This window comes from Catelliglobosispora koreensis DSM 44566, assembly GCF_000379685.1.
Taxonomy (GTDB): domain Bacteria; phylum Actinomycetota; class Actinomycetes; order Mycobacteriales; family Micromonosporaceae; genus Catelliglobosispora; species Catelliglobosispora koreensis.
In genome coordinates this window covers 1-113097 of record NZ_KB903249.1, presented here as the reverse complement: position 1 = coordinate 113097, position 113097 = coordinate 1, and the positions used below count along the sequence as shown (strand labels likewise).

Below are 113097 nucleotides of genomic sequence, written 5' to 3'. Positions count from 1 at the left end.
AAGCGCAACGTCGTGCCGCTATGCGAAATCCCAGAAGGCTTGGACGGGCGGCCGTCGAAGTCGCTGACCTTCGAGCAAGCCAAAGCGGTGTTGGACGCGGCCGAGCGAGATCCATTTGGCGCCTACGTCATCGTTTCCCTCCTAACGGGAGCGCGGACCGAGGAGATGCGCGAGCTCGACTGGGACCACGTGGACCTGGACGGCAAGCCGGACGCTGACCCACCTGTCCCGCCTGCCATCCATGTGTGGCGCTCAGTCCGCACCAAAGGCGATACCAAGACCCGCAAATCCCGGCGCTCGCTCGCGCTGCCGCACCGGGCGGTAGCCGCGCTACGCCGACTGGAGCCGCGTCAGGGAACATGGGACGGGAGGAAACCGGAATGAGGCTGGTGTTTGCGACGCGGAATGGCGGAAAGCTCGACGCGGCCAATGTCCGGCGATCTGTCCGGCGGATCGTGAAGGCTGCCGGGCTTAACCCGAAGGACTGGACTCCACGAGAGCTGCGCACGAGCTTCGTCTCGCTGCTGTCAGCTTCCGGGATGCGTATCGAGGACATCGCAGACCTATGCGGCCATGCCGGAACGCGCGTCACGGAAGAGGTCTACCGAAAGCAGCTGCGCCCGATCATCCTCGGCGGAGCGACAGCCATGGATGGGATCTTCGGCCAATCAGACATGGATTCTGAGCCGTAGTCACTCAGTTAGTCACCCAGGGATGAAAAGAGGCCACATCCATCGATGAGATGTGGCCTCTGAGCTGGTGGGCGATACTGGGTTTGAACCAGTGACCTCTTCCGTGTCAAGGAAGCGCGCTCCCACTGCGCCAATCGCCCTTGCTGTTCTTGCGAGGTGGAGACGGGATTTGAACCCGTGTACACGGCTTTGCAGGCCGTTGCCTCGCCTCTCGGCCACTCCACCGTGGTGCGCCTTTCGGCTCTCCGAGCGGATGACGAGACTCGAACTCGCGACCCTCACCTTGGCAAGGTGATGCGCTACCAACTGCGCTACATCCGCATCATCGGCCACCGGAGCGCCCGACAGACGGAAACTTTAGCCGAGTCCGCCATCAAGCGCCAACCCGGGGTACCCATGGGCGCGTCACGTGGGCGCGAAGGGAGGCTTCGAGCACTCGGAAACGCTGGCCGCGGTGCGTTTAGGCAACATTACTGGGAAGTGTGCGCTCGGCCACCCCGATGACGCCTAACCAAGATCAAAAAGACACGAGGTAACCCGGTGGCGTGCCGCTCGGGAGACCCGCTAAAGTAACCAGCGCACCAGAAATGACCCACGCGGATGTAGCGCAGTTGGTAGCGCATCACCTTGCCAAGGTGAGGGTCGCGAGTTCGAGTCTCGTCATCCGCTCCAATAGGCCTTAGGGCCTTCAACGTCTGCCCCCAGGGCAGTTACGCGCTCACGCAACTCCCGGTCCGCCGTCACGACGGTGACTTTTCTGTGGCCAGCCGAGGCACGCACGAGATCGACTATCGCATCGTCGCCGGAGCCACGGGCGTGCTCAACGAGTACCCCCTCGTGTGAAGAAATGCCCCGGGCCTGGCCCTCGACGACCAGAATGATCTCGACGGGCCCGGCGAACGAAGCCAGATGATCACGCAGGCGCTCGGCGGCGCCGCGACGGTCGCGCCACCATCCATCCGGGACGGACCCGACCACGTTGGCCGCGTCGACGATCAGAAGTGGCTTCACAGAGCCAGTTTCATCCCAATGTGACTGTCGGTGAAGCCCAACGACAAATAGAAGCGGTGCGCGTCGAGGCGGGATTTGTCGGTCGTGAGCTGGACCATGACGCAACCGCGAGCCCGCGCTTCCTCGATCGCCCACTCGATCAGGCGCTTACCGAGCCCGCTGCCGCGCTGATCGGAGCGCACGCGAACAGCTTCGATCAAGGCCCGCTTGGCACCTTGGCGGCTCAGCCCGGGGATCACCGTCAGCTGTAGGCACGCGACAACCTCGCCGCCGCGCTCCCCCACCGCCAAGGTTTGGTGCGGGTCCGCATCGATTTCCTTAAACGCCAGGGTGTACGAAGGGTGCCCGGCCTCTGCTTCCCTAGCCGCCCCGAGCGGATCGTCGGACAGCATCGCCACGATCGCGGGAATGTCGTCGATAGTGGCCCGCCGCATCAGAAGATCATCCATAGATATGTCACGCTATCATCCATGGCTGTCAGTCCAGTATCGCGTTTGCGCAAGCTATTCATGGCCCTGCCCGACGTCACTGAGAAAGTGAGCCACGGGGAGGCGTCGTGGTTCTACAAAGGAAAGAAGCAGATCGCCACGATGGCTGATCATCACCATGATGACCGGGTCGCCATGTGGTGCGCCGCGGCTCCCGGCGTGCAGCAGGAGCTGATCGCCGAGGACCCGGAGAAGTATTTCCGCCCGCCTTATGTTGGGCACCGGGGGTGGCTCGGCGTTTATCTAGACGTTCCTGTCGATTGGAAAGAAATCGCGGAGATATGCGCTGACGCTCACAGTCAGATTGCTGGCCCTAAAGGTGGCACAAGGTCCGTACCCTAAGGTTCATGAACCGGATTTCTCGTTTGTGGGCCGCGCTCGTTACCGGCTTCCTCGCCGCATTCGTCATCCCCGCCACCGCGTGGGCAGCCGAAAATGACCTCATCGCGAAGCGGCCGAAGTTTGGCTTCGGTGGCATCCTCGGTCTGCTGTGCTGCCTGGTGGTTGTTGGCGTGATCGGTGTGGTGGTGTTCCTGATCATCCAGAACCAGAAGAAGAAGCGTTAGCCCGCCGGCACCGCGGCCCGCACCATGACAAGCACGTGCTCAACCAATGTGATGAGCACGTGCTTTACCGAGTGGCGGTCACGCGCGTCGGTCAGCAGGATCGGCACGTGCGCGCCGATGTCAAGCGCTTCGCGCACCTGCTCCACCGTGTAGACCTGCATCGAGTCGAAGCAGTTCACCGCGATGACGAAGGGCGTTCCCCGCTGCTCGAAATAGTCGATGGCGGCGAAGGAGTCAGCCAGGCGCCGGGTGTCCGCGATCACGACCGCCCCCAGAGCGCCGGTGGCTAGCTCATCCCAGAGGAACCAGAACCGGTTTTGGCCCGGTGTCCCAAACAGGTAGAGCACCAGGTTCGGCGTGATGGTGATGCGGCCGAAGTCCATGGCGACCGTGGTGGTCGTCTTGGCGTCCACGCCCGTGGTGTCATCGGTTTCCACGCCGGCGGTCGTCAGCACCTCTTCTGTCCTTAATGGACTTATTTCGCTAACCGCGCCGACCATAGTGGTCTTGCCAGCGCCGAAGCCGCCAGCAACCAGGATTTTGAGCGCCTGGGGCGGCGCGTCAGAGCGAACGGAGTCCATGGATTACCGCCTGCAGGGTGTCGATATTGGGTAGGTCGTCTGTGGAAGGTGGGTCGTAGCGCGCGATCAGCCCAGCCAGCAACAGATCGCATAGAAGGACGCGAACGACCCCGAGCGGAAGGTCTATGCGGCCAGCGATTTCGGCGACTGGCCGGGGTTCCTGAGTGAGCGCCAGGATCGCTTGGTGCTCTGGGCTTGGAGTGTCAACGGCCAGGCTTTGCACCGCCACCACGTGCGAAATGAGATCGAAGTCAGCGGTGACAGGCTGAACCCGCCCACCGGTCACCATGTAGGGGCGGACAACCGGCCCGGCCTCGTGATCCCACCAGGCCGTGCCGTCGACTTCGGGCTCAAATGCCGCAGACATCGCCGTTTAAGCCTGGCCATGTCTCGTCGGAGTGGCAAGGTGCGTGCCGACGCGCTTGGCGAGCATGGCCATCTCGTAGGCCAGGACGCCGAGGTCGGTGTCAGGAGCGGCGAGCACGGCGAGGCACGAGCCGGAACCGGCAGCGCTCACGAGCAGGAACGCCTCGTCCATCTCAACGACCGTCTGGCGGACCGCACCGCCGCGGAAACGCTGACCGGCCGCCTTGGCCAGGCTCGCGAAACCGCCAGCGACAGCGGCCAGGTGCTCGGCGTCATCGCGCGGCATCCCTGACGAAGTCGCCGTAAGCAGTCCATCCACCGAGAGCACCACCGCGCACTTTGCTTGTGGCACCCGCGTTAGCAGCTCATCAAGGAGCCAGTCGGTCGCGTGGCGGGCTGTCGTGGGTACCACTGGAGGCACTCCCTTCCTCATAGGCTTCGGTGGCCTGGGCCCGGCCACGAACTGTTCCAGACTGGAACGCTGACATGCGCAGGCGAAGTTGCTCCGCACTGCGCTGATCCGGCACCCCAGGTTCGTCCGGGAGGCTAACCGTGATCGGTTCCGCATCTACGGTGATTGTCGCCTCTTCGTCAGTTCCCAGTGTCGCCGGGGGTTGCTTCCGCACACGCCTTGGCAGACCGTCCACAACCGACACTGTTGTGGCGTCGGTCGTTGAGCGTTCATCTGCAAAGGATTGCGCGGAAATTTCCTTAGGCACCCTAGCGGACGCAATGATGGTTGTCTGTTCGCCGGTCCCGGGAAGCACGACTTGAGCCGGGATATTCACCACTGCGGTCACCCCGCCATACGGCGAGTGTCGCAGTTGGACAGTCACGTTTTGCCTGGCCGCAAGCTTGGCGACGACGAGCAGTCCCAGCCGGGCACTGTGTGCCGGGTCAAAATCCGGCGGCACGGTGAGGCGGGCGTTTGCCTCAGCCAACTCGGTTTCGCTCATGCCTAGGCCGCGGTCTTCGACGTGCAGCGCCAGGCCGTTCGCTGTGATCTCACCATGCACTCGTACCCCGGTGTGCGGTGGCGCGAACGAAGTCGCGTTCTCCAGAAGCTCCGCCAGCAAGTGAATGATGTCACCCACGGCCCGGCCGATGATGCGCACATCAGGAAGACGATCCAGGGTCACCCGGACATAGTCTTCAATCTCCGACGTCGCTCCACGAACAACATCGATTACTGGTACTGGGTGACGCCAGCCGCGCCCCGGAACAGAACCGGCGAGGATCACCAAAGCCTCGGCGTGACGGCGCATCCGCGTCGCCATGTGGTCGAGTTTGAACAGGTCTTCAAGCTCGTCAGGTGCCGTGGTCCGGCGTTCCATCCGGTCGAGCAGGGTCAGCTGACGGTGCAGCAGGGCTTGGGAACGGCGCGCGATGTTGAGGAAGACTTCGCTGATTCCCTTGCGGACGATGGCTTCCCCGACCGCGGCTTGAATAGCGGTGCGCTGCACGGCGTTGAAAGCGTGGCCCACCTGGCCGATCTCGTCATCACCGACCGCTAGCGGGGGTGGCTCGTTCAGGGCCGGATCGCCAACACCCGCGCCCGGCGTGCGTAGCGAAGCGATCGCTCTAGGCAACTGTTCGTGGGCGACGTCCAAAGCGGACGCACGGAGCCTTTCCAGTCGCCTGACCACAGACCGTCCCGTGCGCAAGGCCAGCACGAGCGCCAGCGCCGCACACAACAGGCCGATCAGGCCGGCGATGATGGGCCGGGAGAACGTCGAAATGCCAATGTCGTTGCCCAGTTTCAGGGCTGCCGCCGCGGCCGCGTCCTCGGTCGCGTCCATGTCCTTCAGGAGCGCGGCAGTGCTGTTCTGCCAGATCACGACGTCGATGGAGAGCTTGCCGCCTGCCTGAAGCCGGCCGAGGCTGTCTTCCATGATGGTCAGCCGCTGGTACGCCTCGCTGCCGAAGATCTTGGCGTAACTTTCCTTATGTGGCGACAACAGTGCTGCCGCGGCTTCGGTGTGGATCTGCCGCCGCGCGCCAATCGCCAGCAGGATGCGCGTGTGTTCGATGGCAGAAATCTTCTGGTCTGCCACAGCAACCATGACGACTGCGTCTTCACGAGCCAGCAGCTCGCGCGCGCGGCTCACCAGGAACAACCCTTGTGCCGTCTGGGCCAGGTCAGCGTCCGACACGTGCGTCAGCAGGAAGAACATGCCGTAGGCCGCGTCGATGACCTCGGAGAAATGGTTGACCGCGGCCGCGGCGTCAATGCGGCCAGCGTCAAGGTCTTGGCGAATCTGTGGCACAGTGTCCATTGCGGACATAAAGCCGGTGACAACACGGACGTGAGCAGCGGAAAGCTCAGTCGCGCCTTGCATTTCGGCCCACCGGGTCTTGAACGACGCATAAAGCTCATCGGTCTTGCGGCGCTGGTCCACCAACTCCGCCGAACCCGCTTGAGCGCCGCCAGAAACCCGTCGCTCGTGCTGCAACTGAACGACGAGCAACTCGCCACGGTCAGCGGCGGCATCGTTGAACTTGATGGTTTCCAGCAGGTTCAGAGCTGGCTCAACCGTTGCGGCCACACCAAAAACCGACAACCCTGTGATGGCCACCAACGGCACCACCGCCAAGGTCATAATCTTGGCGCGGATGCTCCACCCACGACTTCTCACACTGACCACGCCCAAGAGTAAATGAGCAGCCTCCGCCGGGGAAACCTAGCTGTTTAGCCCCCTGCTGTCCACTGAGGCTTTCGTCTATGTTGACTGCCGTGCCTGAAAAGTTGGATGCCGGCAGCATCGTCGCCATTGCCTCAGCTCTCCTATCGATCCTGGCCGCGGTCATTTCTGGCGTCATGGCTAATAGATCGCGCAAACTCGAACACGCTCTGGAACTCCAGCGCCGTAAGGAATCCAAAGCGGAGCAGACCGAGGAACTTATCTCTAAGTATCGTGAGCCGTTACTCCTTGCCGCGCATAGCCTTCAGCAGCGCATGCACAACGGCATCGGCGGCGGATACCTGGAGGAGTTTCTTCACTGCGGCGATCCCGAAGAGGAGCGATACGCCCGTAGATTCACCATCTACACCTTGGCCGAATACCTTTGCTGGGTCGAAATCATTCGACGTGACCTGCAGTTCCTCGATCTCGGTGACGAGGGCAAGACCCGTTCCCTGAACGCTCACTTGACCGACATCAGCAGCATCCTCGGGTCGCAACGCTATGGACGCAGCCACTTCCGCATCTTCCGCGGACGGCAGCGGGCCATCGGCCAGCTCATGATGGATATCGGCCACAACGGCTCGACCGAGGCTTTGACCTATCCCGAGTTCGACGTGCGCATCGAGGAAGACTCCGAGTTCCGGCGGTGGTTCACCGTCCTGCTCAAGGATGTTGACGCCTTCTTGACCCACGACTGGAACGGCAACCGGCGCCAAGTCGAGCTGCAATGGGCACTCATCGACCTGATTGATTTCCTCGATCCGGGCAAGGTTCGCATCCCGCATGACCGCGCCAAACTTGAGGAGAGTGACATCGCCAACCGCGTGCACGAGGTGCCTCGCTGAGTGGCCGATCAGGCCTGAAAACAGTGGACCCGGCCGCGCTGACCTGGGGAGGTTGACGGGCGCGGCCGGATCACTTTAGATCACATCTCGGTTTGAGTCGCCGGTCAAGTCAGCCGGACGGGCGGGAACGTTAGCCAAGCGGCGCTTAGTGAGTAGTGATGTAGTCCCAGAACTTTTCAAACACGTTCACATCGAAACTCAGCTTTATCGACGCGGCCACGACAAGCCCGACAAAGACCATGCCGGCGATGCCGACGAGCCCGCGAACCAGCCATGACTGACGTTTAATCCAGTCTGTCCAAATCTTGAGTTTGTCTTTGGTGAACTGCAGCAAGTGGCGCGCCCACACGAACTCGACCGCCCAGATCGCCAAGCCACCGATGACGATCAGCCAGCCGGGACCCGGCAGTGGAATCAGGGCGATGCCGACGGCCACGACGATGCCACCTAGTACCCCAAAAAAGATCTTCAGTGCGACGCGGCCCGTGGGGTGTGCGCGGACTGTCTCATGGGTAAGCCGCACCCTGTCCCGAACGCCACGCCGAGGCGGCACTTCTGTCGGATCTTTGGCCATCAGATGTCCCCCTCCGGTATCGCCCGTCACCAACCCCGATCACCGGACGTTACCGGAATAAGTCGAGCTTGACCGGCACGGTATCAAGGTCTAAACACGGCCAAAAGCGGGCATTCTACTCCTCGGGGGCGCGGCAGGGTGCACGTTTCTTTCTGTCTTCCCACGACAGGGTGAGATCGACGCATGGCGGAGCGTAATCAGGAGGTTCACCGTGAGTATGGGAAGGACGAAGCGAGTGAGCTCCGTCGCATCGCCGGGGGGAGTACGTCCATGAGCGCCATTCGTCCCACGACCGTAGAGGTCGAGACGTCATTGCGGCTCGTCGCGCCTGACGCGACATCGTTGCCGGTACGCGCATCCTTGCGCTACGACCCGGCGGACCCATACGCGGTCCATGTCCTATTCCACGCAGAGACCGCGGGTGGGGAAGCCGTCAGCTGGTCTTTCGCACGTGAACTACTGGTGACAGGCCTCGACGAGCCTGCCGGTATCGGAGACGTCCGGGTCTGGCCATGGGCCACCCCGCGGGGTGACTTCGTCGCCCTAGCGCTCTCCTCGCCCGACGGGAACGCGCTCTTCGAGGTGCCACGCAGTGTGCTCGTGCGCTTCCTGCGCCGCACCTACGTCGTCGTCCCACGGGGCCGGGAAACCGACCACCTCGACGTCGACGCCGCCGTCAACCGCCTGCTCGCCGGGCGGTAACCCAACGCGGCATATCGCCCGTGACGTGATAGAGTCTGGATCCGTTGCGGGCGATTGGCGCAGCGGGAGCGCGCTTCCTTCACACGGAAGAGGTCACTGGTTCGATCCCAGTATCGCCCACAGTTAAACAGCAGGTCAGAAGCCAGGTCCGGCAATCCGGAGCCTGGCTTTCTTGATTTAAGTGGGCAAGCTGAGGTCGGTTCGGCGCACTACTTTGCGCTGTCCAATACGGACCCTTGTTGGGTTGACCGACGAGTACCCTCGTGCGGATGATCTCGCATGACGTAACAGACGTACTCCACAGCTGGGCAAAGGGTTTAGCCGCCGTCAGGCGCAACTCCGTGCCCGTCGAGACCGCCTGGGGCCTACGGATCGACGAGGTCCGGCCGAAGACCCGCTCCCGCTGTCTGGTGTTTCGCGACGACCTCGACGCGGTGCGAAGCGCGGCGAAGGAAGCGGCCGCACCGCACGGTGTGATCATCGTGGCCGCCGCTGAGGACGCGGCGGCCGCCCTTCTCGGGCCGGACTGGCAAAGCACACCGCCGGAGCCACTCATGACAACCACACTGCGGCAGACCGCGCCGAGCGTTCCCGCCGGCTATGACCTGAGCGCCACGATCGACGCGGGCGTTACCAACGTGCGCATACATTCCGAGACAGGCGAGGTCGCCGCAGCGGGATACACCGCAGTGGTGGACGGTGTCGCCGTCGTGGATCGCGTAGCCACCGATCCCGAACACCAGCGCCGCGGCTTGGGCACAGCGGTGATGAACGCACTCGCCGCCGCAGCAATGGACCAGGGAGCCGTGACCGCCGTGCTGCATGGGACGGAAGAAGGACGTGCGCTCTACGAGCGTCTCGGCTGGCAATTGCATACGAAGATCACGAGCTTCACCCGCGAGGCATGAACTGACGAGCGTGGCCAATCCGGTGCGACGGCCACCTGCTTACGGCGCGTTGAAGACTTCGTAGTCGAGGTGGTAATGCGCATCTTCGTTTTGGAAGTAGGCGCGGTGCCAGCCCTGGCCCAACTCGTCTCTCCTGATCACGTGAGTACCGATATGGTCACTGGTCGGCCAGTCCGCATCGATCAGCTTGACCATCGCTTCTGACTTGCCAGGCGGGAACACCATGAACTTATCCGTGTTGCGATCACGTCCGCCTTTCATCAGCCCTTGCCAGAACACGATGTCGTCGAACCTAAGGACGGCTTCATCTTCGGTTGCGTCGTCGGTCGAGTAGCAGTGCAGTATCGCGAAGTGCACCTGAACACCCATGTCTGCCTCCTCCACAAGCTTCAGAGGTGTCAACACGCCACTAGTTCCAGCCCTGGCCAATGCTCGGCGGCGGCCCTTGTGTTCCTGCGCCCCAAACTCACAGGCCAGGCACCCTGAACAACACTCATCTTGATCATAAACCTGAATGCCTCCAGCGGGCAGGGCCCCACCTCCGGCTGGATCTGGGGAGCTCTGGAATGGCTGGACGGCCGTGGCGTCTTACTCAAGGATCGGTCTTACGAGGAGGTAGGGCGCACGTATGTCTCAGGTCAGTTACATCGTCCATGACGATCCTGTGGGGCGCGGTGCCAGTAACCACCTCGTCCTGGTCGATCTTGAGCGGTTTGGTTTCCCAGGCGAATTTGAGCAGCTGTGGCTTGACTATGACCAGGACGGCAACTTTAGGCTCGCGTGCTTGCCGTTTCCGGGTGTACGGCCTGGCGCTCAGGGATCAGGTCGCGCTAAACGCCAACAAGACAACGATTACCAGGCTCGCTCAGCGGAGCGGGCACAGGCTCCTCAGGCTCGTCTTGGCAAAGACACTTCCGCCCGCCGAACGCCTCTCGCTTCGCCAGGAATTCGTCGGAGCCATCTCTGCCAACGGTGCCCTTGCGGAATGGAGCGGCCGGTGGCATCTCGCCGTTGATGTGCCACCGGAAAGTTCGATCGACTTTGTTGAACGGATCGTCACCCCTCACCTTGAAACGGAAGGCGTGTACTGGGAGTGGGCCGACGCCGAGCACTTTAACTGAACAAACTCCCACAACTGGTGGACCCGCTGCCCTTGTGGTGGGACCGGGCAGCGGGTCCTGCTTGGATTACGGGTAGGCCCGCTCGCCCGGTGGGCGCCTGAAGCCGGAGCGCAGGCACTCTTCGCCGCAGAAGACTCCGGTTCCGTCTATGCCGAGGTTGGAGCCGATGTAGGGCACCGAGGCGCCAAATGCTCCGAATCCTACGGCGATCTTGGCATTGCCTTTGTACCAGCCACTTCCCGGCCTGGTCCATCGTCCATTCGCGACAAGTTCTCGGCCGGTTTTGATGGACTCGCGGCCGCCCTTGACTAAGGCTCCGCCCGCCGCGCCTAGGCCCAGCGAGGCCACGCCGAAGCCGCATTCGAAGGACTTGCCCTGATAGCAGCTCACCGAAGTGCCCAGGGCTGACATGCCCAGCCCGATCATGCCCAGTAGTCCGCAAGGCGGGCAGGCGAACAGTCCGGCGATACCCAGCCCGATAGCGATCAGCTTGAAAGCCTTGCTGTCAGTGATTTTGCTGAGATCGTTGACGTTATTGGTGAAGTTGTCGCCCTTGGAGCACCAGAAGTCCGCACGGCAGGCCTTGTGCTCCTGTTTCTCGCGCTGTTCGGTCAAGTATTCCTTTTCGTGCGAGCGGGTCTGCATTTCCTTTTCCCGCTTGAAATCCTTGAAGTGCGCACCCCAAGCGTTCACGGTGGCGGTGAGCTTCGCGTCCCGTAGCGCGGCGAGGTAGGCCGTTTCGCGGGCGTTGGTTTCGTATTCATAGCTCCGCATGTGCGGGCCCCAAACCTTGCGCACAGCCGCCTTTTTCGCCGACACCTGCTCCTTGATCGCTTGTGCCTGCTTGCGGTTGTCGGCGCACGCCTGACATGTGTTGCGGTTGCATACGCCGTCTGGGCACGAGCCCATCAAGCCGGTGGGGTCCGCTAACGTGACGGGGGTGTTGTTGGCGTAGGCGTAACCGTTGTGCTGCTGTGGATCGTCGGCGTTCATTATCGGGTCGACGGAGATGAACCGGCCTAGTGCCGGGTCGTAGTCACGTGCTCCGATGTGGACCAGACCCGTGGAACGGTCGTTGGTTCCGCCAACGAAACCTGTTTCGCTGGGGAAAGCCGCTGCCGTGCCACGGTTTCCGCCGAATGGCGTTTGGCGACGGGTAACCACGCCAAGGTCGCTGGCGTTGATGGCTTTCTGTGCGGTCTGCTGGTGGTCGCCCGCCAGCCAGTGCAGATCATGTCCCGCCCGCACGGCGACCGTCTTGTCACCGTGCTGGTAGTAGCGCACGGGACTCACCTTCCGCGTTGCCGCGTCTACACGGACTTCCTGGCTGCCTAGATATAGCGTGGTGCCGGCCGAGTCCTGACGCGTGAGGCGTGAGCCTTCGGCTGAGTACACAAAGGACGTGTTCCCACTGGCTCCACTCACCGAGGTGAGGTTTCCTTCGGCGTCCCAATCCAGGGTCTGTCCCGGCCGCGTTTTCATGTTGCCTGCGGCATCGTAGGTGTAGGACGAGTTCACACCGGCGACCGCCATAGTCGAGACGCCATGTGTTGGGTATTCGAAGACCTTCTTCTGAGTACCAGAGGAGTTTGTTGTGGTTTCAGAAAGGCGGTTTCCGGCGGCGTCGTAGCTAAACGACTGCCGATAGGGAGCGGGCCCTGTTATGGGTGTGGATTCCGGTGCCGTGGCACAGTCTGTGCCCGGTGTCCAGGCGTCGGTTAGCCGGCGCAGGTAGTCGTAGCGGAAGCACTGCAGGTCCGCTTGGGCGCCAAAGGGTGCGTCAGCGATCGACGTGATGTTGCCCGCGGCATCGCGCTGGTACTTAACGTCGGATTGGTTGGGGTTAGCCACCTCAGCGTCGAGCACACTGCGCTTGAGTAGCCGCGTGTGGTCCTCGTAGAGATACGTTTGCCAGACTCGCTTGTCGCCTTCGCCAAACTGCATCCGCTGCAGCTCGCCGAAACGGGTGTAGCTGCTATCGGTGACATATTTGAACGTCTTGCCGTCGTAACCGCCACTGCTGCTGATGAGCTGACCGTGGTCACCATATTGGTAGTTAATGGTTTCCGCTGGCAGGGTGCCGATCTGGGGCAGGGCGATGCTGGCGATGCTGCCGTCCGGCTTATAGCCCATGCCCGTGGTGTAGGTGCCCGCGAGTTCTGGCGCCTCAGGCGTTTCCGGAATGCTGGTCGTGGTTTCGATGGGCTGGTTGAACGCGTTGTATCCCTTGATAGTGGTGGTGTATTCGGCACCGTTGACGTAGTGCGTCGACGAAGCCGGCAGCCCGGCGCCATAGTCGGCGGTGTCGTAAGTCCAGCGCGACAACAGTTGTGGCTCGTTTGGCGTCGCCAGTTTCATCTCCGTACGCCGGCCCGCGTTGTCATAGCTGAAAAGCAGTGTGTTACCAAGTGCGTCGGTGCGGCTGGTCACCTGTCCCGCCTCGTCGTAGGTCGCGTAACCCGCGCCCTTGTCCGCGTCCTGGGAACTGGTCAGCTGTCCACCTAGGTCGTAGCCATAGCGCCAGGTGTTTCCGGTGGCTCCGACGACGGTCTCGGGCTGCCCGGCTTTGGTGTAGCTGTAAGTGGTGCTGTCGTAGGCGCCTGTGGGCTGGCCACCGTGGTATTGTCGCAGCTCGATCTTCTGGCCGCGGGCGTTGCTGATTATCGTGGTGGCGATGCCTCCCGCCGGCGGTGTGACGTGCACCCGGTCACCGGCGTAAACCATGCTGGTGCGCCACTTCTCCTCCGTGGCGGCATGGAAGACCTCCAGGACGGGACGGCCAGCTCCGTCATAGCTGGTGGTTGTCACGCCCACCTTGTCAGCGTCACTGGGCACCCAAATCGTGTTGTTCTCGTCGGTGTCCAGGGGCGCGTTGTGGAAATACGGCGTGGTGCTCTTGTAGATCCGCCCTTGTGAGTCGTATTGGGTGTCGGTGAGCAGCCGGCCCCCGCCCATCGCCTCGGCCTGCACCTGGCGTGCCCGCAGCAGCCCGTCATACAGGGTCTTGGTGACGGTGTAGGTTCCCTTGGCGTTCAGCTTCGAGCTGGTCACGATCGTCGGCTTGTCCTGCCGGATCATGTACGTGTACTTGTAGTTGCTGGCCGCCGGGCGTTTGCGGTTAGGCAGCCACACGTTGGTGACCCGGCCGAGAGCGTCATAAGCCGTTTCGGTGAGCCGCCCGTTGGGGTCGGTCACCTTCTTCGGCACACCCCAGGCGACTTCGAGTTCCGTCGTGGTGGTGTGGTTGAGCGGGTTCTTGGCGATGACCTTGGTTACCGGGCCGGCGAACTGTGGCTCATAGGTGATCGTCGTCGCCCGGCCGAGCGCGTCAGCGTTCTTCACTGGCCGGCCCAGCACGTCGTATTCCGTTGTGCTGTCGAGCTCGTAGACCGGCAGCGCACCGGCCTGACGGTCCTTGAGCGACTCGACGCGGGTCGGGTTGCCCGCCGTTGGCGCCGCGCCAAAGTCCTTGCCGTCGAAGGCCACCCGGACATCGGAGATAGCGTGCTTCGGGTAGACGACGGTGCCATCACAGTTGACAGCCACGGTTTCTGTGCGCTGCCGCAAAGCCATCAGCCACTTCGCCGGGTTGCGCACGTAGGTATACGTGGTGCATCTGTCGTCGTCCGCGGTGCGGGTGTCACCGAGATCGTCGGTCTCGGTTAGCAAGCCGAGGTCGTCATAGTCGTTGGTGGTACGGGTGATCTGCCAGCCCGACTCAAGCTTGGTGTAGGTCGACGAGCCGCCCGAACGCACGATGTAGGACTTGAGGTCGCCCCGGCTGGCAAGCGGACCGCGTGACCAAGGCGTGCTGATGGTTTTGCTTACCACAGCGGCGTTTTGGTAGGTGATCGACTCGAACTCGAATCCGGTTAGCCAATCTGAATCCGCGCGCCTGCCGTTTTCGGAGTCCACGACTTCGTCACGTTCCATGCCCCGGTAGAAACGCTTCTCGGTTCTCGATTGGGTGCCCGCCGGATCCGAAGAGGCGCCGCCGGTGATGAGAACCTTTCCGTAGCCGCGGTATTCGTTGTGCAGTCGCTTGTCTGGCTTGGTGAACTCACTGGTGTCCAGGTGCCAGGCGGCGCCATCGAGGTATTCATAGCGGGTGAGCTGATCGCGCATGCCCTGGAACCGGTCAGACTCGGTCACGGTGTCCACGACGTATTTGTGGAAGTAGTCGACGCGCTCGACGTGACCGGGCTTGGCCCAGCGCACTGGGAAGCAGCGCAGGGTGTTGGTAGGGGCTTCCGCCGGTGTCGGCGAACTCGTCGTGCAGTTGGGATTGGCATACCGGATCGTGATCTGGCCGCCGCTTTCTGAGGTGATGCCCGTGATGCGGTATCGGGACAGGGCGGCGTAACCATCGCCGACCGCGACCCGGTTAGGCATCTTGGTCCCGCCGAAAGTGACCGCGGGAAGGTTGATGGTGCCACCGACGTGTCCAGTGTGGACAATGCTCTTGAGCCAGAGTGCCGCCTTCTCGCCGCCATCTGGGTTCGGGAAGGAGTGTTCTAGTTTCCACGAATCGACAGCGGTTGGCGTCCCGTCGCGCAGCACTTTGGTCGTGATGGTGGCGAGCCGTTTGCTGCTGAAGAAGGATGGCGAATTCTTCCCAGGGCACGTTTCGGCGTCACATTGCTGTTCCCACTGGGTGTCTGGCCAGTTCTCCTTTTTCGACGGTGTGCAGTCGCTGCCCGGCACGCACCGGTCCGCCACCGCGAACTCGACCCAGCCGCTGGCGGGCACGTTGTCGCGCAGCCCGTAGGAGATGGCCTCCAGGCTTCCGCCGCGCACGTAAGGGACAGCGGCGTCCTTGTTGTTGAGGCCGTACTTGTTCCACTCCTTGCGGTAGTTGAACAGGATGATGTTTCCGTTGCGGTCAACCATCTTGTCCACCTGCCAGCGCCACACCTGCTGGCACCACGAGGTGTCGAAAGTCGCGCCGTGGCAGGGCTCATTGGCGTCATCGCCGAAAACCGGGACGGTCCACGCCGACTGCGCCTCCGAACGCGACCCAAAGTAGTACGTGGTGCCATCGGTGGTGGTGATCGTCCAGTACTCACCGTTGTTGTCGCCATTATTGGCGTTGGTGTGCCTTTCGATCAGGTCACCGTCGTCGCTCTTGGCTTGCCAGATCGAGCGATTGTCGTTGGTGGGCCGGTGGATCAGCTGCCCGCCTTTGCCGGCGAAAGCGGCGATGGCGTTGTCGCTGCGCCAGCACAGATCGCCCACCTTCGGCGCGACCGTGCCATCGCCGTCATCTTCGGCGCACGGCCCGTAGACGCGTTCGATGAAACCGGGCGACAGGTCCCAGCCTTCGCCCACCCAGGATGGCTGGTTGTTGGTGGCACTGGTACGCCCGTCCGCCGACGACGACGCGTAAGACAGGGCCAGTTGTGGTTTGACCCCGCTGGCCGAGGGCGGCACCTGCAAGGGGTACGACCACGTGAAGTCGCCCGTGTGGCCAGACACGCTCCAGCTCGCCGAAGGAGAAAGCGAAGTCGCCGTAGCGTTGCCGCTGCCGTCTTGTGGCGGGGTCGTCTGCACCGGCTGGTTGCCGGTCAGTGCTTTCGCCGACGCCTGGTCTTGCGGCACGGCACCCATCGTCTGCCCCGTCACGGGGGTTGACGGGACCTCGGGCAGCGACACCGTTGGCCCCGGCACGGCGGCCGTGGCTTGCGCTGACCCGATGGCCGCGACCAGCGGAACGCATATGAACGCCGAGAGTGCGGCTGAGAGCCATCTGTTGCGTCTCAAGACCTTCTCCTTAGCTGAATTGGGGGGTGGGGTTTTGCGGCCCGTGCAGCACGTATCCCAGGCGGCTGACAACGGTGAAGCCGGAACAGTTGGATTCCCGCGCCGCGAATAGCTGCTCGTTGATCTTGCAGAGGTAAAGCGCGGCACTGTCCACTCCGGACGGAGCCGAGGGCCATATGTAGCCGAGAGTCCTCAGGACCGCCTTGCCTTCGCAGGTGGCGCTCACCGAAAGGAACTGGTCGTACTTGTCCCGGCAGGACATCAGTGCCACGGTGCCGGGCTGAGCGACCATCGGCACCCACCCATGCGGACCCTCGAGGCGATAGCCGGGTGCCGTGCTGATGGACTCCGTCCAGTGTTCGCCCTGCCCGCCGTAGTAGCGGGACAGCAGGCTGTAGGCGAGGGTGTAACCGAGCACTCCGGTGCTGGCGTTCCCACCCTCGCACTCTGGCCGGGTGGACTCGTAGCGGCCGGTGGCGTTGGCGCACTGGTAAATCGGCACCGTGGCGACGTTGGCCGGCTGTCGTTTGTAGACCAAGGCGAACTCGCCGAGGACCTTCTCACCGCCGCAGAGTGGATCTGCCGACGTGAACAGGTCTGTTCCGGCGACACAGCGGTAAAGCATCGCCGTGTCAGCACTTGCCGCCGGGATGGGCGCGCCAAGGTTGGCTTCCATCCAGTACCCCGCAATGATGGGCAGGCCCGACGGCGCGCTGTAACGTTCCCCGGCGAGATTGACGTAGCGGCCTAGTTGCCCGGCCGTCGTCGCAGGCCAGGTGGAAAGGGTCTTGAGGTTGGCCTCGGTGAACATGCCGACGTAGGTGTAGACCTCATCGAGCGTGCCAGGGAAGAACTCGGCGCGCTTCGTCTCGATCCGGCCGCGTCCGATCACTAGCCCGCCCACAGCTTTCCAGAGGGCGACGTCGTCCTTCACGCCAGCTAGTTCCCCGTTGACGTATAGCCGTAGCTGGCGCCCGGCGAAGTCATAGACGCCAGCCAGATGAACCCACTCGCCAGCCTGTACCGGGACCGGGGCTGAGGCGTAAACCAGCGGACTGCCGTCCTCGTCCTGCGCGGGTGCCCCGAACACCCAGCGGTCAATCTGCGGCCGGTATTGCAGCATGAACCCGTGGGTCCGGACGCCTTCTTGCGCCATGACCGTGGCGACCTGGTTCTTGTGGTCGAGTTTGGCCCACGCGGCGACGCTGAAGCTGTCATCCATCCGCACGCCGTCGTAAGTGGTGCGGATCGAGCCGCTGACGCCGTCTAGCTTGAGTCCCTTACCACTGATGCCGGGCGCGTAGGTTTCCGTGCCAGACGTGGCGACCGGGTTCTTGCGCCACGACGAGTCGATCGCGGTGCCGTCGTCGAACCGGAACGCGCCATAGGTCGCCGCGACAGCACTGTCGTGCAGCGCCCGCACTTCACCGTCGGTCAGGGTTCGCTGATAGGCCCGGACTTCGTCGATCACATATTTGAAGTAGTTGATGCCATTGCCACGCTGCCAGCCCCGCCCGATGTTGAAGGCGCCCATGTTGGTAATGGGGGCGATGCCCACCCGGTGTGCCGACAGCACGCCGTTGACATAGAGCCGTAGTTGCTGCGAGGCGGTTTCGTAGGTCGTTGCCAGATGCACCCAGTTATGGGCCTGGGCGGGCTCGGCCGACGTAACCGAAACCCAAGTGGTGCCCTCGGAATCCACCAGCGGCAAGGTGACTGCCCACTTGCGGGTCGAGGCCTGGTAACGCAGATCGAAGGAAGTGACGTTGACACCGTTTTGAGAAAGCACGGTGCGATCGCCGTTATCGAGATCGGAGAGGTAAACCCATGCCGTCGCCGAGAAGTTCTGCGCCGGGTTGAGCACTGGAGTGGGTGAGACCGCATGACTTGTGGTGCCGTCGAGGGTAATCGCCATGCCGTCGCGCCCGCCGATCCAGCCGGCGCCGTTGAGATTGAGCGTGCGTCCGTTGCCGCTGGCGTCCGAGGCATCCTCGTTGAGCTTCCAGTGGGCGGCCGCGTTGGCCGGCAACGTCACCGGCGCCTTGGGCGCGGGGTAAGAAGCGAACAACTTGCTTACCCGGTCGGTATCCAGGGTGCCGGTGTAGACACGGACATCGTCCACATTGCCCTTCCAGCGCTCGCCCGCCGCGCCGTCGGCTTTGCCGCGTCCAATCACGACGCCGCTGCTGGTGTTCCAAGGGTTTTGCAGGAATCCATCACCCTGGCGGACACCATCGACGTAGATCCATAGTGTCCCGGCAGCCTGGTCGTAGACTCCGGCCAGGTGCACCCACCGTTCGAAATCGCGCGGGTCGGCGTGGACGGCCGCGACATGGGGCACCTCGATGTCCAGATCGGGCAGTTCGAAAAACCACGAGCCGTACTGGTTATCGCCATCGTCGATCAGATGGCCAAGGCGGAACTTGCTGCCATCCGGCCCGTCCGCGGACACGGCGACCCGCTTGCACCATTCGCCGGGCGGGCAGGTCACTTTCTCCAAGTAGACCCACGCCGCGACCGTGAAGCTCTGGTCGGTGCGAAGCCCCAGACCGGTGCTCGTGATCGCATCGTCGGTGCCGTCGAAGCGCACGGCGTTGCCGACGCGGCCGATGGCTCGCTCCGGTGAACCGGTAAGGGTTCCCACCTTGTCGCCGACCGAATCCGCGGCGAACTTTCCGCTGGGTTCATCGAGGGCCCAGTGATGAATCAGGCTCAGATCGCGCCCGGCCATTTGCCGCACCTCGTCGGCGAATAGCGTGCGCCCCAAGACGATGACATCGTCGACGGCGCCGGAAAGGAACTCGGCACGGGCGTTGTTCCACTTCGCCGCACCGACACTAAGCTTCCCGGAGGCCACGTCCCAGGCGTTGCTGTGAACGGTGCTGCCCGCCAGCTCGCCGTTGACGTAAAGGTATAGCTGGCCCGCTGCCGCGTCATAAACTCCCGCGAGATGTGTCCAGACTCCCGTTTGGGCAAGTGGCCCGGTCACCCGGTGATGTGCCGCCGCGCCGCCTCCACCGTCCACATCGGAGCCATACATGACGAAGGCCCAGCGTCCTTCAGCCGTGGCCTGAAGCTGGAACGCACTGACCCGGTTGCCATCCTGCGAAACCACTGTGGCCGCGGCACCCTTCTTATCCAGCCGCGTCCACGCGGTGGCCGAGAAGCTGTACCGGGTATCGATCGCGTGCCCGGCACTGACGTAGTTGGCGCCAGTGAACTGCGCCGCCAGATCGTGCGGTGTGGGCAGGTTTGACTGCCCGGCCACGAAGTCGACCTTTCCACTTGGTTCGGCGCCGTGCAGGTTCGCTGGCGAGGAGTCGCGCAGGTCGCCGTCGAGCTTCCACCAGCCTTGCGCCACCTTGTTTTGCGCGACGATGCCCTGAATCTCAGCGGTATCAAGGATCCGGCTGTACGCCCGGACCTCGTCCACCAAGCCTTTCCAGTGGTTGCCCAGCGTCCCGTTCCACTTGAACCGCCCGATGGTGAACGGCCCGTTCGCGCGGAACCTATTCGCCCAGGCTCCCTGCCCCGCGACCTCGCCGTTGACGTAAAGCACGATCTTTTGTTCCGCCGCGTTGAAGACGGCGGCGACGTGGGCTGGCACACCGAGCTGGGCAGGTTGCGCCGACCGGATGACCGCGTCGCCAGGGCGGTTGTCTGCGTGGACATCCATCGACGCCCCGAACACCTCCCAGTAGCCTTTGGTACCCAGCTGGCGGTAACAAATGCCAAACGCACCAACGACTTCGCCCTCCTGGGCGACCGCGCACCGGGCATCGAGGTCTCCGGGAGCGACGTCGAGCTGAAGCCATGCGGCGACGGAGAAGCTGCCATCGGTGCGCACGACCGGGCCGCCCATGCTCACGTGTGCCGGATCGCCGCCGAGCCGCACTGAGCCTGCCGCTATGCCGCCGACCGGACCGGTCAGCTGCGCGCCGTCCAGCAAGACGCCTGAAGCACCGCCTGGTACCGCGTTAACGGCCGTCGTGGTGCCCGCTGCTTCGTCGAACTTCCAGTGGCCCAGTGCGACATTGTCACGGGCTACCGCGGCACGAATCTCCGCCGCGGTCAGCTGCCGGTCGTAGAGCTGCACCTCGTCGATGCCGCCGTGCCAGTCATCGACCAGCCTGCCGTCCCAGAGCGTCCGTCCAACCCGGACAACGCCCGTGGCCGCCCACGGGACGTGAACGCGCGCCGCGGTCGCGGTGAGCCGCCCGTTGACATAGAGCCGTAGCTGTTTGCCTGGGGCGTCATAGACACCGGCCAGATGCGTCCACTTGCCCAGATCGGCGCCGGCCGGCGCCTTCGCCCATTCCGGCGAGGTGGAGGTTGGCGACGCGGGGAGCCCGAAGACCCATTGCCCGCCATTGTCCGGCCGGTACCACAACACGAAACCGGGAGCGTGTGGACCGTCCTGGCTGACAACAGCTCGCGGGTGAGCCGGATCGTCGATACGCACCCATGCCGACGCTGAGAAGCTCACGGTCGTGTTGAGCGCCGACGGCGCCGACATGCTCCCGTGCATCCAGCCGTCTAGAAGCAGCCCATTGCCGACAGCGCTAGGGGCATAACTTGCCGCGCCGATAAGGGTGCCGTCGCGGTCGCCCAGATGCGCCGTGTCGCGGGTGTTGCCCTCGAACGACCAGTTGGCGACCGGCCCGCTGCCGGGGCGAATGTAGAGGTGCAGCACCCGCGCTTCACTCTTGCGGCCAGCCCGGTCGACGCTGCGCACGAACAGATCGCGAGGCCCATCCTTAGGCGGCACAATCGTTGTGGTCACTGTCTCGCTGAACCGGGTCAAGGTCACGATTTCGGTGGTGGCACCATCCCACCCGTACTCGTAGTGGGCGATGTCCGTGATGCCGTTGGGGTCGAAGGTGAACTTGCCGGGCACTCCAGCGCCGCCGTGCCAGCGGCCATCCTCTTTGTATAGATCGCCGGTGACGATTGGCATCTTGTCCACCGGGCTGCGGTCCACGGCGAACTCCGGGCCGTCGACTTTCGGGCCATCGTTACCCCAGTCCCGGGCTTTGACCGACCACTTGACCCGTGCGCCGTCGGCCCGTTTGCTGAGGTCGACGTCAGTCTGGAAATACTCACCGGAGTTCTTGGCGCCACCTTGGAACTCGTCGATCCCCGTGATCACCCACACGGGCGCGACCTGGTCACCGTCGTTATCGGACAACCGGGCGCCAACCTGGACCATGTTGTCGGCGAGGTAGGGCACGTCGCATAAGCCGCACTTCGGCCGCGCTGGGCTGACCGCCGGATCCGCGGGCGCGTTCGGCTTGGTGTTGTACTTGACCCACAGCCGGTGCGCCCACGGATCGTATTTACGCCAGGCGCTTTGGTCACTCTCGTTCGCGGCTGACAGGTAATAGGTGGAGCGGCCGCCCCAGTTGTTGACCCAGGTGCCCGCGAAGAACCCGACGCCACGGCTGCCCGGGCAGTGACTGTTGCTGTGCAAGATATCGGCGTTGCTCAGATGGGTCCCGGTTGGCTGGTTGTTCCAGGTGGTCCCCTCGCCGATGCCCCAGTTGGCCCAGTGCAGCGTGTGGCGCTGTGTCTGCGAGCAGTTCCAGTTCGGGCCATATACCGATGTCGTGTTCAGCCACGACTCGTGGATCTCCTTGCCGTTGAGGAACTCGGTGCCGAATTCGAGGTAGAGCCGTGCCGCCCCAATGCCTTTGCACTCGCCCGCGCCGTCCCAGCACTGTCCCACCTGATGCCAGCCGTTCGGCTCGGCCGTCTTGTTCGGGTACGCCGTACCAGCTTTGCCTGAGTACGTCTGGTTGTAGTTGGTCCGCCCAGCGTCCTGGTCCGGGTCGATGATGAGCGGGAACGTGACGCCCGGGTCGCTTAGCAGGGCAACGTCTGGCTTGAGCGTTAGACCCGTGCCGGTGACGGATACGCCGACGGGCGCTTCCTTTGGCTGCGCGGCGGAGTCCCACATCCGTGACGGCTGGGCCGCGAAAACCCGTACGCCCGCTTCGTCTTTCGCCTCCAGTCCACCGTCAGCGAGAGTGGTGAGACTGACACCCTGGGCGCGCAGGCCAAACACCACTTCCGTGAGCGCCTTGTTCTTCGCGGCGTCAGCGTTCTTGACGATCAGTTTCTGGCTGTACCCCGTGCGCGTGGCTTGCATGACCAGATCTACGCCGGGATAGACCTCGGCGTAGGTCGCCTGATCGCCAGCGACTGCCGGCGCCGGAAGGCTGGCCGCCCACGACAGTTCGATCCATCGCTCCCCCGTTCCATACCGGAGCAAAGGAACCGAACCGCCGCCGGAGAAGGCGATGTCCATCACGGCCGCCAGTGGCTTGACCATGCCGTCGGCTTGGCGTCGCAGGGTCGTGTCCACGTCAGCCCAGCCGTTGCCGCGGCGGACCCGCACCGGCCCGATACTGATCTCAGCGACCAGCTGCCCGTCGGCATTGGCCCGCACGATCCGTGACTCCGTCGTGAGTTCCGCCACGACCACCTCGGACCGCTGGCGAACCGCCGCGGCGATCGCCTCCGCCGTTGTGCTCGCCTCGGTGAGGTGTTCCAGCGCGACGGACGGGAGCGGTGCGTCTCGCGCGGTTATCCAGATGGGCAGACCCACCAAAACCAAAACAGCAAGCGCACTAGCCACCATCCGCGACGCGGACGCCTTCGGTCGCCATGACATTGGTGAACTCCCCAGGAAAACGGCACGATCGCCTCAACTCTGGGAGTTTGCTAGGAACCACTTTCAAGCCAATTTCATGCCACTTTCACTGCCCTGCCGTGATCTTGCCGGGAGCTCATCCGGGGCGCTGGCCTGGCTCGGGACGCGGTAGCTTCCCGGGCATGGCGGCGTTTCCCGATCCCCTGTGGCCCGTTGTCGTGGTTGGACTGATCCAGCTGGCTGACGGATTCTTGTGCCTGAGACCCGTGCCGTCGGGCGCGCGACTTTGGCCGTTATCTATTCATCAACGCGACGGGCATGCTAGTGCTGTGCGTAGCCACGGCGATCTACTGCTTCTAGCTTTCGTTAGAACTTGACCGGGAAGGTCGCCAGGATAATCACGGTGAGCGCGAGCCCGGCCGCGGCGACGTTGAACAATAGGGTCCTGCTGCGCCGGCCGCGGGCGCGGTCGCTGATCGCCGCGAAGAACAGGACCAGTGCGAACAGGACGGCGGTGAGCACGTAATTGTCAGCGATCTGGTTAGCGGCGCGCGCGTCACTGGCTGACTCTTCCGCCAGGCGTTCCAGGCGGGCGGCTTCGGCCTCTTCGGCCAGCGCGTACTCGGGCAGCGTGAACGGCGTCGGCGGGGCATCAGGATTGACGAAGGGCTGTGTGCGCATCCAGGCGTCAACGGCAGGCTGAAACTCCGGCCGGAACCGCTCGAAGATGAACGCGGAGATGGTTCCCGGCACCGGCTCATAGTTCGCCCCGGGACGGGCGGATTGATTGGTGACAATCTCCTCGTTGAGGGCGGTCAGCCATTGCGTGAACGTGACGACATCGACGATGCGGTGCTGCCCCGCCTGAGTCGCCATGCGTGCCGCTTCGGTGCGAAACGCGCCCGCTTCGGCGTAGGAGTTGGCTTGCTCGCCACTCCACTTGGTGCTTTCGAAACCCGCCCACGCCGTGCACACCGCGGCGGCGGCCATGATGAGCGCGAGGATGAGGTCAAGCCGCGCTGGCCCGGATTCTGGCTGCGACACCGCACCCCCAAAGACTCGTCCTAAGACGAGCCTATGGGGCGGCTAGCCGTTCAGTGCGCTTTGAAGAAATCCCAGATGAGGTCGGTCGCGTTGAGACCCGCTGAAGGGTCGCCTAACGGTCCGCTCGATCCGGGCCAGGCGTGGGTCATGTCGGGCAGCGAATACACCGTGAAGTCACTGCCGTCAGCGCACTTGGCGTCCGTACGGGTGATCGGATCGGTCTGTTTGCGGCCGAGTTCGACCGGAGCGCTTGGCGTGCACGAGTTTCGTTCCCGCCACAGTTTCGCGCCGTCCTTCATCGGGGTGAGGAAGCGGGCGTCGCTTCCGCCTTGGAACGTGACGATGGAGACCGGCGTCTTCGGCTTGTAGCTCGCTTCCAGCGACTTAGGCCCCCAGAACGAGCCGCTCACGGGTGCCGCGGCGCGGAAGATGTCGGAGGCCTCCACGGCGAGTTTGAAGCTCATGTCGGCGCCGTTGGAGATGCCGGTGACGTAGAACCGCTTCGGGTCAGCCTTCCACCGCGTGACCATCCGCTCAGCGATCCGGCGGATGAGGCCGACATCGTCCTCGGCGCCGCAGCAGATGGCCGCGTTGTAGCCGGCGGCCCAGCCGTCTGGGAAGACGGCGAGGAAATTCTCCTTATCCGCCTTGGCTTTCATGCCGGTGGTGCTAGCGGCTTCATTTCCATCGCCCGGATAGAAGTGAAGGACGAACACCACCGGCAACGCGGTCTTGCCGTCATAACTGGCTGGGGCGTGCACTTTCCAGACCCGGCGCTTTCCGTTCCACCACAACTCGGCGAAAGTGTCGCCGGGCGCTGGGGTTTCCAGCACCGCGGGTGGTTCTGGCGTGGGGCTCGCTCCGCCTGCTTCGTGACTGTCCACTTTGCACCCTGCCATTGCGGTGACAATCAGCAAGCCAAGCAAAGCTAAACGTATGCGAGACATGCGCTCACTATGACAGAACGGCTCAGCTCGAGAGGACCCTGCCGTTTTCCAGGTGCAGCCGCCGGCCTTCGAACGTGCCGCGGATGCGGCGATCGTGGGTGACCATCACCACCGCGCCAGCGTAGTCAGCGATCGATTCTTCGAGCTGCTCCACCAGATCTGGCGACAGGTGGTTGGTGGGTTCATCTAACAAAATCACTTCCGATGGGTACTGAACGAGCCGCGCCAAGTCAATACGCCGCCGTTGCCCCACCGAGAGGGTCCGTGCCGGGCGATCCAAGTCATCCGGGCGGAACAAACCAAGGCTCAGCAACAGATCGGCGTGCTCGTCGGCTGGGCCCGGCAGACCGTCAGCGAAAGCCGATAGCACCGTGCCGCTGATATCCCCAGTGTCCTGCTGACGCAGGAATCCGATGCGCTCAGGCCGGGCGACCGTGCCCGAATCGGGTCGCAGCTCACCGGCGATCACGTGCAACAGGGTGCTCTTCCCAGCTCCATTGGCACCCGTGACGAGGAGCCGTTCTCCACGTTCCAGGTGCAACTGTGGCATGTGCAACCGGTTACCCACACGGACATCCGTGCACTGAACCACGAGCCCGTCACCGGCACTGGCCGCGAAGCGGGCCGTTAGCCGCAGCGGTTCCGGCGGCGGGGCAACGGGATTAGCGGTCAGCCGTGTCACTTCTTCTTTGGCGGAACGGATCCTGCCCATCGTGCCGTGAGTGCGCGACCGTGCCCGGAACGGACCGCCACCAAAGCCTGCTTTCTCCATCTTCCGCGGGATGCCGTCCAGCCTTGCGGCGTTGGCTTCCACGAGCGATTGGTGGCGGGCCAACTCGCTGCGCCACTCGGCGTGCCGCTGGGCTTGCCGTGCCCGCATCGCCGCTTTGGCCCGCAGATAACCCTGGTAACCGTTGCCGTGACGGCGGATCGTGTGATCGTCGCCGTCGACTTCCAGTACGGTTGACGTCAGGCGTTGCAGGAACACGCGGTCGTGGGTGACCGCGATCAGCGTGCCGTGGTGCGCCCGCAGCCGCTTTTCCAGCCAGTCCAGCGCCTCGTCATCGAGATCGTTGGTCGGCTCGTCGAGCAGCAGCAGTTGTGGTTGTGCCGCAAGCACTGTCGCCAGCGCGAGGCGTGCGACATCACCGCCTGGCAGCGTGCCGAGCTGACGATCGCGAGCCAGGCCGGGGCGGCCGAGACCGTGCAACGCCACTTCCACCCGCTGATCGGCCTCGTATCCGCCGCGCGCTTCGAACTGATCGACCAGTTTCTCGTAGTCTCGGCCCTCGGCGTGCCGCAGGCGGCTTTCAAGGTCGCGGATCTCGCGCAGTCCGTGATCGATCGCGTCGGCGACGGTCGCGTGGCCAGGAAGGCCAAGCGTCTGCGTCAGGTAGCCGATGCCGCCCGGCGCCGCCACCGTGACGGTTCCGTTGCTCGGCTCCAGCGTGCCCGCGATCAGGCGCAGCAAAGTGGACTTGCCGCTGCCGTTGTCGCCGATGACACCGGCGGTCTCACCAGGACGCACGGACAGGCTGACCTGGTCGAGCACGGTCCGCTCGCCAAAGCGGACGGTAACGTCCCGCAAAGATAGTTGTTGATCTATGGCAGTAAGCATTATCGCCTCGTGATTCCCCGGCGAAGCCGATCGGGAGAAGGGTGGCAAACGATCGGGTCAAAGCGGAGCTAGAGCTCAACGCCGCCCGGTCGCGGAATCACAGGAAGAAGATAGCCACGCGGCCAGTTTAATCGGCGGTCCACCGGACCGCCAGGTGATTTGAGCTAAACGCTTTCGTTACGCAGCACGCTGCTGAAGCTCATCAGCATCCGCGTCGCCGGCGTCATCCGGCTAACCGCGGCCGCGCTGTCACTCAAAGCCTTGCGCAGTGATCAGAGCTGGTAACGGTACGCGACAACGTCAGGCCCATCCGTGGACTTGAAGGTCACGTAGATCCCATTCTCATCGGCGGTTACACGGTGGACGGGTTGCGCGACCGGATGCGCCTCCGTCCACAAGTGCCGGCCCTGAGTGTCCAAAACGGACAGTCCACGTTCGTGGGCGGCGATGAGGTAACGGCCGGCGGGATCGGTGGCCAGCCGGGCGCCGCGAGCCGGGTACTGCCAGACCTGCTCCCCTTTGTCCAAGCTCACCGCGGACACGCGGTCGGCGGCGATGACGGCGACATCGCCGAAAGACTGGAGGTCGGAGACCGGCGCCTGCCACGGCGTACGCCATCGAAGCCGCCCGTTGGAAACGGAACGTGAGCTGATCACCGACGCCTCACGGAAGATGGCGAAATCGCCGGAGAAGAAGCCCTCCGAGCGCCGCCATGCCGGGTCCTGCTGACCGGGCGGCGTGCCTGGCGCGGTGCTCGGCTCATCGATCAGCGTCCACAGCACCCGGGCGTTGGTGAGCTGACGCAACACGAGCCGGCCCGACTCTCGCATGAGGACAGCCGTCGCCGATGACGCCACCGCACGAGCCGGGCGGCTGAGCTTCCAGCACACTTCGCCCGACGGCTCGATCGCCACCGTCTGGGACAGGCTGCGCGCGATCACGAAGTCGTCGATGACGAAGACACCGTCATAGGAGTCGGCCGAGGTGGCGGGATACTCCTTGATCTGCTTGCCGGTCACCGGGTCAAGCGTCCAGAACTTGCGCATATCGCTGAGCAGGAGGTGATTCTTCCACTGCCACAGGCTCAGCAACGGTGACGGCATTCCCTGGGTCCACAAGCGCGATCCGCCGGGCGAGGCGGCGAAGACCGTGGTGCCCGAGGCGGCCACGATTTTGTTTCCGCTCACGAGCACCCGGGCACCCTCGGCGCCGGGCGGTTGCGGTTCAGCGCCGGACTGGTGTTGCCACATCACGCGAGTGGGCGGCGGTGTCTCCTCAACGGACATCGTCTCGCTGGGGCTGACCGCGGAAGGTGAGGTCCGTTGGCGTGGCCGCCATAGGACCGCGCCCGTCAGCAGCCCAGCCGAGAGCACCGATCCTCCAATGAGGACCTTGCGGCGCGAAGGCTTCGGCGGTTTCGGCAACTGGGTGACCGGCAACGGCCCTGCCGCCGCCCACCAGCCGTGGGCGGGCCGCGCGACATTCATCCCGGTGAGGATCTGGCTGAGCTCCTCAGCGGTCGGCCGGTCGGTCGCGTGCTGCCCGATACAGCGCACGATGACGCCCCGGCACACGGCTGGGACCTTGGACAGGTTGAACCTCCCGAGGGCCACCTGGGTGATCTGCTCATAGAACGTGCCCTGGTTCACCAGGGTCTGCCCGGTCGCCGCGTAGTAGAGCGTCGCGCCCAGCGAGAAGATGTCGCTGGCCGCCGTGGCCGGGCCGCCGTTGATGCGCTCCGGCGCCATGTAGGCCGGCGTTCCGATCATCACGTTTGCCGTGGTGGCTCCGCTGTCGGGTGTCATCGCGATGCCGAAGTCGATGATGTGCGGCCCGTTGGCGTCGATCAAGATGTTGCCCGGTTTGAGATCCCGGTGCACGAGCCCCGCGCCGTGGATCGAGGCCAGCGCTTCGGCCAGGCCAGCCGCGAGCACGAGCACCGTGTCCGCGTCGAGCTTGCCCCGCTGGGCGATCCACTCCTCCAGGCTCGGCCCGTCGACGAACGTCGTGGCCAGCCAGGGCCGCTTGGCCGTCGGGTCAGCGTCGATCACCGCCGCGGTGTAGAGCGGGCTGACGAGCCGCGCGGCACCGACCTCCTTGGCGAACCGGTCACGGTACTGCGTGTCGTCGGAGAACTGCTCCTTGAGCACCTTGATAGCTACCCGGTGACCGCCGCGCGACAATCCTAAGTAGACACGGCCCATGCCGCCACCACCCAGAACGCCGATCAGCCGGTAGGACGCGACATATGCCGGATCACTCCGGGTAAGAGGCAGCACGGCAGGATGGTACACATAAATGTCTAGATCACTGCCCAGGTGTTCAGCCAAGTTTCGCTAGCCGGCCATATGCTGCGGGAGTGCTAGATGATTTTGAGGCGCCGCCCGCTTCACGGACAAACCGTGCCTAACCTGGTCCGTCGGCTGTTCGGCAAAGATGATCCTGAAACGCTTATGCGCCAGGCGATCGTTGCCTGGAAGCAGGGCGACCGGACGCTGTTCTTTACGGCGCTCTTGCGCGCCGATCATGCCGCGCTGGCCATCGTTAGCCCGGGATTCATCGTGGACGCCGACGCCGTAGCACGCCGCGTCTGGGACTGGCCGCAGCGGATCGCCCCAACCACTTCGGGTGAGATCGCCCTGGCCAGCATGCACAAGGATGGCCGCCTGCGGGCGGAAGCGATCGAGCTGATGATCTGGCGACCCGAGCTATTGCCGTTCTTGGCGGTCCGCACGAGCGACTGGGTCGGGCCGGTCCGGTCCCGTGCGCTGGAGATCCTGACACGCTGGCTGCACCTCGACCCGGTGCGGATGCTGCCCCAGCTCGCCCCCATCGCCCTCCTTCTGCAGCGCCGCGAGCGGGCCGCGCTTCTGGCCGCACACGTCACCACGGCGATGCTTTCGGCGCCACGCCAAACGCTCGAAGACCTGCTCAAGCAGCACGACACGGCACTGCGGCGGCTCGCCTTCAATATGTTGACCTTCCGCGATCTCCTCAGCCCGAAGCAGCTCGCCGAACTCGCTTTGTCCGATCAAGACGTCAAGGTCCGAACGTTGGCTGCGGAGCGGGCGGCCAAGGAGGCGGTCTGGCGGCAGCTACCCGAAGCCATCAAGCCGCTGACCCGCTCGAAGCTGCCCATGGTTCGGGCCAACGGGCTGCTCGCGATGATCCGATGTGGACAACTGCCGCTGGAATTCCTGGGCGATCCGGCTCCCGTCGTGCGCGCCCTCGCCCGCGACGCGGCTAGCCGTCAGGGAATCGATGTTCCCGCCTGGTACCGCGAACAAGTAACAGCCGCACCGACTCCCGGTGTTATCGCGGGACTCGGCGAAGCAGGCTTGGCCCGGGATGTGCCCTTGCTCGCGGGATTCCTCGATGATCCGTCAAAGCGCCGCAGGACGGCGGCTACCCGGGCATTTGAAAAGCTAAAGAAGCAGGGGAAGGCATGAAACAAGGGACGGTTTGGGTGGTGGCCGGGGCACCGGGCTCGGGAAAGACGACCGTCGCACGGGCGCTGGCGCGGTTGCTCGATCCGCCAGGAGCGTTGCTGGACAAGGACACCATGTATGGCGAGTTCGTGGCGGCGACCCTCAAAGCCAGCGGGCGGCCGTTCGGCGAACGAGAGGGCGCGTGGTATGACGAGAACGTCAAAGCTCACGAATATCGCGGCATGGTGCAAACGGCAAGGGAGATAAGGTTTTCCGGCTGCCCCGTCGTGCTTTGTGCTCCGTTCACGAGTCAGATCCGCGACGGTCAGCTCTGGCACGAGTTCGCGCAAGACCTTGGTGGCGAACAAGTCCGGCTGCTCTGGGTGCGCAACGATCCGCGCACGCTCAAAGAACGCTTGCTGACACGGGGCTCACCACGCGATGGCCAGAAGCTCGACCGCTTCGAGGAGTTCACCGCCGCGGCCAAGCCCGACAGCCCGCCCACGGTCGCGCACACCGTGCTCGATAACACCGGCAGCCTCATTGAACTCACCGCCCGGCTCCAGCACGTGCTAGCGCAATCCAGCTAGCATCTGCCACCGCACCTGCGTGGATCGTTGCCCGGCAAGGCAAGCGCCGCCCGAACCGGCAAGAAACGTCACCGAATCACTCCGCGCCGCCGCCTTGGTCGCCACCAGGTGACGGCACAGGTCGGTGGCTTCCCTCAGTCCATAGTGGACACTGAACGCGTCCGCTACGGTCAGCAATCCCGGCAAGCCATGGCAGAAACCGCTTCGCGCCTCGGATGGGTCATCGGCGAAGTACAGGTCGCTGTCCCAGGCCCAGCACAGCGAAGCCATCGCCGCGAGCGCCCGCTCGGTCAACGCTGGCTCTTCCAGCAGCCGTCCGGCCTCGGCCAGCTGCCAGGCCACACCCGGCGTTCCGTAACACCACGCTTGCCGTTGCCCATCAACACTTTCCGCCAGATCACCGCGCCCCCAGGTGATCACGCCGCGGCTGCAAAACGTTGCGGCCCTATCCAGATGGTGGGCCAGCAGGCCGATCGCCGCCGCCAGCTCATCGCACTTTTCCACCCCGAGGGGGTACGCCGTGAGCAGTGCCGCGAGCACCCCAGGCAGTCCGTGCGCTAACCCGTGGTTGTAGTGCCCCGCGTTCCAAGCCGTGTCCGGGCTCGGCTCCTGCCACCCGTGCCGCAGGCGTGACAAGTCGCCCGAGCACAACGCGAGCAGATAGGTGACCGCTGGCTCGATGTGAGCGAAAGTCGCGCGGGGAAACGACGCCAGAGCGAGCACGACGCCTGACATTCCGCTCACGATGTCGTAATCGTGTGAGTAGACATGTTGCGGCACAACAGCTTGCCTTGTCCACTGCACGAGGCGGTCCCGCGCCGCTTCGGCGACGGGCCGAAGCCGCGGTTCGAGTTGCATGGCATGACCCAGCCCGGCGACGGCTGAGGCGAGCCCGCCGCCGTGCAAACGCGCCGGTGGCAGTCCTTGCCGTTGCGCTTGCACCCAAGCCAGCAGTGGCGCCGGGTCGTCATCCGCGTTGAGGCGGGCGAGCACCGGTACCGAAAAGTCGCCGTTCATAAGCACTCCCAGCACGTCGAAGCCACGGGTGGGAGGTCCACCCACCCGTGACTGGCCCGGGTTAACGGATCAGAACGTGTGGCAGCTTCCCGGCCGGCAGCAGCTGTTGTTCGTCAGGGGCTGGGCGCTGGCGGGCTCGAGTTCCTTCAGCTGCTGGAAGTCGGCTTCCAGTTCGGCGATGAGGGAGTCGACGTCGTCGAGACGCAACTGAACGCTGTCCATAAGGGATCACCTTTCCGTTGGTTCACCGCGGGGTGGCGGCGTTCCCCGCTGGTGCGGGGAGTTTGTGGGGTGGCAGCCGTAACAGGAGTTCCGCGAGGTGTCCGGTGGGGCTTGTGGCCGGTCCGGCTCGCACGGGCAGCTGACCAGGGGCGGGCAGGAGTTCAGTGAGCAAAAGGGATGACGTGCCAGCCGGTACGGCGGCGAAGGCACGCAGCGTGCTTAGGCTCTCCAAGTCGGCCACGGCCGGCTCGTCGTGTGGGTCGGCGGCGAAGTGGACCCAGCGCGGCAAACCGAGCCGCCCCCGCCAGCGGTGCAGGTGCCGGGCTTGCCGCAGCGTGCTGTCCGCAGGATCGGGTAACTCTGACCGCGGCACGAGCCATTGCGCCGGCGACACCGTCAGTCCACTCCCGACGGTCAGCCGGGGGACGTGGCGGCGCGCGGGGAACGCGGGCAGGGAGTAGTTAAGGGGACGCCACTGACGGCGGTCAGCCTGCGGCGAGGCGCGCAACAACAGTCCCCGCACGACTTCCCAGGGCGCCTGCGGCACCCGAACGCTATGGGTGATGGGCCAGATCCGCCCGCCCTGTGCCTCGGCGACGACTTTGCCGCCCTCGGACCGCAAAGTGATGCCGGACAAGGGAATGTGCTCGCGTGGCGATTCCGCTGGCGCGGGAAAGTAGCCGGCCAGGTCGGGATCACCTGTCCACAGATCGGTATATCCCGGCCGGCGGACCGCGTTGGCGGCCAGTGCCGACAGCGGCGGGATGAGCAGCTCCACAAACGGCACACCGTGCAGAGCTGACAACGATCGCAGAAACTCGCGGTACTCGGCGACATGCGGCGGCTCGCCAGCGAAGTGGGTAAGAGCCGGGATGAAACGAGCGTCAAGCAAGCCGGCCGGGGCTAAATCCTGCAACACAGCGGACAGTCCCGGCACACCCGCGACGGGGCGTAGCAAGAAATCCATCGGCCACTCGACTTCAGGCTCGGGTGCGTCGAAGGCGTCCAACGCCGCCGCGCTGATGTCGATGACCGTCCCGTTCGCCCGATCCGGCAGCTGAACCTCCAGCCAGCTAATGAACTGCCCGTAAGGCGATTCGGGGTCCCGGGCGAGGGGCCAGTCGTGGCGGTGCGCCGCTTGCCCGTTCGGGTCGACGTCGCCGTTCACACAGTCGGCGACGATGTCCAGCAACGGGCGCGGTTCAAGCGTGACGGCCGCCGGGATCGGCGGGCGCACGTTCGAGCCGTCCAGATCGGTCAGCGACATCAGCCGCAGCGCGAGCCCCAGGTCGGCGGCCAGCTGCTTCTGGTGTGCGGTCGCCATCACCGCACCAGCGCGCCGGTAAACGTCAACAAATGCCGTGTGCGGCGACCCGGCCGGATCCTCATGGCGCGATCCGCCTTCCGCCACGCCGCTGCCCTGCGGCCAAGGCGCGATCGCGCTGGCCAGGCGGGCCGACGTGGGGGAACCCGTGCGAACGGCATCAGCCGCTGGCGCCTCCGGCCGCAGCCGGTGGGCGCTCAAAGCGCGCCATGGCACATGAACCGACGAGGGCGGCGAACTTGTTCGCAGGACACCGATTCCGGCGAGGTGCGTCAGGAAGCGCAGCAACACTTCCTGCGCGGACTCGTCCGGGCCGGCGAGCCTGGACAGAAGCTCACCGGCCCGCTGTGGGCCGGGATGGATGGCGGCCCACACCGCGTCCATGACTGGCGTGCCGCGCAGTCCGACACGGACGAGTCTTGGCGGATCGTCACCTTGCACCTGCCATACGTGAATCTGCTCAGGTGACCGCCAAGCTAAGGGGGCGAGCGTCAGCATCGTGTCGGCGTCCACAGTGGACGCTCCGTGGCGGGCCTGCTCGAAATTCTCAGTGACTTCGGTGGCGGCGACATCGGTCACGGGCAAAACGCCGCCGGGCGACCAGGCTCCATCGTCGGCGATCGACAGCAGCGTGACGTGCGCGAGCCAGCCCCGCGGCGTAGCCCGCGTGGCGCCCCGGCGCAGCAGCCGCCATAAGTAGTCGCTGCGCTGGCGCATTCGCTTGGTGGTCCACGGTTCTCCGGCGCCGAGCCGGGCGGTGATGTCGGTGCTCAATGCCGCGTGGCGCAAGACTTGCCGCCCCGCTGGCGTGCTCTGCAGCAGGCCCCAAGGCAACGCGAGCAGACGGTTCTCGTCTGCTGCCAGCTCTTGCGCCAGCTCCTGCTGCTCGTTGCCGATACGCTCGGCCGTGCTGGCCAGCGCGCGCATCCAGGCCGCGAGAGAGGGCGTGAATGGCGCCGCGACGTCGGCCAAGGCGAGAAGGTCAAGGGCGGCAAGGGCTCCCTGATGCAGCTCCCGCCGCACCTTCAGCGCCAGCCTGCGGCCCTGTTTCGGCAATCCGTCGTGCACGACCAGGTGCGTGCCGATCTGCTCGGCGAGCTCTTCTGCCTGCTGCGCAAAAGCGCTGAGCCGCTCTTCCAGCAGCCCGATGCGCACAAACAACCCGGGGGAAGCCGCTTGTGCCACATCGGACAGAGGAAGAGCGGCAAAGCGCAGCAGCGTGCTCACGGGCGGGAGGCCCGGTCCGCGAGTGCTGCCGCGATAAGGGCCTGAGTCACGGCAGAGAGCCTGCCCCGGTTCCAATGGAAGATGGTCGCGAACGCGGCCGCTTCGCGCGGCCCGATAACCGTGGTGTGACTCTGGAAATAGCCCTGCAACCATTGCCCGCCAAGGTCGGCGAGCTGTTCCCCCGCTGCCGCTGCGAGCGCGGCGGCCTCCGGGGGCAGACTGGCCCGCAATTCTTGCGGATCTGCCCATGCCGCACGGATAGCGGAGGTGACTTTGGCGGTCCGGTCGCCTTCCATTCCGGACGGAAGCACCCTGAAAGCCTGTCGCTGCACGCGTTGCCAGACCTCAAGGTCTTCCCAGCCGGAGATCCCCAGCCCGTTGAACAGATGCCGAAGCAGGGCCAGTGAGAACGCCCAGTTCGGGGTCTGCGTAGCGAGCTGGTGGAAGGCGAGCCAAGCCTGCGCGTCGGCGGTGAAAACGCGGTGCACGAACCGCATCGAGGACGGTCCACCGAAGAGGGCTTCTTCTGGCTCGTAAACGCCCGGCTCGATAGTCACGCCGGGGTGTGCCAGCGCTGCCGCGATCTGATCGGCGAGCGCGCTACTCGTTTCGAACCGGACGCGCAGTCCAGGTGGCTTGTGCATGAAGAAGAAGTTGGCCGCCGCACCCGAAGCCAGCATGTCGCGAGCCACCTCGGCGAGCCGTGCGCAGAAGGACCGGTAGTGCTGCGGATCGACCGCGACTCCACATTGCACCCAGGACCGGCTCGGGGCCATGCCATCAACGGCAGCCAGTCCAGCCGCGACGAACGCCTCCGCACGGTCGCCTAGGAGCGGGAGAAGCACTGCCGTCAGCCGGTCTGACTCAAGGCAGGTCTCGTGCACGACCACCATGGCGTCATACTCTTTCGGGGTGTGCGGGCGCCCCTAGCCGACAAAATTGACGGCTTGACATATTGGCGATTGGCTCTACAAGCTGCGGCCATGATGACCGTGTCGGTGGTGGACGACGATCAGATGCTCCTCGATGGGCTGCGCGCGTGGATCGAGCGTGTCCCCGAGGTGGAGCTGTTGCGCACCGCCCGCACCGTCGATGAGCTGCTAGCTTATCCAGGCCCACCCGCCAGCGTGGTCATCCTCGACCTCCTCCTCGCTGACCGCTCCGACCCCGTGTGCAATGTGCACCGGCTGACCGAGGCGGGCAGCAAGGTGCTCGTCATCAGCGTGGTGCCTTCGGCCGAAATGGGGACGAGGGTGGTCAGGGCGGGCGCAGACGGATACCTGACAAAGGACCATGACTTGAATGCCTTGGTGGAGGCGGCCCGTCAGATTTCGGCGGGGCAGATGGCCCACTCACCCGAGCTGGCGTTCGCGTGGCTTTCTGACCGCGATTCGGAACGCCCGCATCTGTCCCCTCAGGAGCGTGCCGTGGTTCTGGCCTACGCCTCGGGCATGACCTTGGCCGCGGCCGCCCGCAAACTGGGCATTCAGCCGGCCACCGCGAAGAATTACCTCGACCGCGTCAAGGAGAAGTACCGGCTCGCCGGGCGTCCGGCCTACACGAAGCTAGACCTCGCCTCGCGCGTCCGCGAAGACGGGCTGTTGCGCTGACGTCGCCGCCGGCCAGATCAGATCGACCACGGTCCCATCGCCGGGCATGGAGAAGACCTCGGCTCGCCCGCCGACCTCACGCATCCGTTGCGCCACCGAGGATGTCAGCCCGAAGCCAGGCGGCATGGCTTCGGCGTCAAACCCATCGCCGCGGTCAACGACCCGCACCGTGACCGTGTCGTCCTCGCAGAAGACCGTCAGCCACGCATCACTTGTCCCCGAGTGCAAAGCGACGTTGTTGAGCGCTTCCTGGCAGGCGCCGGTAATGGCCGCGACCACGTTATCGGGCAACTCGACAGGCACCGCCGCTGTGGCGAATCTGATGCGCAGTCCCAAATCCGTTGCTGACGCCGCGACTTGGGCGAGACCGTCCGTCAGGTCGCCGCCCGCCGGATCGCTGGAGATGAGCAGCCGCACATACTCAGCGTCAGCCGCGCAACGCCGCCGCACCTGCTCGGTTTGATGATCCAGGCCGCCGCGGGCGATGGCGGTCAGGGTCGTGAGCACCGTGTCATGCAGCCGCCGGAACTGAGAATGCCTTTCCGCGTAACGGGCTTGCCGGTTCTCGATCGCGAGCCGTTGCCGCGTCAGCTCTTCCAGCCGCGCCGCCTGCCCCCGCAGATAACGAGCGATGAAATGCAAGATAACCGCGAACCAGAGGTACGAATTGAGCCTGGTCAAAACGTCTATGAACCACGCGCGTTCGTCGCCGAGATTGTCTTGGTGCGCAAGCACATAGAACAGGGCGGGCGGCGCGAGCCCGATTACTAGCAGGCGCAACGGCATCGTCGCCCCGAGCAGCGCACCGGTCGCGAATAAGGCCGACGAGGACCAGTTGACCGCCGACGTCAGCCGGTCGGGCAACGGCGTGTTCGCGGTGATGACGATCAGCAGAACGCACGTCACGGCGACATCAACAGCGATCATCCAGCGGGAGAACCAGCCCGCTTTGCGGACCGCCAGCACGAGCACGACGTTCCACAGGACGGCCGACGCGAGCATGACGACATTGAGCCGGTCGCTGAAGTAGGGCGTCTTGTCAGCGAAAACGCCTGCGGCGGAAGGGATCACATAACTTGCGCGCTGGGCGATCAGGAGCATCGCCACGAACCGGTGCACCCGTTCCTGACCCGGCTTTTGAGCCAGGTAAGAGGGATCACGCCACCCGAGCGATGCTCCGATGCCCATGTCAGCCTCGCGCGGTGAGGAAGCCGTCAAACGTGCGCTGATCGCGCGTGTAGCTATAGGTCGCCCAGCGCAATTCCACCGCGTTGCCGTCACGGTCGCGGATGATGCGCAGCTGCTCGCCCACCTCGCGGCCAGAAACCGTTCGCAGCACGTTGGTTTCAGCCGTCTCAGCGAAGATCGCGGGCGGCATTTGCGCCGGGGCACCGACCATGCGGGCGTTGAGGGCGTTGTTGTGCCAGCCGAAGACGTGCTCGAAACCTTCGGCCCACCACCGGCCCAGCACGGACTGATACCGCTCGGGTGCCGGTGTGCCCGGCTCCCACGGCGCGATGTCGGCCGGGTCCAGCTCCACGGCAGCGCTTAACAACTGGTGTGGCAGACCGATAATCTCATCGGCCGTACCAGATGAGCCCAAAGCCGCCGCCCCGAGTGCCTTTGGCACGCCTGGTCCACGCCGTCCCTGGGCGCTGGCGAGGAATCCTGGCATCGCGCCGTCGTGTCCAATGTGGACGGTCCAGTCCCCTTGCGGCTGCACCATCAGCCCGAGCCCGAATCCAATGGCCCACCGTGCGTCATTGGTCAGGGTGACCGGCCACCGCATTTCCTCCACGGTGAGCGCGTTGAGCACGGCTCCCGTGGGGTCGACCGTCGCCGGGTCGGCCAGGAAGGCGCCCCACTTGGCCAGGTCCGCTGCTGTGCCCCACAGTTGCGCGGCCGCCTCGGTGCCGTCAAGGTCGAGGATGCGCTCGGGCTTGGCGTGGTCGGAGTAGGCGTCAACCTGGTACCCGATAGCCGATTGCGGCCCCGGCTGCGCCGACAGCGAGGTGAGCCCGAGCGGCCGGAAGACCCGGTCGCTGGCGATCTCAAGCCATGGCACGCCATGGATCTTCGCGACGAGCTGGCCGAGCAGGGCGTAGGCGAGATTCGAGTAGTGGAACCGGCGTCCCGGCGGCAGCACCTGCTCGGCCTGGGCTAGTTCGGCGATCAGCCGCTTGGCGTCGGGAGAGACGCCTTCCGGGGTCCAGATGTCGCCATGCGGTTCGCGCTGCACTCCTGATGTGTGCGACAGCAGCCGCCGGATGGTGGCCGAACCAAAGGCCGGAACGTCCAGGTGAGCGCCGAGCGTGTCGTCCAGCTCAAGCAGCCCAGCGTCGCGGCACTGCATCACCAGCACTGCGGTAAACGTCTTCGTGATCGATCCGATGCGGAAAGTCGTTGCCGCGTCTAGGGAACGCTGGGTGCCGGACTGTCCGATCTGGAACGTCCATGGCTCGCGGTCACCGCGGTAAATGGCTACCTGTAAGGCGGGCACACGAGCTTCGGCCTGGGTTTGCCGGGCGATTCGCTCAAGCTGCCGCTGGACTGTGGCTTCCAAGGCTGCATCCATCCGTGAGTGTCATTGTGGGGTGACACACCATAACCCACGGAAACGGGCCGGGACCCCATGGAGTCCCGGCCCGCGACGATGCTTACCTGACGCTGGCCCGGTCAAAGAAGGCCGACGATTCCTTCGTGTACAAGAAGTAGATCGCCGCCAGACCCGCCAGCCACATGAGCACGTTGATAACCATGCTGATCCCGTGCGGCCGGGGCACGCTGAAGAAGGTGTAGATCGTGCCAATAGTGTTAATGGCGAACAGGACGGTCGCCACGATGCGGGCCCACTTCTTGCCCTTGCCATTCGCCATCGCCATCCAGATCCACAACAGCAGGCCGATGAGGCCGCTAGCGATGGCCGTTGGGGCCCATGCCGTGGATGCGTTGTCAACGAGCTCGTTGACCCTGGCGACGGACTCGCCGTCTTCGATGAGCGCGCGGCGATAGGCGTCCATCACCTGGGTCTTCGTCGTCAAACCGATGATGGTCGAGAGTGCACTCAGCGCGGCGCCCGCGTACATGGCCCATACGGCGTTCTTAATGGACGGTGGGGCCACGGCCGCGACTGCGCCTGGCTGGCGCGGTGGCACGGGCGGTTGCGGTTGCGAGTAAGTCATCGTTTGCCCGCCTTTCTGTCAATCCACACGGTAAACCTGATCAACAGCGTTTATCCGGCTAATCTGCAGATTTACCCTCGTACCTGGGCAATGGTGTACGTGGTGTCCGGTGTCGGAGTTGTTGTGAAGCGAGCGTTCGCCGCGTACAGGTATGGCCCGAAAGCGGCGATCGTCGCTGGGACGTCGAAATACGGGCTCGTGATCTCCTCGATCAGTTCGGCGCTGGTGAATCCAGCGTCGAAGCGGAACTTGGCGATCAGGTTGAACCTGTTGCGCACGACGTAGAGCACGTGGCCACGGCGCAAAATCCCGTCTCCACGCTCGACGGAGGCTCCGCCCAGGTCAACCTGTTGCGCCGCACCTGTGCCCGGATCAAACGTCCACAGGCGGTTCGCCGTCGCCTGCACGACGATGAGCCGCCCATCGGGAGTGGACTCGATGCCGTTGTTCGAGGCTCCAGCGTCGCCGAGCCCGGGCGGAAGGGCGATCGTGCGCACCTGCGCCTGTTCGGGCAACTGGCCGGACCGTCCGAACGGGACGTGATAGAGCACCACGGCTTGCGAGTCAGTGAAATACACGCCGTCCTTCGTCGCGACAGCATCGTTAACGAACCGCCCGCCGAAGCTGTAGGACGCGAGCTTCTCGCCGGTGAACTCCGAATAGGCGGTCGCTGCGCCCCCAGCCCCACCGCACGCCCAGATCCGCCGGCGATAGTCGATCTCCAGCCCGACTGTCGCCGTGCCCGCTGTGCCGGGCACGAAGATCGCACCCTGCCCGGTGGCAAAACTTCCGCGGTAAATCGCTCCGTTGGCCAGTGACCCGACGAAGAACGTCGTGCCCAGCCCGGCCACTATCCCTTCCGGACGCCAGCCGTTCGGCAGGTTGATCACTTCTGGAAACAGCGCCGCTGAAGCCGCAGCGGGCGACGCGACGGCCAGGCCAGCGGCCGGTGCCGCGAGCGCCGCGGCCAAGAGGGTTCGTCTTTGCACGGTTACACCTCCGCATCTATTGGCATTGCTCAATTAAGGAACCACGCACACCCGGGCTCCCCGGTTCACCGGCCCAGGGTTTAGTCCCGGATTCTGGGGGAACCCCAAGCCGGTGCCCAGGCTGGCCTAAGGTGAGCCCGGCACCATGGCCCGGTCTTACTCCCAACCGGCAGGAGATGTGCATGAACCGGCGCAAGGCGATGCTTGCGACAGGCGCTGGCCTGGTCACGGCCGCTGGCGGTGGCTTGTGGTTCGCTGACGCCCGCGGGACGCACAGTGTCGCGCCGGCCATCGTCTTTCCCTCAGCCGCGCCCACGAGCGAGCAGCCGAGTCCCGAGCCGGCGCAGGTGCTCGCCAAACCCGTGCCGGTGGTGAACATCGAGACGAAGGCGTGGTTCAGCTGGGCCTTGATGGACCGCAGTTCAGGGGAGATCGCCAGCTCCGGCAACAGTCAGGAACTCAGCTACACCGCGAGCATGATGAAGGCGTGGATGGCGGCAGACGTCCTGCGGCGTGCTAGCGAGAGCGGCAAGAAGCCCACCAGCGCACGGCTCGCGGGACTGAGCACCATGATTCGTGACAGCGACAACGAACAGGGCAGTGCGACGTTTCGCGAACTAGGCCGCAGTGCGACCGTGACGAGGATGAACAGCATCTGTGGGCTGACGGGGGCACAGGCCGGAGACGGCTATGCCCGCACGAAGATGTCGGCTCAGGATGCCTGCCGTTTGGCCCACGCCATCGGCCGCGGTGTCGCGGCCGGTCCGGAGTGGACACCGTGGCTACTCGACGAGATGCGGCAAGTGCGCGGCTACGGCGACTTCGGCATTCGCAAGGCTTTTCCCGCACAGGCCCGGCCAGCCATCGCGATCAAGAATGGCTGGGAAGAGTGGGACAACACCAATCAGTGGACCGTCAATTGCCTTGCGGTTACTGAACTTTGGGCTATGTCAGTGCTCACGGCGTACCCACGGAATCTGGGTTTGGATGATGGGATGCGGCTGACGGAGCAGATCGCGGCCCAGCTCATGACGAGTGCCCACCTGGTCTGAGATTTCCGTGGCAGAATGCCCCGGTGGCTGACATTCGTGCCTTTCACCGTAGGGCCCTCGAAACCTGTGCCGAAATCGTCGACCAGGTCAGCGACTCTCAGCTGAGCCTGGCGACCCCATGCTCGCAGTGGTCCCTGCGGCAATTGCTCGCGCACATGAGCGTGCAAAACAACGGCTTCGCGGTCGCGGCCAGTGGTGAGAAATCCGACCTCGCCTCCTGGCATCCCGAGGAGGACAGCGACGACCCCGTGCACGAATTCCGGGCGTCCGCTGAAGCTCTGCTAACCGCGTTCGCCGATGACGAGGTGCTGACACGGGAGTTCTGGCTTCCAGAGCTGTCACCGGACCGGCCGTTCCCCGCCGAGCAGGCGATCGGCTTTCATTTCGTGGACAGCATCGTGCACGGCTGGGATGTCGCCGCCTCGATTGGCGTTCCCGCTAGCTTCGACCTCGATTTAGTCGAGGCCGTGCGGCCGTTCAGCCTCGCGGTGCCCGGTGGTGACTCGCGCCAGCGACCGGGATCGGTTTTCGCCCAAGAGGTCACCGCGAGCAGTGAGTCCACATTAGACATCGTGTTGGCCTGGCTCGGGCGGGATCCCGCCTGGCAGCCGGCCTAAAAGGGTGCTGGGGTGCCCCTGGAATCCAGGGACACCCCAGCGTGCGCTGCGCCACCGCCCGGTGTGGAGTGACATGGAGTTCCTGGCCAAAGGCATCCCATGCTTAAGTCATCCACACCGGCCGGCGGGCAGGCGTCTATCGGCGGAACTGCACTCCCGCCTTGTTCAGTCCTTTGATGACCGCGGCTGACTCTTCGAACCCAATCACCAGTACGCCTTCGGGCTTGGCCGCGACGATTTGGTTAATGACATCGCGGACCTGGTTCTCGTTGCCGATCATGCCGTTCTCGCCGACGTCATAGGTGAAGGTCTGCACCGAGGCGGTCAGGCCCATCCCGGCTAGTTCCTTCTGCACGCCGCTCATGAGGCCTTCGCCGTAGGCGTCCTTGCGGGCCACGATGCAGATCTTCGTGATGCCGTCGCGCAACATGACGTCGGCGAGGGCACGAGCCTGCAGGATGTCGGAGGGCGCGGTGCGGAAGTAGAGCCCGCTGTCGTCGAGCTCGGATAGCTTGGCCGCGGTGTTCGACGGCGAGATCATCACCATGCCGCCCTTGATGACCTCGGGTAGCACCGCGACGCTGACACCAGAGCCGCCGGCCCCGATGATGACGTGCACGCCATCGGCCTTGTGCTTAGCGACCGTTCCCAGCGCTTTCTGCGGGTCGGTGAAGTCGTTGCCGTCCTTCCAGACGACGCTTTGGCCGAGCACTCCCCCGGCTTCGTTGATTTCCCTCACGGCCAGGCGGGCGCCAGCGATCATCGGCGCGTAGGCGAACGCGAGCCCACCTTCCTGAGGCAATAGTCCGCCCAGGACCAGCGGGGCACCGGACTTGCCACCCGTGACCGGGCGCACCGGCTGTTCGGTCGTGGCGTTCTTTTCGTTGCCCGTGTTCAGGTATTCGGTCTTGCCGTTGTCGAGCTGGTTGTTGGGCCCGAAGTGGAAGACACCGTAGCTGGCCGTTGACGGTTCCCCGACGGCGGTGAAGCCGTTGCTGACGGTCGCGCCACGGTAGGCCGGGTCCTTGCCAGCCTTCGCCAGCGCGAGGCAGTCGGCCACGCGGGTGCACTTGTCGGCTCCGGTCGTGACCCCGTTGATCTGCTTGGCGATCGCCTTGGGGTCGGTCGTTCCCGCGAGTTGCGTCGCGATCGCCGCGATAACGGCGGCGTCGTAAGTCTCACCCGCGAAGATCAAGTCTCTGAGGTTCGGGTCGACGGCGGCGAGCCGGGTGCGGAAGTCCTGGCTCAGCTGCGCCAGCGGCGCCGTGCCTTTCATGCCGGACAGGATGCCCGGATCCTCCTTGAACGCCACAGCGAACCCGTTCTGGACGTTGCCGTCAGATCCGTAAAGGAAGGAACCAGCTGCCTGTGGACTTGGAGAGGGCTCATCCTGTTTTGCGCACGCGGCCAGGGTAATGGCCAAACTTGCGCTGATAAGCGGTGCTAACAGGCGGTGTCTCCGCATTTTGTAGGCCTCCAACGTTCGGTCCGCGTCGGAGGCTAACCGGCCACTGCCTGCTATGTCTTCCACGGATAAGGCCACGTTCTCACCCAACGAGACCCCTAGCTCCTGCCCGTTTCGGGGAGGTTAAACAAGTGTTAGCCCAGCCCGTCCGGTGACTTTTCGTGAATCATTTGATTCACGAAGTTAACTGTATGCGAGGCTGTAACCCATGGTTATCAAGGTGCTACTGGCCCATCACGGCGGACTGGTTCGAGGTGCGCTAGCCGCTGTCCTCGATAAGGAAGACGACATAGAGGTGGTCGCTGAGTCAGCACATGGTGACAACGTGTTAGACCTGGCCCGGCGGGAGTCACCGACGATCGTCGTCATGGATATCGACCTGCCCGCTGCCCTTCCCATGACCGAGTTATGCGCGGGCTTATGTGAGCTGTGCGCCGTCCTCGTCCTCGCCGAGCGACGCTCGGGCGCCACCAGAGCGGTAGAAATGGCCAAGCTCGCCCCGCAAGCCGGGCTGGTCGCCACCGAATCGTCGACCGAAACCCTCATCGATTGCGTCCGCAAACTCGTCCGCGGCGAAACCGTCCTCGACAGCGACCTCGCCCGAACCGCCCTATGCGCGGCCAATAACCCGCTCACCGAACGTGAGCGGGAAATCTTGCGCTTGGCAAGCAGCGGGCTAACGGCTCGCGCCATCGCGTCTCAGCTCTTCCTGAGTCACGGCACCGTTCGCAATCATCTTTCCCGTGTGCTGGCCAAGACGGGCAGCCGCACCCGGATCGAAGCCATCCGGGTCGCCGAGGAGTCCGGCTGGGTCTAACGACCGCGCTGGGTCTGACAGCAGCGCTGGGCCTGACAGCAGCATCAGGTCGCGGTAGAGGGCGGACCGCTCAGCAAGGTCACCGTGTCCGCCCAGATCGGCGCTGACGCCATCGAGCACCAGCACGCGGGGAGCCCGCATGGCTGAGGAGACACGGTGAGCGATGACGACGAGGGTCCGTCCTTGGCGCATAAAGGCTTCCTCGGCGGTCCGCTCGGCCACCGGGTCGAGATGACAGGTCGCTTCGTCGAGCAGCACGATAGGTGCCCGGCACAGGTAGGCCCGGGTCAGCGCGATCAGCTGCTTTTCGCCAGCTGACAGGCTGGCCGGGGTGATCTGGCCGGCGAGGCCGCCGAGCCGGTCCACGAGTTCTGTGGCGCCCACGGCCCGGATCGCCGCGAGACTCTGCTTGAAGGTGGCGCTTTGCCGCAGATAACAGATGTTGTCGGCGACCGTGCCCGTGAAGACGTAGGCCTCCTGCGGGATGAGCACGCAGTCCCCGGTCACGGTCACGGTGCCGCTCACGGGACGCAACAGTCCACAAACGAGCGAGGCCAGCGTGGATTTGCCGATGCCACTGGGCCCGATGACGGCCAGATGATCGCCCGGCCGCAGCGACAAGTCGAGTTCAGTGAACACCGGCTGAGCGTGTGGCCCGTACGAGAACGTGACTTTGCTCAGCTCAGCCGTAGCGCCAGTCTTGACCCGCTTGGCTTTTGCTTCTGGAACCGCGCTCACCTCGAGGATGCGTTCGAGCGTCACCAGGAACTTCAGCCCACTATTGCCCAGCCCGGACATCAGCTTGCCCAACGCGGGCTGGAATCCGGCCAGCAGATAGGTCAGGGCGCCCAGGATCTCGCCCACGCTCAGGCCGTCGCGCACGAGCGACCGTCCAGACAGGAGGATCAGCGACAGCGGCACCCAGGCGGCGAAGGCGTAGCAGAGGGTCCGCAAAGCTGAGACGGCCGCCTGGGCACGGTCAGCAGCTGCCTGCCGCATGATGTCCGCCGCCGCCAGCTCGGCCGCGTACGCGCCCTTTCCCGTCGCGGCGACATCGCGCGCGGCGCTAAGAACCATGCCGCTCGTGGCCGCGAGACGTTCCTCCGCGCGCACGGACTCCCGGATCCGGGCAGCCGAAAGCTTAAGCGTGGCAAGGAAAGCGGCCAGTCCAACGATCGCCGGCGCGACGATGAACACCAGCAGGCGCGGGCTCAGCGACAGCAGCCCGGCCACCGATCCAACGATGGCGACAAGGAAGGCCCGCGTCACCACGATCAGCCCGGCGAACGTATCCCGGACCACTTCAACCTGCCGCGCGAGCCGGGTCACGGCACCGGTGTCGGTCTGATCCGCCAAAGCTCCACGCACTACTCGCTGGACCAGATCGTCGCGTACGGGCTCGACCAGGTCGCCAAGCCGCCGCAGCACCTGACGCGAACCGACCGCGCCGATCGCCGAAGCGACTACTACCGCGCCGAGCCAGGCCACTCCGGTCAAGGGCCGGCCGGCGAGGAAACCGTCGTCGACGGCACGTGCCACGGCGATGCCCATCAGCACGGCGGGAAGCAACTCCGGCAACGACCACAGCAGGAGTCCCAGCAACGGGCGCCGGCCCAGCCGCGAAAGCCCATACCGCAAAGGGCTCACTGCAACACCGCCCGGTATCGCGGATCGTGCCACAGCACGGCATGCGGAGCGGCAGCGCGCACTTTGCCATCGTCGAGCCACACCACCAGATCGGCCCGAGCCGCCAAGGACGCCTTGTTTGTCACCACTATCCGCGTACGGGAATCGTCTTCGAGCCGCTGCGCCACGCGCATGTGGTTGACCGCGTCCAAACTGGACATCGCGTCATCGAGCACGAGAACCCGGTTCGCCCCCCACATCCGGGCGAGCCCGAGCCGCTGCCTCTCCCCACCGGACAATGGCGTCTCGGCCAGGGGCGTGTCATAGCCCTGTGGCAGGCGTGAAAGGAAAGCATGTACCTGCATCGCGTGAGCCCCGGCCACGTCGTTGGAGATGCTGTCGCCGACGGTCCGTCCCACGAGCTGTGGACGGTCGAAAGCGCAGCCGATCGCACGGCGCAGACTGTGCTCACTGAGGTCGCGCAACGGTATGCCGTCGAGCAGGATGTCGCCTGAGCACGGGTCGCGCAGACGGGCCACAAGTTCGGCGAAGATGCTTTTGCCCGCACCGGAACGGCCCGTCACGGCGACGAACGATCCACCCTGGACGGTCAGATTCACGTTGTGCAGCAACGATTCCACGGTTACGTGGCGAAACTCCAGCTGACCGCTGCCCGGTCCAACGTCACGTGAGCCGTACCCCAGCACCGGTTGCCGCAACGGTTCCTGCACCCGTGCCAGCGCCGAGCGGGCGCGGCTGAGCACGCCAAGGACGCCGGTCAGCCCGCCGAGCCCTGCCCCCACGGCCGCATAGCGGCTGGCGGCGAACAGTTCTCCGGGGCTAACCCGTCCACTCGCGACTCCCCACCCTGCCACGGCCAGCACCGAAACGACAACGACCGGCCCGGCCAAGCTCGCCTGAGCTGACGTGCGTGCCAGCACGTGCCACATCCGCTTTCCTTGCGCGGCAAGCTCTGGCAACGGTTCGAGAATGCGTTTGGCTTCAAACGCCGCGGTGCCCGACGCCGCGATCGTGCGGATGCCGGTCATCGCCTCGGAAAGCCTTGCCGCGATGGCACCTTGAGCCAGCTGATAGCCCGCCGCGGCGTGTGTGGTGTGGCGGGCGAACGCGCGCAGCACGAGTGCCGAAACGGCCAGCCCGCCCAGAAGCGCCGCAGCCGCCCATAGATCGATGAGAACGAGCAACACCAGACTGCCCAGCGGCGGTATCGACGCGGCGACAGCGCCCACGGTGGACGGCCCGGCTTGAGCCGCCTCGGCGGCGTTGCCCGACACCCTGGTCACGAGATCCCCGTTAGCGAATCTCCCCAAGTTAGCTGGACTCAACGCGAGCAGGTGGCGCACCAGCCGCAGCCGTAGCCAGGCGGTCGTGCCAGCCACGCCGGACGCGGTCACATAGGCACCGCCGAGATCCACTAGGACGGAAAGGCCCACGAGCCCGGCCGCGAGGACGACCAGCGCCGTGACATCAGCGCCGGTCACGATGGCGTCGATGGCCGCGCCGAGCACCATCGGCAACGCGAGCGCGACCCCGGCCCCCAGCAGCGAAGCGATCGCTGTCACGGACAGCCAGGCCCGCCCGTTGACCATCACTTCACGCCAGAGCGCCACTGGCGGTCCTCCTATGTCACCATCAAAGGAACCGGCCGTGGGTCCGGGCGAAAGTGAGTCGTCCGGAACCACGGCCGGGTGCCGCTTAGTTGTGGCAGAGCAGGGCGCTCAGGCCACTGTGGTCGCCACAAAGCGCGACGCTCAGGTCGCTTGCGGTGCAGCTGTGGCCGCTGGAAGAGCTGTTCGTAGCCATGTCAACCACGGGGCTGTCCATCGCTTGCAGGTCGAGAAGTGCCATTTCAGGACCCTCCTTTAGGGATCGGTTTTCTGGCCCGCGCCGGCTGGCGCGGGAGTCTGGGTGGCCCGGGCTGACCCGAGCAGGGGTGCGCACACGGGCTCGCTGTGCAACGCCGAGCCGAGCGCGAGAAGGACGCCGGCCGTTCCGGTCGCGAGATCCATCGATAGCCGCAACAGCGCCGTGCCGGGGAACGCGAGCCCTCCGCCGTACTGAATCGCGTGCCAGCTCAGGCCCCGCACCTGCCGCAGCACGAGTGGGCTGGCAAGCGGCTCCGGACACCGGCCGGTCAGATAGTGCAGAATCCCTGCCCTGCCGGTGAACAGTCCGGGAAGGATGTACATCCGCGACTGTGCCGCTAGGCTCGCCGCCTCCGCGGCGTCGGCGAATTCCGCGCTATCACGGCGTTTCAGGTACTCGTCGAGGACCATCCCGATGCCCGTGCTTCCGGCGTCGAGATAGGGCAGGGTGCGCCAGCCTTCGTTGACCTCAAGCGCGCCATCGCTCCGGCGTATACACCGCCGCAAGTCTTGCCGCAGCGCCGTTTCCGCATGGTCGAGGAACGCTGAGTCACCGGTGTCGTCATAGGCCCGCAGCAGCAACAATGCTGGGCCGGACGAGCCGCGCATCAGCCCCGCTGGCGGGTTCTGGCCACCGCTGATCTCCGCCACCGCGTCAACCGGGCCAAGGCGTTGCGCCACCAGCTCAGCCGCCCTCAGCGCGGCCTGCCGCAAGGCGGGTTCACCGGTGATGTCAGCGAAGCGCAACAGGTTCAGCCCGATCCCGGCCAGGCCGCCATGCAGATCTAGGCCCAGCTGCTCCCATTTCTCGCCGAGGCAGATGTCGAGCACGTCAAGCGCGTGCTGCCGGTGGCCGAGCTCATCGAGCGCGAAGGCCACACCGTTCAGGCCATCGTAGAAGCCAGGTGGCGTACCGGTTTTGGGTGTCAGCGAGCGCTGCAGCATCCAGCGCTCAAACTTGGGATATCGCCCGGCTCCCGTCGCTGACAAGGCATACAGGACACCAGCCGCGCCGTAGGCCAGGTTGATGCCACCGCCCGGCATGAACCCCCGGATGTCGCCAGGGAACAACCGGTCATCACGCGACAGGGTCGCACTATCCACAATGGACCGCGTCAGCTTGTCGCGCAGCCGCGGCCATGCCTCGGGCTCAAATTCCTCAGCTGGTACTCCGTGAGCACGCTCCGGGCTAATCACCTCAACGGCTTTGGTGAGGAACTCCTCCGGTACACCCGGGAACTGTTCTTTGATGATCTCCGCGAAATGCGCGGCCTTGGTGCGGTCCAGGCCCAGCAGGCTCGTCATGGGAAGGAACAACGCCAGACGCAAGCAGGCCATCGCGTAGTGGTCAATCGCGAAACCCTTGGTGCCACGAGGTGCCGCGAACCCTTGATTACCCAGCCCGGGCCGGGTCGCCTCGGCGACCGGCGAAACGACCTCGAAGTCAAGCAGCCCAATGGTGTCGTCGGCCCGCACCATGACATTGAATAGATGCAGGTCACCATAGACGTAACCAAGAGCGTGGATGGCACGGATGGCTTCTTCCACTTGACGGTAAATGTCGAGTGCCCACGCCGTGAAGCGCTCGTAGTCTTCAGCGGTGGAGTCGTTTTTGATGAGCGGATAGCGCATCACGATCTCGCGGCTCAACGGCCGGCCTTCGACGAAGTCCATCGCGAGGAACCGGTGCTCCCCCACGGAGAACAGGTCTCGTGCGGCCGGAATCCCGGTGATGCCAGCGAAAGCGGTCAGCGTCTCGTGCTCACGCTCCAGCCGGCGGACCGCGTCTTCACCGCGGCCGTCAATGCCGGCGTGCGGACGCCCTTCCTTGAGCACGATTTGCTCGCCGGTGCGGGTGTCGGTCGCGCGGTAAATGCCGCCGCCATTGGAAAAGTGCAGCACACCGTCGATGACATAGGGCAGCTCACTGAGGCCGACCGCGTTACGGGCTTCCAGGTGCGGCGCTAGGAAATCTGGCAGAGTCACCCAGTCGGGCACCTTGAAGACCGGCGACCGGCGATCTGGGACCAGCTTCCCCGTGTCATCGGCGATGGCTCCCGTGAGCTGACCGTCAGAACCCACGGTGAAACGGTTGACGAAAGCGCCGTAGCGCACGAACAGCGGTCCTTTGCCCCACCGCAGGTCGGTGAGGATGTATGGGCCCGGCTCACCGTCGAGCACCTCGCCGAGTTCGCGAAGGATCGCCTCGCACGCCTTGTCGTCAGGCGGGTAGATGGTGACGAGCTTGCCGCTAAAGCCGCGAGCGGCGTACTTCGACACGCGGGCCAGCAGGGCGGCATGCGAGCGCAGGAACTTGAACTCGATTTCCCTTGGCACGCAATAGTCCCAGACCTTTCCCAGAACGCGTTCGGCGTTGTCGAGGCAGGCGGACACGTGAATCTTCCAGCCCTGCATGGGTAAGACGGCGTTGCCGGGATCGAAGACGAGCCAGTCGTCCTGGTCTTTGCGCTCCCAGCCGAACGGTAGGTCCCGTCCGGCGACGGCGAAGGGGCTCGCGTCGGCCGGACGGGCATGGAGAACGTCGTAGAAGGTCTGGTCGGCCATGACGTACGCGTCGTACCGGTCTTCCACGCGTGCCTCCTCAAGCTTGTAGCCGTTCGGCCTAAGTCATCGTGCTGGCCGGCCGACCCGCTGCTCTAGTGGCATTTGTCATGGGCGGACCCTGACATTGGAAACAATCTATTTGCGATTCCGCAAACCTCGCTTTCGCCGCGATGAGCCGCAACGGTTTCGGCGCCCACCAGTTGGCCTTGCCGAGCAGCGACATCGTGGCCGGCACGAGCAGGCAGCGGACGACGGTCGCGTCGACGAGCACGGCGACGAAGAGCCCGAGTCCAATTTGCTCGATGTCGCCGATCCGGGCCGCGGCGAAGAAGCCGAACACGATCAGCATGAGCATCGCCGCCGAGGTGATGATGCGCCCGGATTGCTGCAACCCGCGCTGCACCGCGACATCCGTGCTGTAACCCGCGTCCACCTGCTCCTTGATGCGTGAAAGCAGGAAAACCTCGTAGTCCATCGACAGCCCGAACCCGAAAGCGAAGACCAGCACGATGACGAACGGGTCAAGCCCGCCGATCGTCAAGGTATCCAGCGGCCCGGAAAGCCAGCCATGCTCGAAAACCCCAGTGAGTACTCCGAAGGTCGCCCCCAGCGAAACAAAGTTCATGAGCAATGCCTTGACCGGCACCACGAGCGAGCCCGTCATGAGGAACAGCAACACGAACATCGCCAGCACCACGACACCAACGGCATAAGGCAACCCAGCGGCCAGTTTCGCCCGCAGGTCAACGATGACGGCACTGTCACCGGTCACCCAGCTCTCCCCGCCCGACGGCCGGTCAGCGCGCATGCTGGCGACCAGTTCCCGCGCTGGTGCGGCCTGAGCGTCACCATCCACGGTAAACGCGATGCTGGCCAGGCCAGGGCTTACTTGCTTGGCTGGACTGGCCGACGCGTTCCACTTGGCCGCCCAGCTGTCCAGAGTGGACGGTGCTGTGCGGGCGACCACGACGATGGCCGGGTTGTTGTTCTGGCCGTAACGATCGTTGAGCGCGTCGGCCACGCGCACCGACTCGATCGTACGCGGAAGCCCTTGCATGTCAGGCAGTTTGACCGTCGCCGTGAGCAAAGGCGCTCCCATGGCCAGAAGCACCGCCGCGGTTCCCATAGCTACCAACAGCGGGCGTTTCTGCACCCATCGCGCGAAGCTAGCGAAGAACCCGGTGTCGGCTGGCTTCACGCGACGTTTGGACGGCTTGATCCAGCGCCCGAACAAGCGAATCAGCGCGGCGCTGAGGGTCAGCGCACTGAGCAAAGCGACGATGGTGGCCGAGATTCCAGCCGCGCCCATCGCCCGCAACCGCGGCTCATCGAAGCAGAACAACCCGAACAGACCCGAGATCACGATTAGTGCGCTGAAGGCGATCGTCCGGCCCGCTCGTGCCCACGTGCGCTCCACCGCTTCGGCCCGGTCATACCCGGCCGCCAGCTCCTCGCGGTAACGCGCCACCAACAGCAGCGAGTAGTCGATGCACAGAGCCAGCCCGAGCATGCTCACCACGCTGATGATGTCGGCGTCGAGATCGATGAACTGTGAGAACCCAAGCAGGACCGCGAAGGCACCCGCGACCGTGGCCAGGGTGGCGATCAGCGGCACTCCGGCCGCCGCGAGCCCGGCGAACACGAAGATCATCACGAGCACGGTCACCGGCAGCGAGCTGAACTCGGCCCGGTTGAGGTCCTCTTGTACCTGGTCGTTGATCTCATCGCCCATGATTTCGCTGCCGCCGATACTGACCGTCGAGCCGGGTTGCGTCCCGGCCAGCTGGCGCAATCGATAGCTGGCCGCGTTGTCGGCACCCTTCGGTTCCTCTTCGGTCAGCGTGGCCACAATCGCGATACCGCGGCCGTCGGTGGCCGCGATCTCCTCGGTCTTTTGGATGCCGTGGATCTGCCCGAGCTCAGCCCGTGCCTTGGCGACAGCGTCTTTGACGCTCGCCGCCGCCGGGTCCACGCCTTCCCACAAGGCGATTACCTGGCCACCGCTATCACGGGCGTCAATGAGTAGTTGGCGTCCCTCCCCCGATTCGGTGCCCGACAGCGTGTTCGTATCGCCCAGTTTCTCGAACACGCCTCCCACGGAAAGCCCCCCGCCAACGGCGATGGCGAGCCAGAGCGCCACCACGATCCAGCGGTGGCGAAAACACATCCGTCCCAGAAATCTCGTCATGGCACGCAGCCTGCTGTCTGGGCCAGCCAAAGTCGGTAGTGCGCGATGCCGTTCCCGGGGTGGGGCTAGCCTCACCACCGTCCGGAGGGCAGGCACCGTGACGCAGGCCAGGGGCATTCCCTACCGTGGTCACATGCGAACAGCGATCACGAAGTCATGGAAGGCGACGGTGCACGCGGTCACCGGGCTTCCTGTCGCGGTGGTCACGGGGTCACTCGTGCACACCACCGGGGTGATCGCCCTGGTCATGGCCGCCTCCATCGTGGGTGCCCCGGCCGCCAGGGAAACCGTGTTCGCGGTTTCGCGGGCGTGCACCATCTTGCAGCGCTCACGATTCGCCGCTCTGCTGAGCGAAGAACTCACGCTGCCGCCAGCGCGGCACAAAGCCGCCTCGTGGCGCGGGTTCTGGTATCACGCGGCAGCCGGCTGCCTCACCGGAATCGTCGGGGGCGCCATTATCATCGCCCTCTGGTCACTTGCCATCGTTTCCGCGCTCCTTCCCGTCTTCCAAAGCCCCGGCACGTTTGTGTTTGGACAAGACCTGTCGACCCCGGTGACGTGGACCATCTTCTACACCATCAGCGTCTTCCTAGTCGTGGCCGCGATCGCGGCCGCTTTGATGCTCGCTCGCCTCGATCTCAAGGCGGCCCAGGTCATGCTTCAGCTCACCCGCACCGAAGAGCTGGAGCAACGCGTCGAAGTGCTCACCGAGAGCCGCGCCGAAGTCGTTGACGCCGCCGACGCCGAGCGCCGACGCATCGAACGCGACCTGCATGACGGTGCGCAGCAACGGCTCGTCTCCCTGGCGATGAACCTCGGCATGGCCCGCGAATCACTATCCGATGTGGACGATCGCGCCCGGGAAGTCATCGCCGCCGCGCACGATGAAGCCAAGCAAGCGCTCACAGAACTGCGCCAGCTCGTACGCGGGCTCCACCCGGCCGTGCTCGACCATCGCGGCCTGGACGCGGCTTTGTCAGGCATCGCCGCGCGCTCACCCGTGCCCGCACACCTGTCCGTCGACGTGACCAAACGTCCCTCCCCGACAGTGGAAGCGATCGCCTATTTCGTTGTCTCCGAAGCACTCACGAATGTCGCCAAACACGCCTCAGCCAAGGCGGTGGACATCACGGTCCGCCGGGTGGGCGACGTGCTCTACCTGACGATCCGCGACGACGGGGTCGGTGGTGCCGATCCCGCGCGTGGCAGTGGACTGCGCGGCCTGTCCCAGCGAGTCAGTTCCGTTGACGGCACCCTGCGGGTCAGCAGCCCCGCTGGCGGGCCAACGGTCATCACGGTGGAGTTGCCATGCGAGTCGTAATCGGTGAGGACTCGGTCCTCTTGCGTGAAGGGCTCGTCCGCCTGCTCAACACCAGCGGCTTCGAAGTGCTTGCCGCGCTTGGTGATGCGGAAACCACCCTGACAGCGGTCGAAGAGCACCAGCCCGACCTCGTGGTCATCGACGTGCGGATGCCACCGTCGTTCACCGACGAAGGACTGCGGGCCGCGCTCGTGATCCGCCGGCAGTGGCCGTCGATCGCGGTTCTCGTGCTGTCGCAATACGTCGAAGAGCAATTCGCCTCGGAACTGTTGTCCGGCAACACCAGAGGTGTTGGATACCTGCTCAAGGACCGGGTCGCCGACGTCGGCGAGTTCCTGGCCGCGCTCAGGCGGGTCGCCGAAGGCGGCACCGCGCTCGATCCCGAAGTCGTGGCACAGATCCTGGTGCGCCGCCGGTCCGCTCCGCTCGACCGGCTCACGCCACGGGAGCAGGAAGTGCTCGCCCTCATGGCCGAAGGCCGGTCCAACTCAGCGATCGCGGGTGCCCTGTTCATCACCGACAGCGCGGTCGGTAAACACGTCAACAACATCTTCGCCAAGCTTGGGCTGCCGCCGGCCGATAACGACCACCGCCGGGTGCTAGCCGTCCTCCAATACCTCAACGAGAGGCCAAAATGAGCACCTCAGCCATCTGGCGCCTGCTTGCCGCGGCGTTCACCGTCACCGTTCTCATCGTCGGAGTCATCGTCACGTGGGCGATCATGCGCCCGGATATGGAGATAAGACGCGACACCAACCTGTCTTCGTTCACACAAGAGATCTCCCGCATCGAGTTCCACGACTTCGAAGCGAGCGATGTCGTCGTGAAAACCGGTTCCGGAAGCGAAATCGGCATCCAGCGCTGGTTCCGCTGGACCGGGGAAGACAAGCCCCGCTACCGCGAAACGTGGAACGGCACCAGCCTCACCGTCTCACACCTGTGCGGTGACGCCGATTCTGACGACTGCTCCATCAAATACGTCGTCACCATTCCCGAAACCTCCCGTGCCCTGACCGTCATCGCGGACACCTCCTCTGGCGACGTCGAAACCGCTGGCGTGACAGGGGAAATCCGGGTGACCACGGTTTCCGGTGACCTGCGCACCGGTGGCGCGGCCGGCAAGCTGGAGCTGCGAACGGTCTCCGGCGACCTGACCGCCGAGGAGACCAGTTCCTCCTCGGTCAGCGCTCACAGCGTCTCCGGCGATCTGACGCTGTCGTTCAGCACGGCACCGGCCACGATCGTCGCCGAGACGACCTCGGGAGATCTACGGGTGTCCGTGCCACGCAGCACGGGTGGTTACCGGGTGAGCGCGGAAACGACGTCGGGCGAACGCAAAGTCGACGTCTTCGGCGACGGTCCGGCCGTCATTCAGGCCAAGACGGTTTCCGGCGATCTCTACGTCAACTATCGCTAGCCCTGCGGCTCCGGGACCGGAGCTCGCCAACGAACACTGACGCCGCGGTGGTCAGCACCAGAATGTTGAATGCAAGCTGGATGCTGACCACCGTACGGGCTATCTGCCCTTCGGCATGAACATCGCCGTAGCCGACCGTGGCCAGGGTCGTTAGCGCGAAATACAGCGCGTCGAGCCTCGTGTTCAGGTCGATGAACTCCCCTGGCCGGACCGTCGCGACGAGGTAGTCGGCCAGCGCGAAGGCCAGCACCCCGGCGACCAGGGCGAGCGCCAGCGTCCATAGTGGAGAACCGGCCCGCCGCATCTGATGTCGCACCTGCTGCACGATGAGCACGGTGACCAGGGCGAGCGCACCGAAGGTCAGCAGAACGCGAAGCACGGTGTTGCCGCGGTTGTCGACCGGGACCGTGAAGTACGCAAACACGAGGCCGGCGGTTCCAGCAATCAGGCGCGTTCGCGGAGACATGTCCTTATTGTTGCCTAATGACAGAGTTGCCGGCGCGAAAGCTCGTGAAGCAGCTCATCCCCGCGCTCCTCGCCGGGGTGGGCAGCGCATTGGTGCTCGTCCTCATGGACCTGATCGCCGAGACCTGGCTGCATCACCTCATCTGGGAAACGCTGCCCTCAGCGCTCGGCTTCACACACGACTCGCGTTGGTGGATTTTCATCGTGCTCACCTTCGCCGGAGTCGCGGTAGGACTGACCGTCTGGCTCATACCCGGTCACGCCGGGCCTGACCCGGCGACCGTCGGCCTCATGCACGCGCCCAGCCCCGTGTCCACAGTGCCGAGTCTTCTGCTGGCCGCCATCATCGGCCTGGCTTGCGGGGTCAGCCTCGGCCCCGAGTTTCCGATCTTGGGAGCCAACGTCAGTCTGGCTATCGCGTTCGGCGCCCGGATGCTGCCGCAGGTTACCTCATCGCAGTGGGCCGGGCTTGCTTCAGCGGGAACAATTGGCGCCCTTTTCGGCACACCCATCGCAGCGGCCCTCATGCTCACGGAAACGCTTGCCACGCAAAAGAGCGACGAGTCGCTCTGGGACCGCCTGTTCGCTCCACTAGCCGCGGCGGCCGCAGGAGGCTTGACCGCGCTGGCACTCTCGTCCGGCGGCACGATGTCCATGAACCTGCCCGCGTTTCCGGGACTCAGACTTCCCGGGTTCCTGGCCGCTTTCGCCATCGCCATGGCGGCAGCCATCGTTGGGCTCGCCGCGACATGGGTCTTTCCCCGTCTCTATCGGCTTTTCCATCAACTGCGGCACCCGTTCGTCATCCTCGTCGCTGGCGGTGTCTGCTTAGGACTGCTGGGTGCGCTGGGCGGCGAAATCACGCTCTTCAAGGGCTTGGAGCAGATGCAGGAGCTGGCCACGCGGTATAGCTCTGAAAGCGCTGGCGCACTAGCCGCGATCACCGGAATCAAACTGCTCGCCTTGCTGGTCGCCGGGGTAACGGGCTTCCGGGGTGGAAAGATCTTCCCGGCCGTGTTCATTGGCGCGGCCTTCGGCTTCCTCGTGCACGCGCTATTGCCCAGCATCCCCGTGTCATTGACGGTCGCCTGCTCCGTCCTCGGCATCACGCTCGCGATAACGCGGTCGGGCTGGATCAGCATCTTCGTCGCCGCCGCTCTCGTGCCGAATCCCGTAGTCCTGATGGTGCTCGCCATCACCGTCCTTCCCGCCTGGCTCATCGTGACGGGCCGCCCCGAAATGATCGCGGGGCAGCCCGTCGCGGTCACTCCTTCACGAGCGTGAACTGATCCTGTTCCGTGGGTATCCACCGCGATGGCAAGGTCGTCGAGAAGACCAGCTTGCACGAGGTGTCGTAATAGCCGAGTTCCTCGCCCATCGCCATGAAATCCTTGTTCTCCCGCCAGTAGACCAGTCTGCTCGGACTGTCCATCCCAGACAGTCGGCAAAACTTCTGGCCCGTTCCGGCATCAATCAGCGCGGGCTCACCGTTGACACTTCCCACGACGAGCGAGCCATCGGCCGACCATGACGTCGAGCTAACCGCTTGATAGCCAACAGATCCCATGGGTTGCCCCGACACGGAATACAGGTCCATCCCCGTTGCGGTGTGGTGCCCCACAACGGACTGTCCCGGCAGCCAAACCAGCTTACAGCGCGGATCACAGCCGAGCTGAAGCGTTGTCACCGTCCGGGTTTGGACATCGGCGATCCGGTACTCGGCCGTGCCGGTCTCGCTGGTGCTGACTCCGAACAGAATCTTTGTCCCGTTGGCGTTCCACTGCGGCCGGTCAGCGATATCCTGTCCCCGCAACAGATCCCAGGTGGGCTCCGATGGAACCATGATGTAGAACGACTTGGCTTTCACCGCGTGCACAGCGAGCCTTCCGCCCACGGGCGACTGCCAGACGGCACTGTGCGGATAGAAGGCGAACTTCCCTGCTTGCGGATCCCACACGAAAGCACCACCTTCGCCCGGCCCAGCCACTAAGTACCAGCCGAGTCCCAACGGCAGCTTGCCCGTCTCCGGATCGGGAATCTCAGGGCTAATTTCCACTGCGGGCGCATCCGGCTTGCCCGTCAGCTGCGTCACCCCGAACGCGGCCGTCAGCACGAGGGCGAGCAGCCCCGTGCCCATCGCCATCCACCGTCTGGACTGGACACGTTTCGCTTGCCTGAGCGCCGCTTCGGCAAGCTCCGCGGGGCGTGCTTCATTTGCCTTATGCCGCAATGCTTCCCGGACGCCTTGGTCTAGGTTCATAGTGTCAGCACCTCCCTGATCTGCCCGCTCAGCCCTTCTTGCGTCATGAGGTCCTCGCGCAGCTTGGCCAGGGCACGCGACGCCTGACTCGCCACCGTCCCCGTCGAGCAACCGAGCACCTCGGCGACCTGCTTCTCGCTCAGGTCCTCCAGATACCGCAGCACCAACACGGCCCGCTGCTTTGGCGGCAGCTTGCCAATCGCGTCATACAACGTGACCCGCTGCGTCACCGCCAGGGCATGGTCTTCTTGCCCACGCCACTCGGGCAGATCTCCATGCAATTGCTCCGGCCGCCTACGCCGCCATCTCCAGGCGGAGATGAAATCCCGGTACAGAACCCTGCGCACATAAGCCTCTTCGCTGGTGCGAATGCTCTTCCAGCGCAGTGCCGCTTTCGCCAGCGCGTTCTGCAACAGATCCTCCGCCGCATGCTGATCACCGGTCAGCGCATAAGCCGCTCTTAGCAGCACATGGCTGCGCTGCACGACAAACGCCGTGAACTCCCGTCTGCTGACGTCATCCACCGCACCACCTCCTTCACCAATGAAGACGGCATGCGCCACCGCCACCTTGCATGGATCCCGCGACTTGCCGTCATGCATAGCCTCTGCGCTCATGACCGAAGCCGGCGAAAGGCAGGTCTATCGCGGGCGGCAACTCGGCTCCTCGATTCCGGCAGCGCTAGTAACAATGGTGTCTTCGGTGGAGCTTGAGCCAGACGCGTACGCACATTGTCCACTCAGGACGTTGTGTATCGGATGATCGCCAAGCGAGGCCAGCTGTTTTCCGTACTAACCTAACTAAGTGTCTTCTCGCCCGACCGGGGCAGCCCATAGATAAGAAGGCATGCATTGGAGATGGTGGAGCTCTTCAAGAATCAGTGGTCGGTCTGGAGGACAGTCATGCCATACGCAGTCATAGATCTCGAAACTACCGGACTGCGGGCCTCGTGGCACGACCGCATCGTTGAGATCGCGATTGTGCATGTCGCTGACTCGGGCGAGATCGAATCCGAGTGGTGCACGCTTATCAACCCTGAAAGAGATCTAGGGCCGCAACATATTCATGGCATATCTGCTGCGGAGGCGCGCCAAGCGCCAACCTTCAGCCATGTGGCGGGTTTGGTCGCTGACCTTCTCCGGTCACGTGTGCTTGTCGCGCACAACCTCCCCTTCGACGCACAGTTCCTGCTTAGCGAGTATCGACGGCTCGGCGTCGAACTCTCACTGACTCAAGACCATGGACTGTGCACCATGCGCCTTGCAGGTCAATTCCTTCCCTCATCGGGCCGCGGCTTGCTTGACTGTTGCGCGATAGCCGGAATCGATCTGACAAACGCACACGCCGCTTCGCACGATGCGCGCGCCGCAGCAGAACTGCTGGCCTACTTTATTTCGATTGGTGGAACCCCGCCACCGTGGCGTTGGGTGACTCCGTACCAGCATTGGCCGAATCTTCCCGCAGTCGCTTTTTCCCCTGTACTTCGGCGTGCTGAAGGCCACGTTGAGAGCCACTTTCTGTCCCGTCTTGTCGAGCGCCTCCCCCGCACGTCCAACCAGGACACAGATGCCTACCTGGATGTGCTCGATCGCGCGTTGCTCGACCGTTATGTCTCCGCTACGGAGGCCGACGCCCTGGTCGCTGTCGCGAACAGTCTCAACCTCAGCAAGGAAGATGTCCTTGAGCTGCACCGGGATTATCTTCAGGCGCTAGCAACCGTCGCTATGTCTGACGGCGTGTTAACCGCCGCTGAGGTGAGCGACTTAGAGGCCGTTGCGACGTTGCTTGGCCTGCATGGCTCCGTTGACCAAGCCCTCCGTACCGCGAAACACGCAGTCGCACTGGTCGCGGGCGCGTCGACAAGGCTTGCGGGGACTATACATCTGTGCGCTGGAGACATTGTCGTTTTCACCGGCGACATGGGCGACCCACGTGAGGTATGGGAGGCTAGAGCCACTCGTGCCGGACTTCGCGTCGGCAGCGGGGTCACGAAGAAAACCCGGATGCTTGTAGCCGCAGACCCAGACACGATGTCAGGCAAATCTCAGAAAGCCGCGAAGTACGGAATCCCCATCGTTCATCCGCGCGCATTCACCGAAATGCTTTCCGCATTGCCAGGAGGCTAAGAGTGACAGGCGCCGCAGGTCATTGAGCACCGCCGTCGCTTTCGGGCCACGGTGTCAGGCAAAGGTGTTTGCTAGCAAGCGATTCGGTCCGGCTGGCATGACCAAGGATTCCCACGCTGGTAACCGTTACGCAAATATTCGCGCCGACAGGCGTGGCCCCGGCCGGTGACGGCTGGGCCACGCTTGGTCAGTTTTGTATGTTCATCACGGCAATCCGCTGCGGCAGATGACGTTGCGGCTGACGGGAACACTGGCACCGGTGGCGTCAGTGACGACGACCTTGTATACGTTGGGATATCCCACGGTACAACCCCAGCTGGTGTAGGCCTTGTTGTCCTGCGAGGGGAAGTGGGTGTTGTTGTAGTACCACTTGGTGGTGAACGGGGCTACACCGCCACTGATGGTGCGCTCGCAGAACACCGAGTAGCGGCCGAGCGACTCGCACCCGAGCCAGACGGATAGGGAAGCGGCCTGAGCTGGAGCCGCGGTGGCGACTCCGGCTGAGGCGAGGAAGGCGACGGCTGCGAGCCGTGCGAGGATACGCGAAGTACGCTTCATGAAGGCAATGTATGTCAATGAGTCAATCTGCAACTAGAGCGGTCATGACAGATTTGCATTCCCCTAGCAATTGCCAAACCTGCCCATGATCTGGCTTCAGGCTGCTTATGATCCTTCGGGCTTATGGAATTTTTCGGCATTCGGCTCCCAGCCCCACATGTCATCGTCGATCGCCCGTTGCTGCTCTAGCGTTGGCCTCGGCAGGAACGGTTCGCGTTCGCCCCGGCGGCCCATGGCCCAAAGGATCACGCCGATTATCGTGAGTGCCGACCCAGGCAGCAGCGATAGCCACATCACGCGGCTGGGCACCACGAGAATCAGCGACAGCATCAGAATGAAGGGGACGAAAGCGATGGCGCCCAGGAGCTGAATGACCAGTCCTGTGATCGCCATCCGAGAACCGGTGACCCCTCGCGACAAGACGACAATTAGCCGGACGATGTACGCGACGAGCAGCATACCTAGGAATAGCTGAAGCATTTACCCTCCCCGTGACGGCAAGGGCACAGGCTATCACCAAGGACCCCCACCGATGGGGGTCGAATGGCTTACCGCAACGGGTTCGGCTTCGTCTACCAGCCGCGGGCGCGCCACTCGGGCAGGGAGGGGCGTTCCGCGCCGAGGGTGGTGTCCTTGCCGTGTCCGGGATAGACCCACGTCTCGTCTGGGAGGCGGCCGAATATTTTCGTCTCCACGCCTTCGAACAGGGACGTGAACGCTGCCGGGTCACCCCACGTGCCGCCGATGCCGCCAGGGAAGAGGCAATCGCCCGTGAACAGGTGTGGGTGACCGTCAGGGTCGTTGTACAGCAAGGAGATGCTGCCCTCGGTGTGTCCACTTAAGTGGATCGCCTGGAGTTCGATCGCTCCAAAGGAGACGGTGTCACCGTCGTCGACGAGGACCTGCGTCGGCACAGCGATTTCGGGGGCGTCAAGACGGCCAGCGTAAGTGACCGCACCGGTCGCGGCGACGACTTCTTCCAGCGCACCGGCCCAGTGGTCCTGGTGCCGGTGTGTGGTCACGACGGCGCTCAGGCGGCCTTCGGCGAGGGCTAGCAGCCGCTCCGGCTCGTTGGCCGCGTCGATGAGCAGCTGGGCACCGGTTTCCCGGCACAGCAACAGATAGGCGTTGTTGTCCATCGGCCCGACGGAGACTTTGCTGATGGTCAGAGCGCCGAGTTCACGGACGCCTGGGGCGGCACCGGTATAGGTCACCCGCCGATCATAGTGTTAGCAAGACGGATTGTCCGGTGACCTTGATGCCGCCTGACGGTCCGATGTCCACGGAGATCAGGCTGGGCCTGCCCATGTCGTGACCTTGGTGGATAGTCACCGTCGTGGGTGTCTCGACCAGCGAGAGCGTACGCAGGTAGCCGCCCAGCGCAGCGGCGGCGGCGCCGGTGGCCGGGTCCTCGACCACGCCACCGGGCGGAAACGGATTGCGGGCGTGGAAGACCAGCGGCGACTCGCGCCATATCAAGCTCACGGTTGTCCACTCACGACGGTGCATCAGCCCGGCTAGCTGGTCGAAGTCGTAGTCCAGGCGAGCCAGCCGGTCACGTGAACCGGCAGCGATAACCGGATGCCAAGCGCCAGCGAAAGCCACCCGTGGCGGCAGCGATGGGTCCAGGTCACTGACCGCCCAGCCGAGCGCGGCGAGCACCTCAGCAGGATCCAACGGTTCCAGCTTCGGCTCCACGCTCGTCAACGTCGCGGTCGCGACGGCGGAATCGACCGCTGTCGTTACCGGGACAGGGCCTACGGAAGTGTTCAGCACCAGTTCACCGGCACCAAATCGCTCAGCGTGAGCGGCAGCGAGGGCGATCGTCGCGTGACCACAGAACGGCACTTCCGCCTTCGGGCTGAAGTAGCGCACGTCGCCATTGGGGAACAGGAACGCGGTCTCGGAGTACCCGACCTCGGCGGCGATGCTCAGCATGTCGCCATCGCTCAGGCCGGTCGCGTCGAGCACGACCCCGGCAGGGTTTCCGCCCTCGGGATGATCGCTAAACGCCGTGTACCGCAAGATCTCCATGCGACCGACCCTGTCACGTCCTGAGCTAGCCTTCGAGGGCCAATTCGCGCTCACTGGTCTGGCCCGCTCACAGGTTAGTCATAGGAAACCCACAACATCGGCATAGCACCTGGGTGCATGCTGTCAGGCATGGGCCGTATCGATGCCGACCTGCGCCGCCCGGATGGCGAACCCCCGCGCTTGCTGGTCGTGGATGACGAGAGCACGCTGTCAGAGCTGCTCGCCATGGCGTTGCGCTATGAAGGCTGGACGGTCAGCACGGCTGGCGATGGAACGAGCGCGGTGCGGGTGGCCCGCGAGTTCCGCCCGGACGCGGTGGTGCTCGACATGATGCTGCCCGACATCGATGGCCTTGAGGTGATGCGCCGGATGCGAGCGCACGACCCGGCGATCCCGGTGCTCTTCCTGACCGCACGAGATGCCGTCGAGGACCGCGTCAATGGGCTGACCGCCGGCGGCGACGACTACGTCACCAAGCCGTTCAGTCTTGAAGAGGTGGTCGCGCGTCTTCGGGCGCTGCTGCGGCGCTCAACCATGGTCACGGCGAAGGAAAGCGCCGTGCTGACGGTCGGTGATCTCACGCTTGATGAAGACAGCCGTGAGGTTTACCGCGGTGGCGAACCAGTGATTCTGACCGCGACGGAGTTCGAGCTGCTGCGCTATCTGATGCGCAATCCTCGCCGCGTGCTATCCAAGGCCCAGATTCTCGACCGCGTCTGGAATTACGACTTCGGCGGCCAGGCCAACGTCGTTGAGCTCTACATCTCTTACCTGCGCAAGAAAGTCGACGCGGGCCGTCCACCGATGATTCACACGATGCGGGGCGCGGGTTATGTCCTCAAACCGACGGAGTAGCTGGCCGTTACGCACCCGGCTGATCGCCATCTTCGCCGGGTTGCTGGTGCTCACCAGCGCGATCGTGGGAGTGCTGACCACGGTCGCGCTTGAGCGTTTCCTCGCCGACCGGCTCGACACTCAGCTCAGCGACATTCTGGTGCGCACCAAGAAGAACGAAGGAAACGCGCCCAGCAAGCAAGGTGGCCAGGGCGGGCAGGGCTGCGTACCAACTGGTGATTCTATTGAAGGCGCTCCCCCGCACGGACCCAACTTCCTTACAGCGCCCGGGATTCCGGACCAGACGGTAGGCGCGCTTATCCGCAATGGCAATGTCGTGGCCGACATCGTGGTGGCCGCGCATGGCTACCCGGAACGGCTTCCCGCCAATCAAGCCGAGCCGCTGGCATCGGTCCCCGCGAACAGCAAACCCTCCACTTTGGACATTCCCGGCTTGGGTGAGTACCGCGTGGCCGCGACGAAGCTCTCCAACGGCGACACCGTTGTAGCCGGGCTCCCGCTCGACGGAGTGAACGAGACCATCTGGCGGCTGGCCGGTGTGGTCACGCTGGTTTCCGTAATCGGCATCGGCGCCGCGGCGCTGCTGGGCACGATCGTGGTGCGGCGGACCCTGCGCCCGTTGGACCGCGTGGCCGCGACGGCGACGCGAGTGTCCGAATTGGAGCTTGACCGGGGCACGGTTGCCTTGTCAGAGCGGGTGCCGGAGGCTTACACCGATCCTAAGACCGAAGTCGGCAAGGTGGGTTCCGCGCTCAACCGCTTGCTCGAACACGTCGCCGCGGCTCTTGCCGCTCGCCAGGCGAGCGAGACCAGGGTCCGGCATTTCGTCGCCGATGCCAGCCATGAATTGCGTACTCCGTTAGCCGCTATCCGTGGCTACGCCGAGTTGACCCGGCGCAGCAAGGACCAGGTGCCACCCGACGTGGCGCACGCCATCAGCCGTGTCGAGTCAGAGTCAGCCCGGATGACCACGCTCGTGGAAGACCTGTTGCTCCTGGCCCGCCTCGACGAAGGACGCCCGCTAGCCGACGGTGCGGTGGACCTGTCACGGCTCATCGTCGATGTCATCAGCGACGCGCAAATCGCTGGGCCGCATCACCGGTGGAGTCTGGATCTGCCCGCCGATCCCGTGAGCGTGACCGGTGACGACGCACGCCTGCATCAGGTGTTCGCGAACTTGCTCGCCAATGCGCGCACCCACACTCCACAAGGGACGACCGTCTCTGTCGCCCTTTCCCTTGAGGGTACTAACGCCGTCGTCACCATCGCTGACAACGGGCCCGGGATTCCGCCAGAGCTGCAGCCCGAGATCTTCGAGCGGTTCACCCGGGGCGACTCGTCGCGCTCGCGAGCCGCTGGCAGCACAGGGCTCGGGCTAGCGATCGTGTCGGCTGTGGTCGCCGCGCATCACGGGACAGTCAGCGTTGACAGCCGTCCGGGTAGGACAGTCTTCACGGTCCGCCTGCCCTCACAGGACGAGCACAGGAACCTCAGCTAGCGACGGCGTTCCAATCGACGCGGTACTCATACATCCAGCCCAGTGAGTTCTTCTTCTCCATCTGGCGCAGGAAGATAGGCATCATCAGGTCACGGAACAGTGCCCCGACAGGGCCTGGCGCCTTGCCATCACCGCTGCGCTTGCCGTGGGCGACGATCCGCTCGACCCGCTCACGGCGGGCTTTTTCGAACGCGGCGAAGGCTTTCGGAGTACCCCCTATGTCTCTTAGGCATTTGGCTAAAACGATGGCGTCCTCGATGGCCATGGAGGCGCCTTGTCCTGACGATGGCGAAGTGGCGTGTGCCGCGTCGCCGACGATGACCATGGTGTCGTTGTGCCACTTGGGCACGGTCGGGAAGTCGTAGGTGTTCCAGCCCGGGATGACTTTTTCGGTCGCGTCGATGATTCGGTGCATCGGGCCCACGTCACCGTCAAGCAGCGTGTGCAACCGGGCCCGCCAGTCAACGCTGGCTAGTTCGGCCGTGGTCGGCTCCTTTTTGGACGGTGGATTGGCGAACCACCACACGTCACCGCCCGGGTGGATGAAGTATCCGAAGAAGCACCGCTTGCCGAAGATGAAGTTGGCCTCGCCCGGCTTGCCCGGCAGGTGAACGCCCCGCGCGTAGCCACCGGTGTTGAGCAGGCCGATGTGGCGAGCCTTCGGCGCGTTGGGATCGATCAAGGAACGCACCCTTGAACGCAGCCCATCGGCGCCCACGATGAAATCACCGGTCGCCGAAGTGCCGTCCTCGAAGGAGGCGGTGCCGCCAGCGGCATTGACGAGCCGTTTGCCGTACTCAATCTGGATCCCGCGGCGGACCGCCTCATCGCGCAGCGCCACGTAAAGATCGCTGCGGTCGATCGTGCGGCCATACATCGGGAAGTTCACGAGTTGCTTGCCCTTGCCGTTGCTCATGCGCATGCCGGGCGTGTCCATGCCCAGATCGCAGACCAGGTCATGCAGATCCAGCTGGCGCAGGGCTTCCAGACCGTTCACCGCGAGGGTGAGGAATGCGCCCACACCGTCAGACGTGCGCCCATAGGCCTCGTAAACCACTGACTCGATGCCGGCCTTCCGCAGCGCCATCGCGGTAACCGGCCCGGCGATGCCGCCTCCGATGATCAATGCTTTCTTAGTCATACTCACACTATACATGTTATGACTAGTCATATGTCAAACGGTATGCTGAGACCCATGTCATCTCGCCGATCAGTGCTGGCCATGGCCGTGTTGTCGATGCTCACCGAGGAGCCCATGCACGCCTATCGCATGCAGCAGCTGATCAAGGAACGGCACAAAGATGAGGTCGTGAACGTCGCGCAGCGCAACAGCGTGTACCAGACGATCGAGCGTCTCGTACGCGATGGCCTCATCGCCGTGCAGTCAACGGCACGCGCCGAGAACCGTCCAGAAAGGACGGTGTACGAGATCACCGAAACGGGCCGCGAGACTCTGCATGACTGGCTCTACACCATGTTCTCGACGCCGGCGCGGGAGTTCCCGGAGTTCCCAGCGGCGCTGGCGTTCATGCCCTCGCTGGCCGCGAGCGAAGTGGCCGCCGCACTGGACAAGCGTGTGACGCTCCTGGAGGCGCAACTGTCCGCTCTGGACAACGATTTGAAAGAGGCGGGAAGTTTCCTGCCCCGGCTCTTTCTCGTCGAAACCGAGTATCAGCGCGCGATGACCGGTACCGAGCTCACCTATTGCCGCGCGCTAGCCGCCGACGTCAGCTCAGGAAGACTGCACTGGTAGCACACAGGACGCGCCCGGAACCTCGGCCGCGAACTGGAAACCGCCGGGCACGCCACCGTCCAAACGCGACACCGCGATGTCACCACTGTTCTGGTTCGCCACGTACATAAAGCCGTTCGCGATCGCGAAGTGACGCGGCCAGTCGCCTCCCGTGGGCACGTCTATGACGGGACGCCAAGGGTCGGTCTCGAACACGCTGATGCAGTTTGCCCCACGGTTGGCGACGTAGAGGTGTTTGCCATGCAGCTCAAGGTGGCTCGGGAGGTTGCCACTGGGCACCTCGCCCACCATCGCCGAATGCCGCTCCACGGACCGGATCATCGCGCCGGACGCGCGCACCTCGCAGATATCGACCATCGTGTCCAGCTCGCCGTCGATATAGAGGCGCCCGCTTTCGTGGTGTGCCATGTGCCGCGGCCCGCTTCCCGGCGTCATCGCCGCCGACCCCATCTGGGTCAAGGTGCCCTCGGGTTCAAGCCGATAGGTCATGATCTGGTCCGTGCCAAGGTCGGTCACCAGCACCATTCGCGGGTACTTGGTGAAGCTCACCATATGCGCATGAGGACCCTCTTGGCGCTCAGCGTTGGGCCCCGTTCCGGTGTGCTGAACCAGATCTGTCCGTGCCCCGACCTGTCCGGCCCGCACCGGGTGCACCGACACCGATCCGCTGGAGTAGTTCGCCACGACGGCGAATTCGCCCTCGGCGTCGATCGCGAGGTGGCACGGTGACGTTCCGCCGGTGGGTTCCGTGTTGAGCAGCGTGAGCGACCCGTCCTCGGCCACGGCCACCGCGGCGATGCGGCCCGGATCCCGCTCACAAACCGCGTAAAGGTAAGCCCCCGACGGATGCCAAGCCAGGAACGACGGATCGGCCACGTCTAGCGGCGGATGGGCGACGGTCAGCTCGCCCGTGTCCAAGTTCTGCCGGAAGCAGCGGATGCCCGAGCCGTAAGAGCCAACGTAGATCAGTGCCACATCAGCAGATCTTTCCACACCGCCGCCGTCTGCTTTGATGTTTCCCATGCGGAATCTGCGGCCCCTCACCGCGCTGATCGCCCTTTGCCTGTTCACGGCCGGGACAGCCGGCCTGATCCGGGAGGGCTCCGGACTGGCGCAGACGTCCACCGTCGTGGATGGAGTGCCGCTCGAGGTGCTGCGCGATCCCCGCTTGCCCGAGCGCCGATCCGGCATCGTCATCGCGCACGGGTTCGGCGGATCGGCGGCGATGATGCGGCCCTATGCGCAAACGCTGGCGCGGCAGGGCTTTCTGGTCGTGTCGCTGGACTTCTCCGGGCACGGAACCAACCTCTATCCCCTGCCTTTGGACCCGTCCCGCAGGCTTCAGCAAGATCTCGCCGTCGCCGTGAGCCACCTGCGCACCCTGGGCGTCCCGTTAGGACGCATCGGTTTGCTCGGCCACTCGATGGGTGCTGACGCGGTGGTCCGTTATGCCGAGCAGCGGCCGCGCCTGCACGCCGTGGTGACGTTGTCATTGCCCACCCCCGCGCCTGCGTCGCCGTCCCTGCTCATGCTCGCCGGATCACTGGAGCCGTCTGGTTTTCACCACGAAGGGGTGCGGCTGGTCCCGCTATCCGATCACTTCACGATTCTGTTCAGTCCGGAGGCACATCGTCTGACGGGTGAATTCTTCGCGACCGTGTTTGGCGCGCAGCCCGCCGATCCGGCGCCGTGGAACAGGCTTATCTACGGCACTTTGCTCGCGCTGGCGTTCACCGCAGGGCTCACCGTCCTGCCCAAGTCGCCTTATCTGATCTTCCCGTACTCACTGGCGGCCGTGGCCGTGCCGGTCCACTTGAGCCTGACCAACGTGCTGCTCACTGGGTGGCGCTGGCTGCTGTTGCCGGTCGCCGTGCTCTTCAGCTTCGCCGCTTGTTATGGCCTACATTTGGCTGCCCGCAAGAACGTCTGGCGCTACACCGGTTATGGCGCGGCGGGCCTGGTCTTGCTGACCGTTCTCGCGCTCGCCGGGCTGGCGCCCGGCTTCTTTCTGCTCATCATGCCGCTGCTTTTCGTCCTGCTCGCTTGGAACGCCACGTGGATCCGTCTACTCACGACAGACGAATCACCCCCTTGGCTCGCCCCATTGGCGGGCGCGTTACTGGTCGCCATCCCCATCGCCGCCGCGACACCCATCCCCGCGGTGATCTTTAGCGGCGGCTGATGGCGATGGCCATGGCGCGCAAGCGATCGCAATAGGCCAACTCAGTGGCGTCGTCGAGTCCGGTGCGCATCCGGTCGAGGTCGGCTATGCGCGTCCGGATGACGCGCTGCCTGCTCGCGTCGAGGCGGCCGAAGTTTTCCAGCCACGTGGTGACACAACCCCCGATGTCGGCATCGAGGGTTACCAGATCTACTTTTCCGCTGCTCAGCCCATGCCACCGCGTGGGAAACACCGCTTTAAGGTGCTCTTCCCACAGCTGTGCCACCGCTTCCAGCTGATCGTCTGCCACGCTAGTCCTTCCGCACCAGTTTTCGCGTGGATCTGCTTGGCATAGTCAGCCCAGCAGAATGACTATACCGATCACGATGAATACTCCGGGAACCGCCCAATGTCCATGGCTCCGGACAAACTTCACCATTCTGGGGTGCGATCCCAGCCACGATCCAGCCAGGACCCAGACGGCCACCAGGAGGGCGAAAACACTAATGGTGACAAGGCTCGCCTCGACGCTGATGGCGCGAAACACCGGCGTGTAGACGGCGATGTTGTCGGCTCCATTCGCGACAGTCACGGCCGCGATCGCACGAGCCGTCCGGGCGGCAACCGGCGTGTCCTCGTCGCGATGACGTTTGAACAGCGTCCATAACCCGAGCCCGAGCGGGATCAAGCCGAGGAAGCGCACCTTGTCGTCCGGGACGAGGGTCAGGCCGAACGCCGCTAACGCCGAAAAGGCCACCAGCAGGGCGATGCCCGCGTACTGGCCCGCCCAGATCTGCCACGTCTTGGGCACCCCGGTCGCCCGCGCGGACAGGAACAAGAGAGTAAGCACCAGCAGGTCATCGACGTTAGTGCCCGCGAACAGCCCAACGGCCGCGGCCACCGTTCCTGCTAGCTGCTCCATGATCCCCGCAGCGTACCCGTCAGACCAGATGAGCGTCATGCACCAGGATCGCGGCCTGCACCCGGTTGGTCATGCCAAGTTTGCTGAGCGACTTGGAGACGTGGGCTCTGACGGTGGATTCAGCCATGGCGAGTTTGCGGGCGATCTCGGCATTGGACATTCCATTGGCCACCGCAACCATCACGTCGCGTTCGCGTTCGGTCAGGATGGCCAGCCGGGCGCGCGCGTCGTTGGCGTGCGACGGCGTGATCTCGGCGAACGAGCTGATGAGCCGTCGCGTGATCGAGGGCGCGAGCATGGCATTGCCGTCGGCGACGGTCCGGACGGCTTCGATCAGATCACGCGGCGGGGTGTCCTTAAGCAGGAACCCGACCGCGCCCGCCCGCAGCGCCGCCTGAACATATTCGTCTTCGTCAAACGTGGTCAGCATGATGACCTTCGGCGGATGCGGCAGGTCATGCAGTTTGGCCGCCGCGGTGAGCCCGTCCATGCCCGGCATCCGCACATCCATCAGCACCACGTCGACCGGGTGAAGCCGGGCCGCGCTAACGGCTTCGGCACCGTCGCGGGCTTCCGCGGCGATGACCATGTCGCCGGCCTCAGCCAGGATGAGCCGCAGCCCCGATCGCACCAGCATCTCGTCGTCAACGATCAGCACCCGGATCATGTTCTGTCCTTCCAGTGGCTTTCAACGGTATTTCGGCTCGCACCAGGAACCCGCCCTGTGGTGTGGCTCCGGCATGGAACCGCCCATCAAGCACTTTGACGCGTTCACTGATGCCAATCAGGCCAAGGCCAGAACTAGGCATCGCTTCGGCTTGAGGTTGCGGCGGCGGTTCGTTGCGTACTTCGACGACAAGGCAATTTCCCGTGCAGGCAAGGGAAACCACGGTGCTCGCCCCTAGCGCGTGTTTGACCACATTGGTCAGTGCCTCCTGCACGACCCGAAAAGCCGTACGCTGCACCGCTGACGTTCCCTGAGGAGCTTCGAAGCCGATGTCCAGCGTCACCGCAAGGCCAGCCGCCCGCGTGCGCGCGACAAGTTGCGGGATGTCGGCTATCGACGGCAACGGTTCACGCTCGGCCGGTCCGCGCAGCGCCCCGAGCACTAGGCGCAGCTCGGTTAGCGCCCGGCGGCCAGCCGTGCGGATGAGCCCAGCCGTGAGAACGGTCCGGTCATCGCGTGCCCCGATCTCCAGCGCTCCCGCGTGCAGCACCACGAGCGAAACCCGGTGCGCGACAACGTCATGCATCTCGCGGGCGATCCTCGTGCGCTCAGTCTCGCGCGCTTGAACCGCACGGAACTCTTGCAGCTCAACCTGTTGCTGCCGGCGCCCACGCACCCAGCGGCCGTAGATGAACGGCAGCAAGACAAGCATGCCGATCTCGGTCAGCACCCACACCACGGCACCACGCCACGCGTGCCCGGCCCGCTCACTGGCGCCGAGGGCGACGACCGCCATGAGAAGTGGGGCAAGCGTTAGGTAGATGATGGCCCGCACCCGGTCGCAGCGCAGTCCCGCGTAATAGCTCGCCACCGCGACCGCCGCCCACATCCCGCAGGCCAGCCAGCCAATCGCGGCCACGAAGAAGATCGGCGGTGTACGCCAGCGCGTCGAATCGCCTGAAGTTCCAGCTCACAGCCCTGAGCCTAAGACGAAAGTAGGGGGTGGAAATCAACAATCGCCTACGAGATCGCCCTGGCTTTCAGTAAACCTTGCTTCTCATGAGCGACAAGTCAGCAGCCGTCAAGGCATCCCGCCTGTCCAAGGCCTACGGCGAGGGCAGCGGCCGGACCGTGGTCCTCGATAATATCGACGTCACGTTTGAGCGCGGAGAGCTGACGGCGGTCATGGGCCCTCCCGCAGCCGGGAAGTCTACGCTGCTGCACTGCATCGCCGGGCTGGAAAAGCCGACGAGCGGCCGGATCTGGCTGGGCGGCGACAAGCTGACCGGGCTCGATGACGAATCGCTGAGCCGCATCCGCCGGGACCGCATCGGCTTCATCTTCCAGTCCTACAACCTGTTGCCGACGCTCACGGTCGCCGAAAACATCATGCTGCCGTTCGAATTGGCTGGCCGTCACCCGGATCAGGACTTCGCCGACCGGGTCGTGGACGCGGTTGGCCTGCGCGACAAGCTGATGCGCTTGCCGGGCAAGCTTTCTGGCGGTCAGCGGCAGCGCGTCGCGACCGCGCGGGCACTGATGCTCAAACCAGACGTCGTTTTCGCCGACGAGCCCACGGCCGCCCTCGATCCACACGGATCGGCTGATGTGATCGAGTTGTTGCGGCACAGCGTTGACGAACTTCATCAGACCGTTGTCATGGTGACTCATGACCCGGTCGTGGCGGCCCGGGCAGACCGGGTCGTCTTTTTCGAATCCGGCCAGGTGGCCACAGAGCTGCGCTCCCCGACGGCTGAGGGTATCGGCGAGCGGATGAAGGCGCTCGCCCGCCGCAGGCGGATGCGCGACGGGAGTGGCTGGTGATGCGGGGGCTCACCAGTCACTCCCGTGCGGGAGCACTGATTTCCCTCACCGCGGTCATTCTCGCCGTCAGCCTGGTTTCGGGTGCCTGGCTGGTATCAGGATCGCTGACGGTAGTAGCGATCGCGTTGCCAGCGGGTGTCGCCCTCATCGTCAACACCGTGACGATGCGCGTGCGTCATCACGCCGAGGTGCTGGCGCTCTATCGCGCGGTTGGCGCGACCAAGCGCGCCCTCAGCCGGGACATCATCTTCCGTTCCTTCTGGGTGGGTGGTCTCGGATCCTTAGCCGGTACTCTCCTGAGCCTGCTCGTGGCCACCTCAGGCGGATTTGGGCGCGAGGAGTGGCCCGCGATCCCGGTCGCCGTCGTGATGGGTTTGGCCGTCACGATGGGCACCGCTGTGATCGCCTCCTGGCGCGTGATGACGCGCCCCACCACAGAAACGTTGCGGCACAAGGAACCAGAGGCACGGACGCAGGTCGCGGCCGTCATCGGGGCTGCCGTGACCGCGGCCGGGATCGCTGGAGTGCTAGCACATCCGGGCGGCTATCTGTCTACCTTGGACAGAGCCGTGAGCTTAGCCGGAGTGCTGCTGATCTGGCTCGGGGTGATCCTGGCCGCACCCGTTCTTTCGATGCTGGTGCTACGGCCCGTCGGCTGGATTCTCGGTGTTTACGGCGGCCCGGTTTACCGGCTGGCCGTTCGCGAGGCGTTGCGGCACCCGAGACGGACCGCCATGACGGCCTCCTCACTGATCACAGGCATCTGCCTGGTGTGCGCGTTCGCGGCCAGTGGCACGCTGCTCGGCCTCGTGCTCGCGGTCGCCGTGTTCGACGTGGCGAGAACATTCGTATTGTCCGGAGTGGACCGTGGCCGGGACATCGAGGTGATGCGGTCCGTTGGCGCGTCCCGCCCGTTCGTCCTGCGGACCGTCAGACGCGAGAACGTCCTGATAGCGGCGTGTGCCAGCACTCTTGGGCTCGCGGCCGGTCTCGTGCTCGGCAGCGCGATGCAGCACGTCATGCGCAATCAGTCCTTCGCTGAGCTGACCCTCTCGGTGCCGGCGCTGCTCCTCATGCTCGCCATCCTCGCCACGATCGGCGCGGCCGCGTTATGGCTTCCCACGCACCGTGCCGCGAGCGCTGATATTCCGCACCTTGCCAGGGACAGGCACAATGACGCGGTATGACAACGCGACGCGAACGGGCCGAGGGAGCACTCCTCGGTGTGCACGCGGGCGACAGCCTGGGTGCCACAGTGGAGTTCATGTCCTGGGGCGACATCCGTGAGGCCTACCCCGATGGGGTCCGCGACATTGTCGGGGGCGGGCCGTTTCACTGGCCGGCCGGTCACGCGACGGATGACACCGACCTGACGCGGGCGGTGCTGCTGGCACATCTGGAACCCGGCGATGACCTCGTGCTCACGGCCGCCAATCACATGTTGAACTGGCTAGAGGGCGACTGGCCTGGCCGCCAGCCTGGAAAAGCCCCACGCGACGTGGGCAACACGACCCGTCGCGGGCTCTTGCGTTTCGCCGAGACACGCGATCCACGCGATAGTGGAGCCGGTGTTGGGCAGGCTGGAAACGGTTCGCTGATGCGCTGCATTCCGACGGCGATAGCGGTCCGTGACCGGGACGAGCGGCACCGGTTGTCGGCGGAGATCTCGGCCATCACGCACAATGACCCGCGCTGTGTCGCGGCATGTGTGTCCTATAACGACATCGTGGCCGCCCTGCTCGACGGTGCCGACGCGGCGACCGCTGTCGAGGCTGGTCTGCGCACGGCGCATGAGCTGAAAGCGGCCGGGGTCGCCAGCTCGATCACCTATGGGCAGCACCTCAAGCCAGAGATGCTCGCCCGGACCGGGCAGACGTTCCTCGACGATGACGCGGCCGGATTCGTGCTCGATTCACTGAGCCTGGCCGTCGCGGCCGTCCTGGACCCCCGTCCGTTCTCTGACGTTGTCAAAGACATCGTGCGCATAGGCAACGACACGGACACTAATGCGGCTATTGCGGGAGGCTTACTCGGTACCCGCGAATCTGTTCTTGGAATTCCCCCACATTGGGTGGCGAAATTGCAATTCGCCGAGGAGTTCCAGGCTGCGGCGGCACGGCTCTGCCTGAATGGATGATATTTACGCATTTAAAAGTTCGTTGAAATACAGGCATGACCCGTGCACTATTCATCACCGGATTCAACCGCAGCGGAACCACCCTGATCACGTCTGCGGCGACTGAGGCGGCAGGCGGCGCGACGCTGACCGTGGGCTATTTGGCGCGCCATATGCCCAAAGTGGACGCTTTCCTCAAAGCGGCCGAGTCCGCCGAGATCCCACCCGACCGCGGTGTTGACCGGCTTCCCGTTACTCCCTCCACTCCCGAGGAATACGGCTGGCTGCTCGCGGCCAAGACCGGCCAGCTGGCCTTTGGCTTCCGTGCCGCCAAGTCTCGTGTCCTGCACCAGGCCGTCGACGAGATCGGAGCCGAAGCCAACGCTGACACTGTCGTGCTGAAAAACCCTTGGGACACCGGCAAAGAAGGCAAACTGTTAGACGCGTTCGCCGGGTCACGCGTCATCATCGTGCGCCGTCAGCTCAGCGCGATCGAAAACAGCCTCAGCCGTGCGTGGGAGCGGATGGCCTCTAACAACGCCTGGGTGCAGGCCCTCATGGACAACCCGGACTTCGCCGCCCAGATCGGTGCCGTGCTGGCCGATCCCGAGGCACGCGCGAAGATGGTCGACGACAGCCGGGCCAAGATGCGGGCCGACGCCAAATCACTAGCGGATAGCGTCGCCAGCCTTCCACTGGACCGGACCGCGTTCGTGTCCTATGACGAGCTGCGCGCGGACCCTCGTGCCGGTGCCGCGTGGCTTTCCCATCTCCTCGACGCGGACGCTTTCGCGGCCTCGGTTTCCGCCAACACGTTTCCTGAGTTCAACCAGACCTCGTCAGACGATGAGCTAGACACCTACTGGGCTGACAGCTGGAACAAGGTCCGCCAGCAGCAAATCGAAGCGGGAATCCTGACCGCTCCCAAGTGACGCACGCTGCCAGCGCTGGGGTGCGCCAGCGCGGTCAAGCCTTAGCGTCCGCCGCGAGGCTGATTGCCCCGGTTCAGTCGCTGCACCTTGGTCTGCCCAGCCGAAATCTGCGTCCGGGTCGCTTTCTCCCGTGCCGCGAAGGCTTCTTGCCGCGACTCTTCCACCGCGTGCTCGGAGATATGTTCCTCTTCTGCCCTAAATGACTTGTTCTTCTTGCGCTTACTCATACGCAAACGCTAAGCCCTAAACGGGAAGCACTTGGACGCTTTCGGTGACTTCGCGCAAGGCCCGGCCAACCGTGCAGTGATTCTCGTGCACCCGGTGTGCCACCGCTTTGAACACCTCGGCGGCTTTGTCGTCACCTTCAGGCAGCTCAACTTCGTAGGTCACGGTGATCGTGCCGACTTTCGTTGGCGCTTCCTTCTCCGCGGTGATCGTCGCGGCGAGCTTGACCAGCCGGTGGCCGCGTTTGGCTGTCAGCGGTTCGATCGTCACGATCTCGCAGCCGCCGAGGGCGACCAGCATGAGCTCCACCGGCGAAAACACACCGTCCTCATCGGACGATCCGATCGCCACCCGGGCGCCACGGCCATTCGTGCCAACGTATCCGTCGTCGGTTCGCTCGACGTGTACCTCGTAACCCATGATCACACCCTACGCTGTCGCGACGCCTCATAGAGCGCGACAGAACCAGCCGCCGCCGCGTTGAGCGAGCTTGCCCCACCGCCGATCGGGATGTACGCCATGACGTGGCACGCCTCGCGCCAGGCCGCGCTCATGCCGTTGGTTTCGTTGCCTACCACCAGAATCGTCGGCCCGGTCAGATCCACGTCACGCAACTCGACCGAGCCGCTCTCGTCAAGCCCGACCACTTGCGCTCCGCTGCGGTCCAGCCATTCTTGGGGGTACGCCTCGAGCCGCACCACGGGCACGCAAAACAACGACCCCGTGCTCGCCCGGACCGCCTTGGGGTCGTAGATGTCCGCCGCGTGACCCGTGACGATGACGCCCCCGGCGCCAAAGGCGTCAGCGGAGCGGATCAGCGTGCCCACGTTGCCGGGACTGGACGGACGGTCGAACACGACGGTCAGCCCGCTCGGGTCGATCCTGGCTAGCTCATCGGGCTTGCGCCCGACGACCGCCACGATCTCGGCTGACTTTTCGGCCAGTTCGTCGAGCAGTTCCCCGGCCATGGTGACGTGCAGGGTGTCCAAAGTGTTCACCAGCTTCAGCGCCCACTGCGAAAGCGCCGCCCCGTGCCGGTGGATGAGCGCGTGGATGGGCCACCCGTTCTCAATTGCCAGCGTCACGGGGCGGACCCCTTGCACGAGGAACTCCCCGCTGCGATGACGCTTGGCCCGGTTCGTTAGGAGCGCTTCCCACTGCTGGAACCGGGCATTGCGCGTGGAGATCGTCAGCCGCACCTGGTCAGGCTACTTTAGTGCCCACGGGAGGCGGCGCTTCAGGCTCTTCGCGCCCGTCGTCTTCGTCGTCGTCTTCCTCGTAACTCGCGTCGGGAGTGCGCACCTCGGTCATGACCGCCTTGATGGCGGCGGCGATGGGGATCGCCATGAGGGCACCGACAAGTCCCAGCAGCGTCCCGCCGAGCAGCCCGGCCAGCAGCACGCCCACGGCAGGCAGATTGACCGTCTTCTGCATCACGCGCGGAGCGATGAGGTAGTTCTCCAGCTGCTGGTAGACGATGAACAGGATCGCGGTGAACAGCGCGGCTTTCCAGCCTTCGGCGATGCCGGCGACGGCGATACAGACCACCGACGCGAGGGTCGCCCCAATGAGCGGGATGAAGGCGAACAGGAACACCAGGAGGGCCAGCGGCAGGGCGCCCGGGACTTTGAGAACGGTCAGCCCGACGTAAGCCACGATCGCGGCGCCGGTGGAAACCAGGATGCCGCCGATCATGTAGGAGCCGACCTTGTCGACGACCACGTTCACGATGACCCGGGTGCGCTCACGGTAGGCATCAGGTGCCAGTTTGGGGATAGCACGGCGGATGCGGGGCAGGTCGGCCATGAAGTAGATCGACAGCACCAGCACCAGCAAACTGGACGCCAGGACGCCTAGGAAGCGGCGGAAAAAGTCCAGTGCACTCGTGCTTATCCGCGCCGGAAGATCCTTAGCCACGTCGTTGAGGTGCTGATCGACGCCATAGCGCCGGCTCAACTCACGGAACGTCTCGGAGCGCGCGTCCAGATCGGACACATAGCGCGGCAGGTTCTGGGTGAGTTCCGTGGCCTCACGCACCAGCGGTGGGATGACGATCCAAATCACGGCGGTGACCGCGCCGACGGCGATCAGCAGGATGAGGGTGACGGCGAAGGGCCGCTTGACGTGGTGCCGCACGAGCCAGCGGACAGCGGGGTCCAGGCTGACAGCGATGAACAGCGCCACGAGTGCCAGGACCAGAATGTCGCGCACCGTCCACACGGCGAGAATGGCCAGCAGGACAACGAAGGCGCCAGCCGCGCCAGCCATCCCCCACTTGAAAACTGTGCTGTTCTTAACAGCTGCCATGGCACATCAGTCTAAGTCCCAGAAGGTATACGTTGTGCGCATGCCAACCCCGCTCTCGTGGCCAGATTGCCGCAATGCCCGTGACATCGGTGGTTTGCCCATCGTGACGGGCGGCCAAACGCGCACCGGGGCACTGATCCGCTCAGACAGCCTGGACCGGCTGACCGCCGAAGGCGTGGCGATGGTGCGGGCGGCCAGCGTCAGGCGGATCATCGATCTGCGTGGCCTCGAGGAATCCCGCGAAGTGGCGCACCCGTTCGCCACCGACACCGAGATTTACCGGCTCGTCCCACTCATCGACCCGGCCCGCGAACCCGAGCGCGACAAGCCCGCTGAGCGGTCGCTCGGCGACATCTACAAATCCAGCATCGTCCGCAACGCACGCTCCATTGTGGAGGGTCTGATCACGATCGCTGACGCTCCAGACGGAGCGGTGCTCGTGCACTGTGCCGTGGGCAAAGACCGCACCGGCATGACCGTCGCGCTGGCGCTGTCCGTCGCGGGTGTCGCTGACGAGGTCATCGCGGAGGACTACGCGTTTAGCATGGTCGGTTTGCAGGCCGATCACGATCTGATCCTGGCCGCCATCGACGACGAAGCCCGCCGCAAGCACATCGCCGAACGCATGGGCTGCAAGGCGGAAACCATCCTTGTCACGCTCACGCACGCACGGGCGACCTACGGCAGCATCGAGGAATACCTGCTCGGCTTCGGCATGACCGCCGGACAGCTAGACCGGCTGCGCACCCGTCTCATCGAGGCCTAAGAGCCGCACGCCGTTGCCCCAGCACACCGCGCGCAGCCACGCGTCGCCAAGGTCGAGCCGCGCCAGCGCCTCCAGCTGATGGGCATAGGCATAAGGAATGTTCGGGAAGTCGGTGCCCAGCAACACTTTCCCGGCCAGGCCGAGGTCGGTCACCCTTTTCAGAAGCTCCCGGGGGTACTCAGCGAAGCCCTCGACAAAGTCGGTAAACGCCATGGTCGTGTCCAGGCTGACCCGCTCATACTTTTCGGCGAGCGCCAGAAACTCGCCGTATTCCGGGGTGCCCATGTGGGCGATGACGGCGTTAAGCCGCGGATGCCGGGCCAGCACGTCGCCCAGCGGACCCGGCCCCGTGTGCTCCCCGGGCAGCGGACCCGACCCGGCGTGGGTGATAACGGGCGTGCCCGCCTCGGCGAGCAGACCCCAGACCGGATCCAGCAGTTCATCGCGCGGATCGTAGGCACCAACCTGAACGTGCACCTTGAAGATCTGCACACCCCGCTCTAGCGCCCGTTCCACATACGACACGGCTCCCGGCTCGGGATAAAACGTGCCTGACTTCAGGCACGCCGGGTTGCCCGCGGCGAATTCGAAAGCCCACTCATTCAGCTCGGCGGCCATCCCGGGTCTGTGGGCATAGCTGAGCGCCGGATAAGCCCGCACGCCAAGAGCGGCTAACTGAGCGACCCGTTCAGCGTCAGAACCGCGATAGGTGATGTGCCAGAAGACGTTGTCGAAATAGGCCCAGACCTTCTCGATCATCCGTTGTGGATAGAAATGCACATGGACGTCAATCAGCCCGGGCAGCCCGAGCGCCCGCCAGAACCCTGGCACGTCACCATCGTTCACCGGTTGCCTACTTCGCGAGAGCTTCCTCGATGGCACCGGTCAGGTCTTCCGGCTTCACACCCGGACGGAACCGGCCGAGGATCTCGCCATTGCGGCCGATCAGGAACTTCTCGAAGTTCCAGGTGATGTCGCCCGCTTCACCTTCGGCGTCGGGCGCCGCGGTGAGCGTCTGGTAGAGCGCGTGCCGGCCTTCGCCGTTGACCTCGATCTTCTCGGTCAGCGGGAACGTCACGCCGTAGGTCGCCGAGCAGAACTCGGCGATTTCTTCCGAACTGCCCGGCTCCTGGCCACCGAACTGGTTGCAGGGCACGCCAAGGACGGTGAAGCCCTTTTCGCTGTACTGCTCGTGCAGTCGCTCCAGGCCGGTGTATTGAGGCGTGAGCCCGCACTTGGACGCCACGTTCACCACGAGCGTCACCTTCCCGGCGAAGGAGGGCAGGTCAAGGGGGTTGCCACGGAGGTCATTGAGGGTGTTCTCGTAGACAGACGACATGCCGGCAAATCTAGCGCCCCGATTTCCAGCTAGCGAACTGCTCTTGAGGTCTACCACCATCTATGGCCATGCTTGCACATAGCGATATGTCGTCGCTAACCGGAGGGGAGTTGCACATGCGCGCATACACCAGGGCGCTTTTCCAGCGAATTCTGCGGGCCAGAAGCTGGGGAGGCTACATCTACCACCACTGACAGCTAGACCATCTTCAGTGACGAGCATCATCCCGGGTCCCAAGGGCAGGTGGCTGATCGGGGACACGCTCACCTATGAGCAGGACCGCATCGGCTGGCTGCACGGGGCCTGGGACACCTACGGCGATATCGTCCAGCTCGCCCCAAAAGTGGTGGTGATCTATCACCCCGCTGAGATTCAGCGCGTCCTCGCCTCCCCTGACGCGGTTCCCGGCCACGCGGCGATGACCGGCGGACGGTCGCTCACGAGCACGCTTCCACAGTGGACCCAGACCCGCAGAGCCCTGTGGCACGAACTTGACCGCTCCTTCGTCGCAGCCCACCTGGGCCGGATTCAGGCCGCGTTTTCGGCCCGGGTGCAGAGCTCATCTGGTACCAGCAAAGAGGTTTTAGGGTTTGCGACCAGGATGTGCGCGGAGGCAGCGGTTGATCTCTGCGCCGGCGCCGACGGCGTTGATGACGAACTCGCCGACGCGACCCTAGCCCTGCAGCAACAGCTGGTCCAGGGCTCGGTTGTGGCCGAGCCCCGCGTGCGCTGGCTGCCGCGCCCGGTCGCCCGGCGCACAGCACGGGCTAGCGCTGAGCTGACCCGCAAGCTGGCGGCGGTTCTGCAGCGCCGTCGCGCAGCGGGCTACAGCGGTCCGCCGCGCGATCTGGCGGACGCCATCGAGCTTCCTGTCACCGACGCGGCAGAGACGCTGCGAGCGGTCCTCATGGCCTCGCCGGGCTCTCCCGGCGCCGCCGTCGCGTGGGCGATGCTGCGGCTGGCTGAGCGGCCCGCTGTTGACGCTGACGCATATGCCAAGGAAGTGCTGCGGATGCATCCGCCCACGTGGCTGCTCGTGCGGCACGTGCTGCGCCCGATGGCGGTCGCCGGCCACATCCTTTCGCCCGGCACCGAAGTGTTGATCCCCGTCTATCACGTGCACCGCGATCCGCGATGGTGGCAGCGGCCCGGGGAATTCGATCCCGCGCGCTGGAGCCGCCCGGTTCCCCACTCCCCGCACGCCTATTTGGCGTTCGGTTCCGGACCGCGCCTGTGCCCCGGCGGGCATCTAGCCATGGCCCAGCTCGCCGCCGCGATACACGCGTTCGCTGGCTACAAGCTCTCGCTGACCGGCGGGACCCCCGAACCCAGCGCTCTGCTCGTGCCCGCTGGCCTATCCGGCTCGTGGTCTGCCTCGCAGTGGTCTGCCTCGAATTCGGGGTCGCGATGAGCGAATGGTGGGACTTCCGGCGCGAAGTCTTCGGCGATCCGTATCACGTGTGGCATGACGGCCCATCCTATGAACTCTTGCTCCGGGCGGATGCGGCGGTCGCGAAAACGCTTCTGCCGCAAGGCTTAAGCGAAGGTGACGATGTCGCCGCGATGGCCTACGCCGCGCTGCACGACGCGGGCATTCCGGTGGACGACGCGGTGCCTTTGCTGGTTTCCGCGTTGCCCACCGCTCAGGGGCGCTTCAAAGTCGCTGTCGCCGGTGCGTTACACCGTCTTACCGGCTCCGAGGAGTGGTCCGCGCCGATCGTTTCCGTTTTGCGGGGACGTGAGTCCGAGTTTGAGCGCCTGACCGCCGCCATCGCTTTGACCGACTTCCCGCCAACGCCCGGCCTCATCACGGTGCTGTCTCTCGCTTTAGGCGACGATGCCTACTTGGTGCGCTATCACGCTGCCAGAACCCTTTTGGCGTACGCGGGAAGGCGCCCGCCCTACGACATCCCCAAGCGGATCTTCGACCGGCTGGCACCCGACGACGCGACTGCGCAATGGGAGGAGGCAGCCCGAATGTTGCTGGCGTTGCCCGGTCTTCAGCGCTATCTAGCGGAGTAGCGTGAGCAATGTGCAGCCCTTTACCGTGCACGTGCCCGACGAAGTGCTCAGTGACCTGCGCGAACGGATCGCCCGCACGCGCTGGCCGGACGAGATCGCCGACGTCGCCTGGTCCCAGGGCACGCCACTGTCGTTCCTGCAGGACAAGCTGCTGGCGTGGTCGGCCTTTGACTGGCCTTCGGCTTGCCATGCGCTAAACGCCGTTCCACAGTTTGTTGCTTCCTTTGGTGATGTGACCGTCCACTTTGTGCACCAGAAAGCCAAGCACGGCAGCGGGATTCCACTGATCCTGACGCACGGGTGGCCCTCGGCCTACATCGAATACCTGCCGGTCATGCGCATGCTGACCGATCCGGCCTCGTTCGGCATCGATGGGCCAGAGTTTGACGTCGTCATCCCCTCCCTGCCCGGTTACGGTTTCTCACCTCGCCCGCTGCGAACGGGAGTCAACTATCGTTACGTGGCAGACGTTTGGCGTTCCCTCATGCGCTCTCTGGGCTACGCCCGTTACGGCGCCGGCGGCGGAGACTTCGGCTCCGGCGTCGCCGCGTTCATGGCGCTCGACGACCCGGCGTCCGTCATCGGCCTGCACCTGACCAACTTCGACCTGACCCCACCACTGTCCACAGCGGACACTCTCTACCAAGCTGAGCATGGCGCCTGGGCGTCCGCCGAACGCGGCTACAGCGCGATTCAGTCAACCAAGCCACAAACGCTCGGCTACGGGCTCAACGACTCACCAGCCGGCCTGGCCGCCTGGCTCCTGGAGAAGTGGCGCTCGTGGTGCGGCACGCCGCCGCCGGACGACTTCCTGCTCACGCTGCTCACGCTTTACTGGGTGACGGGCAGCATCACCCCCTCGTTACGCGACTACTACGACAACCGCTGGCACGCCGTCACCCCGTCCTATATCGACGTGCCAACCGCCGCGGCCGTGTTCCCCAACCAGCAGGTATTTGAGGGCGAGCCCACGCGCGACTGGCTTTGCGGCCTCTACGACATTCAGCGCTGGACCGTCTACGGCGAAGGCGGCCACTTCGCCCCGATCGAGCAGCCGCACATCGTGGCCCATGACATCGCCGCGTTTTTCGCTAGTCTGTAGCGGTGTTTAACGACGGGTGGATGGGAACGGACCTCGGCCCCTACCGGGCTTGCGAGGGAACCTACGGGTTCTACCCGCCGTCCAGCATGCCCGCATTACCCCCGCTCGACGGCACGTTTTCCTGGCTAGACACGGGAATCGACCCGGATATTGAGTACGTTGGCGTCTTCTCGCGCTCAGATCTGCCAGCTGGCTTGCCACCGTCGTTTGTGGACTTCGTCCGCAAACCGGCACTGACCGCCGCGATCCCGTCATGCACCGCTTGCTGGTGGGAGGAGGCGTTACCTTTCCTTCCGCTAGAAGACGGCACCACGTTAGTGCGGTTCCTCAACGACCAGCAGGGCTGCCTGTTCTGGTACCTGCACCTGTTCCCCGACGGAACCCACCGCATCGTCTGCGGCGACGCCGAAGACCCCGACTCGCTGATCGAGGTTGCACCGGAATTCGAGCAGTTTCTCTACCGCTACTGGGTCGAGAACCTCGCCTGGTTCCTCATCGTCGACTTCGACGAGCCCTGGGACGACCTCCCACCCCACGTCCGCTCCTACCTCTCGCACTACAGCGAGTAGCCGGTTTACTGTCGCCCTTACGGCGGTAGTTCCGGATCGACTCGATAGTTGCGGCCGAGCGGGCTGCGCCACACATAGGCGCCATGTTTCGTCCGGTAGTAACGCCAGCCGCCTACATGTTTGGCGCGGTGATGGTAGCGACATAACGGGACGAGGTTGGCTGGCTCTGTCCGGCCACCGTGTGCCCAGTCTTGACGGTGGTCTAGATCGCATCGCGAGGCTGGAACGCGACACCCTGGCGCGCGGCATCTGCGGTCACGCGCCCGCACGATCCGGGCGACAGCGGCTGTCGCCTGACGACGGTCCCGCGTGATGTCGGCTTTGCCGGCGCTGTTGGCTCTCTCGGCGTAGTCGGTCTCCACCGAGTCACGGACCGGGTGCTGACGGGTCTGATTCGCGCTAAGCGGCGGCATAAACATCGGCCCGCTGGCAGCCCTTGCCCGCCCGCGTGAACGGCCGGGTGAAGCGGATCGATCCGCCGGAGCACCTGGACGTGGGCCGCCCAACTTGGCCGCCTCCTTTGGCGGCGTCGGACGAGTGCGCGTGATCCCGTGGAAGGTATCGCCGGTTTCGGCGTCGTGCACGGTAAAGGTCCAAGAAGCGTTTCGTTGCTGGGAAGCGACTTTGCGAGCGATGTCAGCGATGACCGGGCCGTAGCCGGCGAGATCGCCAGGCGTCTCAGCGAGATGGACGAGCGTCCGCAAGGAGGCGGTCAGCTCGACACTGCCGCCGCGTCCACCAGAAGGCTTGCCCGATAACAGATCGAGGAAAATATCGGCCCGCAGCTGATCCATCGATCGCGCGTCGCCCGCGGCACGGGCCATCCGGGCCTGTGCGTGCACTGCGTTTGCCGCCGCGCGAGCCCTATCGGCAGGCAGGTCCAAGGCGAACAGCCCGGCGCAGCCATCACGATCGGGCTCGAACACCAGTCGGCGCGACGCGACCTTTTCGCGATGACGGGCCTTGGCAGCATGGGGATCGATGGTCAGGACAAGGCGGCTTAACTTTGCCCGCAGCTGACCGGTCGTAAGCCCCGGAGCTTCTGGAAGCAACTGACCGCACACGTCACGTGCCGACTCTGGAGGAAGAACCCTTGTCTCTTCACAAAACACACGCGCCTTGGGCAGGTCGATCTCGCCGCGGCTCAGTGAGCCGAAAACAGCCGACAGCTCAAGCACTTCACGGGCGAACGCAAGCTTCGCTGTGGCCGCTTGCCGCGACCAGGCGAGGGACGACGCGACTTCCACCGGCGCGAACTCACGAACCGGGCTGGCCTTCGCTACGCGCGATAGTGCCTGCAGCAGCTGTGCTTCAGCTATGGCGACGGCCCGCGCAGCGGTGATCAGCTCATCAACCGCCGCTTCGACCACCATGCCAAAATCCTAAACAGACGGTGTGACGAAACCAGCCATCGCTGACATGTGACCCGAAACACCATGGGCCACAACAGATTCACTTACCTGCTGACCACTCAACTTCCGCCGGTCGCGTGTCACGATCCACAGCCCGAAACGCACACTCCCCTACCTTTCAGTCGTCACGCCACGGAAACCGCAGCGGGGTCTCTGGCCGATGGGCGGCGAGCAGAAGGGGCAGCAGATCCACCAAGCCAAGAGGCGAGACATGTTGCGTGGCAGCGATTTCGCTGACCGTCATCCAGCGATGCTGTCGCAGGACGACTCGCTCGTGCTGTTCCTGGCCACTGAGGTCGAGCTTGCCCCCGATACCGCGCACGAAGAAATACCACGTCACCTGATCGAACAAGACGCCGTGCCGGGAACGCCAGCGCCCGGCGGCGAAGGCGACCGGTGAGCCAACGTCAGTGAGCTGAAAACCGGTCTCCTCACGCAACTCCCGGATGACGCCAGCCGCCGGGGTCTCGCCTGGCTTCAAACCTCCGCCAGGCGTAATCCACTGTGCCGCAGACGATTAATCGCGCTGGTGCTGAAACAAAAGCACCCGGTCTTGCGGATCGGCCAGGATGAGCCGGGCCGAGGTGTGCTTTGGCAGGCTCACGCGGTCCAGCCCGTGCGGGCGGCCCACTCACGCGCGGGCAGGTATACGAGATCGCAGACGGGGTCTTTCAAATCGGCATACTGCCCGACGTCAGTGAACGGAAGCTGCGCGGCACGCATCTTGTAGTCACCGTAGGCGGCGGCCGTGGCCGGATGTGCCCGCAAATAGTCGCGGAACAGCAACGCGTAGCGCTGGTTGGCCCGCCCGGCGATCCGCAAGTGGCAGTTGACGCGCCGGTGCCCGGGTGGCTCGACGGCGAGCCGTTTCTGCCACTGCGCCGGGTCGGTCGGCTCACCTGGTACCACATGGTCGGTCTGAGGGGTTTTCTGTTGCCAGCCAGCCGCGGCGAGCAAACCGAAGGGCCGGTCCAGGTCTGAAGCCACTGTTACCTGAATGTCGATGACATCCTTCGCCGCGAGGCCAGGAACCGACGTGGAGCCAATGTGATCGATGCGCAGCACGGTGTCACCAAGGATGCCGTGCAAGTCTGTGGCGATCTGGCTGAATTCCTGTGGCCACCAGGGATCTGGCGCATGGATCTCAACGGGCACGCTGCACTCCGTAGGCCGCGGGCGACACACCAATTGTGGCGGTGAAATCGCGGACGAGATGGGCCTGGTCACTGTAGCCAAGCTCGGCGGCCAGCGCGGCCCAGTTGACGTCGGGGCCAGCCAGCTCAATCGCCTCCTGAATGCGATAGCGCAGCACAACCCACTTCGGGCTCACGCCCACATAATCGCTAAAAATCCGTTGCAGCGCACGAACCGACAAACCACGGCTTTCCGCGAATCTGTCCACACGCGACACGGCACGGTCCTGGCGGATCGCGTCGGCTAACTCCATCGCGAGGTCGGCCTGCGGATCAGGCTGAGGATTCAAGCCCAGCAAATAGGCATCGAGCGCCGCCGCCGGGTCCGCTCCCAAGATGTCCGGTGGATTTTCGATGGGTACTCGTAAGCCCGTCAACTCCGACACCGGCCGCCCGTAGAACGGCCTGAAGCCGCCTGGCCGGAACTGAACGCCCGCCACACTTCCCGTGCCGTGCAGCTTGATGGAGAACAGCTCCACCCCGACACCGGCCGTCTCGGCGAAGAACTCGTCGCCGTAGCGCTGGAACACGATGTTGACGCACGGGTGCGGCAGCACGTGCTGCTCATAGGGCTCGGCCAAGTCCCAGCCGATGAGCCAGTAGTGCTCGACGTAGGGGCGCAACGCGGCTGCCGCCGCTGCGCGCCGGAACTTGACCCGTGTCATCAGCTCTCGCGGGTCAAGGATGCCTCGTGTGTCACGCCTGATGTCGCGTTTGTTCAAGGCGCTCCACCCCCTGCGCGTCTACGGTTCGCCTATGGGTAACCACCTTAGTGACCTGCTAGCCCGTGCCTCGGCCGCTTCGATCCCGGTTGTGCGCGGCGTCACCGATGACCAGTTTGGCCTGCCCACGCCGTGCGCCGAGTTCAGTGTGCGGGATCTGCTCAATCATCTGTTCCAGGTGGTCGTGAATTTCCAGGCGCTGGCCGCGCGGGAGCCCGCTGATTTCAGCGGCACACCTGACGTGCTCGACGGCGATTGGCGGGAGCGCTACGTGGCCGAGACGGAGGCTCTGGTCAAAGCGTGGGCTGAGCCCTCCAGTTTGGACGGAGTGTCGCCCGGAATGGGCCTGCCGCAACCCGTTGTCGCCAAGCTCGTGTTGCTGGATCTGACCGTGCACAGCTGGGATCTCGCCCAGGCCACGGGCCAGCCCTACTCTCCCGACGCCCAGTCCGTGCAGGAGTTGCTCGGGCTCGTGGATCAGATGGGGCCGATGGCCCGCGAGAACGGGGTCTTCGGCGCTGAGGTCCCGGTGTCTGGCGGTCCGTTTGAAACGCTGCTGGGAGCCACGGGACGCCATCCTGTCGTACCCCCGCGTTAATTTCGCTATGTGACAGCAATGGTGTTGATTCCCGGTGCTTGGCTGGGGTCGTGGGCCTGGGCGAGCGTCGCTGCCAACTTAAGGGCACGTGGGCACGAGGTCTTCGCGGTGACGTTGCCCGGCCTGGCTGAGCGCAGCGCCGGTGCCGAGTCGTTTGGCCTCAGTGATCATGTCCATGACGTGCTGCGCTTGCTGGAAGAACATGACCTGCGCGATGCGGTGATTGTCGGCCACAGCTATGCCGGCCTCGTCGCGGGGATGGTCGCTGACCAGGCGATTGACCGCGTGGCACAGGTCGTTTTCGTCGACGCCAACCTGCCCGAGGACGGGCGGTCACTCATCGATTCGTGGTCGGAAAACGGGCAGCGGATCGTGCGGGAGGACATCGCCGCAAATGGGGGCGTCTGGCCGGTTTTCGACACCGCTGAGCTTCTTGAGAATGACCTGTCCGATGCCCAGGCCGAGTGGCTGATCGCTCACGCGACGCCGCATCCGGGGGGCACTTTGCTTGACCCCGCGGCGCTGAGCCGCCCGCTGGAGAAGCTGAACGCGGTCTACATCCAGTGCATCCAGCCCGATCCGGCTCCCCGCAAGGAACTCGAGCCCTTCGCTGATCACTGGAAGATCGTCGAACTCAACACCGGGCACTGGCCGATGGTCTCGGCGCCAGACACGCTAGCCGAGCTGCTGCACATACTGGCCCCGGCTAACAGGTAGCCGGGGCCAGCAGGCACTGTCGTTATTAGAGCGTCAGTGACCAGGTGTCGATACGGCCGGTGTCGATGGTGGCCGCGTCACGGACCCGCAGGGTCCAGGTGCCGTTGGCGGCTTCGGTCGACAGGTTCCGGCTGTAGGTGGCGATGAGGTTGTCAGCGCTACCGCCAGCACGGTTGCTCAGGTTGTAGACCGAGCCATCCGGCGCGACGAGATCGACGACGAGGTCACCACGGTAGGTGTGGTAGATCGTCACCGAGATCGAGCTGGTGGCCGAGGCGTTCCTGTTGCAACCGGAGATGGTGATCGTGCTAGTCACCGTCGTGTTGTCCGGGATAGCCACGTCGTTGCCGTTGGTGCCGGTGCAACCAGGCGCACCGTTCACGGTCAGGCTGAACGTGGTGGAACGGGTGGCGCTGGCGCCCGTGCCCGTGATGGTCACCGCGAAGGTGCCCGCCGGGGTGGAGGCGCTAGTGGCGATCGTCAGGGTCGAGGTTCCGCCGGCTGACGTGATCGAGGTGGGGCTGAAGGTCGCGGTGGCGCCACTCGGCAGGCCAGAGGCGGTCAAGTTGACCGTCTGGGCCGAGCCGTTGGTCAGCGTCGCCGTCACCGTGGTGCTGATGGAGCTGCCCGGGTTGACCGCACCGCTGGCGGGCGAAGCCGCGAGCGAGAAGTCGTTGCCGGTCGGGCAAGCGGTGTCGCTGCCCGCGACGTTCACCGAGGTCCACGCGGCCTGAACGGTCTTGTACTCAGCCGAGCACAGTCCATAAAGGTCGGTCGCGGCACGCAGCGTGTAGGCACGCGACGTGTTGGCCGGGTTGGACGTCAGAACGTAACGGGTGCTGGAGGTGAAGTACACGTCCAGCGCGCGGTACCAGATCTTCTCAGCCTTGGCGCGGCCGATGCCAACGACGGCCGGTGCCGACCCGCAAAGCGGGCTGGTGCCATACGGCGTGGCGCCTGAGCCTTCAGCCAGGTTGAAGAAGAAGTGGTTGCCAACGCCCGAGGAGTAGTGCACGTCGACACTGTTGGTGCTGGTGGACCAGCAGCTGTGCGACGAGCCGTCCAGCGACGGGTTGTACATGTAGCGCAGTGGGGTTCCGTTGCCACGGATGTCGATCTTTTCGCCGACATCGTAGTCGCCAGGGTCAGCGGAGGTGTTGGCGTAGAACTCCACCATGTTGCCGAAGATGTCACTGGTGGCCTCGTTCAGGCCGCCGGACTCTCCGGAGTAGACCAAGCCCGCGAGGGCTTCGGTGACGCCGTGCGACATCTCGTGGCCGGCCACGTCGATCGAAACGAGCGGCTTCGCGTTGCCGGATCCGTCACCGTAGGTCATCTGCGCGCCGTCCCAGAACGCGTTCACATAGGCGTTGCCGTAGTGCACGCGGCTGGGGACACCCTGGCCGTTGCCGAAGATGCCGTTGCGGCCGTGGACGAGCTTGAAGTAGTCGAACGTCTTGGCCGCACCGAAGTGCGCGTCGACACCGGCGGACTGACGGTTGCTGTTGGAACCGTTGCCCCAGGTGTTGTCGGCGTCGGTGAAGTTGGTGCACGTCGACGTACCGTTGTTCATGTCGCAAGTACGGCCGTTGCCGTGCGACGGGTCAATCATCGTGTACGTGCTGCCGGACAGCGTCGTGTCGATGGTGACCGTGCCGGAGTAGACGCTGTTGCCAGTGCCGTTGACGGTCTCGATCTCGTCGAACGAGCCGATGAGGGCACCGGTGTTGGCGTCAGTGATCACGTGCAGCACGGATGGGGTCTGCCCGTCAGCCAGCCAGCCCTTCACAACCGTCTCGTGGGCGAGGCGGCCAATTCCCTGGCTCGCGTCCACGAACAGTTCCGGGGCTCCGCTTTCGGTGATGGTGCCTTCGAAAGCCGCCTTGGCGAGCTGAACCGCTTTGGCACCACTGATGGCGGGGGTGGTGCTGAGCGTCAGCGGCGAGATGAGGCCGTTGGACGCGCCATCGTAGGAGCCGTCAGCCTTGGTGTGGATGACGAAATCGCCACCGTACACGCGCAGGCCCTTGTAGGTCCGGTCGTACTTAACGTGGGACGCACCGTTAGCGTCCACTTTGGACCGGCTGACCACGTAGGTCTCACCGGCGGCCGCCCTTACATCCGCGCCGTGAGCTGCCAGCGCTGCTTCTGCGCGGGACACGGCAGTGTGTGCCGGATCCGGTGCAGCCGCACCCGCTCCCGCCGTCAGCACCAGATAGGTGCCGGCGACGAGCGCGATACTGGCGATCGCGATCGGTTTTCTCACTGTGATTCCTCCCCTTGCACAAAACGTGGCGGTAGCCACTGGGCGGATGTATATCGAAGTTCGAAAGAATATGGAATATTCATAAACCTTGATGACATAGCCGCTGAGCCATCGTGAGATGCATATATTCTTAAGAATTGACATCGTTATTTACGGCGAGGAAACATCAACTTTGTGGGTTAGAGTGGCGGCACTATGACTGGTGAAGTGGTGCTGTGGACGATCGGCCTGGCAGCTGTGCTGCTCTGCCTGGTCTTTGCCGCGATCTTCGTGCGATTCCTGACTAAAGCCGCGATCGCCTACATCAAGCACAAGCCGATAGCGTCGGTCATCGTGTTCACCATCCCCGGTGGGATCGCCAGCTTCAGTGCGGCATGGTTCACCGGGCAGATAGTCCTGTCCAGCCTCATCGGCGCTCTGGCCGGGCTGGCGGTCTTTCTCCTCATCGCCATGGAGCTAGGCGCCGACTAGCGGCCGTAAAGCTTTAGCGTCTCCCCCGCATACCAGTCAAGCGTTCCGGGCGGGTTGCGCTTCGAGGCGCCATTGCCGGGCAGCAAGAAGTAAATCCACAGTCCTGCCATCACCTTGCGGCCAAACAAGAATGGTTCCGGCCGCAGATCGAAGCGGGCGATGAACGGCTCCCAGTCGTTGCCGCGCCCGGACAAGTGCTGCACCATTGTCGCGAGTTCAAGCTCCACATCGGAGCGTCCAGCGTCTTCAAAGTCCACGATGCGCACCGTTTGGCCGTCCCACAGGTAGTTAGCCAGATTGGGATCGCTGTGCCCGACGACGGGCGTTCCCGGCACCGGGGCGACGGCGTGCTTCAGGAACTCCACCGTCGCGTCGAAGGCGGCTCCCGCGATGCCATCGGGACGTGCGGCGCTGGCGAACCACAACCGGACGATGTCCAGGCCTTCGGTATAGCTGTGACGGCGTGCGGGCACGCGATCGGCCGGCACCGACCAGAGTTTCCGCAAAGCTACTTCCAGAGCATCTAGCTGCGCCGGGGTCAATGCTCCTGCTAAGGGTGTACCAGGTAAGCACTCGATGGCGACCCAAGGCGGATCGGCATCGAGGTTGTGCTCAAGCGGCTCAGGCACAAGGTCATGGGTGCTCGCGTGCAGCAGCCGCAGCACCTCCCACTCCCGCAGGTGCTCGCCCCGGCTCCAGTCCGTGTAGGTCTTGACCAGAACGTTCCCCGTCTGGGTCAGCTTGTGCGTGCTCGACACCATGAACCGGTACCTTAGCCGTCAGCTGACGCCACGGTGTGCCCACGAACGGCCACAGCGTCACGAGGAGATAGCCGGTGCCGCAGATAACCATGGCGCCCTTGACACTCCACTCCCCGAGCCAGCCACCAAGCAGCGCGCCGACCGGGATGCCGGCCCAGACGACCGCTGAGGTCAGCCCTTGCACCCGCGCTTGCATATGTCCTGGTACGCGCTCAAAAATGACCGCGCCCAGAATCGGGTTGATGGCCGCGATCCCTAGCCCGGCCACAAAGGACACGGCGTAAAGCGGCCACACGCCCTCGCCAAAAGCGGCGGCGAAGAACCGTGGCGCCCCGCCAACGAGGAAGCCCACGGCGAAGAGCAGAAAACGTGGAGCGTAGGGCGCGACGATGGTGAACACGATGTTGCCGAGCACCGCGGCACTGGCGAAGAACGCGGCCGTAAGCCCCAGCGCCACCGGCGATTGCACGACTTCGGCCGCCCACAACGGCAGCAGCACCGACGAATAGGCCGCGTCGAACAGGTTGGTGAAAAGCACGAGCACCAAGATGGCGGCGATGAGACTGTCGCCGCGGATGAAAGCCCAGCCGTTGCGCAAAGTGTCAAGGTAGGAAATGGACTCCTCTTCGCTCGGCACCCGCAGGGTGCTGCGGACGGCAAGCCCGATGATGATGGCGCCCACCGCGAACGTCGCGGCGTCGATGAGGAGCACGGTGGGTGCGTCGGTGGCTGCGATGAGCAGTCCGCCCAGGGGCGCTCCGAGCAAGGTGGACAAGCGGTTCAAGCCGTCGTTTATAGATGTCGCTCTGGCGACGTTCACTTTGGACGCCAGCACCGCTTCGCGGAACAGCACCGTTTTGGCGGTGTCACTGACGCCACGCAACATGCCCGCGAGCGCGATGAGTCCCGTGAGCGCCGGAAAGCTAAGCCCCGGACCGAAGTGCAGCAACGGAATCGACGTGAAGATGAGTGCGCTCAGCACGTCGGCGGACACGCTCGCCCGCTTCATGCCGATGCGGTCCATCAGCGGTCCGCCCAGGGCGCAGACGATGACGTAGGGAATCGTCTCGGCCGCGGCCACGATTCCGGTCTTAGCCGCACTGCCCGTGGTCGCGAGCACGAACCACGGCAACGCGAGCAGACTCATCCGGCTGCCGATGGCCGAGATGACGTTTCCGGTCAGCAGAAAGGCAAGTGAACGCATCACTCCGCCTCCTGCACGAACGGCATAACCTGCACCTGAAGGCTCACGGGCTGGGCGTCTTCGGGCGCTTCTTCGGCGTCATAGCGGCGATAACGGCTAGCGAGCTCGAAGATGGCCGCTTGCAGTTCCTCGGTTTCGGCGCGGGTGAGCTTTAGCCGCCAGTCGCTGAGCGTTCCCACATCACGCCACGGTCCCGTATACGTCTCGTTGAGCCAGCGGTCGACATTGTCGGCATAGGACGCCGCGACGGCGCGCATGTAAGCCACCACGTCGGCGGGATCGATATCGGGTAGGTCAGACGTATCGAAGGTGGTCCTTTGGTGCGCCGCTTTCCACCAGCGCTCACGGCCGGCCCCGAGCTCCTCGTCGTCGACGATGAAGCCGTGCGCGGCGAGCTGGCGCAGGTGATAACTGGTCGTGCCCGTGCTCTGCCCGAGCGCCAGCGCCAGCGTGGTCGAGGTGGCCGGACCGTTCGCGCGGAGGAGACCCAGGATGCGGACGCGCAGCGGGTGCGCTAGGCCGCGCAGGGACGCAGCGGTAAGACGAACTTCCCTAGACATGTTTGCAACGTACCCCTTGCAAAGAAGTCTTTGCAAGGGGTCCTTGGCATACCTAACCGGCTAGAAGGCGCGGTATCGCCGTTTCATCCAGCGCCTGACCAGGGGCGGGACGACCCATGAGTACACGCAAAGAAGGAACCAGCCGATGGCGAAGACCCCCGCGAGCATCGGCATCTTCAGCATTCGAAGCCCGTAAATGATGGCAATGGCGGCGATCCAGGTCTTTATTGGCCCGAACCGAATGAAGGGCCGGACCGGTGTCATGAGCGGATGCCGGGCGATCCGCGTCTCGAGCGCCAGTTCGGCGTAGTCGCCAACCGTGGGATCGGCCGCGACCGCCTGGCGCGCGCCAGCGTCAGCCTCCCGCACCTGGCCGCGATTGGCGCTAGTCCCGCCAAGCAACGCGTGGGCGGCGGCACTCTCCGGATACTCGGCGACGAATTCACGGGCGATCTCCTGGGCCTTGCGGTCTTCCCCTCGGGTGTACGCGAGCTGAATGCGGATCGCATAAACAGCCGCGGCCGTGGGCGCTTGTGCCGCTGCCCGTTCCACGAGCTTGGCCGCTTTGCCGAGCTGATTGGCCGCCATGCAGGCCGCGGCGTAGGAACACAGCAGGCCCAGGTGATTCGGCGCGAGTGACAGTCCACTTAGGAGCGCTTGCTCGGCCGCCTCCAAATGTCCTTGCTGGCGTTCCGCGTCACCGATCAGCTGGAACAGATCCGGGTCCGGCCCGCCCGCTTCGAGGCCCTGCCGTGCCGCGGTGACAGTTTCGGCATGCTGGTCGAGCTGGGAGAAAGCAGCCGCACGCAGATAGAAAGCACCGGGGTGCATGGCTTCTTCAGCCGACAGGGTCGCTAGCTCACGCAGCGCCTCCTGTGGACGGTCCGCCATCAGCAGCGCCTGTGCCCGCTTCAACCCGATACCACTCATAGCAGCACTCCGTAAATGAAGGCGAATTCGAGGACGCCGAAGCCGATGGACGCGGCGATGCCTGGGCCGACGAGACTGACCGCGTCACGCCCGTTTTGAATGGCGGCGCGGAAAGCCTTGCGCTGCAACGCCGCCACGACAAGCCACACCACGACGCCGGCGATCGCCGCCACAATGCTGCGTGCATAGCTGGGGAGAACGGTCGCCGTCAGAGCGGCGCGCGCGGCGAACGCCACGGTGCCCGTCCCCGCGATGAGTAGCAGGTGAGAACGGCTCAGCAAAAGCTTGCGCCCATTGAGGAAGCCGAGGACCGAGCCCGCCAGCGGACCGCCGAAGAAAGCCGGATAGATGATCGAATCTGGATTCCATGGTGGCCGCGTCGGCACCTTGGCGTCCTTGATGGTCGGGGTGAACAGCTCATCGGTCACGAGCGGCAAGCATAATGGCTCAACATGAGCGCGTCTCTCATCGAAAGTCTCCTCGCCGCCGTGCAGGACCGCCCGGCTGACGTTCCGCTGCGCCTGCACCTGGCTGAGCTGCTGATCGCCGCCGGTCGTGGCCCCGAGTCCATCGCTCATTTGGCGACCGTGCTGCAGCAGGACCCGCAGAACGCCAGTGCCCAAGGGCTGATGCAGTCCGCACTCGGAGGTCCCGCCCCCGAGCCGGTGACATCCAGGCCCGAGCCGGGGCAGGCCGAACCGGTGCAGATGGATTGGAAAGCCTTGGAGGAACAGTTCGCCGACTCGGTGCCGCCGCGCTACGCACGGGCCGGAGATGAGCCGGAACCTGTTGTGGGCGAAGAGGACCGGGCTTTCGACATCGAGCCGTCGGCGGTGCGTCTCGGTGACGTTGGCGGGATGGAAGACGTCAAGAAGCGGCTGGAGATTTCGTTTCTCGCCCCGATGCGCAACACCAAACTGCGCGAGCTCTATGGCAAGAGCTTGCGCGGTGGGCTGTTGCTTTACGGTCCTCCCGGGTGCGGCAAGACGTTCCTGGCACGGGCCGTCGCCGGCGAGATGGGCGCGAAGTTCGGCACGATCTCACTGGTCGACGTGCTCAACATGTGGATCGGGGAGTCCGAGCGCAACCTGCACCAGATTTTCGAGACCGCCCGGCGCAACGCTCCTTGCGTGCTGTTCCTCGACGAGATCGATGCCCTGGGCTATAAGCGAAGCCAAATGCAGTCCTCGTCCATGCGAACGCTGGGCAACCAGCTGCTCGCTGAGCTTGACGGCATGGAAGGAACCAACGAAGGCGTGTTCATCCTGGCCGCGACAAACGCGCCTTGGGATGTGGACACCGCTTTGCGCCGGCCGGGCCGGCTCGACCGCACGGTCTTCGTCGCCCCGCCTGACGAACCAGCCCGGATGGCGATCCTCGACTATCACCTGCGCCAGCGCCCGATCGCGAACATCGACCTCAGGCGCCTCGCGGGAGCGACGGCTTACTTCAGTGGCGCCGATCTAGCCCACCTGTGCGAGTCGGCCGCTGAATACGCCATGCATGACTCGGTCACCAGCGGCGACATCCGCATGATCGAGCAGCGGGACTTCGAGAAAGCGCTGACGGAAATCAAGGCCTCCACAAACCAGTGGCTCATGACCGCCCGCAATGTGGCGATGTTTGCCAATGAGAGCGGTTCTTATGACGAACTGGCCAAATACCTCAAGGCCAACAAGCTGATGTAGTTCGGCGCGCGCCGAACTGTCCGGGCACTAGCGTCAGTGTCGTGAAGGAAACCAAAGCGACAGCCGCGATGCTGACCACCGTCGTCCTCTGGGCGTCGGCCTTTGTGGCGATCCGGCATCTGGCCGACGCGTTCACGGCGGGCAGCCTCGCCCTCGGCCGGCTCCTCGTCGGCTCGCTGGTGCTGACCGCCATGGTGCTCGTCAAGCGCAGCGCCATGCCCCAGCGCCAGCACTGGCCGCGGCTCATCGCGTGCGGTGTGCTGTGGTTCGCGCTCTACAACGTCGCTCTCAACGAAGCTGAGCGGATGGTCGACGCGGGCACAGCGGCCATGCTCGTCAACATCGGGCCGATTCTCATCGCCCTGCTCGCCGGGGTATTCCTCAAAGAGGGCTTTCCGCGCAACCTTCTGCTCGGCAGCCTGATCGCGTTTAGTGGCATCGTCCTGATTGGACTGTCTACGGGCGGTGGTCAAGCGTCGAGTTGGTGGGGTGTCTTCCTGTGTGTCGTGGCCGCTGTCGCCTACGCGGTGTCTGTGGTGCTGCAGAAGCCTTTGCTGGCAGACCTTCCGGGCTTGACGATCACGTGGATCGCTTGTGTCATCGGCGCCATCGTGTGCCTTCCGTTCACACCGACGCTGGTGCGTGAGGTCAGTGCCGCGCCGCCGGACGCCCTGTGGTCGGTGGTTTACCTCGGGGTGATGCCGACCGCTGTCGCGTTCACTACGTGGGCTTACGCTTTGGCTCGCACGACGGCTGGGCGCCTGGGCAACGCGACCTTCCTCGTGTCACCGGTCGCCATTCTCATCGCCTGGCTGCTGCTCGGCGAGACGCCCGCGCCGCTGGCTTTCGTTGGCGGTGCCCTGTGTTTGGCCGGTGTCTACTTCGCCCGGAGGAAGTCATGACCGCGCAAACTCTGGCCCGGCTCGCGGGACTGCTGGCCGACAGCACGCGGGCCAGCTTTTGCTTGGCACTGCTGGACGGCCGGGCGTGGACCTCCGGCGAACTCGCCAAGCACGCGGGCGTCGGCAAATCGACCGCCAGTGAGCACCTGAGCTTGCTCGTTGACGGCGGCCTGCTCAGTGAGGAACGCCAAGGGCGGCACCGTTATGTGCGGCTGGCAAGCCCGGAGACGGCGCATCTCATCGAGGAGCTGGTCTCCTACGCCGACGGTCCGCCAGCGGCAAGTGTCACGTCGCTGCGCGAAGCGACCGCGATGGCGGCGCTCGCCCGTGCGCGCACCTGTTATGACCATTTGGCGGGGCGCTTCGGAGTGACTCTTTTGGGAGCGCTCGAATCGCAGCGGCTCATCGAGCGGAATCGGGGCTTGTCCTTGAGCGATGCTGGCCGCGAATGGTTCGCGAGCCTGGGCATTTCGCTTGAGCCTGCCGGACGCCGGCCACTGGTGCGGGACTGTCTGGATTGGACAGAGCGCCGCCCGCACCTCGCCGGGCTCGCCGGCGCCGCGTTGTGCGGGCGCTTCTTTGAGCTGGACTGGATCGAGCGCATCGGCACCGGCCGCGCGATCCGGGTCACCGCGGCCGGCCAGCGAGGCCTCGAAGCCGCGCTCGGGATGAACCTCCCCTCCTGACCAGCCGGTTAGGCGAGTGGGCCGAGAGCTAACGCGGCCTTGGCGATCAGGTCACGTAAACCCGTGCGCCGCATGGCGGTCAGGCGACTGACACGTAACGCCATCGCCGCGACCCGTTGTGACGGCTTGCGGCGCTCGCGATCGTAGGCGGCCAAGCCGGCCTGAACGTTAGGAGCGGTCGTCAGGCAGCGCGCTAAGGCAGCACCGTCGATGAGCGCTTGGCATGCGCCCTGCCCGAGATCTGGTGTCATCGCGTGTGCGGCATCGCCTAATAGCGCGACGTTGCCCTCCACATAGGACTTCAGTGGCGGGTCCAGGTATTGCAGATCATGGTGCAATAGGTCAGCCGCCGTGAGCTGTCCCAGGATCGCGGGGATCGGATCGGGCCAGGAACCGAAGTGGTGCTTGAGTTCGGCTAGGTCGTCAACCACCTGGTACCCGGCCGGCATGTGAAGCACCGCGTAGAAGTTGGTGCGGCCCGGCTCCTGCGGCGTCACGCCAAACTTCTTGCCCACGCCCCAGATTTCGCCTCCGGCCGGGATGTCACCATCGACCGTTCCGCGCCACACGGTCCACCCCGCGTACCGCAAAGTCGCTGCCGTGCCGAATACCTCTTGGCGAACGCGGCTGCGAATCCCGTCAGCCCCAACGACAACGTCATAGTCGCGCCGCAGGGCCGCCAGCTCGGACACGTCGCTGCCGAACTTGACGATGCCCTCCGGCAGCGCCCCGGCGAGCAAGCCGAGCAGGGCCGGCCTGGACAGCAGGTAGACCGGTTCCTTGAGTTTGGTGACGTCGATCTTTCCGATGACACTGCCGTCTGGGCGGCGGATAGTCCCGGACGGTTGCCGCATCCCACGTCGCCTGGCTAGCGCGCCAAGGCCCAGCTCATCGAGCGCGTGCAGGGCGGCCGGCCAGATGCCCAGGCCCGTGCCGGTTTCCGGCAGCCCTGCCGATCGCTCGAACACGGTGGTTTCCCAGCCAGCTTGACTCAGCCCGATGGCCGTCGCGAGGCCACCGATGCCGCCGCCCACTATCGCTACTCTGGTCATGCCACCAGCGTACTACACCTGTAGTGAGCTATGCCTCGCAGTTGACGGCCGACGTGCCATCGGGACCAAGGTCGCAGTGATCGAACCCAGCGTCGCCATCGATCTGGTCGGCGCCAGAGTCGCCGTAAAGCCGGTCGTCGTCTGCGCCGGGAATCGGGCCACGCCAGCCCATGTTGCCGAACACCACATCGTCGCCACCGAAGCCGTGCACTTCGTCGTTGCCGATATGCCCGTCGAGGCGGTTGCCAGCTTCGCTACCCGTGAGTTTGTCGTCGCCTGTGCCACCGCTAAGGTTCTCCACATCGCTAGCGATGGTGTCGCCTTCGCCTGCCGCGCCATCGTTTCCGGCCGCGCCGTCCAGACTGGCCTCGATCCGGACGCTGTGGGTGTAATAGGTAACCCAGTCCGATCCGCTTCCTCCATTAAGGACATCGGCGCCGCGGGAGCCTGACTCGCAGTCGCCGGCGAGCCAGTCATCGCCGCCCAGGCCGTTCAGCACATCGTTGCCACCGCAGCCCCACAGGAAATTGCGGACCGCGCTGCCGCTCAACGTGTCGTTGAACGGGCTGCCCGACAAGTACTCCACGTCAGAGCCGATGGTGTCGCCCTCCCCCGGCATGCCGTCATCGCCTGCCACCCCATCGATGTCGGCGATCACGCCCGCGGGATGCGACTCGTAGCTGACCCTGTCCTCGGCACCGCTTTGCCCCGCGAGCTGATCGGCATCGGTGCCGCCGTCGAGCACGTCATCACCGTTCCAGCCGAAGAGGCGGTCCCTTCCCGCTTGGCCAAACAGTTTGTCTTCGCCGTCGCCGCCCCACAATTCGTCGTCGCCTACGCCGCCGAAGATCTGCGCGTTAGCGTTGGCCCAGTAGTCGACGCGGTCATTCGCGCTGTTGACGTCGATCTTCACGTAACTGACCAGTGCCGGCGCGCAGTGCACAACAGTCAGGTCCGATGTGGACGGATGAAAGCATCCCGCCCCGGCCTGGACGCCGGAGATGTCGTCAAAGACATACACCGCACCCACGGAGCGGACCGTCAGGTTGTTCACGTAACCAGTGCCGCCCAGGAAACTGATGACCGAACCGCTGACCGACACGAGATTCCCGTTGGCGAAAGCCGGTTTAGCGATCAGGAAGGTGCTGGCGATAACCACGCTGACAATCAAGGGCAACCGTCTCATGGGCGAGACCATAAGGGCGGCGGTAGTGTCTATCCAATGCCTGTGGGGACAGTTCGACAGTTGTGTCGGTATCCAGTCAAATCAATGCTCGGGGAACAGCTTTCCGCCGCTGAGATCACCTCGCGGGGCATCGAGGGCGACCGCCGGCTGGCCCTGATCCAAACCACGACCGGAAAAGTGGTCAGTGCCAAGCATCCGCGGCTGTGGGAGAAGATGTTGCAGCTGCACGCCTCCAGCGACGGGAAGATCACCGGACCTGACGGGAAGGTGTACGGGACGGATGAAGAGCTGTCCGCTTTCCTGGGGCAGCCGGTCGTGCTCACGGACACCCCGCCTGACGATCCAACCATCGACCGGGAAAGCCCCGATGACGGACAGTTGCGCGAAAGCCACCTGCCACCGGGTGCCTTCTTCGACTTCGCCGCGCTGCACCTCATCACGACGTCCACCCTGGACAGTGTGCCCGCCGACTATCGCCGGTTTCGGCCCAATCTCGTCCTCGACACCGCCGGGGCGGGATTCATCGAAAACGCCTGGGTGGGAAGGCAATTGCACATCGGAGCTGACGTGATCATCAAGGTTATCGTCGTGACACCGCGCTGTGCCGTGCCAACACTGGCTCACGGCGATCTGCCACGAGACCGGATGACCGTCCGCCGGCTCAACGAGAAGAACCGCGTCGTCCCGCTGGAGCAGCTCGGGCCACAACCGTGTGCGGGGGTTTACGCGCAGGTGCTCGCGCCGGGGACGGTCCGGTTAGGAGACGAGGTCAGGCTGTGAGAAGGCCGATGCCGAGCGTGATAGTGCCGATGGCGAGGCTCGCCGCTCCCAGCCACAGCACGATGTAGGCCTTGTTGGGCTGGGTCACGCCCTTGCCCGCGGAAGAGGCGAAGAACCCTGCGGACATCAGGATCGCGGCCAGCGGCACACCTGCTCGCGCGACCCAGCCGGCGAACCCGGTCAGGTTCGTCGCATCGGCCAGCACAAGGCAAATGAGGCCCAAGGTGACGAGCACACCGGCGTGCGCGTGCCCCGCTCGCGCGAAGGCTTTCTGGAAGTCGGTCATGGGCACCTGACCACGCACGATCTTGGTCATGAAGTAGCCGCCGAATTCAATGGTCACGATGGTTAGCAACACGATGCCGGCGATGATCCGGCTTGACTCACTCAAAACGATAGGGGCCATGATCACAGACTAAACGCCGTGTCACGTGGGCACTGGCAGAGTGGCGAAGCTCTCGCACCGGACTTTGCGGTTGCGTTCTTTGATCCAATAGGCACACACGACGACGGTTCCCGACTTGGTGACCGAGCCGGGGATCGGGCCGAACCAAAGGTTCTCGAAGTCTCGTTCCCGTTGCACGCCTTGATAAGGATCGTCATAGCGGCTCATGATCCAGGCGGTGACCAGAACACGCAGCTCATCGGGAGGCGCCTCGCGCGCCACCCACGCGTCTAGCCGGTCGAGGAAACCCTCCAGTTTCCACGTGTCGAGGTCAGGCACCCCGGGCTAGCCTCCCCTTGATCAGTTCTGGACTGTCGGCGCTGAGTGGTTCTTCTTGCCTGAAACCCACCTGGGACAGCCACCGCGTGACGGCGGCTGAATCCAGCCGGACATCATCGTCATCATTATCCACCAAGGCGCTGGCTTGGAAATAGTCCCGCATCCATTCGCGTTCGATCCGGACGGTCCCCTTAGGACGGCGGGACTTGTCAGCGGTCTGCCACGGCGTCTCACCGTGGGTCAGAATCTCCAGATCATGGCCGGATAATCCGCCGTAACGGCTCAGCACATAACCGACGGTGTTCAGCTCCGCCTCGGAAAGCTGGAGGTGCGAGCCGGTCAGCACCCCTTCCTTCTCGTCCTTCCACAGCTCACCGACGACCGGGCCCATGTCCCAGGCCGAAATGGACTCGGTGAACAGTGGCTCGTCGAAGGCCGCTAAATGGTGACCCTGACAGTAATAGAGAAGTTTGTGCAGCTTCTTCGTTGCCAGGCCGGGAAGCCGCTCCCTAAGGGCGGCAGCCACGTCACGCGCTGAGGCGGTCATCCAAAGAGGATACCGAGGTTTCCGGGTGCCGAGCGTGCCGTAATGGCGACGCCAACGCCGCTATAGCGGACAGCATCATTCCTGCAATTGCTATCCACAAAGTCCCTCGATAACTGGTCTGCTGCACCAGCCACCCGCCGATCGGGGCGCCAATTGTCAGCATTCCCCAATTGAGCGAACGGATGGTGGCGTTCATCCGTCCCTGCAACCGATCGGGCGTCACGGCCTGGCGGTAACCCATCGTGTGCGGGCCGCTGAGCCCGAGCGCGACCCACACCACGAACTGTGACACGGCGACCATCGCCCAGCCGGCGAAGCCCGAAACCGCAAGGGCGGCAACGGACCAGCCCAGCGGTTCGAGGGTGCGTTCAGCCATGACGAGCCTCCCGACACCGAACCGCCCGGCCACGGTCGACACCGCGTTGCCAACGACGGCTCCCACGCCACCGATCGCGAGCACGATGCCCAGGCGGAAACCGGCTTCCGCCGCCGACAGCCCGGGCTCTAAGCCATGCAGCACAAAGAGAGTGAACGCGACGGAAGCCGTGCTGGCGAAGAGAAACCTCAGATGCAACGTGATCGCGTAAGGCGCCAGAATCCGGTGCCCGTAAACCCACGAAAGCCCTTCGCGCAGTTCATTTATCAGGTGGCGCTCAGTGCGCTGTGGGGCCGGCTCGGCGACCTTGACGCGCGCGAGCAGAACACCGGAAACCAAATAGGACACCGCATCCGTGAACAAGGCGACCGGCACACTGGACAGCCGGATGATGGCTCCAGCGAGGAACGGCCCGGTCGTCTGCGCGAGATAGGAACTCAATTCCAGGCGGGCGTTGGCTTTTGGCAGAGCGTCCACCGGCACCAGCCGTGGCAAGTAGGACTGATGGGCCGCCTCGTAGAGCAGCGACATCGTCCCGAACACGAAGACAAAAACGATCAGCAGCCAGAAGCTGAGCCATCCAGCGACGATCAGCAGAGTCAGCAAGCTGAGCAGGACAAAGCGGCCGAAGTCCATGCCGACCAGGACGGGCCGCCGCCGGTGCCGGTCGGCGAACACGCCGGCGATCAGGCCAAACAACAGGTATGGCGCGTAGCGCGTGCCGGTGATGAGACCGAACTGAGCTTCGGTCACCTGGAGCGTGAAGGTGGCGACCAGCGGCATGGCGACAGAGGTGAGATAGGTGCCGAACGACGAGATCGTGTCCGACACCCAAAACTTCCGGTACCCCGGATGATCCGCTAGCCGCGCCATCCGGTGACCTTACCGTCTGCTAAGGCGTCCGCAAATGGTTCCTGGCAAGGCGCACGACGCCGACGTGTAGGCAGTTGGTACACGAGGCGGCGAGCAACGCAGCCAAGGGCCGTTCGCGGCGCTTTACACGCCTTCGCTGCGGCCGAGGCGCCAGTAGCCCATGAAGGCCACGCTTCGCCGGTCGAGGCCGCGCTCGCCGACGAGGTGACGGCGCAGCGACCGGATCACGCCAGCCTCGCCGGCCAGCCAGGCGTAGACCTGCTTATCGGGAGCGGGCTCATCTGGTACCTCCCAAAGGATTTGCTCGTCGACATCGACATCCGGAAGCTCGCCGGCGGCCTGTTGCGGCACGAGCCTCGCGGCGGCCGCCGTCAGCGCGGGCACCAAGGCGCTGCCGTGAACCGCGCCATCGCGGGCGAGCCACTCGATTTTGATGCCCACGGGAGCGGTCAGGTCAAGGAAATCGCCGGGCTCCGGAACCTCAAGGATTACCTCGCCTGAGATGTCCCTCGGCAGACACTCCAAAATGGACGCCACCGCTGGCACGGCGGTCTCATCGCCAGCGATCAGAATCGTCGTCGCGCTGGCGGGCAGCCGGAAGTCAATGCCGCCATGCGGTCCGCCGAAACGGGCGTCCGGGCCCAGCAATGCGAGCTGATCGCCCACGGCCACATCGCGCACCCAGACCACGGCTGGGCCGTCGCCACCCGGGTGCACGACCATGTCAATGTCCACTTCGGACACCTCCGGCCGGACCGCTCGCACGGTGTAGGTGCGCACCGGATTGCGCTGTGATTCAGGCAGTGCACGCCACTTCTCATGCCAGTCCAGGCTGAACGGGAACGACGCCAGGCCACTTTCCGGCAACGGGAGGATCAGCTTGAATCGCTGGTCAAACCCGTTGTCCGCGAACACCTTCAGGTCTTCGCCGGTCACTGTCACGCGCAGGAACGATCGGCTCAGGCGCCGCAGCCGTGCGACTTCCACATCGAAGAACCGCCAGGGCAGGATCATTTGCTTCCTCCAAGGGTCCGCGACCGCCAGAGCAGCCAGACAAAATAGGGGGTACCAAGCAAAGCCGTCACCAAACCCGCGGGAATCTGTGCCGGCGCGATGACCACGCGCCCGAGAGTGTCCGCGAGGCTGACGAGGATCGCGCCGATCAGGGCTGCCGTTGGCAGCACATGGGAATGCCTGGCGCCCACGAGAGCACGGGCGGCATGCGGCGCGACGAGGCCAAGAAACCCCACCACACCAACGGCTGACACCGCCGTGGACGTCAGCAGCGCCGCGCCGATGAGGGTCAGCAGCCGCACCTTTTCAACAGAGACCCCGAGCACGCGTGGGGTGTCGTCATCGAGGGAGAGCAAGTCAAGCTCACGCGTTCCGAGCACGAGCAGTGGCGTGAGCACGAGCAGGGCTATGGCGACCGGCAGCACCTGCGCTGGCGTGCGGCCATAGGTCGAGCCGGACAGCCACGTCAGTGCCTTGCCGGTGTTCCACGGGTCGGACCCGACGATGATGAACGTAATGATGGCCATGCCACCGGACCAGAAGCCGATGCCAATAAGCACGAGCCGGTCTGAGCTAAGCCCGCCACGCCAGGACAGTCCGTAGACGATCGCGAAGGCGATGAGGGCGCCCGCGCCGGCCGCCATGGACATGACGCCGATTCCGGCCAGCGGCACGAAGGTGATGAGCCCTACCGCGCCGACCCCGGCACCCGCTGTGATACCTAGCAATCCCGGCTCGGCGAGTGGATTGCGGCAAACCGCTTGCACGACCGCACCAGCGATCGCCAGCGCCGCACCGGAGAGCACGGCCGCCGTGACGCGGGGATAACGCTGGTCTAGGACGTAAGTGATAGCCCGGCCGGTCTTGCCCTGTAGCCAGTTCATCAGGTCGCCCGTGAGCAGCCAGGTGTCCCCGGCCAGCATCCCGGCGACAATCGCTCCACATAGGACGATAACGCCAGCCACCATCGCGATGAGGAAAAAGCGCCGTGACCTGACCGTCGCCAGGTGTCCCGAGGGCGCCCGGCGCGTCGGGCCGGAGTCGCGAAGCTGGCGGGCCAGCCACACGAGCACGATCGCACCAAGGATCGTGGTGACCACACCGGTCGGAATGTCCACGCCGCCTTGGCCACCCATCACCATGCGCAGCACGATGTCGGCACCGAGCACGATGGCGACACCGGCCAATGCTGACAGCGGAATGAGCACCCGGTGTTTGTGCACGGCGGGAAGCCACTTCGCGCACAGCCTCACGATGACCGGTGCGCACAGGCCGACAAAGCCAACGGGGCCAACAAGAGTGACCGCCGCGGAGGACAGGAGGACCGCGATCAGGATCACCTGGAACCGAGTGCGGCGGACCGCCACGCCAAGTGTCGCGGCGGTGTCATCGCCCAGCGCGAGGATGTCGAGCTTGCGTCCCATGAACAGAAGCAGCGCGATACAGGCCAGCACCACGGGTGCCATTTGCCGCACGCCCTTGAGGTCGGTCTGCACGAGCGAACCGTTGCCCCACGCGAAAAGTCCCAAGGTCTCCTGCTCGAACAGGAGCATCAGCACCATCGTCAGCGAGCTGAGCGCCAGCGTGATCGCCGACCCGGCCAGGATGAGCCGGGTCGGGCCCGACGTGCCGCCCGCCGAAAGCAGCATGACCAAGCCGGCGGCTGCCAGCCCACCAACGAAGGCGAGCGCTCCGGAGGAGAACACAGGGAGCGCTAGCCCGGCCACCGCCGCGATCACCACAGCCAAGTGCGCACCGGCATTGACGGCGAGCGTGTCCGGAGCCGCCAAAGCGTTGCGCGCCACGGACTGGAAGGCCGCGCCCGCGGCACCGAGGGCCAGGCCGATGGTTAGCCCGGCGAGCAGCCGCGGCACGCGTGACGCGACGAGGATGCGCGCGGCATCCTCGTCGCCGCTGCCCGCGAGCAGCCCTAGCAAATCGGCCGCGCCGATGCTGGAAGTGCCCTGGGTCAGGTGGACCGCCGCCAAAGCCAGCACGAGAAGTCCGGTGAGGACAACGGCACCGGTCACGCGCAACTTTGGCAGCGGCCGCGTCATTTCGCTCAAGAGCCGTAAACCTTCAGCAGCTCGTCGAGGTACTGCGTGCAGGAAGCCGGTCCGCCGAACGTCCAGATGCCGTTGGGCATCTTGTGCAGCTGCTTGTTCTTGACGACCGTCATCGAGTCCCAGATCGCGTTGCCCGCAAGGCCATCGGCGAAGACATCGAGACCATCGGAAGCGTTGTAGAACCAGTGCAGGTCGGTGTCCTTGAGCACGGCGAGGCCCTCAACGTCGGTGGCGCCCAGGCCCCACGCCTTGTCCGTCTCAGCGGTCCACGCGTTCTTCAGGCCGAGCTGAATGCCCAGCTGGGACACCAGAGCGCCCTGGCCGAACATGCGGATGGAGATCTTGCTGCCATCTTTCCAGCCGTCAGCGATGGCAAACGGCTTGCTCGCCTTGCCCGCGGCGGCGACCTTCTGCTTGCCAGCGGCGAGCGCGGCGTCGAACTCGCCCAGAATCTTGGTGGCCTCACTGGTCTTGCCGACCGCGGTAGCGATCATCTTGAAGTCTTCGCGCATCCGGTCGAGGTTGCGGGAAGCGTCGCTGCCCTTGGCCACAAGCACGGGCACGATCTTTTCCAGCTGTTCGACCAGGGCCGGGTTGTCGCCCTCCATGACGACAAGGTCGGGCTGAAGCGCCACAACGGAATCCACGCTTGGCTCGTTGCGTGTGCCGACGTCCTTGACCGAAGCGTCGAGCTTCTCGGCCGTCACCCACGTGCTGTAGCCCTTGACGTCAGCGACACCGACCGGCATGACACCAAGCGAGATCAGCATTTCGACCTCGCCCCACTCCAGGCCGACGACCTTCTTGGCCGGGGAGTTGAGCTTGATTTCCTTGCCGCGGCCGTCGGTCACGCTGACCGGTCCAGTGGACGCGCCAGGCTGGCTGTCGGCGGGGGTCTCGCTCGTGCCACACGCGGCGGCGAACGTCGCGGCCACGAAAATGGGCATGGCAAAGCCAAGCAATCGTTTCATCTAAGGGGACTTCCGTTTCTTATCGGGTGGGGGTGAGGTTGTGCCTGCCAATGGCCCGGCAGGTCAGCTGGCCGTCCGGCGATTCGCACTGCACGTCGATCTGAATCCCATAGGTTTCAGAAAGGTGTTGCGGCGTAAGCACATCAGCTGGTTTCCCGCTTGCGCGCACGGAGCCTTTTTGCAACAGCACCAAGTGGTCGGCCACCGCCGCGGCCTGATTGAGGTCGTGCAACACGACCCCGACCGCGACGCCATGGTGATCGGCCAGATCGCGCATCAGGTCAAGGATCTCCACCTGATAGCGCAAGTCCAAGAAGGTCGTCGGCTCGTCAAGCAGCAGAACGCCAGTGTCCTGCGCGAGACAGGTCGCGAGCCACACGCGTTGCAGCTCGCCGCCGGATAGTTCGTTCACGGGACGGTCCGCCATGGTGGCCACCCCCGTGACCTCCATCGCTTTCGCGACGGCGGCGGGGCCGTCCGGATCGTTGCCACGGAAGCGGCCACGGTAGGGGTGGCGCCCGTACCCGACCACGTCGCGCACGGTCACCCCGGCCGGTGTCGGCCGGCTTTGCGCCAGCAGCGTGACCCGGCGAGCGAACTGGATCGCCGACAGGTCCAACGCGGACTGTCCGTCATCGAGGGTGATCTGGCCACTGTCAGGCCGGTGCAAACGGGCGAGCGCGCGCAGCATCGTCGACTTGCCACTGCCATTCGGGCCGATCAGCGCGGTGACTTCACCGCCACGCAACACGATCGTGCCGTCTCGCACGACCTGCTGGTGGAAGTAACTGAGGGATAGACCGCTACCACTCAGCCGAATGTTCGCTTCGCTCCGCACGTGCCTTAGGTTAGCCTAACCTTCCTGCTTGTCAAATCCGGTGTTTGGCCTCCGCCGGACGTTACGAATCCGTCATGATCGGACCAATGGCGCGAAAGTCCGACGAGGAGAAACCAGAGCCGGGGGTACTCCCCCGGATCGTCAAGCTGCTTGCCCCATACAAGTGGTCACTGTTCCTGGTCGCCCTGGCCGTGATCACAGCAGCTGCCCTGACCTCGATCGCGCCGTTCCTCGTCAAAGCCGTCTTCGACCGCGCGCTCTTTCCGCCCGGCGGTCAGCCTGACCTGCGGCTGCTGGGCTGGCTCACCGGCGGGCTGATCGCCATTCCGCTGCTGTCAGCGGCCATCGGGATCGGGCAGAACTACCTGACCAGCAAGGTCGGTAACTCGGCGATGGCCGACCTGCGCAGCAACCTGTTTGACCATCTGCAAAGGATGGAACTGGCGTTCTTCACAGCCACCAAGACCGGAGCGATCCAGTCCCGGCTCGCCAACGACGTCAACGGCGTGCGCACGATTCTCACGAGCACGGCGACGTCGATTCTGTCCAATGTGGTCACCGTCGCCGCCGCGCTGGTATCCATGATCCTGCTGTCCTGGCAGCTGACCATCATCACGCTGATCCTCATGCCGATCTTCATCTTCGTGCAGATCCGGGTCGGCCGCCGTCGTCAGCGGCTGGCGCGCAAGACGCAGGAGTCTCTGTCGGAGATGACGGCGATCACCGAGGAATCCCTTTCCGTATCAGGGATTCTGCTCGCGAAGGTCTTCAACCGCGCCGATGTGGAAAGCTCCCGCTATCGCGAGGAGAACAAGCGCCAAACCAGGCTGCAGGTCAAAGCGACGATGACCGGGCAGAGCTTCTTCGCGCTCGTGAGCTCCTTCTTCGCCATCACTCCCGCGATCATCTACTTCGTCACCGGGCAGATGCTCGGCAGCGGCGCCGCCCTGACCGCTGGAACCATCGTCGCCTTCACCACTTTGCAAGCCCGGTTGCAGATGCCGCTGATGCAGTTGATGCGGGTTTCCCTTGACGTGCAAACATCTTTGGCGCTTTTCAGGAGAATTTTCGAGTACTTGGATCTCGTGCCGGCGATCGAAGAGCGCCCAGGTGCACGCTCCATCGACCCCGCGACCATGCGCGGGACGGTCGAATTCCGGGACGTGTGGTTCCGCTATCCACCGCCGCGTCAGCTGTCTGAGGCGCCAGCCGCGTCTTCCCGCGTGCCCACGGGTGGTCGCGCTGGCGGCCGGTTAGGGCTGGTGTCACCGTCCGTTTTGGAGACGGCGGTGACCGCTGATTCGGCTATCACCGATGAACAGCAAGCCGAAACCGCCATGGCGGACGGGCCTATGGCACCGGTCGCACCGGCCCTGGAGCCGGTGGTGGAGGGTGAACGCTGGGCTTTGTCAGGTCTATCGTTCACTGTCCAACCCGGACAGTTCGCCGCCATCGTCGGCCCCTCCGGATCAGGCAAGACCACGGCGACGTACCTCGTGCCCCGCTTCTATGACGTCAACCGCGGCGCCTGCCTCATCGATGGCATCGACGTCCGGGACATCACGATGGACTCACTGGCCGAAGCCGTGGGCATGGTGACCCAGGAGCCTTATCTTTTCCACGGCACGATCCGCGACAACCTGGCCTATGCCAAACCGTCCGCTTCGCACGCGGAGATCCAGCAAGCGGCCCGTGACGCCAACATCCACGACCGCATCATGAGCTTCGAACACGGCTATGACACCATCACCGGCGAACGCGGCTATCGCCTGTCAGGAGGCGAAAAGCAGCGACTCGCCATCGCCCGCGTGCTGCTCATGAACCCGCGCATCCTCATCCTCGACGAGGCGACCTCCGCTTTGGACACAGAAACGGAACGGCTCGTGCAAGAGGCTCTGGAGCGGGCGACACACAACCGCACGACCATCGCCATCGCTCACCGGCTGTCCACCATCAAGGGCGCCGACATCATCTTCGGCCTCGAAGACGGAAAGCTTGTCGAGCAAGGAACCCACGACCAACTGCTCGCGCGCGGCGGCCTTTACTGGCGCCTCTACACCGAACAGTTCGGCGCGGGTCAAGTGGAAGCCCACTTCGCTGACGGCGTCAAGTTCACCGACGGCGCTGTGCTGTGCGACCACGGGCCGCACGTGCACACCGACGTTCGCGTCTAGCTCAGCGTGATCTCACTGGAGCCGGGCAGTTTCGTGACCAGGTCAGCCCCGCCGAGCTGTGACGGGGTGAAGTAACCGCCTCCGCTGCCGCGGCTAAGCACGATCTCCATGAGGGCGAGTGCTCCGGTGACGGTTATGTCGTACCCATTGGCGGTCTTGACCCTGGCGATTTTGGTTTCTCCCAAGGCGTTTCGGGCCTCGCCCCAAACGTAGACCGGTGTCTTTTCCCGCAATTCGGCGCTCGGCCCGCCCTTGGGCACGCGGCCTTTCATGAAGCTCTGCAAGACGGTCAGTTTTAGGATCGGGCGCAGCAAGTTGACGAGCCGCAAACCGTTCTTCTGCTTGGGTGAAGTCGCGACGTAGACCTCTATGTTGGGGATTCCCGTGGTGTAGAAGGCGGTGGCGACATCGCCCCACGGGATGGCGGGTGCCCACTTGACCCCTTTACCGAAGTCAATCTGGCGGCTCAGACTGCCCATCGGGACCGTGACTATCTTTGCGTCACGGCGCACTTTGCCGCCCGCGCCAAGCGATTCGACGGAGGTCTTGCTGGTGCCCTGAGACATCGGGGAACGCGTGTCGAACCCGAGCGCCAAATGCGTCGCGTCGGGCAGAGCATCGTGCAGTGTCGCGGCCAGACAGTCGGTCGGGATGACATCGAATCCCACGCCCGGAGCCACGACAATGCCTGCTCGCTTCGCCCGCTCGTCTTGAGCATGCGCGTACTCGAATACCGCGATCTCACCGGTGATGTCGAGATAGTGCACGCCTTGCTGAAGGCACGCCTCGATCATGGGCTTGGCCGTGGCGGAAAACGGTCCGGCACAGTGCAGCACGGCCGCGATGCCACTGAGGTCTGGCTGATTGACGTCGAACACCCGGTGCGGCAAGCCCAGCTCGGCCGCCAGCGGCACGATCTTTTCCGCGGACCGTCCTGCGAGCACCGGCTTCAACCCGCGGCGTTCCGCCTCCCGGGCGATCAGCTCGCCGGTGTAGCCATTCGCGCCGTAGATCATCCATTCCGTCATGGGGACACCGTAACCGCCCTTGGCTACTCTTCGGTAGCTTCAGGTTCGGATCGGCTCCCCGGCCCTTTGCAGTGCGCGCTTGACGTCGCCGATGGACACCTCACCGAAGTGGAAGATGCTCGCCGCGAGCACGGCATCGGCACCAGCCTCAACCGCTGGTGGGAAGTCCTCCGCTTTCCCGGCTCCGCCGGACGCGATCACCGGGATGTCGACGGCCGCTCGCACTTGCCTGATGAGCTCAAGGTCAAAGCCGTTCTTGGTGCCGTCGGCATCCATCGAGTTGAGCAAGATCTCGCCCGCTCCCAGGCCGGCCACTTTTGCCGCCCACTCAATCGCGTCGAGTCCCGTGAGCGTGCGCCCGCCGTGGGTCGTGACCTCAAACCGGCCTTCGCCATTGCGCTTCACATCGAGCGACAGCACCAGCACCTGATTGCCGAACCGCTGGGCGATCTCACTAATCAGCTCCGGCCGCTGAATCGCTGCCGTGTTCACACCGACCTTGTCCGCTCCCGCGCGCAGCAGTGTGTCCACATCGGACACTGACCGCACTCCCCCGCCTACTGTTAGCGGGATAAAGACGGTCTCGGCTGTTCTTCTGACGACATCCAGCATGGTGCCGCGGCCCTCAACGCTCGCACTCACATCCAGGAACGTGATCTCATCAGCGCCAGCCTGGTCATAAGCCGCAGCCAACTCCACCGGGTCGCCAGCGTCCCGCAGATCGAGGAAGTTGATGCCCTTGACCACCCGGCCGTTATCCACGTCCAGGCACGGAATGACCCTAACCGCAACACCCATGCCAGCCAGCCTACGCGTCACAACAGTTCGCCCCCTTCCCCCTTTCCCACCATCCGGCCACCCGCCCCCGCCCACTGTCTTCTCACCTTCCCCTGCCCCGCCTTCCCACTTCGCCCGCCCCTTGCCTTCCGCTTGCCTGCCCTCCCGCTGTCGCGTCCCTTGCGCTTGCTCGCCCTTCCCGCTTCGCCCCTTGCTTGCCCTCCCGCCTTCCTTGCGCTGACCCCGCTTGTCGCGCTCGCACCTGGACCTTCCTCTGGGCAACCACTGCCCGCGCCTTCCGCTTGCACTGCTCCCGCTTCGCCCGCCTGGCGCGTTGCTGCTCTTGCGCCTGCTCGGCGGGAGCCGCACACGAGGTTGGCGCGCCTCTGTGCTGGCCGCGCGGACTTGGTCGTGATCCACATCCCCAAACCTGATCCACATCCCTTCCGACGTGATCAAAGTGTCTGTGGATCACGTCTCCAGGGATGTCGATCGCGCTAATGGATGTGGATCTCGATGAAGTTCCTGGCGCGGCAGTCAGCGGATTGCGGCCGAAGGAGTGGCGGGAAGCGGAAGAGGCAAAGGGCCGGCGGGAAGCTAAGAGGGCGAAGGAGCAGCCGGAAGCGAAGCGGGCGCAGGGGTGGCGGGAAGCGGAGGGGGAGGTGGAAGGGGCGAAGAGGTGGAGTGGGACTCAAGCGTGCGGACGGATGGGGCGGTGACGGAAGGGGTGGGGACGGAAGGGGTGCGGACGGAAGGGGTGCGGACGGAAGGGGTGCGGACGGAAGGGATGCGGACGGAAGGGGTGCGGACGGAAGGGGTGCGGACGGAAGGGGTGCGGACGGAAGGGGTGCGGACGGAAGGGGTGCGGACGGAAGGGGTGCGGACGGAAGGGGTGAGGAAGGAAGGGGTGAGGACGCCGCCGATGACGAGGAGGGCGGCGATGAGGTCGGTGGGGTGGAGGGGCTCGCCGAGGAAGAG

The 113097-nt window shown here is 64.7% G+C and carries 106 protein-coding genes, 5 tRNA genes and 3 pseudogenes (1 of these 114 only partly in view); 41 read left to right on the top strand and 73 right to left on the bottom strand.

Translation table 11 applies throughout. The features are described 5' to 3' along the window. Nucleotides 1-692, top strand: a pseudogene (locus A3E1_RS0100575) (site-specific integrase); it begins 462 nt to the left of the window's first position. A 65-nt stretch (nucleotides 693-757) separates the two neighbouring features. On the opposite strand, the gene A3E1_RS0100565 reads toward A3E1_RS0100575, so the two are convergent. The 3 genes from A3E1_RS0100565 to A3E1_RS0100555 form a co-directional block, all read right to left on the bottom strand. Then, nucleotides 758-832 (bottom strand) — tRNA-Val (locus A3E1_RS0100565). Between the two features lie 14 nt (nucleotides 833-846). After that, nucleotides 847-917, bottom strand: a tRNA-Cys gene (locus A3E1_RS0100560). Nucleotides 918-940: 23 nt separating this feature from the next. Further along, nucleotides 941-1013 (bottom strand) — tRNA-Gly (locus tag A3E1_RS0100555). Between the two features lie 275 nt (nucleotides 1014-1288). On the opposite strand from A3E1_RS0100555, the gene A3E1_RS0100550 reads away from it, so the two are divergent. After that, nucleotides 1289-1364: transfer RNA gene (locus A3E1_RS0100550), tRNA-Gly, on the top strand. Here A3E1_RS0100550 and A3E1_RS44240 read toward each other — a convergent pair. Both A3E1_RS44240 and A3E1_RS0100540 read right to left on the bottom strand, forming a co-directional pair. After that, nucleotides 1353-1703 carry a PIN domain-containing protein gene (locus A3E1_RS44240; RefSeq protein ID WP_026207940.1) on the bottom strand — a complete coding sequence of 117 codons (351 nt, stop codon included), beginning with the start codon at nucleotides 1701-1703 and terminating at the stop codon, nucleotides 1353-1355. The genes A3E1_RS0100550 and A3E1_RS44240 overlap by 12 nt on opposite strands. Beyond that, nucleotides 1700-2152, bottom strand: coding sequence for a GNAT family N-acetyltransferase (locus A3E1_RS0100540; RefSeq protein ID WP_020518798.1), 453 nt, complete (start codon nucleotides 2150-2152; stop codon nucleotides 1700-1702). The genes A3E1_RS44240 and A3E1_RS0100540 overlap by 4 nt, the downstream gene beginning before the upstream one ends. A 21-nt stretch (nucleotides 2153-2173) precedes the next feature. On the opposite strand from A3E1_RS0100540, the gene A3E1_RS0100535 reads away from it, so the two are divergent. Beyond that, nucleotides 2174-2533 (top strand): MmcQ/YjbR family DNA-binding protein, encoded by a 360-nt coding sequence (locus A3E1_RS0100535; RefSeq protein WP_020518797.1) that lies wholly within the window; start codon nucleotides 2174-2176, stop codon nucleotides 2531-2533. 5 nt (nucleotides 2534-2538) lie between these two features. Continuing rightward, nucleotides 2539-2757, top strand: coding sequence for a hypothetical protein (locus A3E1_RS0100530; RefSeq protein WP_020518796.1), 219 nt, complete (start codon nucleotides 2539-2541; stop codon nucleotides 2755-2757). Here A3E1_RS0100530 and A3E1_RS0100525 read toward each other — a convergent pair. The 4 genes from A3E1_RS0100525 to A3E1_RS38185 are packed head-to-tail and all read right to left on the bottom strand — an operon-like array spanning nucleotide 2754 to nucleotide 6340. Next, a complete protein-coding gene (locus A3E1_RS0100525) occupies nucleotides 2754-3338 on the bottom strand; it encodes a GTP-binding protein (protein WP_026207939.1) in 585 nt (194 codons plus the stop codon). The two genes, A3E1_RS0100530 and A3E1_RS0100525, sit on opposite strands and share 4 nt — an antisense overlap. Continuing rightward, nucleotides 3319-3705, bottom strand: a complete 387-nt coding sequence (locus tag A3E1_RS0100520; protein WP_020518794.1) for a DUF742 domain-containing protein — start codon at nucleotides 3703-3705, stop codon at nucleotides 3319-3321. Before A3E1_RS0100520 ends, A3E1_RS0100525 begins: the two co-directional genes overlap by 20 nt. 6 nt (nucleotides 3706-3711) lie before the next feature. Next, a complete protein-coding gene (locus A3E1_RS0100515) occupies nucleotides 3712-4116 on the bottom strand; it encodes a roadblock/LC7 domain-containing protein (RefSeq protein ID WP_020518793.1) in 405 nt (134 codons plus the stop codon). Beyond that, on the bottom strand, nucleotides 4073-6340 hold the full coding sequence (locus A3E1_RS38185) for a sensor histidine kinase (protein ID WP_157631231.1): 2268 nt from the start codon (nucleotides 6338-6340) through the stop codon (nucleotides 4073-4075). The genes A3E1_RS0100515 and A3E1_RS38185 overlap by 44 nt, the downstream gene beginning before the upstream one ends. A 98-nt stretch (nucleotides 6341-6438) precedes the next feature. Here A3E1_RS38185 and A3E1_RS0100505 point away from each other — a divergent pair, with 98 nt between their 5' ends. Beyond that, nucleotides 6439-7233: a hypothetical protein gene (locus A3E1_RS0100505; protein WP_157631230.1), complete on the top strand. Its 795-nt coding sequence runs from the start codon at nucleotides 6439-6441 to the stop codon at nucleotides 7231-7233. Nucleotides 7234-7378: 145 nt separating this feature from the next. On the opposite strand, the gene A3E1_RS0100500 is transcribed toward A3E1_RS0100505, so the two are convergent. Further along, entirely contained in the window at nucleotides 7379-7807 is a 429-nt protein-coding gene (locus tag A3E1_RS0100500) for a TIGR02611 family protein (protein WP_020518790.1), read from the bottom strand. Between the two features lie 270 nt (nucleotides 7808-8077). On the opposite strand from A3E1_RS0100500, the gene A3E1_RS0100495 reads away from it, so the two are divergent. The 3 genes from A3E1_RS0100495 (at nucleotide 8078) to A3E1_RS0100485 (ending at nucleotide 9417) form a co-directional block, all read left to right on the top strand. Further along, nucleotides 8078-8509 carry an SsgA family sporulation/cell division regulator gene (locus A3E1_RS0100495; protein ID WP_026207938.1) on the top strand — a complete coding sequence of 144 codons (432 nt, stop codon included), beginning with the start codon at nucleotides 8078-8080 and terminating at the stop codon, nucleotides 8507-8509. A 48-nt stretch (nucleotides 8510-8557) separates the two neighbouring features. After that, nucleotides 8558-8629: transfer RNA gene (locus A3E1_RS0100490), tRNA-Val, on the top strand. A 149-nt stretch (nucleotides 8630-8778) separates the two neighbouring features. After that, nucleotides 8779-9417, top strand: a complete 639-nt coding sequence (locus tag A3E1_RS0100485; protein ID WP_063825097.1) for a GNAT family N-acetyltransferase — start codon at nucleotides 8779-8781, stop codon at nucleotides 9415-9417. A gap of 39 nt (nucleotides 9418-9456) precedes the next feature. Here A3E1_RS0100485 and A3E1_RS0100480 read toward each other — a convergent pair whose 3' ends face one another. Further along, nucleotides 9457-9786 (bottom strand): hypothetical protein, encoded by a 330-nt coding sequence (locus A3E1_RS0100480; RefSeq protein WP_020518787.1) that lies wholly within the window; start codon nucleotides 9784-9786, stop codon nucleotides 9457-9459. A 284-nt stretch (nucleotides 9787-10070) separates the two neighbouring features. On the opposite strand from A3E1_RS0100480, the gene A3E1_RS38180 reads away from it, so the two are divergent. Then, complete coding sequence (locus A3E1_RS38180; RefSeq protein WP_026207936.1) at nucleotides 10071-10538, top strand: DUF4265 domain-containing protein; 468 nt, start codon at nucleotides 10071-10073, stop codon at nucleotides 10536-10538. Between the two features lie 66 nt (nucleotides 10539-10604). Here A3E1_RS38180 and A3E1_RS38175 read toward each other — a convergent pair whose 3' ends face one another. The 6 genes from A3E1_RS38175 to A3E1_RS44235 form a co-directional block, all read right to left on the bottom strand. Then, nucleotides 10605-16298, bottom strand: coding sequence for an RHS repeat-associated core domain-containing protein (locus tag A3E1_RS38175; RefSeq protein WP_020518785.1), 5694 nt, complete (start codon nucleotides 16296-16298; stop codon nucleotides 10605-10607). Nucleotides 16299-16308: 10 nt separating this feature from the next. Beyond that, nucleotides 16309-22971, bottom strand: coding sequence for a LamG domain-containing protein (locus A3E1_RS38170; protein WP_063825096.1), 6663 nt, complete (start codon nucleotides 22969-22971; stop codon nucleotides 16309-16311). A gap of 345 nt (nucleotides 22972-23316) precedes the next feature. Continuing rightward, complete coding sequence (locus tag A3E1_RS0100460) at nucleotides 23317-23994, bottom strand: hypothetical protein (protein ID WP_020518783.1); 678 nt, start codon at nucleotides 23992-23994, stop codon at nucleotides 23317-23319. A 50-nt stretch (nucleotides 23995-24044) separates the two neighbouring features. After that, entirely contained in the window at nucleotides 24045-24941 is an 897-nt protein-coding gene (locus tag A3E1_RS0100455) for an alpha/beta hydrolase family esterase (RefSeq protein WP_211215831.1), read from the bottom strand. Between the two features lie 22 nt (nucleotides 24942-24963). Further along, a complete protein-coding gene (gene abc-f, locus A3E1_RS0100450; protein WP_026207935.1) occupies nucleotides 24964-26559 on the bottom strand; it encodes a ribosomal protection-like ABC-F family protein in 1596 nt (531 codons plus the stop codon). A 272-nt stretch (nucleotides 26560-26831) separates the two neighbouring features. Continuing rightward, nucleotides 26832-28838 (bottom strand): serine/threonine-protein kinase, encoded by a 2007-nt coding sequence (locus tag A3E1_RS44235; RefSeq protein WP_157631229.1) that lies wholly within the window; start codon nucleotides 28836-28838, stop codon nucleotides 26832-26834. 123 nt (nucleotides 28839-28961) lie between these two features. Here A3E1_RS44235 and A3E1_RS38160 point away from each other — a divergent pair, with 123 nt between their 5' ends. Further along, on the top strand, nucleotides 28962-30008 hold the full coding sequence (locus tag A3E1_RS38160) for a hypothetical protein (RefSeq protein WP_020518779.1): 1047 nt from the start codon (nucleotides 28962-28964) through the stop codon (nucleotides 30006-30008). Next, on the top strand, nucleotides 30005-30577 hold the full coding sequence (locus A3E1_RS0100435; protein WP_020518778.1) for an AAA family ATPase: 573 nt from the start codon (nucleotides 30005-30007) through the stop codon (nucleotides 30575-30577). The genes A3E1_RS38160 and A3E1_RS0100435 overlap by 4 nt, the downstream gene beginning before the upstream one ends. On the opposite strand, the gene A3E1_RS0100430 is transcribed toward A3E1_RS0100435, so the two are convergent. From A3E1_RS0100430 to A3E1_RS38155, 4 genes are all read right to left on the bottom strand, one after another. Further along, nucleotides 30560-31594, bottom strand: a complete 1035-nt coding sequence (locus A3E1_RS0100430) for a lanthionine synthetase LanC family protein (protein WP_026207933.1) — start codon at nucleotides 31592-31594, stop codon at nucleotides 30560-30562. The genes A3E1_RS0100435 and A3E1_RS0100430 overlap by 18 nt on opposite strands. 69 nt (nucleotides 31595-31663) lie before the next feature. Beyond that, entirely contained in the window at nucleotides 31664-31816 is a 153-nt protein-coding gene (locus tag A3E1_RS46785; RefSeq protein ID WP_020518776.1) for a hypothetical protein, read from the bottom strand. Nucleotides 31817-31838: 22 nt separating this feature from the next. Further along, the gene (locus A3E1_RS0100420) at nucleotides 31839-34367 is read right to left on the bottom strand and encodes a lantibiotic dehydratase (protein WP_020518775.1); all 2529 of its coding nucleotides are present in this window, start codon (nucleotides 34365-34367) and stop codon (nucleotides 31839-31841) included. After that, on the bottom strand, nucleotides 34364-35260 hold the full coding sequence (locus A3E1_RS38155) for a thiopeptide-type bacteriocin biosynthesis protein (RefSeq protein WP_020518774.1): 897 nt from the start codon (nucleotides 35258-35260) through the stop codon (nucleotides 34364-34366). Before A3E1_RS38155 ends, A3E1_RS0100420 begins: the two co-directional genes overlap by 4 nt. Before the next feature lie 90 nt (nucleotides 35261-35350). Between A3E1_RS38155 and A3E1_RS0100410 the strand changes: the two genes are divergently transcribed. Then, nucleotides 35351-35977 carry a response regulator gene (locus A3E1_RS0100410; protein WP_020518773.1) on the top strand — a complete coding sequence of 209 codons (627 nt, stop codon included), beginning with the start codon at nucleotides 35351-35353 and terminating at the stop codon, nucleotides 35975-35977. Here the strand turns inward: A3E1_RS0100410 and A3E1_RS44230 are convergent. The 4 genes from A3E1_RS44230 to A3E1_RS0100390 all read right to left on the bottom strand — a co-directional run bounded on the left by A3E1_RS44230 (nucleotide 35933) and on the right by A3E1_RS0100390 (nucleotide 40148). Further along, nucleotides 35933-37165: a sensor histidine kinase gene (locus A3E1_RS44230; RefSeq protein WP_020518772.1), complete on the bottom strand. Its 1233-nt coding sequence runs from the start codon at nucleotides 37163-37165 to the stop codon at nucleotides 35933-35935. The genes A3E1_RS0100410 and A3E1_RS44230 overlap by 45 nt on opposite strands. 1 nt (nucleotide 37166) lies before the next feature. Next, the gene (locus A3E1_RS0100400) at nucleotides 37167-38552 is read right to left on the bottom strand and encodes a serine hydrolase domain-containing protein (RefSeq protein ID WP_020518771.1); all 1386 of its coding nucleotides are present in this window, start codon (nucleotides 38550-38552) and stop codon (nucleotides 37167-37169) included. An 82-nt stretch (nucleotides 38553-38634) separates the two neighbouring features. After that, a complete protein-coding gene (locus A3E1_RS0100395) occupies nucleotides 38635-39159 on the bottom strand; it encodes a hypothetical protein (protein ID WP_026207932.1) in 525 nt (174 codons plus the stop codon). A 71-nt stretch (nucleotides 39160-39230) separates the two neighbouring features. Next, nucleotides 39231-40148: an NHL repeat-containing protein gene (locus tag A3E1_RS0100390; protein WP_026207931.1), complete on the bottom strand. Its 918-nt coding sequence runs from the start codon at nucleotides 40146-40148 to the stop codon at nucleotides 39231-39233. A gap of 182 nt (nucleotides 40149-40330) precedes the next feature. On the opposite strand from A3E1_RS0100390, the gene A3E1_RS38145 reads away from it, so the two are divergent. Both A3E1_RS38145 and A3E1_RS0100380 read left to right on the top strand, forming a co-directional pair. Further along, nucleotides 40331-41200, top strand: coding sequence for a serine hydrolase (locus tag A3E1_RS38145; RefSeq protein WP_020518768.1), 870 nt, complete (start codon nucleotides 40331-40333; stop codon nucleotides 41198-41200). Between the two features lie 23 nt (nucleotides 41201-41223). Continuing rightward, on the top strand, nucleotides 41224-41817 hold the full coding sequence (locus A3E1_RS0100380; protein WP_020518767.1) for a TIGR03086 family metal-binding protein: 594 nt from the start codon (nucleotides 41224-41226) through the stop codon (nucleotides 41815-41817). 136 nt (nucleotides 41818-41953) lie between these two features. Here the strand turns inward: A3E1_RS0100380 and A3E1_RS0100375 are convergent, their stop codons facing one another. Beyond that, a complete protein-coding gene (locus A3E1_RS0100375) occupies nucleotides 41954-43282 on the bottom strand; it encodes an ABC transporter substrate-binding protein (protein ID WP_040390299.1) in 1329 nt (442 codons plus the stop codon). A gap of 208 nt (nucleotides 43283-43490) precedes the next feature. Between A3E1_RS0100375 and A3E1_RS48900 the strand changes: the two are divergent. Further along, nucleotides 43491-44018, top strand: a pseudogene (locus tag A3E1_RS48900) (response regulator transcription factor); the annotation flags it as partial. Here A3E1_RS48900 and A3E1_RS0100370 read toward each other — a convergent pair. The 5 genes from A3E1_RS0100370 to A3E1_RS38140 form a co-directional block, all read right to left on the bottom strand. Beyond that, on the bottom strand, nucleotides 43959-45746 hold the full coding sequence (locus A3E1_RS0100370) for an ATP-binding cassette domain-containing protein (protein ID WP_020518765.1): 1788 nt from the start codon (nucleotides 45744-45746) through the stop codon (nucleotides 43959-43961). The pseudogene A3E1_RS48900 and the gene A3E1_RS0100370 sit on opposite strands and share 60 nt — an antisense overlap. After that, nucleotides 45743-47356, bottom strand: coding sequence for an ABC transporter transmembrane domain-containing protein (locus A3E1_RS0100365; protein WP_020518764.1), 1614 nt, complete (start codon nucleotides 47354-47356; stop codon nucleotides 45743-45745). Before A3E1_RS0100365 ends, A3E1_RS0100370 begins: the two co-directional genes overlap by 4 nt. 85 nt (nucleotides 47357-47441) lie before the next feature. After that, on the bottom strand, nucleotides 47442-47594 hold the full coding sequence (locus tag A3E1_RS46590) for a SapB/AmfS family lanthipeptide (RefSeq protein WP_020518763.1): 153 nt from the start codon (nucleotides 47592-47594) through the stop codon (nucleotides 47442-47444). 14 nt (nucleotides 47595-47608) lie between these two features. Beyond that, nucleotides 47609-50203, bottom strand: a complete 2595-nt coding sequence (lanKC, locus tag A3E1_RS0100355; RefSeq protein ID WP_020518762.1) for a class III lanthionine synthetase LanKC — start codon at nucleotides 50201-50203, stop codon at nucleotides 47609-47611. 31 nt (nucleotides 50204-50234) lie between these two features. Continuing rightward, nucleotides 50235-52364, bottom strand: a complete 2130-nt coding sequence (locus A3E1_RS38140; protein WP_169454340.1) for an MMPL family transporter — start codon at nucleotides 52362-52364, stop codon at nucleotides 50235-50237. A gap of 133 nt (nucleotides 52365-52497) precedes the next feature. Here A3E1_RS38140 and A3E1_RS0100345 point away from each other — a divergent pair, with 133 nt between their 5' ends. Genes A3E1_RS0100345 through A3E1_RS44225 form a run of 3 tightly spaced genes read left to right on the top strand, consistent with a single transcriptional unit; the run spans nucleotide 52498 to nucleotide 55102 of the window. Beyond that, on the top strand, nucleotides 52498-53685 hold the full coding sequence (locus A3E1_RS0100345) for a sensor histidine kinase (RefSeq protein ID WP_020518760.1): 1188 nt from the start codon (nucleotides 52498-52500) through the stop codon (nucleotides 53683-53685). Next, nucleotides 53673-54323, top strand: coding sequence for a response regulator transcription factor (locus tag A3E1_RS0100340; protein WP_020518759.1), 651 nt, complete (start codon nucleotides 53673-53675; stop codon nucleotides 54321-54323). The genes A3E1_RS0100345 and A3E1_RS0100340 overlap by 13 nt, the downstream gene beginning before the upstream one ends. Further along, nucleotides 54320-55102, top strand: coding sequence for a DUF4097 family beta strand repeat-containing protein (locus A3E1_RS44225; RefSeq protein ID WP_020518758.1), 783 nt, complete (start codon nucleotides 54320-54322; stop codon nucleotides 55100-55102). Before A3E1_RS0100340 ends, A3E1_RS44225 begins: the two co-directional genes overlap by 4 nt. Here the strand turns inward: A3E1_RS44225 and A3E1_RS0100330 are convergent. Beyond that, complete coding sequence (locus A3E1_RS0100330) at nucleotides 55089-55568, bottom strand: potassium channel family protein (RefSeq protein ID WP_020518757.1); 480 nt, start codon at nucleotides 55566-55568, stop codon at nucleotides 55089-55091. The two genes, A3E1_RS44225 and A3E1_RS0100330, sit on opposite strands and share 14 nt — an antisense overlap. Before the next feature lie 17 nt (nucleotides 55569-55585). On the opposite strand from A3E1_RS0100330, the gene A3E1_RS0100325 reads away from it, so the two are divergent. Further along, entirely contained in the window at nucleotides 55586-56851 is a 1266-nt protein-coding gene (locus A3E1_RS0100325; RefSeq protein ID WP_020518756.1) for an ion channel protein, read from the top strand. On the opposite strand, the gene A3E1_RS0100320 is transcribed toward A3E1_RS0100325, so the two are convergent. Continuing rightward, a complete protein-coding gene (locus A3E1_RS0100320) occupies nucleotides 56832-57827 on the bottom strand; it encodes a WD40 repeat domain-containing protein (RefSeq protein WP_026207927.1) in 996 nt (331 codons plus the stop codon). The genes A3E1_RS0100325 and A3E1_RS0100320 overlap by 20 nt on opposite strands. Further along, complete coding sequence (locus tag A3E1_RS0100315) at nucleotides 57824-58444, bottom strand: SigE family RNA polymerase sigma factor (protein WP_245571053.1); 621 nt, start codon at nucleotides 58442-58444, stop codon at nucleotides 57824-57826. The genes A3E1_RS0100320 and A3E1_RS0100315 overlap by 4 nt, the downstream gene beginning before the upstream one ends. 240 nt (nucleotides 58445-58684) lie before the next feature. Between A3E1_RS0100315 and A3E1_RS0100310 the strand changes: the two genes are divergently transcribed. Next, entirely contained in the window at nucleotides 58685-59953 is a 1269-nt protein-coding gene (locus A3E1_RS0100310) for an exonuclease domain-containing protein (RefSeq protein ID WP_020518753.1), read from the top strand. 204 nt (nucleotides 59954-60157) lie between these two features. Here the strand turns inward: A3E1_RS0100310 and A3E1_RS0100305 are convergent, their stop codons facing one another. From A3E1_RS0100305 to A3E1_RS0100290, 4 genes are all read right to left on the bottom strand, one after another. Continuing rightward, on the bottom strand, nucleotides 60158-60511 hold the full coding sequence (locus A3E1_RS0100305) for a hypothetical protein (protein WP_020518752.1): 354 nt from the start codon (nucleotides 60509-60511) through the stop codon (nucleotides 60158-60160). 105 nt (nucleotides 60512-60616) lie between these two features. Further along, entirely contained in the window at nucleotides 60617-60991 is a 375-nt protein-coding gene (locus tag A3E1_RS0100300) for a hypothetical protein (RefSeq protein WP_157631226.1), read from the bottom strand. A gap of 92 nt (nucleotides 60992-61083) precedes the next feature. Next, a complete protein-coding gene (locus tag A3E1_RS0100295; protein ID WP_020518750.1) occupies nucleotides 61084-61725 on the bottom strand; it encodes an MBL fold metallo-hydrolase in 642 nt (213 codons plus the stop codon). Between the two features lie 7 nt (nucleotides 61726-61732). Further along, nucleotides 61733-62545: a PhzF family phenazine biosynthesis protein gene (locus A3E1_RS0100290; RefSeq protein WP_020518749.1), complete on the bottom strand. Its 813-nt coding sequence runs from the start codon at nucleotides 62543-62545 to the stop codon at nucleotides 61733-61735. Nucleotides 62546-62662: 117 nt separating this feature from the next. Between A3E1_RS0100290 and A3E1_RS0100285 the strand changes: the two genes are divergently transcribed. Further along, nucleotides 62663-63400: a response regulator transcription factor gene (locus tag A3E1_RS0100285; protein ID WP_020518748.1), complete on the top strand. Its 738-nt coding sequence runs from the start codon at nucleotides 62663-62665 to the stop codon at nucleotides 63398-63400. Continuing rightward, a complete protein-coding gene (locus A3E1_RS0100280) occupies nucleotides 63378-64898 on the top strand; it encodes a sensor histidine kinase (protein ID WP_020518747.1) in 1521 nt (506 codons plus the stop codon). The genes A3E1_RS0100285 and A3E1_RS0100280 overlap by 23 nt, the downstream gene beginning before the upstream one ends. Here A3E1_RS0100280 and A3E1_RS0100275 read toward each other — a convergent pair. Beyond that, nucleotides 64891-66039, bottom strand: coding sequence for an FAD-dependent oxidoreductase (locus tag A3E1_RS0100275; RefSeq protein WP_026207925.1), 1149 nt, complete (start codon nucleotides 66037-66039; stop codon nucleotides 64891-64893). The two genes, A3E1_RS0100280 and A3E1_RS0100275, sit on opposite strands and share 8 nt — an antisense overlap. 54 nt (nucleotides 66040-66093) lie before the next feature. On the opposite strand from A3E1_RS0100275, the gene A3E1_RS0100270 reads away from it, so the two are divergent. Next, nucleotides 66094-66651 carry a PadR family transcriptional regulator gene (locus tag A3E1_RS0100270; protein WP_026207924.1) on the top strand — a complete coding sequence of 186 codons (558 nt, stop codon included), beginning with the start codon at nucleotides 66094-66096 and terminating at the stop codon, nucleotides 66649-66651. Here the strand turns inward: A3E1_RS0100270 and A3E1_RS38130 are convergent. Further along, nucleotides 66631-67674 (bottom strand): lactonase family protein, encoded by a 1044-nt coding sequence (locus A3E1_RS38130; protein ID WP_020518744.1) that lies wholly within the window; start codon nucleotides 67672-67674, stop codon nucleotides 66631-66633. The genes A3E1_RS0100270 and A3E1_RS38130 overlap by 21 nt on opposite strands. On the opposite strand from A3E1_RS38130, the gene A3E1_RS0100260 reads away from it, so the two are divergent. Then, nucleotides 67673-68833, top strand: a complete 1161-nt coding sequence (locus tag A3E1_RS0100260; RefSeq protein ID WP_020518743.1) for an alpha/beta hydrolase — start codon at nucleotides 67673-67675, stop codon at nucleotides 68831-68833. The two genes, A3E1_RS38130 and A3E1_RS0100260, sit on opposite strands and share 2 nt — an antisense overlap. Here the strand turns inward: A3E1_RS0100260 and A3E1_RS0100255 are convergent. From A3E1_RS0100255 to A3E1_RS38125, 4 genes are read right to left on the bottom strand one after another with little or no spacing between them, the layout of a single operon-like run. After that, entirely contained in the window at nucleotides 68820-69122 is a 303-nt protein-coding gene (locus tag A3E1_RS0100255) for a hypothetical protein (protein ID WP_020518742.1), read from the bottom strand. The two genes, A3E1_RS0100260 and A3E1_RS0100255, sit on opposite strands and share 14 nt — an antisense overlap. 45 nt (nucleotides 69123-69167) lie before the next feature. After that, nucleotides 69168-69734 carry a cadmium resistance transporter gene (locus A3E1_RS0100250; RefSeq protein ID WP_026207923.1) on the bottom strand — a complete coding sequence of 189 codons (567 nt, stop codon included), beginning with the start codon at nucleotides 69732-69734 and terminating at the stop codon, nucleotides 69168-69170. A gap of 19 nt (nucleotides 69735-69753) precedes the next feature. Continuing rightward, on the bottom strand, nucleotides 69754-70401 hold the full coding sequence (locus A3E1_RS0100245; RefSeq protein ID WP_020518740.1) for a response regulator: 648 nt from the start codon (nucleotides 70399-70401) through the stop codon (nucleotides 69754-69756). After that, entirely contained in the window at nucleotides 70379-71320 is a 942-nt protein-coding gene (locus A3E1_RS38125; RefSeq protein ID WP_020518739.1) for a sensor histidine kinase, read from the bottom strand. Before A3E1_RS38125 ends, A3E1_RS0100245 begins: the two co-directional genes overlap by 23 nt. A 140-nt stretch (nucleotides 71321-71460) precedes the next feature. Between A3E1_RS38125 and A3E1_RS0100235 the strand changes: the two genes are divergently transcribed. The 4 genes from A3E1_RS0100235 to A3E1_RS0100220 are packed head-to-tail and all read left to right on the top strand — an operon-like array spanning nucleotide 71461 to nucleotide 75273. Beyond that, nucleotides 71461-72225: an ABC transporter ATP-binding protein gene (locus A3E1_RS0100235; protein WP_020518738.1), complete on the top strand. Its 765-nt coding sequence runs from the start codon at nucleotides 71461-71463 to the stop codon at nucleotides 72223-72225. Next, on the top strand, nucleotides 72225-73412 hold the full coding sequence (locus A3E1_RS0100230; protein WP_020518737.1) for an ABC transporter permease: 1188 nt from the start codon (nucleotides 72225-72227) through the stop codon (nucleotides 73410-73412). Before A3E1_RS0100235 ends, A3E1_RS0100230 begins: the two co-directional genes overlap by 1 nt. Beyond that, the gene (locus tag A3E1_RS38120; protein WP_020518736.1) at nucleotides 73409-74362 is read left to right on the top strand and encodes an ADP-ribosylglycohydrolase family protein; all 954 of its coding nucleotides are present in this window, start codon (nucleotides 73409-73411) and stop codon (nucleotides 74360-74362) included. Before A3E1_RS0100230 ends, A3E1_RS38120 begins: the two co-directional genes overlap by 4 nt. A 35-nt stretch (nucleotides 74363-74397) precedes the next feature. Continuing rightward, on the top strand, nucleotides 74398-75273 hold the full coding sequence (locus A3E1_RS0100220; RefSeq protein ID WP_020518735.1) for a sulfotransferase: 876 nt from the start codon (nucleotides 74398-74400) through the stop codon (nucleotides 75271-75273). A 41-nt stretch (nucleotides 75274-75314) separates the two neighbouring features. Here A3E1_RS0100220 and A3E1_RS46775 read toward each other — a convergent pair whose 3' ends face one another. From A3E1_RS46775 to A3E1_RS0100200, 4 genes are read right to left on the bottom strand one after another with little or no spacing between them, the layout of a single operon-like run. Then, a complete protein-coding gene (locus tag A3E1_RS46775; protein WP_157631225.1) occupies nucleotides 75315-75500 on the bottom strand; it encodes a hypothetical protein in 186 nt (61 codons plus the stop codon). A 16-nt stretch (nucleotides 75501-75516) separates the two neighbouring features. Continuing rightward, a complete protein-coding gene (locus A3E1_RS0100210) occupies nucleotides 75517-75918 on the bottom strand; it encodes an OsmC family protein (RefSeq protein ID WP_040390298.1) in 402 nt (133 codons plus the stop codon). 2 nt (nucleotides 75919-75920) lie between these two features. Beyond that, the gene (locus tag A3E1_RS0100205) at nucleotides 75921-76697 is read right to left on the bottom strand and encodes a TrmH family RNA methyltransferase (RefSeq protein WP_020518732.1); all 777 of its coding nucleotides are present in this window, start codon (nucleotides 76695-76697) and stop codon (nucleotides 75921-75923) included. 4 nt (nucleotides 76698-76701) lie between these two features. Beyond that, nucleotides 76702-77805, bottom strand: a complete 1104-nt coding sequence (locus A3E1_RS0100200; protein WP_026207921.1) for an AI-2E family transporter — start codon at nucleotides 77803-77805, stop codon at nucleotides 76702-76704. A 40-nt stretch (nucleotides 77806-77845) separates the two neighbouring features. Between A3E1_RS0100200 and A3E1_RS0100195 the strand changes: the two genes are divergently transcribed. After that, entirely contained in the window at nucleotides 77846-78571 is a 726-nt protein-coding gene (locus A3E1_RS0100195; protein WP_040390354.1) for a tyrosine-protein phosphatase, read from the top strand. Here A3E1_RS0100195 and A3E1_RS38115 read toward each other — a convergent pair. Next, entirely contained in the window at nucleotides 78536-79417 is an 882-nt protein-coding gene (locus A3E1_RS38115; protein WP_020518729.1) for an amidohydrolase family protein, read from the bottom strand. The two genes, A3E1_RS0100195 and A3E1_RS38115, sit on opposite strands and share 36 nt — an antisense overlap. A gap of 7 nt (nucleotides 79418-79424) precedes the next feature. After that, nucleotides 79425-79910, bottom strand: coding sequence for a glutathione peroxidase (locus tag A3E1_RS0100185; protein WP_020518728.1), 486 nt, complete (start codon nucleotides 79908-79910; stop codon nucleotides 79425-79427). A 211-nt stretch (nucleotides 79911-80121) separates the two neighbouring features. Between A3E1_RS0100185 and A3E1_RS0100180 the strand changes: the two genes are divergently transcribed. The 4 genes from A3E1_RS0100180 to A3E1_RS38110 are packed head-to-tail and all read left to right on the top strand — an operon-like array spanning nucleotide 80122 to nucleotide 83603. After that, entirely contained in the window at nucleotides 80122-81321 is a 1200-nt protein-coding gene (locus tag A3E1_RS0100180; protein ID WP_020518727.1) for a cytochrome P450, read from the top strand. Continuing rightward, nucleotides 81318-81932 carry a HEAT repeat domain-containing protein gene (locus A3E1_RS0100175; RefSeq protein WP_020518726.1) on the top strand — a complete coding sequence of 205 codons (615 nt, stop codon included), beginning with the start codon at nucleotides 81318-81320 and terminating at the stop codon, nucleotides 81930-81932. Before A3E1_RS0100180 ends, A3E1_RS0100175 begins: the two co-directional genes overlap by 4 nt. Nucleotides 81933-81942: 10 nt before the next feature. Further along, a complete protein-coding gene (locus A3E1_RS0100170; RefSeq protein ID WP_245571052.1) occupies nucleotides 81943-83034 on the top strand; it encodes an epoxide hydrolase family protein in 1092 nt (363 codons plus the stop codon). 2 nt (nucleotides 83035-83036) lie between these two features. Beyond that, nucleotides 83037-83603 carry a hypothetical protein gene (locus tag A3E1_RS38110; RefSeq protein WP_051104754.1) on the top strand — a complete coding sequence of 189 codons (567 nt, stop codon included), beginning with the start codon at nucleotides 83037-83039 and terminating at the stop codon, nucleotides 83601-83603. Nucleotides 83604-83620: 17 nt separating this feature from the next. Here the strand turns inward: A3E1_RS38110 and A3E1_RS0100160 are convergent, their stop codons facing one another. From A3E1_RS0100160 to A3E1_RS0100145, 4 genes are all read right to left on the bottom strand, one after another. Next, entirely contained in the window at nucleotides 83621-84976 is a 1356-nt protein-coding gene (locus A3E1_RS0100160) for an HNH endonuclease signature motif containing protein (RefSeq protein ID WP_020518723.1), read from the bottom strand. A 157-nt stretch (nucleotides 84977-85133) separates the two neighbouring features. After that, nucleotides 85134-85514, bottom strand: a complete 381-nt coding sequence (locus A3E1_RS38105; RefSeq protein ID WP_083929265.1) for an NUDIX domain-containing protein — start codon at nucleotides 85512-85514, stop codon at nucleotides 85134-85136. 101 nt (nucleotides 85515-85615) lie between these two features. Beyond that, nucleotides 85616-86170: a GrpB family protein gene (locus A3E1_RS0100150; RefSeq protein WP_020518721.1), complete on the bottom strand. Its 555-nt coding sequence runs from the start codon at nucleotides 86168-86170 to the stop codon at nucleotides 85616-85618. Further along, nucleotides 86160-86930 (bottom strand): helix-turn-helix domain-containing protein, encoded by a 771-nt coding sequence (locus tag A3E1_RS0100145; protein WP_026207918.1) that lies wholly within the window; start codon nucleotides 86928-86930, stop codon nucleotides 86160-86162. Before A3E1_RS0100145 ends, A3E1_RS0100150 begins: the two co-directional genes overlap by 11 nt. A 34-nt stretch (nucleotides 86931-86964) precedes the next feature. On the opposite strand from A3E1_RS0100145, the gene A3E1_RS0100140 reads away from it, so the two are divergent. Then, nucleotides 86965-87528, top strand: a complete 564-nt coding sequence (locus A3E1_RS0100140) for a TIGR03086 family metal-binding protein (protein WP_040390297.1) — start codon at nucleotides 86965-86967, stop codon at nucleotides 87526-87528. An 18-nt stretch (nucleotides 87529-87546) separates the two neighbouring features. After that, nucleotides 87547-88245, top strand: coding sequence for an alpha/beta fold hydrolase (locus A3E1_RS0100135; RefSeq protein ID WP_020518718.1), 699 nt, complete (start codon nucleotides 87547-87549; stop codon nucleotides 88243-88245). A gap of 25 nt (nucleotides 88246-88270) precedes the next feature. Here A3E1_RS0100135 and A3E1_RS0100130 read toward each other — a convergent pair whose 3' ends face one another. Next, nucleotides 88271-90511, bottom strand: a complete 2241-nt coding sequence (locus A3E1_RS0100130; RefSeq protein WP_020518717.1) for a M4 family metallopeptidase — start codon at nucleotides 90509-90511, stop codon at nucleotides 88271-88273. Nucleotides 90512-90706: 195 nt separating this feature from the next. On the opposite strand from A3E1_RS0100130, the gene A3E1_RS0100125 reads away from it, so the two are divergent. Next, complete coding sequence (locus tag A3E1_RS0100125) at nucleotides 90707-90982, top strand: hypothetical protein (RefSeq protein WP_020518716.1); 276 nt, start codon at nucleotides 90707-90709, stop codon at nucleotides 90980-90982. On the opposite strand, the gene A3E1_RS45810 is transcribed toward A3E1_RS0100125, so the two are convergent. The 5 genes from A3E1_RS45810 to A3E1_RS38090 are packed head-to-tail and all read right to left on the bottom strand — an operon-like array spanning nucleotide 90979 to nucleotide 94865. Further along, nucleotides 90979-91647 (bottom strand): phosphotransferase, encoded by a 669-nt coding sequence (locus A3E1_RS45810; RefSeq protein WP_020518715.1) that lies wholly within the window; start codon nucleotides 91645-91647, stop codon nucleotides 90979-90981. The genes A3E1_RS0100125 and A3E1_RS45810 overlap by 4 nt on opposite strands. Further along, complete coding sequence (locus A3E1_RS38095; protein ID WP_020518714.1) at nucleotides 91616-92947, bottom strand: MFS transporter; 1332 nt, start codon at nucleotides 92945-92947, stop codon at nucleotides 91616-91618. The genes A3E1_RS45810 and A3E1_RS38095 overlap by 32 nt, the downstream gene beginning before the upstream one ends. Then, nucleotides 92947-93507 (bottom strand): ArsR/SmtB family transcription factor, encoded by a 561-nt coding sequence (locus A3E1_RS0100110; protein ID WP_020518713.1) that lies wholly within the window; start codon nucleotides 93505-93507, stop codon nucleotides 92947-92949. The genes A3E1_RS38095 and A3E1_RS0100110 overlap by 1 nt, the downstream gene beginning before the upstream one ends. Nucleotides 93508-93567: 60 nt before the next feature. Beyond that, entirely contained in the window at nucleotides 93568-94437 is an 870-nt protein-coding gene (locus A3E1_RS0100105; RefSeq protein ID WP_026207916.1) for a tetratricopeptide repeat protein, read from the bottom strand. Further along, complete coding sequence (locus tag A3E1_RS38090) at nucleotides 94434-94865, bottom strand: hypothetical protein (RefSeq protein WP_020518712.1); 432 nt, start codon at nucleotides 94863-94865, stop codon at nucleotides 94434-94436. The genes A3E1_RS0100105 and A3E1_RS38090 overlap by 4 nt, the downstream gene beginning before the upstream one ends. A gap of 24 nt (nucleotides 94866-94889) precedes the next feature. Between A3E1_RS38090 and A3E1_RS0100095 the strand changes: the two genes are divergently transcribed. From A3E1_RS0100095 to A3E1_RS0100085, 3 genes are read left to right on the top strand one after another with little or no spacing between them, the layout of a single operon-like run. Next, on the top strand, nucleotides 94890-96125 hold the full coding sequence (locus A3E1_RS0100095) for an AAA family ATPase (RefSeq protein WP_020518711.1): 1236 nt from the start codon (nucleotides 94890-94892) through the stop codon (nucleotides 96123-96125). Nucleotides 96126-96166: 41 nt separating this feature from the next. Continuing rightward, on the top strand, nucleotides 96167-97027 hold the full coding sequence (locus tag A3E1_RS0100090) for a DMT family transporter (protein ID WP_020518710.1): 861 nt from the start codon (nucleotides 96167-96169) through the stop codon (nucleotides 97025-97027). Next, nucleotides 97024-97713 carry an ArsR/SmtB family transcription factor gene (locus tag A3E1_RS0100085; protein ID WP_020518709.1) on the top strand — a complete coding sequence of 230 codons (690 nt, stop codon included), beginning with the start codon at nucleotides 97024-97026 and terminating at the stop codon, nucleotides 97711-97713. The genes A3E1_RS0100090 and A3E1_RS0100085 overlap by 4 nt, the downstream gene beginning before the upstream one ends. 8 nt (nucleotides 97714-97721) lie before the next feature. Here A3E1_RS0100085 and A3E1_RS0100080 read toward each other — a convergent pair whose 3' ends face one another. Both A3E1_RS0100080 and A3E1_RS44215 read right to left on the bottom strand, forming a co-directional pair. Continuing rightward, the gene (locus A3E1_RS0100080) at nucleotides 97722-98765 is read right to left on the bottom strand and encodes an FAD-dependent monooxygenase (protein ID WP_040390296.1); all 1044 of its coding nucleotides are present in this window, start codon (nucleotides 98763-98765) and stop codon (nucleotides 97722-97724) included. Nucleotides 98766-98793: 28 nt separating this feature from the next. Next, nucleotides 98794-99951, bottom strand: a complete 1158-nt coding sequence (locus A3E1_RS44215) for a calcium-binding protein (protein WP_020518707.1) — start codon at nucleotides 99949-99951, stop codon at nucleotides 98794-98796. A gap of 36 nt (nucleotides 99952-99987) precedes the next feature. On the opposite strand from A3E1_RS44215, the gene A3E1_RS0100070 reads away from it, so the two are divergent. Further along, nucleotides 99988-100731, top strand: coding sequence for an MOSC domain-containing protein (locus tag A3E1_RS0100070; RefSeq protein WP_040390295.1), 744 nt, complete (start codon nucleotides 99988-99990; stop codon nucleotides 100729-100731). Here A3E1_RS0100070 and A3E1_RS0100065 read toward each other — a convergent pair. The 8 genes from A3E1_RS0100065 to A3E1_RS0100030 form a co-directional block, all read right to left on the bottom strand. Continuing rightward, nucleotides 100721-101137, bottom strand: coding sequence for a hypothetical protein (locus A3E1_RS0100065; protein ID WP_026207914.1), 417 nt, complete (start codon nucleotides 101135-101137; stop codon nucleotides 100721-100723). The two genes, A3E1_RS0100070 and A3E1_RS0100065, sit on opposite strands and share 11 nt — an antisense overlap. Before the next feature lie 21 nt (nucleotides 101138-101158). After that, entirely contained in the window at nucleotides 101159-101455 is a 297-nt protein-coding gene (locus tag A3E1_RS0100060; RefSeq protein ID WP_020518704.1) for a hypothetical protein, read from the bottom strand. Continuing rightward, nucleotides 101448-102002, bottom strand: coding sequence for a Panacea domain-containing protein (locus tag A3E1_RS0100055; RefSeq protein WP_020518703.1), 555 nt, complete (start codon nucleotides 102000-102002; stop codon nucleotides 101448-101450). The genes A3E1_RS0100060 and A3E1_RS0100055 overlap by 8 nt, the downstream gene beginning before the upstream one ends. Next, complete coding sequence (locus A3E1_RS0100050; RefSeq protein ID WP_020518702.1) at nucleotides 101983-103251, bottom strand: MFS transporter; 1269 nt, start codon at nucleotides 103249-103251, stop codon at nucleotides 101983-101985. The genes A3E1_RS0100055 and A3E1_RS0100050 overlap by 20 nt, the downstream gene beginning before the upstream one ends. Nucleotides 103252-103374: 123 nt before the next feature. Beyond that, nucleotides 103375-104265, bottom strand: coding sequence for a siderophore-interacting protein (locus A3E1_RS0100045; RefSeq protein WP_020518701.1), 891 nt, complete (start codon nucleotides 104263-104265; stop codon nucleotides 103375-103377). Then, nucleotides 104262-106322, bottom strand: coding sequence for an iron ABC transporter permease (locus tag A3E1_RS0100040; RefSeq protein WP_020518700.1), 2061 nt, complete (start codon nucleotides 106320-106322; stop codon nucleotides 104262-104264). Before A3E1_RS0100040 ends, A3E1_RS0100045 begins: the two co-directional genes overlap by 4 nt. Before the next feature lie 5 nt (nucleotides 106323-106327). After that, the gene (locus A3E1_RS0100035) at nucleotides 106328-107302 is read right to left on the bottom strand and encodes an ABC transporter substrate-binding protein (protein WP_020518699.1); all 975 of its coding nucleotides are present in this window, start codon (nucleotides 107300-107302) and stop codon (nucleotides 106328-106330) included. A 19-nt stretch (nucleotides 107303-107321) separates the two neighbouring features. Then, complete coding sequence (locus A3E1_RS0100030) at nucleotides 107322-108140, bottom strand: ABC transporter ATP-binding protein (protein ID WP_020518698.1); 819 nt, start codon at nucleotides 108138-108140, stop codon at nucleotides 107322-107324. A gap of 86 nt (nucleotides 108141-108226) precedes the next feature. On the opposite strand from A3E1_RS0100030, the gene A3E1_RS48155 reads away from it, so the two are divergent. After that, nucleotides 108227-110314, top strand: a complete 2088-nt coding sequence (locus A3E1_RS48155) for an ABC transporter ATP-binding protein (RefSeq protein ID WP_157631223.1) — start codon at nucleotides 108227-108229, stop codon at nucleotides 110312-110314. Here A3E1_RS48155 and A3E1_RS0100020 read toward each other — a convergent pair. The 3 genes and pseudogenes from A3E1_RS0100020 to A3E1_RS47835 form a co-directional block, all read right to left on the bottom strand. After that, entirely contained in the window at nucleotides 110311-111342 is a 1032-nt protein-coding gene (locus A3E1_RS0100020) for a saccharopine dehydrogenase family protein (RefSeq protein WP_020518696.1), read from the bottom strand. The genes A3E1_RS48155 and A3E1_RS0100020 overlap by 4 nt on opposite strands. A gap of 39 nt (nucleotides 111343-111381) precedes the next feature. After that, nucleotides 111382-112140, bottom strand: coding sequence for an imidazole glycerol phosphate synthase subunit HisF (hisF, locus tag A3E1_RS0100015; RefSeq protein ID WP_020518695.1), 759 nt, complete (start codon nucleotides 112138-112140; stop codon nucleotides 111382-111384). Nucleotides 112141-112716: 576 nt separating this feature from the next. Beyond that, nucleotides 112717-113097 (bottom strand): annotated as a pseudogene (locus A3E1_RS47835) (hypothetical protein); the annotation flags it as partial.

Coding starts and splice junctions, on each gene's coding strand:
- A3E1_RS0100305 (WP_020518752.1), bottom strand. CDS start 60,511: ATGAAGCGTACTTCGCGTATCCTCGCACGGCTCGCAGCCGTCGCCTTC.
- A3E1_RS0100400 (WP_020518771.1), bottom strand. CDS start 38,552: ATGGATGCAGCCTTGGAAGCCACAGTCCAGCGGCAGCTTGAGCGAATC.
- A3E1_RS0100375 (WP_040390299.1), bottom strand. CDS start 43,282: ATGCGGAGACACCGCCTGTTAGCACCGCTTATCAGCGCAAGTTTGGCC.
- A3E1_RS0100300 (WP_157631226.1), bottom strand. CDS start 60,991: ATGCTTCAGCTATTCCTAGGTATGCTGCTCGTCGCGTACATCGTCCGG.
- A3E1_RS0100125 (WP_020518716.1), top strand. CDS start 90,707: ATGACTGGTGAAGTGGTGCTGTGGACGATCGGCCTGGCAGCTGTGCTG.
- A3E1_RS38180 (WP_026207936.1), top strand. CDS start 10,071: ATGACGATCCTGTGGGGCGCGGTGCCAGTAACCACCTCGTCCTGGTCG.
- abc-f (WP_026207935.1), bottom strand. CDS start 26,559: ATGCTTACTGCCATAGATCAACAACTATCTTTGCGGGACGTTACCGTC.
- A3E1_RS0100315 (WP_245571053.1), bottom strand. CDS start 58,444: ATGAGCGCAGAGGCTATGCATGACGGCAAGTCGCGGGATCCATGCAAG.
- A3E1_RS0100045 (WP_020518701.1), bottom strand. CDS start 104,265: ATGATCCTGCCCTGGCGGTTCTTCGATGTGGAAGTCGCACGGCTGCGG.
- A3E1_RS0100310 (WP_020518753.1), top strand. CDS start 58,685: ATGGTGGAGCTCTTCAAGAATCAGTGGTCGGTCTGGAGGACAGTCATG.
- A3E1_RS0100280 (WP_020518747.1), top strand. CDS start 63,378: ATGTCCTCAAACCGACGGAGTAGCTGGCCGTTACGCACCCGGCTGATC.
- A3E1_RS0100270 (WP_026207924.1), top strand. CDS start 66,094: ATGTCATCTCGCCGATCAGTGCTGGCCATGGCCGTGTTGTCGATGCTC.
- A3E1_RS0100140 (WP_040390297.1), top strand. CDS start 86,965: ATGGGTAACCACCTTAGTGACCTGCTAGCCCGTGCCTCGGCCGCTTCG.
- A3E1_RS0100185 (WP_020518728.1), bottom strand. CDS start 79,910: ATGTCGTCTGTCTACGAGAACACCCTCAATGACCTCCGTGGCAACCCC.
- A3E1_RS0100535 (WP_020518797.1), top strand. CDS start 2,174: ATGGCTGTCAGTCCAGTATCGCGTTTGCGCAAGCTATTCATGGCCCTG.
- A3E1_RS0100540 (WP_020518798.1), bottom strand. CDS start 2,152: ATGGATGATCTTCTGATGCGGCGGGCCACTATCGACGACATTCCCGCG.
- A3E1_RS46775 (WP_157631225.1), bottom strand. CDS start 75,500: ATGAGTAAGCGCAAGAAGAACAAGTCATTTAGGGCAGAAGAGGAACAT.
- A3E1_RS38095 (WP_020518714.1), bottom strand. CDS start 92,947: ATGCGTTCACTTGCCTTTCTGCTGACCGGAAACGTCATCTCGGCCATC.
- A3E1_RS0100110 (WP_020518713.1), bottom strand. CDS start 93,507: ATGTCTAGGGAAGTTCGTCTTACCGCTGCGTCCCTGCGCGGCCTAGCG.
- A3E1_RS0100245 (WP_020518740.1), bottom strand. CDS start 70,401: ATGATCCGGGTGCTGATCGTTGACGACGAGATGCTGGTGCGATCGGGG.
- A3E1_RS38170 (WP_063825096.1), bottom strand. CDS start 22,971: ATGTCATGGCGACCGAAGGCGTCCGCGTCGCGGATGGTGGCTAGTGCG.
- A3E1_RS0100235 (WP_020518738.1), top strand. CDS start 71,461: ATGAGCGACAAGTCAGCAGCCGTCAAGGCATCCCGCCTGTCCAAGGCC.
- A3E1_RS0100260 (WP_020518743.1), top strand. CDS start 67,673: ATGCGGAATCTGCGGCCCCTCACCGCGCTGATCGCCCTTTGCCTGTTC.
- A3E1_RS44230 (WP_020518772.1), bottom strand. CDS start 37,165: ATGGGCATCGGAGCATCGCTCGGGTGGCGTGATCCCTCTTACCTGGCT.
- A3E1_RS38130 (WP_020518744.1), bottom strand. CDS start 67,674: ATGGGAAACATCAAAGCAGACGGCGGCGGTGTGGAAAGATCTGCTGAT.
- A3E1_RS0100275 (WP_026207925.1), bottom strand. CDS start 66,039: ATGACTAAGAAAGCATTGATCATCGGAGGCGGCATCGCCGGGCCGGTT.
- A3E1_RS0100500 (WP_020518790.1), bottom strand. CDS start 7,807: ATGGCCAAAGATCCGACAGAAGTGCCGCCTCGGCGTGGCGTTCGGGAC.
- A3E1_RS0100095 (WP_020518711.1), top strand. CDS start 94,890: ATGAGCGCGTCTCTCATCGAAAGTCTCCTCGCCGCCGTGCAGGACCGC.
- A3E1_RS44225 (WP_020518758.1), top strand. CDS start 54,320: ATGAGCACCTCAGCCATCTGGCGCCTGCTTGCCGCGGCGTTCACCGTC.
- A3E1_RS0100495 (WP_026207938.1), top strand. CDS start 8,078: ATGAGCGCCATTCGTCCCACGACCGTAGAGGTCGAGACGTCATTGCGG.
- A3E1_RS0100105 (WP_026207916.1), bottom strand. CDS start 94,437: ATGAGTGGTATCGGGTTGAAGCGGGCACAGGCGCTGCTGATGGCGGAC.
- A3E1_RS38120 (WP_020518736.1), top strand. CDS start 73,409: ATGACAACGCGACGCGAACGGGCCGAGGGAGCACTCCTCGGTGTGCAC.
- A3E1_RS0100070 (WP_040390295.1), top strand. CDS start 99,988: ATGCCTGTGGGGACAGTTCGACAGTTGTGTCGGTATCCAGTCAAATCA.
- A3E1_RS0100175 (WP_020518726.1), top strand. CDS start 81,318: ATGAGCGAATGGTGGGACTTCCGGCGCGAAGTCTTCGGCGATCCGTAT.
- A3E1_RS0100285 (WP_020518748.1), top strand. CDS start 62,663: ATGCTGTCAGGCATGGGCCGTATCGATGCCGACCTGCGCCGCCCGGAT.
- A3E1_RS0100325 (WP_020518756.1), top strand. CDS start 55,586: ATGACAGAGTTGCCGGCGCGAAAGCTCGTGAAGCAGCTCATCCCCGCG.
- A3E1_RS0100220 (WP_020518735.1), top strand. CDS start 74,398: ATGACCCGTGCACTATTCATCACCGGATTCAACCGCAGCGGAACCACC.
- A3E1_RS0100195 (WP_040390354.1), top strand. CDS start 77,846: ATGCCAACCCCGCTCTCGTGGCCAGATTGCCGCAATGCCCGTGACATC.
- A3E1_RS0100200 (WP_026207921.1), bottom strand. CDS start 77,805: ATGGCAGCTGTTAAGAACAGCACAGTTTTCAAGTGGGGGATGGCTGGC.
- A3E1_RS0100040 (WP_020518700.1), bottom strand. CDS start 106,322: ATGACGCGGCCGCTGCCAAAGTTGCGCGTGACCGGTGCCGTTGTCCTC.
- A3E1_RS0100050 (WP_020518702.1), bottom strand. CDS start 103,251: ATGGCGCGGCTAGCGGATCATCCGGGGTACCGGAAGTTTTGGGTGTCG.
- A3E1_RS0100480 (WP_020518787.1), bottom strand. CDS start 9,786: ATGGGTGTTCAGGTGCACTTCGCGATACTGCACTGCTACTCGACCGAC.
- A3E1_RS0100340 (WP_020518759.1), top strand. CDS start 53,673: ATGCGAGTCGTAATCGGTGAGGACTCGGTCCTCTTGCGTGAAGGGCTC.
- A3E1_RS0100250 (WP_026207923.1), bottom strand. CDS start 69,734: ATGGAGCAGCTAGCAGGAACGGTGGCCGCGGCCGTTGGGCTGTTCGCG.
- A3E1_RS0100020 (WP_020518696.1), bottom strand. CDS start 111,342: ATGACGGAATGGATGATCTACGGCGCGAATGGCTACACCGGCGAGCTG.
- A3E1_RS0100290 (WP_020518749.1), bottom strand. CDS start 62,545: ATGGAGATCTTGCGGTACACGGCGTTTAGCGATCATCCCGAGGGCGGA.
- A3E1_RS0100065 (WP_026207914.1), bottom strand. CDS start 101,137: ATGGCCCCTATCGTTTTGAGTGAGTCAAGCCGGATCATCGCCGGCATC.
- A3E1_RS44215 (WP_020518707.1), bottom strand. CDS start 99,951: ATGAGACGGTTGCCCTTGATTGTCAGCGTGGTTATCGCCAGCACCTTC.
- A3E1_RS0100485 (WP_063825097.1), top strand. CDS start 8,779: ATGATCTCGCATGACGTAACAGACGTACTCCACAGCTGGGCAAAGGGT.
- A3E1_RS48155 (WP_157631223.1), top strand. CDS start 108,227: ATGGCGCGAAAGTCCGACGAGGAGAAACCAGAGCCGGGGGTACTCCCC.
- A3E1_RS0100525 (WP_026207939.1), bottom strand. CDS start 3,338: ATGGACTCCGTTCGCTCTGACGCGCCGCCCCAGGCGCTCAAAATCCTG.
- A3E1_RS0100330 (WP_020518757.1), bottom strand. CDS start 55,568: ATGTCTCCGCGAACGCGCCTGATTGCTGGAACCGCCGGCCTCGTGTTT.
- A3E1_RS0100530 (WP_020518796.1), top strand. CDS start 2,539: ATGAACCGGATTTCTCGTTTGTGGGCCGCGCTCGTTACCGGCTTCCTC.
- A3E1_RS0100080 (WP_040390296.1), bottom strand. CDS start 98,765: ATGACCAGAGTAGCGATAGTGGGCGGCGGCATCGGTGGCCTCGCGACG.
- A3E1_RS0100520 (WP_020518794.1), bottom strand. CDS start 3,705: ATGTCTGCGGCATTTGAGCCCGAAGTCGACGGCACGGCCTGGTGGGAT.
- A3E1_RS38145 (WP_020518768.1), top strand. CDS start 40,331: ATGAACCGGCGCAAGGCGATGCTTGCGACAGGCGCTGGCCTGGTCACG.
- A3E1_RS0100395 (WP_026207932.1), bottom strand. CDS start 39,159: ATGACTTACTCGCAACCGCAACCGCCCGTGCCACCGCGCCAGCCAGGC.
- A3E1_RS0100455 (WP_211215831.1), bottom strand. CDS start 24,941: ATGTCTCGCATACGTTTAGCTTTGCTTGGCTTGCTGATTGTCACCGCA.
- A3E1_RS0100210 (WP_040390298.1), bottom strand. CDS start 75,918: ATGGGTTACGAGGTACACGTCGAGCGAACCGACGACGGATACGTTGGC.
- A3E1_RS46590 (WP_020518763.1), bottom strand. CDS start 47,594: ATGGCACTTCTCGACCTGCAAGCGATGGACAGCCCCGTGGTTGACATG.
- A3E1_RS0100430 (WP_026207933.1), bottom strand. CDS start 31,594: ATGAACGGCGACTTTTCGGTACCGGTGCTCGCCCGCCTCAACGCGGAT.
- A3E1_RS38155 (WP_020518774.1), bottom strand. CDS start 35,260: ATGGTGGTCGTGCACGAGACCTGCCTTGAGTCAGACCGGCTGACGGCA.
- A3E1_RS0100160 (WP_020518723.1), bottom strand. CDS start 84,976: ATGGTGGTCGAAGCGGCGGTTGATGAGCTGATCACCGCTGCGCGGGCC.
- A3E1_RS46785 (WP_020518776.1), bottom strand. CDS start 31,816: ATGGACAGCGTTCAGTTGCGTCTCGACGACGTCGACTCCCTCATCGCC.
- A3E1_RS0100135 (WP_020518718.1), top strand. CDS start 87,547: ATGGTGTTGATTCCCGGTGCTTGGCTGGGGTCGTGGGCCTGGGCGAGC.
- A3E1_RS0100435 (WP_020518778.1), top strand. CDS start 30,005: ATGAAACAAGGGACGGTTTGGGTGGTGGCCGGGGCACCGGGCTCGGGA.
- A3E1_RS0100035 (WP_020518699.1), bottom strand. CDS start 107,302: ATGAAACGATTGCTTGGCTTTGCCATGCCCATTTTCGTGGCCGCGACG.
- A3E1_RS0100345 (WP_020518760.1), top strand. CDS start 52,498: ATGCGAACAGCGATCACGAAGTCATGGAAGGCGACGGTGCACGCGGTC.
- A3E1_RS0100410 (WP_020518773.1), top strand. CDS start 35,351: ATGATGACCGTGTCGGTGGTGGACGACGATCAGATGCTCCTCGATGGG.
- A3E1_RS0100230 (WP_020518737.1), top strand. CDS start 72,225: ATGCGGGGGCTCACCAGTCACTCCCGTGCGGGAGCACTGATTTCCCTC.
- A3E1_RS0100085 (WP_020518709.1), top strand. CDS start 97,024: ATGACCGCGCAAACTCTGGCCCGGCTCGCGGGACTGCTGGCCGACAGC.
- A3E1_RS0100055 (WP_020518703.1), bottom strand. CDS start 102,002: ATGACCGCCTCAGCGCGTGACGTGGCTGCCGCCCTTAGGGAGCGGCTT.
- A3E1_RS38140 (WP_169454340.1), bottom strand. CDS start 52,364: ATGACGAGATTTCTGGGACGGATGTGTTTTCGCCACCGCTGGATCGTG.
- A3E1_RS0100320 (WP_026207927.1), bottom strand. CDS start 57,827: ATGAACCTAGACCAAGGCGTCCGGGAAGCATTGCGGCATAAGGCAAAT.
- hisF (WP_020518695.1), bottom strand. CDS start 112,140: ATGGGTGTTGCGGTTAGGGTCATTCCGTGCCTGGACGTGGATAACGGC.